This window comes from Clostridium neuense (assembly GCF_045310695.1).
Classification (GTDB): domain Bacteria; phylum Bacillota; class Clostridia; order Clostridiales; family Clostridiaceae; genus Clostridium_S; species Clostridium_S neuense.
On record NZ_JBJIAA010000011.1, the window covers coordinates 115,344 to 200,410 of the forward strand.

Here is an 85,067-nt window from a genome sequence, read left to right on the forward strand (position 1 = left end):
CTCTCCTTAACACTTATACTAATAGTATCGGGAAATTTTTTATGTATATTAACATCCATTATATATGGATTTTGTTTTATATTATCTTTATATGTTTTAAGTGAAACAGTAAATATATTAACACCCTTTATAATTCCTGACTGCTTTATTATTTCATTAGAATTTATAATACTATTATCTTGCACTACTATATTTTTTATATTAAAAAATGATAATTTAAGACATAGTGTTACAAGAACGCAAATTAATATAATACCAAATAAAATTACTTTTTTTCTCCTTATTCTTTTTCTCCTTTTTTCTATAAGTTCATTTTTTTCGTTTATCATAAATTCACCCTATTTTCTAAAATATAGCAAAGCAGCAGTATCTTGAAGCATTAAATACTGTTACTTCACTTAAACTAAAGACTTTACTTTAATTAAAATTTTAACCTTTTTTATATTATACCAGTTTTAGCCGAAAAATTTATAAATATTTATTTACAATTTTTCAAATTTTAATAGGTCACGAGGTTTGGGAAGATATGTTTAAAAGTACACCAACAGCTATTAAATTAAATACTATTGAAGAACCTCCATAGCTTATAAATGGAAGTGGAACACCAGTTACTGGCATTGAATTAGTAACAACAGCCACATTAATAATTGCTTGAACAGCAATTACAGAGGTTATGCCAACTGCAAGAAGTGTACCATACATATCCTTTGAACGCATAGCTATTCGTATTCCTCTTTGGATTAATATTAAAAATAACATTATTATAAAAACACAGCCTATTAACCCAAGTTCTTCTCCAATTATAGAAAATATGAAATCATTATAAGGTTCAGGTATATAATAACATTTTTGTCTTGATTGTCCCAGTCCTAAACCTTTAAGTCCTCCAGAACCTAATGCCAAAAGTGACTGACAAGTCTGATATCCATAGCTTTGAGAATATTTCCATGGATTTTGAAAAGCTAAAAATCTAGTTTGTCTGTATCCAACTGACATAGTAAAAAATATTCCAAGAGGAATTACACCGCAAGCAAGCACTGAGGCAATATGCTTTATTTTTGCTCCACCAACAAACATTATAATTATACTTACTACCATTATTACAGTTGCAATACTTAAGTTATGTTCAATATAAACAAGACCTGCAAAAAATGCTGCTACAACAAGATAAACTAAAAAATTAGGAAAAAACTTTTTTATCCTATTGCCATTTTTTTCAATAGCTTTTGCAAGAACAACTACTACAGCATATTTTGCTATTTCAGATGGTTGCAAATTAAATCCAGGTATTGGTATCCATCTTTTAGCTCCATTTATAGCAGGAAACATAAGAACTACTAAAAGCAAAATTACTGTTATAACAATAATAATACCTGTTACCTTTTTTAATTTATGATAATCAATTTTTTCCATAGTAAAAAGAGCTATCAAACCTACCACTGCTGCAAATCCCTGCTTTTTTAAAAAGAACATGTCATCATTTTTATATTGAGAACTATTAAGTGCGCTATAAGAGCTTGCACTATAAACCATTACTACACCAATTGCAACAAGAAGTAAAACCGTTGCAAGGAGTATAAAATCCACCTCAACCTTTTGAAAAAGCTTTGGTTTTGCCATACCCAATCCTCCCGTAAAATTATTTAACCTAAATCATTAAATCTATAGAACACATTAACTTTAGTTTTTATTTTATTAAGCTTTATTTTAAACAAGTACCCTCATTTTATATTTAGCCTTTTATTAAAATAGAGCTAAAAATGAAATAAGGCAAAGTACAACAGTAGCAATGCAGAATACCGATACAACTTTGGTTTCATGCCAGCCGAGTTTTTCAAAATGATGATGAATAGGTGCCATTTTAAAGAACCTCTTTCCTGTACGCTTAAAGTAGGTAACTTGTATTACCACTGAAGCTGCTTCTATAACATATATTCCACCTACAATTATAACCAAAATAGGCAATTTCAATACAAGTGCTACTCCAGCCACTGCTCCACCAAGTCCAAGAGATCCTGTATCTCCCATAAAAATCTGCGCTGGATAGGAATTATATTTAAGAAAACCTAAAAGTGTTCCTATAACAATCCCACAAAATATAGAAAGAGGATACTGGTGCCATGAAAAACATATTACACCAAAAAAAGTCATAACAAGAAGCGTTACTGATGAAGCAAGTCCATCAAGTCCGTCTGTTAAGTTAACAGCATTTGTAACTGCTACCATGTAAAAAATCACTAATAAAATATATATAATTGGATTAAGTGTCATGCTTATTTTAAGAAAAGGAATATAAATATCTGTTCCAAAATGAACATATGAGTAATAAGCAACACCACAGGATGCTATGAGCTCAAGTAAAGATTTCTGCTTTACGGTTAAGCCCTCATTTTGTTTATGAATAATTTTAAGCATATCATCTAAAAAACCTATAAGTGAAAATGCTAAAAAACATAAAAACACAAAAATTACATTGCTATTTATATTCTTGTTCATAATAAGTATTGAAACCACGGTAGTTGTTATGAAAATTATTCCTCCCATGGTAGGTGTACCTGCTTTTTTCTTATGACTTGCTGGTCCCTCTTCTCTTATATTCTGTCCAAACTTTAATTTATGTAAAATAGGTATGAACAAAGGTCCCTGAAGAATGGACAACAAAAATGCAATTAATACTGAATAAATTATTACTCCCATTTTATATCTCCTTAAGTCTTTTTACTATATTCTCAAACTTCATAAGTCTAGATGCTTTCACAAGTACTACATCACCTTCGCTAACTACATTTTCTATATATTTAGTAGCCTCTTCAGTAGTTAAAAATTCTTTATGAGTATCTTTGCTATTAAATCCTCTTCCGTAAGCTTCATTAAACTCTCCAACAGTTATGAGTAAATCAATCCCATTTAAAGCTGCATACTCTCCAACATCTTCATGTGCATTAAAAGCTTCTTCTCCCAGTTCCCTCATAGTTCCAAACACAGCTATCTTTCTTCTACCCGGTATATTTTTGACAACTTCAATTGCAGCCTTCATAGAATCTGGACTTGCATTATAAGAATCATCAACTATTGTAAACTTTTCCTTTTTAATAACATCAAGTCTCATGGAAGTCATCTCAATTTTCTTTAATCCATTACTCATTTCATCATAACTAATGCCCATTTCTTTTCCACATGCAATAGCAAGCAGGCTATTTTCAACATTATGTTTACCAGGTATCGATATGTTAAATCTAGTTTTTTGAACCTGATTATTTATGCTCAAATTAAAGCTGGAACTATTTTCTTTCAAGCTTAAGTTAACTGCATTAAACTCACCATTTCCACTTATAGATGTTTTTACAATTTTATATTTTGAAGAAGAAATAGTACTTAAAAGATCATTATCACTATTTACTATAAGAACATTATTTTTATCAAAAAAATCCGTTATCTCAAGCTTAGCTTTTAATATATTTTCTCTGGTTTTTAAATTTTCAATATGGGATATTCCTATATTAGTTATTATAGCTATATCAGGCTTTGCTACTTTAGCCATTCTATGTATTTCATTTAAATTACTCATTCCCATTTCAAGCACTGCTACATCATATGTATTATCAAGCTGAAAAATCATAAGTGGAAGACCTATTTCATTATTAAAATTTCCAGAAGTCTTGAAAACTTTAAACTTACTTTGAAGAACAGAAAAAGTTATATCCTTTGTTGAAGTTTTCCCAGTTGAACCTGTAATGCCTACAATTTTTATATTTTTTAAAGTCCCCTTGTAAAATTCAGCCAAATCTAAAAGTGCCTGTTTAGTATCTCTTACTAATAATATTGAAGATTTTCCGTACTTTTCTGTATCCTTTTCTACAATTTCATCTACTATACATAAAGCAGCTCCCTTTTCTACAGCTTTGCAGGCAAATTCATTTCCATTAAAATTTTCGCCCTTTAGTGCTATAAAAATTGAGCCTTCCTCTATCTTTCTAGTGTCAGTACTTATTTTATTAAATGAGGATTTTTGTCCATGAACTACAATCTCTCCATTTACAGCATTTATAATTTGGTCAAGAGTTAAATTTTCCAATCAAAACAGCTCCTTTACTAGCTTCCCAACAATTTCTCTTTCATCAAAATGAATAGTTTTATCCTTTAAAATTTGATAATCCTCATGCCCTTTTCCCGCAATAACTATAACATCATTCTTTTTTGCCATCTTTAATGCTTCTTTTATGGCTTCCATTCTATTTTCAACTATTACATAATTGTCTTTATTTATTCCATTTAATATATCCTTTATAATATCTGAAGGATTTTCGCTTCTTGGATTATCTGACGTAATTATGGCAATATCACTCATTTCAGAGCCAATTTTACCCATTATAGGTCTCTTGGTTTTATCCCTATCTCCACCACAGCCAAATACAGAAATTAGTTTGCCTTCAGTAAATTCTCTTGCAGTTGAAAGTATATTTTTGAGTCCATCAGGAGTATGCGCATAGTCAACAATAATATCAAAATCAATATTATAATCTTTTGAAACTATTTCGCACCTTCCAGGAACAGCAGATAACTTTTCTAAGCCTGCTTTTACTTTTTCTATAGAAATACCCTCTGCAAGACATGCAGCTGCACTTCCAAGGGCATTATATACATTATATTTACCAGGTATATTTATAAAAGTTTTTATTGTATTTCCATTATAGTTTAGTTCAAATTCTGTTCCTTTAGAACTCATTTTTATACTTTGTGCTCTTATATTTGAATTACCTTCGATTCCATATGTAATTTTAGAATTTTTAACATCATCAAAAACCCTTTTACCATATTCATCATCAATATTTATTATAGAATTCTTACTATTTTCAAATAATATCATTTTAGCTTTATAATAATTTTCAAAAGTTTTATGAAAATCAAGATGATCTCTTGTTAAATTGGTGAATATTCCTTGATTAAATTCAATACCATATACTCTATTTAAATATAATGAATGAGAAGATACCTCCATAACACAGTATTCTATCCCTTCTGCTACCATATCGGAAAACAGCTTTTGAAGTTCTGTTGATTCTGGTGTAGTTCTATGTGTTTCTATCTTCCTATCTCCCACATAATTTGCAATAGTTCCTATAAGTCCAACTTTATATCCTGCACTTTCAAGCATGGATTTCATCATATATGTAGATGTAGTTTTTCCATTGGTTCCTGTAATGCCTATAATTTTAAGTTTTTTTGTTGGATTTCCATAAAAATTTGCACTTAAAATAGACATAGCTTTTCTACCGTCTTTTACTTTGATAACTGTACACTTAGGAATATCCTTTAAATCCTTTGTGCATATTACAGCTGATGCACCGTTTTCTACAGCCTTTCCAATAAAATTGTGTCCATCACTTTGATAACCTTCAATGCAAAAAAACAATCCTCGTTTTTCAATTTTCCTTGAATCATAATGGATATTTGTTATATCATCTTCAATGCTGCCATTTATAATTTCATAGCTAACACCAGCTAATATTTCTTTAAGCTTCACAATACCACCCCTTTTAAATTCAGAGTAGAGAATACAAAGTACAGAGTACCGTTATGGTTGATTTCTCTTCCTATCGTAAGATAAATCTAAAATTATATAAGAATAAATGATGTTCACCCCCGCTGGACGAAAACATTATTTTCTTTTATTAAGTTTTAAGATTTTCCGTAGCGAAACGGAAGAAAATCATCTATAACTGTACTCTGTCCTCTGTCAACTGTCCTCTGTTATATCAGTCTCCTGTTTCTTCAAGTGTAACATTTATAGTGCTGTCTTTATGAACATGAGTATTAGGCTTAATATCCTGTTCATCTACTACTCCTGATCCTGTAAATTTAACTTTAAGTCCAAGACTATTTAATAATTTTTCGGCATTTTCTTTGCTATAGCCTGTAAGATCAGGAACCACAACTTCACCATTACTATTATAGTTTGCACTATCACCTGTGTAAAGTATAATTTTAGTACCCTCCTTAACAGTCATGCCTGGAAACGGAGACATATTTGAAATATAAGTTCCACTACCTTCTATGGAACAATCAAGATTAACACTCTTAAGAGTTTTTACTGCGTCTTCCCTCTTTATACCTCGTACATTAGGTATCACAACATCTTTAAGTAAACTCTTTGCAACATCATCACTGGAAGCATCTTGTTTTATATTCAAATAATTAAATATATCATTAAAAACCTTTTGGCCTACAGGTGCGGAAATCTGTCCAGCATAGTAATTTGAAGGATCTGGTTCATCTATGGATACAAAAACTGTAACTTCGGGATCACTTGCTGGAGCCATCCCAGTAAATGAAGCAATATACTTTCCACTTTCATATCCACCGCCATTTGGATTAGGTTTCTGTGCTGTACCAGTTTTTCCTCCTATATGGTAACCAGCTATATAAGCTTTTTTGCCGCCACCTTCTGATACAACCTTTTCTAAATAACTTCTCAAGTTTTTAGTAACATTATCGTCTATTACCTTTGTCTTATTATAATTATTATAAGTCTTGTATAAAACTTCCTTTCCAGAAGAGTTTTCATTGTCTATTTCCCTCATAACATGAGGTGTTATAAGGTATCCTCCATTTGCTACAGCATTAAATGCCTGCATATACTGCATTATAGATACTGTATCTGTTTGTCCAAACGCAATCGTAGCAGCTTCAACAGGTCCTATTTTTGCAGTAGGTTTAATTATTCCCTTTGCTTCTCCTGGCAAATCAACCCCAGTTTTTCTGCCGAAACCAAGTTTGCTTATATACTTATTTAACAGTGTGCCTCCAAGTCTTTCTCCAAGTGTAGCAAAGCCTACATTACATGAATTTTTTAATATATCTATAAAATTTTCTTTGCCATGTCCTGTACGCTTCCAACAGTGAATATTTCTATTTGCAATCACAATGCTTCCTCCGCAGTTAAACTCATCATTTTCATGAACAACACCTTCAGACATAGCTGCAACAGAGGTTATTACTTTAAAAATAGAACCAGGTTCAAAAGTATCACTTACAGCTCTATTTCTCCACTGTTTCTGAAGTTCATTACTAGTTTTAGTTTTATCCCAAGGTTCATTTAAATTATAGTCCGGCTTATTTGCAAGTGCCAATATCTCACCATTTTTAGGATTCATTATAACAATAGTGACTGCCTTAGCTTTGTTATCATTTAATGCTTCTTGAGCTGATTTTTCTGCAAAGTACTGCATATTTTTATCTATAGTTAAAATTATATCTTTTCCATCTGAAGGCTTGGTATATTCAGATATAGTGTACGGTAGGTTCTTACTATTCCTGTCTAGTTCAGCAATTCTAGTACCTGGAGTTCCTTTTAAATATTTATCATACTGAAGCTCTACCCCTGTAAGCCCATTACCATCTGAATTCGTATGTCCAATTACTTGAGACAAAAAATTGCCATTTGGATAATAACGTTTTGTATCAGGGGAAACAATAACTCCATCAATTTTTAATGCAGCTACTTTATCTGCCCTAGATTTTTCAACACGTCTTGCTAATATTGCAGATCCCATTGCTCTTCCATCTTTAAATTTCTTATTAAGTTCCTTATCAACATCTTTCTTTTCCATGCCTAAATCTTTTGATAATTCATCTGAAAGTTCATTAAGAGTAATAGTTTTTTTCTTTGCAATATAATTTTTTATAGTGTTTAAGTCCAAATCAACCCTATATACATTTCCACTTACTGCAAGTTCATTTCCAAATCTATCTAATATCTTTCCTCTTTTAGCTGCAATTTTGACCTCGCTTGTCCATTGTTCTATAGCCATAGCTTTGTATTTAGGTGACATCATAACCATGACTTTAAAGAGACTATAACATAAAAAGCAGATAAGTACTATCAATATTATAAATACTGCAAGTAATCTGCTTTTTATATTGGCCCTATCGAATAAAATCTTTCTTGACAAATAGTTTACCTCCAAAAAAATAGCTTGCTTTCAATTACCTCCACAATACTTTTTCCTTGGTTACTTTCGCCATAGTTTTTTTGTAATTTTACACTATTTTTATTTAAATCCACAAAAACAGCTTTAGTATTATCTGGCTCAATCATATGTAATTCTTCTGTAGCTTTACTTTGTATCTCATCGATATTACTATACATCATAAGTCTTTTATTTAGGTCATCATTTTGGCTTTTTAAAACACTTGCTTTATCTTGTACATTTGCAAATTCCCTTTGTAGTGTATAAATTTTAGAATACCTATATATAACAGTAAACCCTATTATAAAAGTGATAAAAATAAATGCAATAATTCTTGCCTGCCTTTTTAGCTGTATTTGTTTTTTTCTTCTAAGTATATCCTTCTGTGATTCTTTTATTTTCTTATACTTGTCATCCTCAGTAATTATTACTTCTTTTTTTTGGGGACTTAACGCTGTACTTCCTTCAACAGAAAATTTTTTACTTGTTATTATCACTTTATTCACCTCACATAAATATTATAACTACTCTTTATATTTTTTCTGCTACCCTTAACTTTGCACTTCTACTTCTTGGATTAATGGTAATCTCATCTTCAGAAGGTTCTATTGGTTTTCTTGTTATGATTTCAATTTTAGGCTTTTTCCCACACACACAGATAGGAATGTCAGTAGGACATGTACATGGATTCTTAAGCTCTTTAAATTTATTCTTTACAATTCTATCTTCTAAGGAATGAAATGTAATTATGCACATCCTTCCACTACTTGATAATTTATCAACACCATCCTCAATAGTGCTATTTAATATTTCAAGTTCACCATTTACTTCAATCCTTATGGCTTGAAAAGTTCTTTTAGCCGGATGCGGTCCTTGCCTTCTAAATTTAGCTGGAATGGCGCTCTTTATTACTTCAACAAGTTCAAAAGTAGAATTTATATTTTCTTCTTGTCTTTTGTTTACAATAAATTGTGCAATTCTCTTTGCAAATTTTTCTTCTCCATAATTTCTAATTACGCGATATAATTTATCTTCATCGTAACCATTTACAACATCAAAAGCAGAAAAGCTACTTTCTTTATTCATCCTCATATCAAGAGGTGCATCGTGCATATAGCTAAAGCCTCTTTCTGGTTTATCTAATTGATAGGAGGACACACCCAAATCCATTAAAATACCATCAACTTTTTCTATATTAAGCTCATTTAATATGTTTTTTATATTGTGAAAATTATCATGCACATATATTACATTATCGTACTCTTTAAGTTTTTCTTTTGCTGCATTTATTGCATCTGTATCTTGATCTATCCCTATTAATTTCCCCTTTTCAGATAACCTTTTTAATATTTCACTAGAATGTCCGGCTCCGCCAAGAGTACAATCAACATATATTCCATCTTCTTTTATATTAAGTTCATGAATTGCTTCATTTAAAAGTACTGAAACATGTTTAAATTCCATTTTAATTCTCCTTTTATATCCCAAGTTCACTCATTTTTTCAGCTATCTCTTCCATATTAATATCCGATTCATTATATTCATCCCATTTTTCTTTACTCCATATTTCAATCCTTGTTGATACTCCTATGCTTATGATTTCCTTATCTATACAAGCATATTTTATAAGACTTTGTGGTATTAAAGCTCTGCCCTGTTTATCAATGTTAACTTCATTGGCACCAGAAAAGAAAAATCTCACAAATGCCCTAGCATTACGATTTGTCAGTGGTAACTTTTTTAGTTTTTCCTCAAGCGATCTCCACTCTTCTATAGTATAAGCATAAAGGCATCCATCTAAACCTTTTGTAATAACAAAGCTTTCTCCAAGTTCATCTCTAAACTTAACGGGGATTATTATTCTATTTTTACTGTCCAATGCATGTTCATATTCACCTATAAACATATTTCCACCCCAATTATGTAAATAGTCACCACTTTCAACCACTTTTAACCACATATATATATATTCTATAATAATATAAAAATCCCTCCTTTTAAAGTTAAAACTTTAAAAATTTTAAACTTTTTTTCGAAAACTTTTTTATTATTTAACAACCAGTCTTTATATAGAGGCAAATAGGTTAAATTTTCAAAACGTTTAATTCTAAATCATTTCTTGTAACCCATAAGTTTACTAAAAGTACAGAGCACAGATGACAAAGTATAGTTGAGGTAGCTTTTGCTTTTCTCAGGTAAATCTTAGAATTTAGTAGTATCAGCTGTACTGAACACCATGTATGATGCGATTATATAAGTATAAGTTTTGGATATTTTGCAGCGTTAGAAAAAAATTATACTTAACTATCCACTCTCAATTATCAAGCACTTCAAATTCATGCTAAAATTCTTAGATGTTTCCAGCTGTTTGAGCCAAAGGCGAGTTATTGAAACATTTTAGAAGCTTAGGATTTTTTTATTTTAGATTCATAGAATTTTTTAATGCGACAAAGCATTGTTAATTCGCACATTTCTGATATTCTTGAATTAATATATATTGTAGAGTATAATTTATAAAGATTAATAAGTTTAGAAGGGATGTTACATATAAATGAGATTAGGAATTGTTGGACTGCCTAATGTTGGCAAAAGTACTTTATTTAACGCTATAACAAAAGCTGGTGCGGAATCTGCAAACTACCCATTCTGTACCATAGAACCTAATGTTGGAGTTGTAGCTGTTCCTGATAATAGACTTGATGTACTTGAAAAGATGTATAATTCAAAAAAGAAAGTATATACAAGTATAGAGTTTTATGATATAGCGGGCCTTGTAAAAGGTGCAAGTAAAGGAGAAGGTCTTGGAAATAAGTTTCTTTCACACATAAGAGAATCTGCTGCTATTGTTCACGTAGTAAGATGCTTTAAAGATGACAATATAGTACACGTTGATGGAAGTATCGATCCTATTCGTGACATCGAAACTATCAATTTAGAACTTGTTCTATCAGATCTAGAAATAATTGACAGAAGAATAGAAAAAACAGTAAAGACTGCTCGCTCAGGTGATAAAAATTCTAAACAGGAAATGGTAACTCTTGATAAGATTAAAGCCCAGCTTGAAGCCGGAAAGCCTGTTAGAACTCTAGAATTTTCAGAAGATGAGGATGAATTTGTAAAAACTTTATTTCTTCTCACATCCAAACCTGTTTTGTATGCGGCAAATGTTTCTGAAGATGACGTACTTTCAGGTAATCTTGAAAACGACTTAGTAAAACTAGTTCAGGAATATGCAAAAAAAGAAAATTCTGAGGTTATTCCTATTTGTGCAAGTCTTGAAGAGCAGCTCTCTTCTCTTAATGAAGAAGAAGAAAAAGAAATGTTAGAAGAATATGGCCTTGATTCTTCTGGTCTTGACAGACTTATTAAAAAAAGTTATAAATTACTAGGCCTCATGAGCTTTTTAACCGCTGGTCCAGATGAAGTAAGAGCTTGGACAATAGTAAATGGTACTAAAGCTCCAAAAGCAGCTGGAAAAATTCACACAGACATAGAAAGAGGTTTTATAAGAGCAGAAGTTATTTCATACGATGATCTTATTGCCTGTGGTTCTGAAACTGCTGCGAAAGAAAAAGGCTTATACAGGCTTGAAGGAAAAGACTATATAATGCAGGAAGGTGACGTTGTATTCTTTAGATTTAACGTTTAGCTCAACGTAAGTAAAAATGCTTAGATATTTCAATTGTCTAAGCATTTTTTCAGTGAATAAACACGTGGCATGCGCAAATATATATGCGTAATACAAGTTAAAGAAGGATAATGGGCTAAACGCCTAAACCCCGTGTATTTTTACGCGACGAAGCATTGTTACTTCGCTCTTTTTAGTGCTTTTCTCTTTTAGTTACATATTTTTTAAGCTCATTTTTAGCTGCTTTCATCATATCTTCCCATTCAACCTCCATAAGCACATTAACAGCATCACTAATATTGTTCATAGAATAAATTGAAAACTTGTTGCTTAATACTGCAGCTTCAACTTCATTATTTAATACAATATTATCTATATTGGTTTCTGGTATTAAAACTCCATGTTCTTCATCCTTATTATAGGCTTCACATACCTTATAAAATCCTTCAATTTTATGATTAACGCCACCTATTGGTTGTGTTTCACCAAACTGGTTAATCGAACCTGTAACTGCTATATTTTGCTTTATAGGTATTTTAGAAAGTGCTGAAAGTATACATACTGTTTCTGCAACCGACGCACTATCCCCATCTAATTTTCCATAAAGCTGCTCAAAGGATAAGTGAAAATCAATTGGTATTTTGCTATACATACCAAACGTTTTATTTATAAAACCTTTTAATATACTTATAGACTTACAGTGAATACTTCCACTTAAATCATTTTCTTTATTGACGTCAATTATGTTTCCATCCCCTTTATAACAACTGCAGGTTATTTTCATTGGTTTTCCAAAGGTACAGTACCCTAAGTCAATTACAGATAAGCCATTAATCTGACCAATTTTTCTGCCGCTAACCTCCATAAGTATCTTCTTTTCTTTATAATCTTCCATTATTTTTTCTTCAATTAAATCCTCATTATAAATAATCTTTCTAATATTATTTTCTGTTATTTCTTCTCCACCCTCATAAGAAGCCTCTAAATTTGAAAGTGTAAGTATTTTAAATATCTCATCAGTATCAATATAATACTTCTTGTTGTTTTCAGCCATTCTAGACATATATTTTCTTATTTCCTTGTAAGCATCCTTTGAAGGCTCTTTCAACTTATTAGATTTACAAAAATCCTTTAAGGTTCTAATTAAATTATTTTCAACTTCACTTTCTATTGGAAAAATCGGATCGTATTCTGCCTTTATTTTAAATATATCCTTAAAATCCTTATCATAATTATACATTAAACTGTAACTATAATAGTCACCTATTAAGATAACCTTAAGCTTTACGTCAATTGGATCCGGAACTATTCCATTTAGACTAACTGCCTCAGCATATCCACGGTTATAATTTATCTTAATTTTTCCACTTGAAAGTATCTTTTTTAAGTAGTAATATGATCCGTTATATGAAAGAAGATTATTTATACGCATTATTAAGCATCCACCATTAGCTTTTAAAATAGAGCCTGCTTTTATGAGACTTATATCCGTTACATAAGTTCCATTATGATTTTCGTATTTAATACTCCCAATAAGATTTTCTATATTGGGATCATCCTCATAAATTATTGGTGGTTTTTCATTCTTACTGTTATCAACAATAACATTTATATAATATTTTGATATTGCATTTAATATCTTTGCCTCATCATTTTCATAACTCATACTGTAATTTTCAACTAGTTCATGTTCTATTTCGCTACATATCTTATTCAATTTATCTATTATTTCTTTAGAGCCTTGAAATTCTGCAAAAAACTTCATCTTAATCTTCTCTGATTCACTTATAAGATAATTTTCAAAATATCCCTTAAGTTTATTTATCTCATCAGTTTCTATATCCTTAAGCTTATCAAAAGCAATATTTGTCTTTTTTTTGAGTTCTCTTATCTTATCCAATATTACTTCCTTATCATCAACGCCTAATGTTTCATACTCATTTTCAGTCATGCCTGCTCCATCTTTAAGAGGAATAAAATTAAAGCCACCATCAGTAACTTTAAATTGAAAGCCTTGCTTTTCAGCCTCATCTATTATTTCGCTCAAAATATAGTTCTTTTTTTTCTGTACATTTTCTATTATTTTATCATGTTCCATATCATCAGAATCATTATAAAACTTATAAGTCAATTTAATGTATAACTTTTTCACTTCATTTAATTGTTCAAAAAACTTCTTTCCAAATCCATTTGGAACAATCATACCTTCAACATTCTTTGAATTATCAAATGTAATGTAACATATATCGTAAGGTTTATGTTCATTCATTAAAATTTTATCCATATAACTTACAATACTTTCAAGTTTATGTTTGCTAAATTTGTCTATAATATAAATATTGTATCCTCTATCTTTTATATTAAGTCCTTTCTTTATGCTTTTATAAAATTCATTATCTTGATTAGAAACTTTTTCTTCATCATACAGGACATCTTCACTGTATTTAACACTGTATATTATATCTTCAGGAACTAATTTTCTATACATGCCCAATACCTCCCCTACTTTAAACATATAAATTGTCTTTATATATTAATATTCTTAATAACTAATTTTAGGAACTTTTTTTGATTTTAATATTATCTTATCGTTCACAAATTAGTTTACCTATGCTATAATAAACAAGATAATATGTAGATTTTTCTACTATCATTAAATAGTAGTAATGAGCTTCTTCAAATATGAAATAATCTTTAAATATTTATCTAAAAAGGAGTTTTAAAAATGAGCTTTAAAGAAAAAATGCAGAAGTACTATACAGATAGTTTTTTAAAAAAAAATGGAGATAGAATAACTCAGTTACAGGGCAACATAATTTCTGTAAAGGTTGAACTAAAGGCTGTCTTATGGATTTTTCATAAATTGACTGCAACTGTGTTAGTTAAACCTGATAGAAGTAGAAACATAGTAAGATGTGTTTACAAAAGAAATAGATGGTTTAAAAAGCCTGAGTTTATGACTTTAAATCAAGGTAACCTGGTTATAGTTCAAGGTCTTAAAAGCACTACAGGAAAAAAAGACGATAAAAAAGAATATATTCAAATAATGAATATACGAAATTTAAGTACTAAAAAGGATTTAATTAAGATAGATGGAGAACAAGGTCAAGTTAAACCCGTAAGAAAAGTAAGAAGAATGAAATAGAGCCCTCAAACAAGGTGCTCTATTTTTTTTATGTGCTCTTCTATTTTTTATTAAAATAAAGGTACACACTATTGATAAGAGAAATAAATCCCGAAAAAAATATAATTATTAGCCATTCAAATAATCCTAATGCCCTAGTATGAAATATAACTTGAAGAAATGGAATATATATAACCGCTATAAGCATTGCTATTGAAATTGATACTGCACCTACTAAATATAGATTTGTAAAAAGCTTTATCTCAAAAATTGAATGTCTCTCTGATCTACATTCAAAAACATGTATAAGCTGAGACATAATCAAAGTTCCAAGTGCAACAGTTCTGCTGCTCTTCAAATCAAGTCCAAAATACATTGAAATTATAAAAGAAAAAACTGTACATATACCAATAAGACATCCTCTTACTACAATTTTTTCACCTAGCCCTTTAGAAAAAATACCTTCCTTTTTATCTCTTGGAGCTTGAAGCATTATATCATTATCAGCAGGATCCACCCCTAGTGCCATAGCTGGAAGACCGTCTGTAGCTAAATTAACCAGCAAAATTTGTATAGGCAAAAGTGGAGTATCTAAATAAAATAGTGACGATAAAAACATAGTTAAAACTTCTCCCAAATTGCAGGAAAGAAGATATCTTATAAATTTTCTTATATTGTTATATATAACTCTTCCCTCTTCAACCGCTGATATTATAGTAGCAAAATTATCATCTAGCAAAATCATAGCAGAGGCTTCTTTAGTTACATCGGTTCCAGAAACACCCATAGAAACTCCTATATCTGCCTCCTTTACAGCTGGTGCATCATTTACTCCATCTCCAGTCATTGCTACAATTTTGTTATTTCTTTTAAAAGCTCTGACTATTTTTAGTTTATGTTCTGGACTAACCCTTGCAAATATCTTTATTTTATTCACTGCTTTAACTAAATTATCATCACTTATTTTCTCAAGTTCATCACCGCCCATAATTTCAGACATATCTGAACATATTCCAAGTTCCTTTCCTATAGCAAAAGCAGTATTTTTGTGATCTCCTGTAATCATTATTGGAGTTATTCCCGCTTTTTTGCATTCTATAACCGCATTTTTAACCTCTGGTCTTGGTGGATCTATCATTCCCGCAATTCCAAGAAATATCAAATTTTTTTCTCTTTGGCTCTCATTTATATCGTGATCCTTATATGCACATGCAATACATCTTAAAGCTTTTCTTGACATATTTTCAACCTGACTATTAACTTTTGCCTTATAAGCTGAAGTAAACAATTGAACTTTACCACCAATATAAATGTATTTACACCTTTCAATGATTCTTTCAGGTGCACCTTTTACATAGCAGCATACTCCATGAGAATTTCTACTTATGACAGACATCATTTTTCTCTTAGAATCAAATGGTATCTCACTAAGCCTTTTTTCCTTTGAAAGATAATTTTTCAGTTCCTTACCATTATCAAAAAATGCTCTTATTAACGCTGTTTCCGTTGGATCACCAAAAAGGCATTCGTTTATGCTTTTTTTATTAAAATCATAATCACAATCATTACAATATACAAAACTCTTTCTAAGTAACTCAAACTCATTTCCAGTATAAATACTTTTCTCATATATTCTATCATTAAAATATATTTCTTTTACCGTCATTTTATTTTGAGTTAAAGTGCCTGTTTTATCACTGCAAATAACAGATGTGCAGCCAAGAGTCTCCACAGCTGGAAGTCTTCTAACTAAGGCATTTCTTTTAAGCATTCTAGATACACCAAGTGCAAGTGCAACAGTAACTATTGCTGGAAGTCCTTCCGGTATAGCAGCTACAGCAAGACTTACTCCTACTAGAAACATCTGATATTTATCTTGTCCTCTCATTATTCCCAAAACAGTGACAACGACGCAAATAAGTATACATACAACTACAAGTATTTTTCCAAGTGAAGCAAGCTTTTGTTTTAAAGGTGTTTTTTCATCATCTATGTTCTCAAGCATATTTGCTATTTTTCCCATTTCCGTGTTCATACCAGTTGATTCTACCCTTGCACGCGCCTTGCCTGTAAGTACTATAGTTCCCATATAAATACTGCTATATTTATCATTTTTGTATACTCCCACAGATTCTCCAGTTAAAAGCGATTCATCAACCACAAGATCGGAACCATCTGCTATTATGCAATCTGCTGGTATCCTATCTCCACTCTCTATAAGTACAAGATCACCAGGTACAAGTTCTTCCGCAGGTATTATTTTTATTACCTTGTCTCTTACTACCTTTGACGTAGGTGCTGCCATTTGTTTAAGTGCTTCTAAAGATTTTTCTGTTTTAAATTCCTGCACGAAACCTAAAATAGCATTCATAAACACTATTATAAGTATAGTTACAGTATCTCCTTTTTCACCCATAAGCCCGGATATTATAGTTGCTGCAATTAAAACCCATATAATAAAATCATTAAATTGAGATAAAAATATTTTAATAGGTGAAATTTTCTTTCTTTTTTCTATAGTATTTAACCCATACTTTTGTCTTCTTTTTTCAACTTCCTCTTCCCTAAGTCCACTAATTAATTCGTTCTCATTTATCACCTTATCACCTTCCCACTTTATTCTGCCTAAGCTAAAAATTAATTTAATTTTTCATTCTATATCTATAATCTATGCTTGTACATATCCAAATTATGCAGAAATACCGCTTTTACCCTTTACAATTCCTTCTCAAGATTATAAAATAAATAGGTACTAAGGATAATAACTTTTGGCATAAACTTCACTTTTTTAAGCGGTTTATTTTAAAGGTTCTGATGTTCAAACGAAAGGATGTGTAAAAAATGAAAGACGTAATATACGTAACTGGACACAAAAATCCAGATACGGATTCAATATGTTCAGCTTTAGCTTACGCTGAATTTAAAAACAGAATTGGATCAACTACTGCTATACCTATAAGACTTGGAGAAGTTAGCAGAGAAACTCAATTTGCTTTAGACTATTTTGGTGCTGATGCGCCTGAACTAATGCCAACTTTAAAATGCAGTGTTGCAGATCTTGATTTCGATAATACTGCTCCTATTTCATCTGAAATATCATTAAAAATGGCATGGTCAATTATGAAAAAGTACAATGTAAAAACTTTACCAATAGTTGATGATGACGGAAAGTTAAAGGGGATAGCTTCTGTATCTAACCTTACTTCAACATATATGGATATATGGGATAACAACATCTTAGCAAAAAGCAATACAAAAATTGAGAACATAATTGATACTCTTGCTGCTAAAACCGTATATTTAAGTGAAAATGATCCTAAGTTCCCTGGAAAAATATTAGTAGTAGCAATGCAACCAAGCAGTGCTGAAGAGCATATTGAAGAAGGGGACATTGTAATATGTGGCGATAGAAAAGATGCTCAAACTACAATTATTGATTCAAAAGCTTCTCTTATGATAGTTGCTGGAAATCATACTGTAAGTGATGAAATATTAAAAAAAGCAAAAGAATCAAAGATATCAATAATTTCCACACCATATGATAGCTTTACAGCTTCAAGATTAATAGTTCAAAGTATACCAATAGGATATGTAATGCAATCAAAAGATATTGTGTACTTTAGAACCTCAGACCTTGTTGAAGACATAAAAGATGTAATGCTAAAGACGAGATATAGAAGCTATCCAGTAATTGATGCAGATGAAAAAGTAGTTGGATCTATATCAAGATATCACTTAATTTCTCAGCATAAGAAAAAAGTTATACTTGTAGATCATAACGAAATGTCTCAAGCAATAGATGGACTTGAGGATGCTCAAATATTAGAAATTATCGACCATCATAGAATAGGTGGAATGCAAACAGGAAACCCTATTTACTTCAGAAATCAACCTGTAGGCTGCTCATCTACTATAATTGCTTCCATATTCTTTGAGAATGGAATAAGACCATCTAAAAAAGCAGCTGGTTTAATGGCTTCAGCTATTATATCAGATACTCTTCTTTTTAAATCTCCAACAACAACTCCTGTTGACAAGGAAATCTTAAAAAGATTGTGTGAAATTGCTAACATAGATGCTGAAAAATATGCAAGTGAAATGTTTAAAGCTGGTACATCTCTAGATGGAAAAACAGTAGAAGAAATTTTTAACCAAGACTATAAAATATTTAAAATATCTGGTAAAAAAGTAGGTGTATCTCAAGTAAGCACAATGGATCTTGAGGGCTTTGAAAAATATAGAAAAGAAATGTTTGAATACATGAATAAAAAAGCCGACGAAGAACAATTTGATATACTTCTTCTGCTTCTCACAGATATATTAAAAGAAGCTTCGCTTGCTCTAGTAGCTGGAGGTCATAAAGATATTGTTGCCAAAACCTTCGGTGTAGTACTTAAAGAAGACAGTGCATATCTTCCTGGCGTACTTTCAAGGAAAAAGCAGGTAATACCACCTTTAACTTCAACTATAGAAGCTTTAAATGAAAAATAAAAAAAGCACTTTTTAGTGCTTTTTTTATTTCGCCTTAATACTTAATAATAACCACTCACTACTACCTTAAATTATTTACAAGCTGCCACATTTCATCACCTGTTTTTAAACTTTTGGATGAAAATTCGTAAGCTCTTTGTGCAACTATCATATCCGTAAATTCAGTAGCTACATCTACATTAGAACCTTCAACCCAACCTTGCTCAATAGAAGGATTAGCCACTACAGAAACCTGAGCTCCTGCTTTAGGAACAAATAAATTATTTCCTATAGAAGCCATAGCATCATCACCAACTACATTATATAAATTAACTTTTCCAACATCTCTAATTTCACTATCACTAACTCTTATTCCTATTTCACCATTTTGTGCTAAAACAATGTTATCATCTTTAAAATCTACAGAATTAGGATCAACATTATACTGTATATCTAAAACATTTCCACTTGAATCTACAAGCTTTCCAGTATTATCAATAGCAAATTGACCATTTCTTTCGTATGCTTTTGAACCATCTGCCTTCGTAACTCTAAAATATCCATCACCATTGATAGCAAAATCTGTTTTTCTATCCGTTTCCGTTAGAGGTCCTTCAGTATTATTTCTTAACCACTCATTAGCTTTTACACCAGTTCCGGCATATTGAGTTTTACCATTGGTAACTGGATATTTGCTTTTACTAAGATCACCATAAAGTAAATCGTCAAAAGAAACTTGTTGTGTTTTATATCCTACTGTATTCATATTAGCTAAATTATTAGATACAGCATCCATTTTTTCTTGTTCCGCATACATGCCACTTGTACCATTCCACATTATCCTAAACATTAGAACTCACCTCATTAAAAACATATTGTTACTTATCCTACTTTTCCAACATCATTAACTGTTTTTCCTACAGTTTCATCTATACTTTTAACAACTTTTTGATCACTTTCAAAGTTTCTCATAGTTGCCATCATATTCGTTATAGCTGTTAATGGATTTACATTTGATTTTTCAAGACATTGATTTTGTACAACAATCTGTGCACCCTGAATAGGGTTTTGTCCATCATATAGATTATCTCCAACCTTTTTAAGAGAATTATAATCATTAAAATCTACTAAATCTAACTTATATGCTGCAGCACCATCTATGCTTATATTTCCATAACTATCTGAAGTTATTTTTCCATTTCCAACTTTTATCCGCTCATCAGACCCAGTATTTACGTTCTTTCCCATTACATAATCACCAGAATCATCAACTAAATATCCATCTATATTTACATGAAAATGGCCATCTCTAGTATAATAATTTTTTCCACCAACACCATCTCTATATACAGTAAAAAAACCCCTTCCTTCAATTGCAAAATCTGTACTTTTACCAGTACTACTTATTTCTCCACCGGTAAAATCTGTACTAGTCTCATCTACTTGTTGTCCCAAACTTAAAGTACCGAGCAAGGTTTTTTGTGGAATACCATTTACAACCTTAGCATAATCTTGAATATAGACATCATTAAAAGATCTAGAATATAATCCATCACCCTTAAAACCAACAGTATCAATATTTGCAAGATTATTGCTTATTACATCTTGTTTAGCCGCCTGTGTAAGCATCCCATTAACAGCCGTATAAAATGATCTTACCATAAATTCTATCTCCCCTTTTACTTAATAACCTTCATGTCATTAGGATATTTCATACCATAGTGATATGCTTTTTCTTCAATTTCACCCTTTGTCATACTATGTCCAGAATTTATACTGTACATAGCAATTGTTGTAAAAACTATGCCTATACCAATGCCAAGTAAAACTTTTCTATCAAACAAAAAACTAAAAATTTTTCTTATTGTATATATAATTTTTGAATTAATAGAACTTCCCCCTTACCAATGTTAAGCTTTTGGGATATCTCATCTGTTGATAAACCATCCTGCATAAGCTTTTTTATTTGCTTAGCCTTTAAATTTTCAACCTCATTACTATCTTCAACTTCGATATCATTGTCTACTACAACATCTACTTTATTGTTTGTTTCTAAATCCCTTTTACTATTATTATCGTCAGAAAAAACTTTTTCATTAGACTCTGAATTTAAATTTTTCATTGTGGCAACTTCATCTTTTAAATATTCTATTTCTTTCTGCAACTCAAAAATTGTTTCTCCAAATTCTTTTCTTAACTTTCCAATTTCAAATTTGTAATCCTCTGTGCCATAAGAAATATCGTTTAACTTATCTTCAAATGAACCCTTATTATCATTTTTTATAACTTTAATGTTTATAAATATTAAAGCTATTCCGATCATAAGTAAAATAATTATAGCCATTAGGTCACCTCAATTATTCATATTTCAATACCTTGAGCTGCTTCCTAAGATGCATTATTGCTCTTGTATGCAACTGACACACTCTTGATTCCGAAACCCCAAGAATATTCCCTATTTGCTTCAATGTGAGACCATCATAATAATATAATGATAGCACTACCTTATCTTTTTCATTAATTAAATCAAGAGCTTTTGTAAGATATTCTATCTCCTCTTTTTCTTCAAGAGATTTTTCAGGACTCGGACTTTTTTTATCTTCAATAGTTCCTATAAGAGGCATATCATCATCCTCTGAAAATATTAAATCCTCAAGTGACATTACAGATATATAATTTATGTAACTTTCCACTTCAATAACATCTTTTACCTTAACACCAAGTCCAGATGCTATTTCAAAATATGTAGGTTCTCTTAAAAGTTCTTTTTGGAGCTTTTCAACTATAAAATTATATTTATTTAGCTTGTCCATAGCCCCTTTAGAAATTGGGCTGTTTTTTCTTAGCTCGTCAATCATTGCCCCTTTTATTCTTATAGATGCATAAGTTGAAAATTTCATACCTTTATCTTCATCAAATTTATTAAGAGCATCTATAAGCCCTATCATACCATATCCAACTAAATCCTCATAATCAATGTATTTACTCTTTCCAACTATTACTCTGGAAGCTATATATTTTACTAAAGGTATATATTTTTTAATCATTTCCTCTCTGCCATCTAAAATACCGGTTATTGCCATACAAGTTACCCCCCTACCTTTTTTTCATGCGTTCCCTCATAATATCAAAAGTATATAGAATTATATTTTCCCTCTGATTACCATCAATTTCATGAAATTTAAAACCACATACATAGGTTCCACTTTGATTCTTAACACATCTTACGCATATACATGGAACAAGTATATTTCTATCATGAAGCTGTAAGTAAATAATGATAACATCATTCTTATCAAGTTTTTCGTTAATTGTAATTCTTGCACCACCGCCACTTAAATCAAGCATGGTTCCAGTTGAAAATTCTTCAAGATGTTTTAAAGAATAATTCATCAAAGCTTTGGTAATCTTTTGCTTTCGCATAACTTTATACTGCACTTCTTTTGCAAGTTCTACCCTAAAATTTTTTCTTCTTTGTATTTTTCTTATTTTATCCTCATCAGGTATAGATATCAATATCATTGGTATTTTATCTTTTTTTCTTCCAATCACTGTTGAATAAAAAGAATAAACATTTTTATCATCACTGTAGATAAGTTCAATATTATCTCCTCTTATGAGGCTTGCATAACTTCCACTAGCTACTGGTAAACTTATAGCTATATATTTATCTGTTATATCTTGTACATTGCTTTTATAAACATCTTTCTCCCATATAATTTCACATTTGTCATTAATATTAATAGATGAATTAGACATAACCACAACTCCTTATGAAAAAATGCTGAAAAACTTTTTAAACAACCCCTCAATTCCCTTACCTGATTTTCCATAAGTATTTCCTATTATTTTTTTAGCTATATTCTCAATATCTTTAGCTGCATTACAGTTAGGTTTTCCTATAACAAAAGGTTCCTGTCTTCTAACAGCCATTACTAAATTATTGTCCTCGTAAACACTGCCTAAAAATTCAGTGTCAGCTTTAATAAATTTCTTAACAACATTCTGAAATTTGTTAAATGTATCAATTCCCTCCTTGTGATTTAATACTCTATTTACTATTATTTTAGCATTTGTCTTTATATTGAAATGCACTACAGCCTTAAATAAACTATATGCATCCGTTAACGAGGTTGGTTCTGGAGTTGTAACTATAACAAGATCATCTGAACATGCTATAAACCCAAGTATACTTCTATTAACTCCCGCACCTGTATCCATTATTATGTAATCTAAATCATTTAAACTAGAAATTTTTCTAAGAAAATTATCTGTTTGAAACTTAGACAATTCATTTAATTTTGTAATGCCTGTTCCTCCTGGCAAAAGCTTTACACCAAATGGTCCTTTTGCCACTACTTCATCAATACTTCTATCATTATATATTATATCAAATATATTGTATTTTGGTAAGAACCCCATAAGAACATCATCATTACCCATGCCAATATCTGCATCAAAAATAAGTACCTTTTTCCCCATTTTTTGAAGTGTTATGGATAAATTAACTACTATATTGCTTTTTCCTACTCCACCTTTTCCAGAAGTAACAGTAATCACCTTAGGTTTATTATAATTTATATTTTCTTCTTTTTCTAGAGCCATAAATCTAAGTTTTTGTGCCTGATCCATCATATATTATCCTCTCCCAATATAATACTACTGATTTTTTCTAAAGATAACTTTTTTATGTCATCAGGCACATTTTGACCAGTTGTGAAATAACTAACAGGTTTACCTGCATAATTTATTATATTTATAATTGAGCCATAAGTTGTGGTTTCATCTAATTTTGTTATAATTATATTTTTGTAATTTAACTTTTTATATCCATTAATAATAGCCTCAATGTCTTTGTCTTTAGTAGTGCAACTAACTACTAAGCTTATATTATTAGTTCCTGTTCTTTCCACAAAAGCTCTAAGTTGTGATATCTGCATTTCATTTTTACTGCTTCTTCCTGTGGTATCAACAAGTATTACATCACAATCACTCATACTTTTTATAGCTTCATCCATTTCTTTGAGTGTAATTACAACACTAAAGGGTATTCCCATAATATCAGCATAGGTTCTAAGCTGTTCAACAGCTCCTATTCTGTATGTGTCCACTGTTATAAGTCCAACTTTTTTCTTTTCTATAAGCGAAAATCTTCCTGCAAGCTTTGCTATAGTTGTGGTTTTTCCAACACCAGTTGGCCCTACCAAAACAATAATACCGCTTTCATCAATATCACATATATTAATATTATTTTTTATAACCTCTTTAATATTATTATCATCAAAATTACCATGTAAGTCCAATAATATTTTTTCTATGCATCTATCATTTATATCTACAGCTTTAAGTTTACTTTTAATCTTATCATTCAAAGATTCACCCTTAGCTTTTTCATTTGAAAGACCAGTAATAAGCTCCTTCATTTCTTTCATTTCCTCTAAAATTTCATCTTTACTATCTTTTTCCCCATCGTAAATCTTTTCTGTCTTCTTGATATTAGTATTATCCTTTTCTGATACCAAAGCTTTATTTGTGTGCTTTTCCATAGCTTTTTTTAATGCTTTTATGCTTTCTTCCATACTTACAGAATTTACATCATCATTGTTATAATCATCATACTTTTGAGATTTATCAACTCCTGCTGTAACTTCTATATATTTCTGAGAAAATAGCCCGAAAATACCACCCTTTTTTATTTTCCTACTGCTTATTATTACAGCATCATGTCCAAGTTCCATCTTTATCTTATTTAGAGCTTCATTCATATCCTTAACTATATACTTTTTTATTATCATTATAAGTTTACAACTCCTTCAGTTCTTATTTCAATTTCATTTGGAACCTCATTTAGTGATATAATACTTACGTTTGGGAACACCATTTCTGTAAGTTTTCTAAATGCAGGCCTTATTTTAGGAGATACTAAAATAACTGGCTGTCCATCATTGAAATTAACTGAATCTATAATATTTCTAATTGATTTAAGAATTTTAGTTGTATTATCAGGATCAATAGCTGGAAAAGATCCTTTAACTGATTTTTGAATATTACTAGCAATGAGATTTTCTATATCTGGTGACAAAGTTACAACTCTTATACTATTATTCTCATCAATTAAACCATTGCAAATAGTTCTTGCAAGTGCCATTCTAACATACTCTGTTAGCACTTCTGTATCCTTAGTTGTTCTAGAATTATCCGCAAGGCTTTCCATTATAGTAACCATATCTTTTATAGAAATTTTTTCTTTAAGTAAATTTTGAAGAACTTTTTGAAGTTCTCCTATTGTCATAAGATCAGGTATAAGCTCCTCAACAACAGCTGAATATTTTTCTTTCATCGAATCTACTATATCCTTTACTTCTTGCCTACCAAGTAACTCATAAGAATGAGCTTTTACAGTCTCAGTAAGATGAGTAATCATAACTGTAACAGGATCAACAACAGTAAGTCCCTTTATTTCAGCTTCCTCTCTCTGATCCTTATTAACCCATATAGCAGGAAGTCCAAAGGTTGGTTCAACAGTTTTTATTCCTGGCATATCAGAATTTTCACCTGATGGATCCATACATAAAAGCATATTAGGCATTAACTGCCCTTTTTGAACAACTGTACCCCTTATTTTAAATATATATTCATTTGTATCAAGCTGCAAATTATCTCTTATTCTTATTGGTTGAACAACTATACCCATTTCAATTGCACACTGCCTTCTAACAGAGGCAATTCTTTGAAAAAGATCTCCCCCTGAATTTTCGTCTGCAAGTGGGATAAGACCATAACCAATTTCTACATCCATTGGTTCTACTGAAATAAGTTTCATTACATTTTCAGGTTCTTTACTTTGAGTTTCAATATTTTTCTTATTTTCATTCTCAACTGCCATTATCTGTTTACCTATATCATCTTTATATAACATATATGCAGCTCCACCTAGAGCTGCTGCCAAAACAATGAATACCACATGTGGAAATCCAGGTATCATTGACATTGCAAGTAAAACACCTGCCGCCATCCCAAGTACCTTAGGAAAACCTGTTAATTGCCCAATAAGTGAATTTCCAAGATTTTCACCATTTTTAGATCTAGTAACAATTATACCAGTTGATATCGAAATAAGCAGTGCTGGAACCTGACTTACAAGTCCATCACCAATAGTAAGCTGTATATAAGTTTTTGCCGCATCAGCCGCAGATAAATTTTTCATAAGAACGCCAATTATTATTCCACCCAGACTATTTATTAAAACTATGACAATTGATGAAATTGCATCACCTTTTACAAATTTTGATGCACCATCCATAGAGCCAAAAAAATCTGCTTCAAGCTGCAAATCTCTCCTTTTCTTCTTAGCTTCCTCTTCAGTTATAAGTCCAGAATTCAAATCAGCATCTATGGTCATCTGTTTTCCAGGCATAGCATCCAATGTAAATCTTGCAGCTACTTCTGCAACTCTTCCAGAACCACTAGTTATTACAATAAATTGAACTACTATTATTATAAGGAATATTACTATACCAACAACATAATTTCCACCTACAACCAAACTGCCAAAGGTATTTATTATATCTCCAGCATATCCATCAATAAGTATAAGCCTTGTAGATGATATATTAAGTCCAACTCTGAAAAGAGTCGTAATAAGTAGTAATGTTGGAAATACTGAAAATTGAAGTACCTCAGTTGTAAACATTGCAACAAGTATTATTATAACTGATATTGATATATTAACTGCAATAAAAACATCTAATAGTGCTGATGGCATAGGAATAATTAGCATTAATACTATACCAACAACAGCAAAAGATACTATTATGTCAATATTATCTTTTATATTTAATCTTCTACCTTCCTCCAATATTATCACCTTTATCTTTTCTTTTTTAGTTTATAAACAAAAGCTAAAATTTCAGCAACAGCCTGATACATTTGAGCTGGTATAGCTTCATCAATATCAACTTCTGAAAATATAAGTCTAGCGAGAGGCTTATTTTCTACAATTGGAACATCATTATCACTTGCAATTTCTTTTATTTTAAGTGCTGTTCTATCTACACCCTTAGCAACAACCACAGGTGCACCATCTACACCTTTTTCGTATTTTAGAGCCACTGCAATATGTGTAGGGTTAGTTATTACAACAGTAGCATCTGGAACCTTGTTCATCATAGTTCTAGAAATAATCTCTCTCATTCTTTGCTTTCTTTTACCCTTTACTTCCGGATCTCCCTCATCTTGCTTAAATTCATCCTTTACTTCCTGTTTAGTCATCTTCATATCATTACTAAATTTATATTTTTGATATGCAAAATCAGCTATAGCAATTATAATCATTACCAAACTCATACGCCTAAATATATCAAGTACATATGATAAATAAGCATGAGGAATATAATTTATAATTAAATTGTTTAATTGAAAAATATCACTGTAATTGCTCATGAAAAAGTTATACCCAACAAACCCAGCTATAGAAACTACAACTATGTCTTTAAAAAGTTCAACTATAGTTCTCATAGAAAACATTCTTTTAAATCCCGCAATTGGATTTATTTTTGATAAGCTTGGCTTTAAAGGTTCAGTAGTATGCATAAAACCCGTTTGAATTATACTTCCGGCAACACCGAAAATCATTATTGGCACTATAAATACTAAAACTACCTTTAAAAAATTTACAATCGAAAATGCCAGTACACTCTTCAAACCCAACTCAGTTAAGCTTGCTGTTATATAATTACTAAAAAAAGTGTACATCATATCTTTAAGATTCTGAAACGCCTTGTCACCAAATGCCGTCAATATTCCTGTAATAGCTATAAGCGTGATTGCAACTGTTACATCTTTACTTCTAGGAACCTGTCCTTTTTCTCTTGCTTTTCCAAGCTTTCTAGGTGTAGCCTTTTCCGTTTTATCCGAATCTGCAAATATAAATGCAGCTGGAATAAGCTTATAAAATCCTTTGTAAATATCAGGCAATGCATTAAATGATGATACCATAAATTTTATCATAACTGGCAATGTCATAATAACACATATAAGTCCAATTAATATTTTAATTGGAATACCTAAAATCATTACATTAAGCTGTGGAACTGTTCTAGACATAAGCCCTAAAACTAAATCCGCAATTAAAAGAACAAGTATAACTGGCAATGCTATCTTCATACCTATAATAAAAAATTGTGTAAAAACATCAAAGGAAACCATGACACTTTGTGAGTTCACTACAAACGTACCAAGCTTAACCGAATTAAAACTGTTAACTAACTCTTTTATAAGCATAGTATGTCCATCAATAGCAAAATATAGAACAACCGAAAACATATTAAACAGTCTTTCCATTAATGAAGCATTAGTTTGAGTCGAAGGATCATATGATGTCATCATAGAAAATCCTATCTGAAAATCAAGAAATTGACCTCCTATTCTTACACACATAAATGTTAGATTAGCAAAAAAACCAAGTATAATTCCTGTTATAACCTCACATATACACTGCCATGTATACAAAAGACCATTATTAAAAACTGTAGCATTTGATAAGTTTATGTATGGAATAACACAAAATGCAATTGCCATTGAAAGCATTACCTTTGCAATATTAGGAAAACTTTTAGGAAATATAACTTCAAGTGCAATAAAAAACGATAGTACTCTTAAAAATACAAGAAATAACGAAGTAAAATAAACGATATTCATTATTTATCACACCTAACTTGTTATATTAGAAATCATATCAAATACCCTATTCATAAATCCTGTCATCATGTGAAGCATCCAACTTCCCGTCATGAATCCAACTAAAACTATTGCTAAAAGCTTAGGTAAAAATGTAAGAGTTTGCTCTTGAATTTGAGTAGTTGCTTGAAATATACTTATTATAAGACCTACTACTACAGATACTAAAAGTGCTGGTGCACAAATCATAAGACCTGTTGATACTGCATCTTTCATTACTGTTATTATCATATTCTCTGTCATATATATCACCTTCCAAAACTCAATACAAGAGATTTAACAACCATATACCATCCATCAACCATTACAAATAAAAGAAGCTTAAATGGCATTGATACCATAGCCGGTGGCAGCATCATCATTCCCATTGACATTAAAATACTTGCAACCACAAGATCTATTATTAAAAAAGGTATGTACAATAAAAAGCCTATTGTAAATGCGGTTTTAAGTTCACTTATAATAAAAGCAGGAATAACTATATGCATAGGCATATTTTCTGTTGTATATTTACCTTTAGATTTATCTAATTCAATAAATAAATTTGAATCTTTTTTATATGTTTGTTTTTCCATGAACTGCCTAAGCGGCTTTTTTAATCGTGTATATGCTTCCTGCTGAGTTATCTGCTTATTTAAATAAGGCTGAATCGCATCTTTATTTATAGTATTATATGTAGGCATCATAATAAACATTGTGAGAAACAAAGCTAATCCTACAAGTACTTGGTTAGGTGGTGATTGCTGTGTACCCATAGCATTTCTTAAAAATCCAAGAACAACTATTATTCTAGTGAAACTTGTCATCATCACCGCTATAGATGGTAACAACGTTAAAACAGTAAGTACGCCAAGAAGTTTTATGTCATCAACAAAATCAGTCGGATTGCTCGGACTATTATCAACAGACATATTAATTTTAGGTACATTTAAAGTTTGTGAAGTTGTTGGTGCTGCATAAATTCTACTTCTGAAACAAAAAATACATATAAGAAACACCATTAGAAATATTACATTTTTCTTTTTCATAGCTAATCTTCCTTTTTCATCCAAAGCTTATTCTTAACATCCTTAAAAAATTCACCAAAACTTTTATACTGCGGTATTTTTCTTACTTTTTCTAATGAGTACAATTCCTCATCACTAATTTCCATTAAAATTTCTGTTTTAGATGGTGTACTAGATATAACATATCCCTTTAAACCTATTTTAACAATTAAAAGACTGGCCTCTTTTGAAAGAGATGTTTTTTCTAATACCTTAATGTATTTTCCATTTTGCATATCTTGAAACTTACTACCACCATATTTTAAAGAAACATAAATTAACAGTATAATTATTGGGAAAAAAATTATAAATTTTATTATCATATCTGCTGTACTTACCATACAACACCATCCTAAGTATTATTGAATAACTAAATTACTAAAGTATACATTTGAAACTCTTCCATTTTTTAAATGTGTATTAACTTTATTAAGAATCTCAGTTTCTATTTGTTCAAGCTTTTTCTGATCACTAAAATCCGCTGCCTTTTTACTTCTTAATACTCCTACTATTTCAGATCTCAATATTGGTGTTTTTATAGATGTTTTATCTTCTAACTCAGATTGGAGTTTTTTGTTAGTATTAGGGTCATATCCTAATGCAACATCGGCTTTTATAAATTTTGCAGAATCCGTATCAGCTAAGTTAGTTGTAATATCTTCAAAACTGTATGTTTGCTCATCTACATCTACTGTTGTAACCATACCACTACTTGTTTGCTGTACTGTATTTGTATTAGCAGTGGCAGTATTAGCACTATTTCCTTTATTTTGTTTTGAAAAGACCAAAAAGTAAAATGCTCCACCTGCAACCAATAGCAAAACTATTATTGCAATTAATAATATGGTTATTAACTTCGAGCCCTTTCCACCTTTTTTATCTTCATCTTTCTTTTTATCGTCAGCCATCTCTATACCTTCCCCTCTATATCATAAATATCAATATATATAAATAAAGAAAAGCGTTTATTTAAAAGTTCCCTTTAATATTTGCCTTTTAAACATTATCACTTTATCTATAACTTCATCAACCGTTTCTTGCACAATATATTTATTCCCATTAACAAGTGTTATTACTGTTTCCGGTACTTCATCAATTTTTTCTATTTGGCTATCATTAATAACAAAACTTTTTCCATTCATTCCATTAAGCTTTATCATAACCTTCCCCCTTTAATAATTACTTACTGATTCTAATAATTTGCAATATATAGTTTTGCTCTATATATTGCAAATTATCAACTTAAAAACAAATTATTTTACAAGATTAACCAATGTCTGTAAAATCTCATCACCAGTGCTTATAACTTTTGAACTAGCTTGGAACCCTCTTGTAGCAATTATCATATTAGTAAATTCTTTGGCAAGATCAACATTTGACTCTTCAAGGCATCCGCCCTTTATATCGGAAAATCCAGCGGAATTATCTTTACTTTTTATAGAATTTTTATATGCAGCTTCATTTGCATTTTTACTCTGAGGATCTTTTGCCGCACCATATCTTATAATCGCTTCGCCTGAATTTGCAGAAACATCAAGCAAATTTGAGCCTGATTTAGTAAGTCCTTCAGGATTTTTAAAAGTAGCCATAGCTATCTGCCCAAGAGCAGCAGTAGTATTATCATCTAAACTTGCTGTTATTGTTCCGTCTGTTCCTACGGAAAAATTCTTCACCTTTACACTTTTAACATAAACCTTACCATCAGTACCTTTGTAGAACTTTCTAACGGAATCTGGGATTTTTAATGAATGGAGATTACTACTATCTGCTCTTAAATCATTATCATCATAATTTACAAAGGCAACATCACCTTCTGCAATATAAGAGGACGCTGCTCCTGTCGTAGCTGCAGATGCTCTTCCAATAACAAGAGAATTTGCTTGATCTATACTAGTTATATTTTCACCTGACTCCTCAATAACTGAAGATCCTGCACCAATATTTGCAGTGCTTTCTCCTTGAGCTCTTGATATACTAACTGCATCTGCATAATCATTAGCACCTGAGGCAATTTGGTTTCTTCCCATCATTGAATATCCGAGAACTCTATGTCCATCTGAAGTAAGAAGATTACCCTCCGAATCAAGCTGAAAGCTACCATCTCTTGTGTATGAAATTGCAACTCCTGTTGGCACTGTAGTAATAGAGTGATTATTTGAATCTACCTTAACACAGTCCTGTTCACTAAACATAGTTGGACCAGTCGCAACTATAAAATACTGACCTTCACCATCAATAGCACAATCGAGATTTCTACCCGTTGGATTTAATGATCCCTTTTGAATATTTGTAGAAATACTTGAAACCTGTGTACCAAGAGTAATCTGCTTAGCATTGGTACCACCTAAATTTTTACTTGATCCTGTAGCGTCGCTAATAGTTTCACTAAAACTGTCCGAATTATTAACAGATTCTGATTTATAAGCAACGGTACTGGAGTTTGCAATATTACCACTTGTTACATCTAATTTTGTTTGATTTGTATTCATACCACTAATACCAGCATTAAATGCTCTTAACATAAAAATACCTCCCATTTATCTCTTTAATTTATTTACTGCTTCCATCAATCCACAGCATAAGCTTCCTTATTTAAATTCATAAATTATGAATTACATTTAGGTCCAGCTATAATAAAACTACACTATCTATATTTGTAAATACATTTTCTTTTCTACTATCTTTATCTATCGCGGTTATTATCGTTCTACTTTTTATGCTTGCAATAAGTGCCACATCTTTATATAGTATAAGACAATCCTTAGCGCCTTTTTCATCTGCATCATTTATTCCCTGATTTATTTTTTTCATATCTGCTTCGTTTAGCTCAATGTTTCTTGATTTAATCCTTTCAGCCGCATGTTTAGAAATATTAAAACCTGTACACGTATTTAAATTATCATCTAATATTTTTTCAAAAGTTGTATTCGTTTTTGCAGAATTATATTTTATATGCTTATTCGAACCACTAGAAATACTTTCTACAGGAAATAATTCTCCATTAATCACCCTATATCTCATAAGCTATCACCTATCAATACTATAAAATTGTCATTTTAAGTTGTACTTGATGCATTACTTACTGCTGCTTTTTCTGTATCTTTAACATCAGAATCTCCAATTACACTAGCAACTTCTGAATAATCAAATGGCATAACTTTATTAACTTTAACATCTTCATATACAGGTTTACCAGTCTTCGGATCAGTAACTGGATTTCCATTAGAATCAGTTTTCTGCACCTGTTTGGTAACATATACAATTTTTCCATCCTTAACTACAGGTTTACCATTGCTATCAAGCTGTTCTTGATATATAGGCTTACCATCTTGATCAATCAAACTTATATAAACTTGCACATTATCACCATTTCTTGTAACCTTTTCTACTGTACCTCTGTAAATATTTCCATTACTATCTACCGAATTCATAGTTACAGCTTTTCCTACAAGTGAAGAAGCACCATTAAACGTCATTGTTCTATTCAAATTAAGCATTTGTTCAACACTAGAAAATTGAGCCATCTGAGATATAAATGCAGTTGGATCTTGATTACTATCAGGACTTTGATTTGCCATCTCAGCCGTTAGTATTCTTACAAAAGCATCTTGGTCCAATTTATTAGCTGGCTTTCTACTCGTAGTATTTGTAGTGCTCTGTTTTATCTTATTTGTATCAACATTATTTAAATCATTAAATGGATTCACACTATTCGACATAATCCTTCCTCCTTAAGCTAGCATATTTACTTTTCCTTCATCAACTCTTGCACCTTCAGATTTATTTTCTACTTCTACATTTTTTTCTTTACCACTGCTATTCTTATCTCGTTCTCCTTGATTATTTTGCCTATTTTCACTGCTTCCTTGACCTGAAAAATAAGTAGTATCATTATATATATTTACAGAAAACGCCTGAATTTTTATATTTTGATTATTCAAACTATTGTTAATATCTCCAAGACTTGATTGTAAAAGATTATACGTTTCTTTGTTTTGAGCCGAAATGCTAGCTTTCATAACATTGCTTTCCATCGAAAGTCTTATCACAACCTCACCAAGTTCTTTAGGATTTATTTTTACTGTAAGTTCTTTAATATTATTATCCTGCATATACTTTACCGATTTAACAATATCAGCTGCAAAATTATTTTTATTTATTACTTGAAGATCTCCTTTTACAGCTTGAATATTTGCATTTGCATTTGTACTTGAAAATTGATTTATAAATGTAGTTACCTTTGAAATTTTGCTATCACTACTACTTTCATCCTGTGATAATAATTTCTTTAGAAAATCATCACTTTTTTCATCACTATCATCGCTTTTTTGAAAACTTTTATTATCCTTGGAAGATGTACTACTATCGTCACTAACATTAGGCTTATTTTGCAAGTTTTCTTTTAAAACATCATCTTTAACATTCTTAATAATACTGCTTGAATCATTACTTTTAATTTCTTTTTCACTTTTATCCTCTGTATTAGAGTTTACATTAGCTTTACTAACATCATTAGATAGCTTTGTTAAATTAGAAGTGTTATTGCCCTCTTTCAACTTTGACTCTAAAACATCGATTATATTGTCTATTAATTTACTGTGCTCATTTTTTGCTGATTGATCATTTACGCCATTTGCTGATTGAGCATCTATGCTAGAGGTTAAAAGTTTTACAAATTTGTCATTACCACTTTTATTGAATATATCCTGAAGTTTAGTTGCAAGATTAATTATAACCTTCTGAAAGTCCTCTGGAACCTTCAATTTATCAAGTTGAGTCTTTAATTTAGAAATATCAAATGACCCATTACTAAAGCAGCCTAACATAGTAGAAAGTATTGATTGCAAGTAATCATTAGTTTCATCACTAGTTTTATCGTCGGTAACCTCATTAGGATATATTTTACTTTTACCTTCATCACTGTTAATCTTACTCTTCAAATCAGAATTTACAGCATTTCCATTTTTGTCATTTTCATCTTTAATATCATTGCTTTTAGTATCTTGATCTTTAATATTTTCATTTGAAGCATTGGCATCAGAACTAACCTTATCTTGACTATCAGTACTTACATTTGTTGTTGCAGTATTATTAAAACTTTTCTTCAAACAACTATCAAAAGAATTAGACTTATTTGTGCTCATAGTTGAATTCTTTGAATCGTAACTCTTTATATCTGTTTGCCCACCAGCTAAATTAAAGATATTTAAAGTATCAACGCTCTTCATTTTCTCACCTCCTTTCAAGTTTTCTTATATATCCATATAAAGCAAGTTCGTCATTAAATCTTTGTTCAACCAATTTTGTTTCTAGTTCAAAATTCATTTTTTGTTTCTCCTTCAAGGTTTCAACGGTCTTTCTCTCAATTTGCTTTTCTACAAGCTCTTTCCTTTTTTTTTCGAGATTTTCACTTTTCGTATTGAGCTCAATATTTGCTTCATCTATACAAGAGGTTAAAGCATTAAGATAATTATGAGTAATTTTTTGTTCAATAACAGTCCCAAACATCCTTGCTTCACTGTATTTTTTGTAATTATCCTTTAATGAAGCCAGCTTTTCTTCTGCTTTTAATTTTTCTTCTTGAGCCTTTTTAAACACAATTTTGCTTTGTTCTTCCTTTTGAAATTTCAAATCTAAAAGCTTTTGAAGCCTAAAATTAAATTTACCCATAACTATCCTCTTTTCATAAGACTAGCTCATAAACATATTTTTTAGATTTTCTACGCTTTCATCAAATGGTGCCTTTTCATTTATCCCTTGCATGAGATAAGCATTTATCCTATCATTATAAGCAATTGCAGCATCCACCTTTTTATTACTTCCTCTAACATATGCACCTATGTTTATTAAGTCTTCATTATTCTTATAGGTTGCAAGTAAATCTCTTGCAATACCTGCCGCTTTTTTATGCTCTTTTTCCGCAATCTCAGACATAAGTCTGCTAATACTTTTTAAAACATCTATAGCAGGATAATGATTTTTAGCAGCTATATCCCTTGAAAGAATTATGTGTCCATCTAATATACCTCTTACTGCATCAGCTATAGGTTCATTAAAGTCATCTCCATCAACAAGTACTGTATAAAATGCTGTTATAGAACCTTTATCTGACATTCCTGCTCTTTCCATGAGTCTTGGAAGCTTTGCAAACACAGATGGTGTGTATCCTTTAGTAGCTGGAGGTTCACCAATGGCTAGTCCAACTTCTCTTTGTGCCATAGCAAATCTTGTTACTGAATCCATCATCAATATTACTTTTTTACCTTTATCACGAAAATATTCAGCAATAGCCGTTGCAGTAAAAGCACCTTTTAATCTTACAAGTGCAGGTTTATCAGAAGTAGCACACACAATAATAGATTTTTTCATTCCTTCCTCACCGAGGTCCTTTTCTATAAAGTCACGTACTTCTCTTCCTCTTTCCCCAATAAGCGCAATTACATTTACGTCTGCTTTAGCTTCTCTTGCTATCATTCCAAGTGTTGTACTTTTTCCAACACCACTTCCTGCAAAAATACCTATTCTTTGACCCTCTCCACAAGTTAAAAATCCATCTATGGCTCTTACTCCTGTGGCAATTACATTTTTAATTCTTCTTCTCTTCAAAGGGTCCGGAGGTTCTTTATCAAGTCTATAAAATATGCCCTTATTAAACTCTTCACCAGTCATAGAATTTCCAAGACCGTCAAGTACTTTTCCCAAAAGTTCAGAAGAACACTTAACACTTAGTGGTCTACCCGTAGGAACAACCTTGCAGCCTGGTGATATTCCTACAAGTTCACCAAGAGGCATAAGTATTACGCTGTCTTCCTTAAAACCTACCACTTCACATGGAATTCCTCTATTTTTTTCATTGTAAATTATGCATACCTCTTCCACAAAGGCTTTAATACCTTCCACCTCAATAGTAAGTCCTATAACCTTATTAACAATGCCTTCTACATATTCCGTATTACACTCACAAACTTCCCTAGTAAGTGTCTCAAAATCAACATCAATCATTTGACCACCCACATCATTCTGACTTCAATATTATTTCTTTAATTTTATCAATAGCATTCTGAGCATTAACTTCAATTTTGCCATTATCTTTTTCAATAACTGCGCAGCCATCTTCTCTTTCGTTATCTTCAATGACAAAAATCTCTCCATTATAAGGAAGCTCGTTTTTCCATGTTGAAACATTGCTTTTAATACTTTCTACATAATTTGCATTGCATTTTATTATTATAGTTTTAGCATTTTTAGAAAGCCTTATTGCCTCACATACCATACCATCTATAGCATCACTGTCTTTAATTCTTTCCTTTACAACCTTTGATGCCACTTCAATCACAAGTTTTTTTATCTCAAGTTCTTTACTTTCATAATACTTTTCACATTCATATCTTGCGCTTTTAACAATATTTGAAGCATTTTGCTGTGCAAGTGACTTTAAATTTTCAATTTCCATTTTTCCAGTCACAACAGTTTCGTTATAGGCATCCTCATAACCTTTTTTTCTTCCTTCGTTAATGCCTTTTTCATAAGCTTCCTTATATGCATTTTCTTCAATGATTCTTGAATCATCTATAGCAGCCTTTCTAATGCTTTCAGCTTCAAGCTTTGCCTGTTTTATTATTGAAGCTGCTATATTTTCATACTGTTCATACTCAACTTTCTTTTCTACCTCAGACTTATCATCTTTTTTAGGAACCTTTATATCCTCTATAGCTATAACATGATGTTTTTCTTGCTGAACAACTCTTAAATTATCTATAACTCTAGACGATAATAGCATCTTCTCCACCTCTCGAAACTATTATTTCTCCAGCATCTTCAAGTCTTCTTATAACACTAACTATCTTCTGCTGTGCCTTCTCAACATCAACAAGCCTTACTGGTCCAAGGAACTCCAAATCTTCCTTTAATGCAGCAGCAGCTCTCTTTGATTGGTTTCTGTAAATTGCATTAGAAACTTCCTCTGAGCAACCCTTGAGTGCCATACCAAGATCCTTTGTATCAATTTCTCTAAGAACTCTCTGAATTGATGTATCATCAAGAGTAACAATATCTTCAAATACAAACATAGACTCGTTGACTTTCTCTGCAAGCTCTGGATCTTCTTTTTCAAGACCCTCTCTTATATTCTTTTCTGTAGTTCTATCAACCTGATTTAATATATCAACAAGAGTTTGAACTCCACCAATAACAGTAACATCAGATCTCACAACAGATGATAATTTACTATTTAAAACTTTTTCTATTTCCTTTATAACCATAGGAGAAGTATTGCTCATGGTAGCAAGTCTAAATGCTACATCTCCCTGAATTTCCTCTGGTAGTGCAGATAAAATCTGTCCTGCTTTATTAGCTTGTAAGTAACATAATATAAGCGCAATTGTCTGTGGATGCTCATTAGTTATTACATTCAAAAGTTGATGTGCATCAGCTTTTCTTGCTATTGCAAAAGGTCTGTACTGCTCTGTAGCTTCAGCAACCTGATCCAAAATTTCCATAGCCTTTTGAGGTCCTAAAGCTTTTGAAAGTAAGTCTTTTGCATAATCAATACCGCCTTCAAGAATATAATCCTTAGCCTTATTCATGTCTATAAATTCTTTAAGTATTTCTTGCTTCACATCAGACTTAACAGAAGTTATATTAGCTATCTCATAAGTTATTCTTTGGATTTCCCTCTCTGGAAGTTTTTTAATTATTTTTGATGAAGCCTCAGGGCCAAGAGTGATAAATAATATGGCTGCCTTTTGAACCCCTGTTAGCTTCGTATCTTTATTGGCCATGAACTATCACCTCTCATCATTAGCAAGCCAAGCCTTTATTATGTCCACTACCTGATCAGGTTTGGTTGTTGCATACTTTTTAATTTCATTCTCAACATGAGTATTTTCATTTTCTCTTTCAAAATTAATAGGAGCAAATTTCTGCTTGTTTTCTTGAATAGTACCATCGTCAACAACAACATCAATATTTTGAGTATCATCATCATCTTCTTCTTCAGCTTCAAGAAGTTTAGCAGCTCTTCTTTTCTTAATTAAACGAACTCCAAGCACTATAAGTGCAGCAAGTACAACTGCTGAAACTATTCCTATAGCAATATACATTTTTTGATTTTTAGCAGCTTGTTCTTCTGCCTTCATATCATCTAAAGCCTTTTGAGCAGCTTTTTGAGCAGTCTTATCAAAGGACATACCTTCAACGCTTATAGAATCTCCTCTTTTTGTATCATAGCCAACAGCATTTCCAACAACATTAGATATTTTATCCTGAGTAGCAGCATCTATATTTCCATCTACTAAAACAGATATTGTAAGCCTTTTAACATCCCCTGGTGATTTTACAGTTTTATTTTTTTCGCTGCTAACATCATAATTTACTGTAGAATCAGTACTCGTAGATGTATTATTTCCACCATTAGTAATTGTATTTGAAGTATTATTATTTGTTGGACTTCCAGAACTAGCGCTTGTACCATTACTTGAAGAATTAGTATCATGTCTACTTACAACTACTGGATTTTTAGTATCCTTCTGATCTGTAGGATTATTATAATATGTTTCTGAATCAGTTTCAGAAGCATCAAAATTAAGTTCAGCATTTACTTTTACCTTTACTTTACCTTTACCATATGCAGCTTCAAGCACATCAAGTGCTTTTTTCTCATAATCTGACTCTAGCTGCTGCTGTACTTTATTTCTATCCTCAGCTGTCGATGAACTATCACTATTATCTCCAGTTTTAAATAAATCTTTACTTAAAAGATTCATTTTATCATCAATAACTTGAATATTTTCTTTTGGCAAATTACTAACACTTCCAGATACAAGGCTGACTATTGCCATTACTTGACTTTTGCTTAAAGATGACGAACCTGGCTTCATTTTAATAGTTACAGAAGCTGTTGCCTTCGTTGAATCTTTAACGAAAACAGAATCTTTTGGCATAACAAGAGTAACCCTTGCATTATCAACACCATCTAAACTTTTTATTGTTTTTTCCAATTCACCCTGAAGTGCTCTTTGATATTCAACATTAAACTCAGCATCTGTGGTTCCAAACTTTCCACTAGAGCCATCAAAAAGCTCAAAACCTTTACTTCCATTTGTTAAACTAGAAGCTAACTGCAGTCTTAAATTATCAACTTTACTTGCAGGAACAGAGATAGTATTAGTACTAGAATCTTCTTTATGCGCTACCTTCAATGCATCTAATTTAGCTATAACAGTAGTAGCATCATTTGAATCTAATTTTGAAAATAGAACAGCATACTTAGTCGTAGTTTTTGTTAAAATTAACAGTGCTAATGCAATTAAAATTCCTATAGTCAAAATTATAGACGCTATTTTTTTTCTTTTACTTAATGCCTTCCATTTACTAGGCAAACCCTTAAAAAAATTTAACAGTTTATTCATCACCAGCACTCCCAACTATAACTGCATTTTGCTAAGCTCCTGATATGCATCGACTAATTTATTTCTCACTTGGATAGCCAAATCTAGTGATAACTTAGCCTCTTCAGTTGAAAGCATTACTTGGTGAACATCAACATCATCACCTTCAACAAACTGTTTTGAAATTTCTTGAGCACTGACCTGTTTATCATTAACTGCAGACAACTTGTTCTCAAGTATTTGCCCAAAATCAACTTTATCATTGTCACTATTATTTTCACTATCATTTGAATTAACTTGATTATTTCGCCCAATTTGAAATGCAGTTTTTACATTGTCTGGTATAAATTCATCTACTCTCATAAATTATTTCTCCTTATTTACCAATTTCTAAAGCTTTTGTAAACATACCCTTTTCATCATTTATAGCAGTTACATTAGCCTCATAAGCCCTTGTAGAAGCCATCATATCTGCCATTTCTGTTAATATATTAACATTTGGCATTTTTACATATCCATTTGCATCTGCGTCTGGATTGCCAGGATCATATTTTTCTTCAAATGGAGATTGATCCTCTGATATTTCAGTAGGTCTAACACCTAATAATTTTTTTTCATACTTACCTGTTTCAGAATTAAGTACATTATCAAAATTCTCTTGAAAAACAGCAATCTTTCTTCTATATGGTCCACCATTTTCAGTTCTGGTTGTAGAAATATTTGCTATATTTGATGATATTGTATCCATCCTTAGTCTTTCTGCTGAAAGACCACTTGAACTTATATTAAATGAATCAAACGCACTCATAATTCAATTGCCTCCCATTTTGATTAATTATTTACTATTAATAACACTATTAGTCATATTAATTCTTCTGCTAATTTCACTTGTAAGTGCATAATACTTTAAAGTATTTTTAGCTTCATTCGTCATTTCAGTATCAATATCAACATTATTCCCATCCTCATTCATACTGCTGGAGTTATCTGTTTTCACTTGTATATCTCCATATTCTGCACCATCGTTTATATGTCTTGGATCAGTTCTTACCATCTCAAGATTATCCCCAGCTTCTTTCAAATTATCCTCAAAAGTAACATAAGATCTCTTATATCCTGCTGTATTCAAATTTGAAATATTATTTGATATTACATTTTGTCTTTCAGACGATGCATCAAGGCCTTTTTTTAAAAGCTCATATGTAAGTTGACTTTGTGACATACTATTTACATCCATTTACTCAATACCTCCTTATATTAATATTTATTTGACCATTAACCATTTAATATATTTGACAAAAAAATCAAAAATCCTTCTTAAAAGCAGCAAAATGTTTATTCCGCGTTATTATTTGCTAAAATATAACATAAACTACTATATATATATCGTATTATATTATATTAAATTTAGCACTTTTTTCAAACATTACCGAACTACAGCTATACTAATTCATATTCCAAATTCTTAATCCACTTTTCCGTTCTGATTAAACCACTTTCGAGCGAATACTTCGGTTTCCATCCCATGATTCTTTTTGCCTTTGAACAATCACATTTTAATTTTAATATTTCACTTTGTGGATGGATATGTTTAATATGATTGATAGGAACCTTATTTTTTGATACAAGCTTTGAAAGTTCATTTATAGAAATATCTCTTCCTGTCCCAGCGTTTATTATTTCACCATTTACATCACTATTATATCCGGCCTGTACAACAAAGTCAGCACAGTCCTCTACATATAAAAAATCCCTTGTTTGCTCTCCTGTACCATATATATTTATAGGTTCACCCAAAATTGAATTTTTTATAAATATAGCTATTACGCCGCCCTCTCCTCCTGTCTTTTGAAAAGGTCCATATGTATTAAAAGGCCTTATAACAACCGTTGGTAATTTATATGTATTGTAGTACGAAAGCACCATATTTTCTGCTGCTATTTTGCTGCCTCCATATGGAGATATGGGTTTAACTGGATGTATCTCACTTATTCCAGCATCATCACATATATCATAAACCATGCATGTACTCATAAATACAACCTTACACGGACAAGTTTCTTCATCACTACCTAATATCCAACTTGCTCCATTCATTCTTCCTTTTTTTCCAAACATCTGTTTTTTAGCTCTTTCAAGTATGTTAAAAGTTCCCACAGTATCATTAAGGAAAGTCTTTTCTGGATTATCTATACTATCTTGTACATTTATTGATGCAGCAAGATGATATATTATGTCATATTTTTCTTTAAACAAGCCATCCAAATCTTCCTTGTTATTTATATTTCCTTTAACAAACTTAACCTCAGCAAATTCTTGTATATTATCAATTCTTCCATTTGAAAGATTATCAAATACAGTTACAGTATGACCATCATATACAAGTTTTTTAACAACCCATCTTCCAATAAATCCAGCACCGCCTGTAACCAGTATATTCAAAGTAAAATCCCCCCTTAATTAACAAAAAATTTTCAGTTTGATTTTTGATCTAATTGAAAGTTTCTAAGTAATTTATATTTTAAAATATCCGCAGCCTCTACAAATTGATGATTTTCAAGGTGATTATTTATTTTTTTTAACAAATAAGAAATTTTGTTTGAATCTAAATTTACGTTCAACCTATTTTCAATGGAATAGTCAGCAATTTCATTTATTTCATCTATAACACTTTTTAAAAGGTTGGCTGCTTCATCAAACTCTGAAATTATGAACATTTCCCATGAAACATTTAGTCCAAAAGCAATATTTTTAACTTTTTTTCGTAAATAATTACTCTCCACTCAAAAATCCACCTCTTCCCGCATATTATTCAACATTATGTGACATTTATCTAACACATACAAATATACATTAAGCTTTCTTTCAAGATAAGATTTTGGAGCCAAGAACTCTATATTTTCTACAGAAAATTTTAACACTTCAGTGTAAAAACTTATTTTATTAAGTTGCTCCTCAAAATTTTTTATATATATTCTTTTTACGCCTACTTCGTAATCACTTTGAATTAAATTCACCATATTTTCACATATTCTTATAATAATATTTAATGTTTCTTTTAGTTCTTTAAAAAAATCGTTTATAAATCCATTATTTATATTCTCACATATGGCATAATTATGCAAGTATCTTATTTCATTGCTAAAATTCTTCTTAGGCAAATTTGAAAGCTTTTCATCATAATAATCATCAAAATTTATATTTTCTGCACCTCTTATGTTTAATCCATCCTCAGAACTATTAAAAAACTTTGTATTTGGATTTAACGCTACTACTCTTTCCATAACATCTTTCATTGAAATAAATGCTTGCTTAGTATAAACATCTTCACCTTTATTATTTTTAACTTTTATAAAATCAGCTGAATTTTTCAACTGATCATCACTTATTTCAGAGTGAAAAATTGCTCCTTCAGCATAATTCTTATTTCTACTATAACATAAATCTTGCCCTAAAAAAATAATAGGATTACAGCCTAATTTAGCTAAATTTTCCGCCATAACATTAGCAATAGAGGTTCCACTAAATTTACTATAAGTATCCCATTTAAAACATTTACTTACATATGAATCCATATTAGTCTGATTCATAAGAAATTTATGTTTTCCTGTATACTCTAGTACTTTATTATCAACCTGGAGTGAATAAAATAAATTCACATCCTTATTTAGCACAAGCTTCTCAAAAAGCTTACCTTCTGATTCATTACCATCCATTGCTCCCGCTATATGCGCCTTTATCCCATTAGATTCCAAAACCGTTATTCCAGTTCCAACTGAAGCTATTAAAACATTATCCTTAATTTCTTTTAACTTTTTTATGTGATAAGACATGGAAGGTCCCGCAGCACAAATTACTGCAGGTACACCTTCAAATTCTTCATTCAAAACTTTGACAGGACAAGTATCCTTTATATAAAATATATTTTTTATATAATTTCTATACCAAGTTTTATCACTTGAATTAATTGAATTAATATTAAAAATATATCTACTTAATTTTCTCCTTAATCCTTCCATTATTTTTTTATAAAGAGAATAATATATAGCTTTATATGCAGGCAAAATTACAAATTTTATTTTAAGGCTCTTTAATTCCTTTATTGCATTTTCAAATATACCCATTATTCGTCCTAAATCTTTTCCTACGTAAAGTCCTATATCATAAGGACTATTAATCATAAACCCAATATCGACATTTTCGAGCATTACTTTAAATATATCTTCATCAGGTTCAATAATTATGTAGATTCTTTCCTTGTCCTTTTCTATCATCTTTTTCAGTTCGTAACATAAGCCAAGACCAAAAATGAATATGATATCAGCATCTTCGCTAAAAGCATTATTACTTATGTATTCCGCCATCTCCATCGGATCTACCCTACTATAAATTCTATATTTTTTCCCTTTATGCTTTTTTACTATATTAAGCTTTCCACTTAAACTCCTTTCAAGATAAGCACTTTTATTATTTGAATTTATTATTTCATTATACAAAACTTCATCTATAGCTTCCAAAAGCTTTAAATTTTTATTGTAGATTTCCCTCACAATATAACCTCCATAGTTTTATCTATTTACAGAAGCCAATTTTCCTTTAAAATTCTCCTGATTTCTTCTTTGCCAATTGGCTTAATACTATTTGAATTATAGCTTCCTATCTCAGCATTCTTAAATTCACTGTAATAACCTTCTACATTTCCACAATAAGTTGGCAAAACTGCATACATATTTCCAAGATCAAATGCAAATTCTGACTCTTCTTTAGTCATAAGTTCTTCATATTTTCTTTCTCCTGCTCTCAAGCCTATAATTTCAATGTCTATTTCTTCTTTTTCTATATTTAACTTCTTAGCAGTTTCTTCAATTATAACCTGTGCAAGATCATAAAGCCTTATAACAGGCATTTTTAGTACAAAAACCTCTCCGCCAATAGCCTTTTCTCCTGCACTCATAATAAGCGTAACAGCCTCATTCAAGGTCATCATAAATCTTGTCATTTGCGGATCAGTTACTGTTATTTTTTTATTTTCTTTAATTTGCTTTTTAAAAAGTGGTATTACGGACCCTCTAGAACCCATGACATTTCCAAACCTAACAACAACAAACCTAGTTTTAACAGCCCCTTTACTGTAATTTGCCGCTTGTACAAGTTTTTCCGCTAAAAGTTTCGTAGCTCCATATGAATTGGAAGGATTTATTGCCTTATCCGTGCTAGTAAATACTACATTTTCTACATTATGATATATCGCAGCTTTAATTACATTTTCCATACCTATTATGTTTGTTTTTATAGCTTCATCCGGATTATATTCACAAGCAGGCACATGTTTCATTGCAGCAAGGTTAAAAATCACATCTACATCATTAGCTGCCCTTTCAACTCTTTCATAATCCCTAACATCTCCAATTAGGAATCTAAATTTACTTTTATCTTTTATTTCATTTTGCATTACGAACTGCTTGTATTCATCTCTACTTAAAATTCTTATAACTTTAGGATTTTGTTTTACAAGCTCTTTTATAAGACCTTTTCCTATAGTTCCTGTACCTCCTATTACTAGGATTTTTTTATCAGTATAGTATGCCAAAATTCTATCACCTCATTCTTAGGATTAAAAACATTAAAATATTTTCAAGAATATCTTACTAAACTTTCCCTTAATTCTCTCCAGGTAAATTTAACATCTTCAAAATTTATATTGTCCTTTTTACTATTCAACAAACTCAAATTATAATTTGCATCCATATAGTTAGGAAAATATAATAATGCCCTATCTAAAAATTTTATACCATCTTTAAAATTTTTTTTGAGTATATATAAAGCTCCAATATTATTTAAAGCTGCCCCATTATGTTCTTTTAATTCTATGGTTTTAAAAAAATTATCTAATGCTAAATCTATCTGCCTATTTTTTATGTAATATAATCCTAATAAAAAATATATATTATAATACTCATAATTTCCACTAAGTTCCTCTAACCGTTTAAAGCCTTCATCGTAATTTCCAAGCCTAAACATCATAGAAACAAAATCACACACATTAATATACTTAGGAAGCTTTCTTTTATTAATAGCATTTTCTATAAAATCAATATTATACTGTTTTAAAATTGTACTTTCACCTATTTGCATATTTTTTAAATTAGAAGACAAACTATTATTTCTCCTTCTAACTTTAATTAGCGGTTTATCGATATAACAAAAACCCCCTATTTGAGCTACTCTAAGCCATAAGTCCCAGTCTTCAGCATAAGTTAATTTTTCATTAAACTTGCATGCTTTATAAAAGGCTTCTTTTTTTAAAATAACACCACTAGTTGATATATAATTTCTTAAAAATTCATATCCTAAAATTTCTTGAGGCTCAGCTTGGATCCCTCTCATCTCTTCACTTATTATATTGCCACCTTCATCTATTTGAATATAACTACAATATGACATCATATATTCATCATTAAATTCATAATTTAACTTATTAAGCTTTTTCTGAGACTCTTCAATTAAATTCGGCAGTGCTAAATCATCTGAATCTAAAAACATAATATAATCACCATTCGACTGACTGACAGCATAATTTCTACAAAATGAAACCCCCATGTTAGCCTTAAAATCAAATATTTTTACTCTATTATTTTTTTTGCTCAATTTATATAAAATTTTTAGCGTACCATCCAAACTATTGTCATTAACTAATATTATTTCAATTGGCAAAATGCTTTGCTGCAATACACTCTCAACCGTTTCCTCAATAAACTTCTCACAATTATAACATGGTATTATAACTGAAATTTTCATTTTATCATTCCTTAAACTATAATTCTAATAAATATTTTACATAATTATTTACAGAGCACTGCTCTGTTATTATTTCTTTGTTAATAGATCCATATATATCCAAGAAATTTCTATTCTCATATAAATATGAAATTATTTTTTCTGCTGATTCTATATCTCCTTTATTTATAATAAATCCATTCATTTTGTTTTTTATAAATAGTTCTACTCCACTAACATCCGTAACAATCGGGACCAATCCATTTCCCATAGCTTCTAACATAGAAAGACTTGTGCCTTCATAATCTGAAAGATTTAAATATACATCAAGTTTGCTCCAAAAATTATTCATCTTATCATAGGGAATTAATCCATATAGCTTAATTTTATCTTTTAAATTTTCATTTATAATAAATTTATTGATTACATCATAATATGGTCCACTACCTGCTATATGAATTTCATACTTTACTTTTGTAGATTCCAATTTTCCAATTAGCTTTACTAAATAATCACATCTTTTTTGTTCTTTAACTAGCCTACCAGCAAATCCAACTTTAATAGGTTCTCCTGCACAAGTATAATTTTTTCTTGCACCACTAAATTCTATAGGAGACACTCTGCTAACTATATCGTTTTTTCTCTCAGGTAAGTATTTTATTAAATTTTTCTCTATTTCCTTACTTACACATAAAAACTTACTAATTATTTTGCTGTACATAATATTCTGATAATATACTATAGGTATATCCCCATGTAAAATTGATATTATTTTTATAGAATCAGGATATATGTTTTTCAATATATATGATATTTGTAAAATTTCGAAAGAATCATTATTTATAATTGTACACGGTAAGTATTTTACAATCTCATTACATGCCCGCACTAAATTACAAATATAATCACTTTCCTCAAAATTCAAATCTATAATTTCATTATTAGCATAAACTCCTTTAATTTCTGAGACTATACCTGGCTTTAAATTAACTAAATGCGAATTTTTATTAAAACTTTTTAATCCTTCATTTACTGTAATTGACCATTTTTCTATACCTCCAAGTATAAGTCCTCGCGGTAATGTAATCAATATAGTTTCTGTCTGTTTTTTTTCATAATCTATGCTTTTTAATCTTTTACTAATGCTTAACATATTGTCTTCCAAAACATATTTAATTAACTTATTTATTTCAATATAATTTTTTTCTTTTACTAGATTGTAACTATCCAGTTGATTAGATATTTCATCATAAAACATACTTGCAATTACTATTAAATATTCATCTACATCAATCTTACTTAAAATACTGTGAGACTTGATTTTTATACCACACAAAAAAGTCTCAAATTTTCTATCATCATTATCCATAAAAAATACTATCTTAAAATTAAAACTTCTTAATATTTTGTATGCCCTTTCACCAGCTTTGGAAGCTCCAAAAATTATTATTTTTTTGCTACTATACACCATAGTAAGTATATCCTCTCTACTTTAACGTTTAAAACACTAAATAGTCAATCAAATTATTGTATTTCATGCCTTTCAAGTATTTTGCTATACTAAACCTTCCAGGTTCTGAGGCAACAATAACCTTAATATTTTTGCTGCTACTTATAACTTTGTATGGAGATTTTACTGTCATATTAAAAATCTCTGTATTCCACTTTTGTTCTGACCCATCAACAAATCCACTAATTTCAAATCCATCTTGTTTAAATATATTGTATAAATTTTTTCCCAATCCTCCAGCTCCCCATATGTATACCTTACGATTATCAGATTTAAATAAATTCTTAATTTCTTCTTTTTTTATTTCATAAAGTACTCTATATACTTCCAATGTATTAGTAGAGCATACAGATTTATCACTTACACGTATTTTACACAAAATCTCATTAATATTAGTTATTTTATACCCTCTTTTATTAAGTTCATAAAATAATTTATAATCTTCACCTATTCTAAAGTCACCATATCCAAATTTTTTTATAACTTCTGTTCTAGCCATTATAGAAGAGTTAATCAAGCAGCAGTACCAATATAGTTTTTCATGCATATCTTTTTCAGTCAATATGCTATTATTTTGTTTTTCTATATAGTTCTTGCAATACTTATATCTTTCATTGTCTTCGTTACTGCAAAAATACTCACTTAATGATCCAACAACATAAAAATCTATATTTTTATCCAAAAATTTTTTCTGTTTTTCAAATCTGTTTTTATAATATATATCATCAGAATCAGCTCTTGCAATATATTTTCCTTTAACCTTTTCAAGTCCATAATTTGATGCTTTACCTATACCTAGGTTTTCCGGAAGCTTATAATATTTTATTCTTGAATCTTTAAATTTCTTTATAATTGCTTCTGTATCATCAGTTGACCCATCATCAACAATTATAAATTCAAAATCACTAAAAGTTTGATTTAATATGCTTTCAATGGTTTCTGATATATACTTTTCTGAATTATATGTACACATTAATACAGATAGCTCAACATTATTCAAGCAAATCACTCCATAAAATTCTTATTTTATTTATTACGCTACTTACGTAATAATTCTTCAAATACTTTTACTAACTCTCCTGTTAAAATTACTCTATCATATATTTTAATTTTCCTATCATCAAACTCATTGTATTTTTTATTTTGTTTCCATAAATTATAGCAGTCTAATATATATTCTTTAACACCTTGTACATCATCATATTCAAAGTTCTTGCCACATTTTGTTTCATTTAATAAACCTTCAACTACACTGCCTCGTGGAGATAACGCTAATATATCCTTTTTCAATCTTAAATACTCAAATATTTTTCCAGGATATACTCTTTTAACTTTTTCATCATTTCCAACAACTAACAAAAGCAAATCTGCCTTACTTGCGTTAATTAAACTTTCTATATGGGGAATGTAAGATTTTATTTTTATTAAGTTATATATGTCCAGTTCTTCAATTTTAACTTGAATTTCATTTTGCATTTTTCCAACAAACTCTATATGTAATTCTTCTTTTTTTATTTTACACTCTTGTATCAATTCATTAACAGCTCTAATAAATGAATATGGCGCTCTCTTTAAATAAAAAGTTCCATTTGAAATCACAGTAAATTTATAATTACGTTCTATTTTATTTATCATAAAATAGAAATCTTCTTCATCAAATCCATTAGTAATATTAGTAATCTTGCTTTTACATATATTAAAATTCTTAATATAATTTTCTACCGCCATTGGTGTAACTGCAACTATCTTGTCAGCAGTATTAACTATATTCTTTTCTAGTTCTCTTTCAAGCTTAAATTTCATATCGCTTTCATTCATATCCAAATATGGATTATATGTCCATTCATCTCTAAAATCTGCCACCCAAGGTATATTGCTATATTTTTTCTTTAGGTAATAACCAGCTATATGTACAGAGCATGGTGCAGATGTTGTATATATTATATCAATATCATTAAAATCAATAATACTTTCTATTCTCTGCATTACAGAATTTACCCATGATATACAAGCATCTGGTGTTAGTACTTCTTTCCTATTTACATTTTTAATGTAGTTTACAAATTTACTCATCAATCCATTATCATCTACTAAACCGTATAATAAATTTATAATTTGCTGAATCTGTTTCTTACTTAACCTTTCAGAATTAAAATATTCATCATCAATTCTAATTATTTGTGTATCTTTAGGTATCTCATCTAATAGTGTCTTATCCTCACCATCTTGAAAAAAATTCTTTCCACAAGTAACTACTATAGGTTTCCAACCATATTTATTTAAATATTTTACAAATTTTAAAGTCCTTTGAACTCCCGAACCACCAATAGGTGGAAATATATATGCAAATATTAGTACTTTCTTTTCCTTACTCATATTGTCTTTTATAGAACTACTATTTTCACCATATATAAGGCTAAAATTATTTTGGTATTTTTTTTTAAATTCTTTATCTATTATAATACTTTTATAATTATTTAAATCACACATTTTCTCTATACAATAAGTCTTTTTATATGTTGTATCACTTGGATCAATGTAAAAGAAAATATAAATATCATTAACACCATATTTTTTTAATTGCATTGATATTTCTCCATAATACATACTTGCAATTATAATTTTAAAATTTGAATAATTAGACAATTCATTTGGATTAATAACTTCAATATTGCAGAACTTTGTTCCTACTTTATTTGAGTTATTATCACTAAAACAGCAAATTTTATATTTATCTTTAAGAACATTATAAGCGATTTCTCCTAAGCGTGATGCTCCAAATATTATTATTTTTTCTGTAAACATATATAATCTCCATTATCATAAAGCATAATTTAAATATTACTATTTCCTATGTAAAATTAAACATATTAATTAAAAATTCATTTTTCTAAAAAAGTTCTTTGTATTGTTTTTAATAAAATAGTAAATATATTTCAAAACATATATTATAGTAATAAGCATAAAATCAAGAAGCAACCTAGTACAATATATGATTTCACCAAAATATTTGTCTAAATTCAACAAATAAAAATTTATCTTTTTATAATAAGTTTCACCACAACAACTAAAAAATATATTTCTATTAGCATTTATCTTTGATATTATCATAAGTATGTCTTCAAAACCATTAAAATCTGCTGTAGATGACGGCAAATATATTTCATCAAAATAAATATTAACTATTCTTTCTAATAATTTTTTGTTATTTTTAAATTTTTTATAATTAAAAAAGCCATCATCGTTTTCTATACATTCTATAAAATTATATTTACCACTAAATGAAGCTAGTGAACTTTTTTGAATCAAGCAATATAATTTTTTCTTTTTCATTTTTACTTATTATATAATTTACTAGTTTATCAATCACATTCATGTTTGCAGACCTTATAATTAGTATATTTTTCAATTAAATACCTCCTATAAAAATTTATAGCAGTTTATTATATATGTCAATTAACTCTTTCTCAGAAATATCCCAGTTAAATTTTCTGCTTACAGCATCTATTCCATTGTCACTAAATCTTTTATATATATCATTATCATTTAATATCGTATAAACAGCCTCCCAAATTTCTTCTGGATTCAAAGGATTAACTAATATACCTACTTCACTTTTTCCGGTAAACTCCTCAATAGGTGGCAATTTGCTTCCTACAATTGGTAATCCATAAGCCATATATTCAAATTGCTTCATTGGAACATTTTTTTTATATTTAGGAATTGGTAAAAGTGTAACCATCCCTATTTTGCTTTTCTCTAAGTATTTAGTCACTTCTTTAAAATCTATCCTACCTAGTACTTCCACATTATTCTGTAAATTATTATCATTTATAAAAGCATTCATCTCACATTTTAAACTAGGTTCGGTTGGTCCTATAATTAAAAGTTTTATATTTTTCTTATACTTTCTTCCAATATTTACACATTGCAAAAGTTGCATTATTCCTCTTACTTTAGTTACTCCACCACAATAAATCATATCATAAACTTTTTCACTCCAATTAACTTTATCTATTGGCTTTATATCAGTAAAATTGTAAACTATATGAATATTCTTATTAGAACACTTTAACTTAAATCTATCATTTATAAATTTATCTGTTGTTATTATACAATCACACTTTCCTGCATTATAAACTTCCCATAAATCCATATAATAAGAATATACGTTTTTTTCAATACTTTTAAATCCACATGTTATATTATAATCTCTTATTGCATCAGGATAAAATTCTCTACTCTCATATATTATTTTAGAATTTGTATGCTTTTTAATTGCATTAACCATAAATAAAGAATATAATCCATTTAAATGATACACATTATATTTTTCACTTAAAGCAAACTCTAATATTGTTTTAAAAGTATTTTTAGTAAATGTATACTTACTATATATATCAGAAAACATCTTACATACATATGGTTGAATTTTATTTATAAACTTAAAATATTTTATGCCTTCATCTGTAACTCCTTGTTCTTCTACCCCATCTTCACTCATTACTATACAAGTTACATTATATCCTTTATTTCTTAAGGACATAGCTTCCTTCCAATACATCCTAGTATCATATAAATAGTTTTCAGTAGCTATAATGCATATTTTCACAATTTTCCTCCTTGAGGTTTTTTCAAAAATATTGACACTTATTTGCACCATATTCAAGATTTTTTTAGTTATCCTTAAAGTTTATTTTCCATATACAAACCTGCTGGAATTTTCTAAAATATCATTTATATAAAATTAAAATAGAAAGGATTTAAAAACCTTTCTATTTTAATTAATCTATTAAACTCTTACATCAATATTTTGTCCTAAATTAGGATCAGACGCTACTGGTGCTGCAGAATCTAAAAGAGCAACAGTGTTAGCGCCATTTGTATTAGAAGAATCTAATGCAAGTTTCATCACATCAATGCTTGCTGCAGTATTAACTCTATAATTACTACTAACTGCTGATAAAAGTGCTATATCCATAATAAAACACCTCCAATTATATGTATTATAGTTAATTATCGTCTTAATTAATTATGCCTTAATAATTAATTTATACCATATCCAAAATCTTTTCAACTATCCTCAAAGTTCCTTTTCCATCTACAAGCCTGCTAGATTTCTGTGAAATTTCTTTTCTCATACTGTAATTTTTATTCAATAGACTTATTTCCTCTAAAATTTTCTCCTTGTTTATATCATCGTGCCAGCCAAGGCTTTTTATAATTTTAAGTGAATTAAATTTATCTGAAACCTTACTTTGATTTTCCGCAACTACTATAGAAAGTGCTGGAATTCCAACTGCACATAATTCATATAATGTTGTCCCTGCTGTAGATATACACATATCACATTTTTCCATTACCGCTTTCATATCAGCATTGTAGTAAAAAAACATGTTATTAAAACTTTCATAGCTTCTTAATTTACTAACATAGTCTTCATTAAAAGCTGGGCCTATAGCAACATGAAATCTATATTTTGCATCCTTCACATAATAAAGTATTTTAAGCGTTAATAAAAAAGGATCTGCCCCACCACAAGTAATCATTATATCTTTGATTTTTCTTTTTATAAATTTGGGTTTCAAATTCATAAATTGATCCCTAAGTATAGTATACTGACAACCTAAAAGACATCTTGTTTCAGAAGTCAAATCGTAGCTTAAATCATCAGCATTTATATTTTGATTTATAAGCATATCAACATTTTTAAAAGAATATAATCCCATATCATCTATATATATAGTTTTATTAAATTTCTTCTTAGTTTTTAAAAAATATTCTTCATCTACATCATAACTATCCGTTAAAAGTATATCGCCCTTTAGCTTTATCAAATTGTCCAAGAAGTTATTTTCCTTTAAAATATTAACTTTAAAACCTAAAATTTGAACCTTATGTATACCTTCAGAATATTCGTTTCCCTCTCTACATACATATTCTACATCAAAATACTTTCTTAATTCTTTAGCAAGGGTAAGCGTTCGCATAATATGCCCCATGCCTATACTATTTCCACCATCAGCTCTAACTAAAATTCTCAATATTATCTCCCCTTAAACCTTCAATTATTCTACTAATCCCCAATCCAACGGAGTTCCCTTTTCTATATTAGTTCTTGCCTTCTTGCCAATAACATCATTAATATATTTTGTTTTAAGACCAAAGGCTGGTCGTATGCTCTTAACATTTTCATTTGTAAATTCCTCACCTTTTTTTATATCCTTTACCACAAACAAGGATCTTGAATGCTGTCTGCTATTTTTTTGTTTTTCTGTAAGCTCATAGGTTACAGTTCCAAGCGCCTTTTCAATTTCCCTTATACTTTTAACCATTGCTGCGAATTCGGAAGGTTCCATAGAAAAAGCAGAATCAGGCCCACCATCACTCCTGCTTAGTGTAAAATGCTTCTCTATAACTGATGCTCCAAGGGCTACTGCAGCCGCAGAAACAGAATATCCCATTGTATGATCTGAAAGTCCCACACTGCAATTAAAGGTATCTTTCATATTAGAAATCGTTTTAAGGTTAATATCTCCTAAAGGCGTCGGATATGAGCTGCTGCATTTTAACAAAATGACATTATCATTATTCATTCTTCTGCAAGCTTCAAGTGCTTCATAAATTTCTCCTATCTCAGCAATTCCAGTTGACATTATAACAGGCTTTCCTTTTGATGCAACATACTCAACAAAAGGTATGTCTGTAAGCTCAAAGGAAGCTATTTTATACGCTGGGACATCCATTTCCTCTAAAAAATCTACAGCACTATTATCAAAAGGCGATGAAAAACAAATTAATCCTTCATCCTCTGCTATCTTTTTTAGCTTTGGCTGCCAATCCCATGGAGTATAAGCCGTTTCATAAAGCTTATGTAATGTTGTCCCATCCCATATTGTACCTTGCTTTATTTGAAAATATTCATTGTCTGAATCCAGCGTTATTGTATCTGGAGTATATGTTTGAAGCTTTATAGCATCTGCTCCTGCCTTTTTAGCAGCCTTAATTATTTTCACTGCCCTGTCAAAGTTCTGATTATGATTTGCAGACATTTCAGCTATTATAAATGTTTTTTGATTGCAACCAACTTTTATACCATTTATATCTACAATTTTATTCATTTGAACCTCCTAAATATATTGCCTTGTCATATCTAATCATCGTAATTTCCTTAAAATTTTTAAGTGGTTTTATGTCTTCTCCCTTATTCATTTTGTTAAAATATAATCCATAGTCACCACCAGCCTTAAAAGTTAGAGGAACTCCTCCCCCAAATCGAGGATTTATTTCTATAAAATACACATCGCCCTTTTCGTCCATTATACACTGCACAGTCAAAGGTCCAATAAGCTTTTCGCCTTTATCTATTCTTTTAAGCTTTTCACAAAGTTCACTTACTTTTGCTACTATTTTTTTATTTTTAACAGTTCTAGTTTTAGAAACCTCGCCTGCTCTAACTTCTAACCTTTCTCTTGGAACTTTAAAAACAACATTGCCCTTTAAATCGCAAAGCACATCTACTGTAAATTCTGTACCTTCTATGAACTCCTGTACTATTGGCCTTTCTATATATTCTAAAAAAAAGTTAAGCTCTTTTGAATTTCTTATCTTAAATACGCCTTGACTTCCCATACCATTAAAAGGCTTTATTATAAGTGGAAATTTCACATCATAAGGTATACTGCTTTTTAAATATGTATTGGGACACTGTATATTATTTTTTTTAAAGAATTCATACGTTTTCCATTTATCATTACAAACCTCAATGATGCTTTTGTCACTTAAAATTAATTTTGTTCCATTGTCCTCAAAATATTTTCTATAGTCACAAAGCATCAAAAATTCTTTTTCATAAAGAGGAACAAGAAAATCTATTTTTTCCTTTTTACATATGCTTAAAATTTGATTTATATAGCCTTCTTCTTGAAATTTCTTTACTTTATAAAATTTATCTACAAAATAAACTGCAGGTGCCATTTCTGAAATATCAGTTCCAATAACTTTGCAGCTATTTTTAAGCCAATTAATAAGCTGTACTCTCTTTCCTATAGCAGTTAAAAGTATATTCATGCTATCTCCTCATTTCGCTTAAACCTCTTTTTGCTTCACCTCAGAATTAATTGAAGCAATTTCCTTATTATTATCTAAAAATTTAATTACAGCTTTTGATGATACAAACTCATCTTTAAAATTATTATATATTTTACTAATTAGTTTAAAATCATCTTCGGTATCTACACATAATCTGTAATTTTTTTTATAAAACTCATTTCCCTTAACATAGCCTATTTTAAACTTTTCTGGATGCTTATACATATAGAGTGTTACATGTTCCTTATACATATTTGTCTCTTCTTCAGAAAAGCCTTTGCAATTTTCATGAACGTCACAGTAAACCTCATTAAGTGCAACTTTAGAAAACACTTCAACATCAAAACCCCTTATAAAAGTTTCTGGAACATCAAGCCTTATATAGTCATAATTATTACATATAAAACTTGTTACTACGTTGTCTACTATAACAGCATCAATCAAAGGGCAGTCGCCTGTAATCCTTATTATTATACCATATTCATCTTTATTATATATTTCTGCTGCTTCTTTGTACCTTTCAAGCACATCACCTTCAGAACCTCTAAAAACCTTATATCCATACTGCTTGCATGTGTTAACGAGTTCCTCTTCTTTTTCAGATATTGATGTAGCTAAGATTATATCATCTATATATTTTGATTTTTTCAATCTATCTAGTACATTAACAATCATGGGTTTCCCAAGAATAGGTTTTAGAACCTTACCAGGCAATCTTTCAGAGCCCATTCTTGCCTGAACAATACACGTAACTTTTATAATAATCACCTCTAAATATTTTTTATTATATTTATCAATTCGTTTAGGTTGTTTATTGTAAAATCAGCTTCATAACCTTTCTCTTCCTTTAATTTCATGTTGTCACCACATTCTCTTATAATTCTTACAGTATAAAACCCAACCTTTCTTGCTCCGATAAAATCTTTAGCTGGATTATCACCTATGTATACAGCTTCATGCGGTTTACAATTAAAATATTCCAACATTTTTTTATATGAATATTCATGTGGTTTCCAATACTCTCTACCAAAATCATCTGTTACAATTATTTTGTCAAAGTAGTTCTCTATATCTAAAGATTTTATTTTGTTCCACTGAACTGATGACTTTCCGTCAGTTATTATTCCCAAATTATAATTATACTGCAACTTTTTTAAGACTTCATAACTATCATCATACAATTTAAGTTTACCTTCTGCACTTCTATATATTTCAACTAAATTCATTATTTCTTCATTGAAGCTATATTCTTCACATAACCTATCAAAAATTGTCCCCCTACCATATTTATTTAAAAGTTCTCTCATTTTCTTATATAATTCATCAATATGAATTGCATATTTATTGGATAAGTATTTTGCTACTTCTTTAAATCCATTTTTCACAAATTCAAACTCATTGTACAATGTATCATCCAAGTCAAATACAATTAATCTTATCATTTATATGCTTTCTCCTAGTAAAAAAAGTGAAAAAATAGTTGTTTTAACACTATTCCTTCACTTAGATTCTTAAAATCTTTATTCATTTTACCACAAGTAATTTAAATTATCTAACATTTTGCAATATCTGTAATACCTGTTGTGGAAATTTATTTGTCTGAGCCATCATTGCTGTTCCTGCCTGAACTATAATGCTATTTTTAGAGTACTCAATCATCTCAGAAGCTATATCTACGTCCATTATTTGGCTATCACCAGCTTCAGTTTCACTACTTATATCCGATACATTTGAAATAGTTGAATTTAACCTATTTTGCAAAGCACCATATGTACCTCTTGCTTTATCAACAGTATCCAATGCCGAATCTACCAGATTCATAGCTTTTTTACATCCATCTTGCGTAGTAACATCTACACTAGTCAAGGGAGTTCCATCTTTATCCTTAATGCTAGCTGCCTGAAAATCAAAGGTTGGTATATCAATATTTTCTCCTACATTGCCCCCAACCATACATTTAAAACTTCCGCTTGGATTAGTTAACAAGTTTACATCATTCATATTAGTACTTTTAGCTAAATGATCAACTTCATTTATGAGATTACTCACTTCTAATTGAGAAGCATCTCTATCTTCAACATTATATGTTCCATTAGAATTTTGAACTGCTAAATCTTTAATTCTTTGAAGTATTGAAGTAATTCCATCCAAAGCACTATCTACAGTTTGAATGAGACTTACAGCATCCTGAGAATTTGAATTAGCTCTCTGAAGACTCCTAATCTGCATATTAAAATTTTCATTCCTTGCCAATGCATAAGGATCATCTCCTGCATCATTAACCCTTAATCCAGATGATATATGTGCCATTGCTTTTGTTTGCGCAGCAAGGGCAGACTTATACTTTGTAAAAATATTAAAAGATGCCATGTTGTGGCCTACTATCATTTTAATCAACTCCAAAAAAATAATTATTATTTAAATTATCGTATATACCTCACTTCACTTTAGCTTTGAACCTTAAAATTAAGTTTAACCTTGATATTCATTATTAAAGACTCAAAGCTTTCACAGCAAATCTAAATCTTTTTTAGCATTACAATTGCTTTTCTAGTATCATAGCAATTTAATAAAAAAGCCTCTTTTACAATATCGTGTTTTGCTTGCTCCACAAAAAAAATATTTTGTCCATAATCCAAAATATACTGTTTAATTTCCATGTCTATTAGTTTCAATGAATTTGCATCGATTTTAGGATTTTGAGTTACATATGTCTTAAATGTATCAAACCATATTTCCATAACTACATACTCAATAACAGGTCTTAAAATGTTGTAGAGTCTTTCTTTTTTCATATTATTTAAATATTCTCTGCAAAAGGTATTATTTATATCAAAATAACTCGATTTATTTTTTTTATTAGAAAATGACTCTGAATTATTACGATAATAATATAGTGTTTTATCTACTATTCCAACTTTCTGTATTCTACAATATAATCTATTTAAAAAATCAACATCTTCAAGCTTCATTTTAGGAACAAACTTAATTTGAGAAGCAATAATAGTGCTTCTTTTATATAATTTGGTAACCAAAAAGCCGCATGTTATAAACATTCTAACTCTATTATCAAAGGATACCTCTCCTTCCATACTTTTATTCCAAAGCATCATGTTCCTATTTTTACGTTCACTGAAATATCCACATTCCACCATATCATAATCAGCTTCCACTGCTTTCTTGTACATACACTCATACATTTCTGGTTTAACATAATCATCACTATCAGCAAATGATATGTATTCTCCTGATGCATATTCAAGACCAATATTTCTTGCTCCTCCAGGGCCCTCATTTTTATCTAATTTAATAATAATTACTCTATCTGAATTTTCTCTTTCAAACTTATATAGTATTTCTAAGCTATTATCAGTAGAACAATCATCAACAAAAATCAACTCTATTTCTTTTAAGGTTTGTGCAGCTAATGAAGCTACCATTTCTTCTAAATACTTCTCTGCATTATAAACTGGAACAATTACAGATACTTTACACTTCAAATTTATCTCTCTCCTTAAAGCCAAACTATAAATATTTACTTACGCAGGCATAGAAAATCTTAAAATTAATAAAAAACAATTCTCAGCTTAAGAATTGTTTTTTATTAGCTTTAATTTTCATAAATACTAATTACTTATTATCAAGTATATCATGAATTTTATAGTTTATGTAGCAATTTTAATCTATTCAATGCTAATGAATAATTTTTGCATGCCTTATAATGCTTTACCGCTTCATCAGCAAAACCAAGACATTCGTATATTACACCAATATTATAATCAGCTAAATAAGAATTTGTACCTTCAATTTTGCATTCCGTACTAGTTTTACAGTGTTCAAATTTCATTACAGCTTCTTTAAAGTTTGCATTATTCATATAAATAAGTGCCATAACAAAATTAAAATCAGCAATGTTTTTATATGCAGCTTCATATTTTTCCAAGGCTAAAGCTTCCTTATACTTTTTTAAATTAATTAAAGTATATCCATAGCTTTCAATTAAATCTTCTGCATATTCATATTTTTCATTTACCCCAAGCTTCAATGCATTTTCAAAGTTCATCTCCGCCTTTTCATAATCCTTTGCCATAAAAAAAGTCTTACCTAACTGATAGTATAAGTAACTGTCTCTTGGATTTTCTAAAATAGCTTTTTGCAGCAATTCTTTATTTCTTGCAATTTTACCTTTGCTATTAACAACATCTTTCTCATATCCTATATGATTTACTATTATATCAACATCTGAAATTTTGTAATTCACTTCATTTATAGGAACTATTTGCTCATGTATCATACCATAGTACTTAAAATACTTCTTATTAAAAATTCTGCTTACTCTCTCCGTAAGCTGCTTTTTACCACCTGCATCTTCAAGAGTATTTATGATCTTTATTCTACCTAACTGCTTCCCATTTAAATTTATAAATTTATCTAAAGCTTCTTTGTTAAAAAAATCAACTGCTTCATCTGCATCTAATACTAAAATCCAATCATTTTTTGCTCTTTCTACAGAATAATTCCTTGCTGCTGCAAAATCATCACACCATTTAAATTTAAAGACTTTATCAGTATACTTTTTTGCAATTTCTATAGTTTTATCTGTAGAGCCTGTATCAACTATTACTATTTCATCTATTTTATTTTTAATATTCTTTAAGCAGTTTTCTAAATTCTGCTCTTCATTTCTTACTATCATACATAAAGATATCATACTTATCTCCACCTTTACATTTTAGTATTATGCAAAGAACTCATGTATGACATTTTGTATGTATTCAAGTTTTGCATCTGTCATTCCAGGATAAACTCCTAAGAAAAAAGTTCTTTCAAGTACTTGATCAGTATTTTTTATAGAACCTGATATTCTGTATTCTATATCTTTATAACCAGGCTGTTTTAATATATTACCTGCAAACAACATTCTAGTTTCTATTTTTCTATCCTCAAGAAAAGTAACAAAATCTTTTTTGCTAAAACCTGCATCTTCTCTTACTGTTATTGGTATGGCGAACCACGATGGATCTGCCTTTGGAAGAGATCTTGGTAAAATAAATTTATCTTCATAATTTTTAAAGCAATCATAAAGTACTTTAAAATTATGCTTTCTTCTTTCCGTAAACTTCGGAAGCTTTTTAAGCTGTTCTATTCCCATTGCACATTGTATATCCAGAGGCTTTAAATTATATCCTATATTATTATATACATACTTGTGATCATAGCCTTCAGGAAGACCTTCAAATTTAAAATCAAATCTGTGACCACAAGCACCCTTAGGATTTGCTTCTCCTGTTTGACAGAAGCATGCTCTTCCCCAATCTCTTATGGATAAAGCAGCTCTATATAATTCTGTTGAATTTGTACATACAGTCCCACCTTCGCCCATAGTCATATGATGTGCAGCATAAAAGCTATAGGTAGAAAAATCTCCAAAGGTTCCACAGAGTTTTCCATCATACTTTGAATCTAAGGCATCACAAGTATCCTCAACAACATATAAGTTATGTCTTGTAGCAATAGCCATTATTTTGTCCATTTCTGCTGGATTTCCTAAGGTATGTGCAAAAACAATAGCTCTAGTTTTTTCAGTTATAGCTTCTTCTATTTTAGAAGCATCTATATTATATGTATCTTCTTCTATATCTACAAATACTGGTATTAATCTATTTTGTATTATAGGATTCAGTGTCGTTGGAAAGGTCATCGCAGTAGTAATAACTTCATCTCCAGGTTTCATAGGATTTTTTATTGATTTAGAGCATAGTGCAGAAATTGCAGCCAAATTTGATGATGATCCCGAATTAGTTACGAGACAATGCCTTACTCCTAAATAAGCAGCAAAATCTTCGCAGAACTGCTTTCCTTTGCTTCCTAAAGTAAGCCAAAAATCAAGTGCAGTATCAACCACAGCTACCATTTCTTTTTCATCAAACACACGCCCTGCATAGTTTACTTTTGTTTCTCCTGGGATAAACTTCTCTTTTTGTTTTCTAACTTTGTATAACTCCTTAACCCTATCTAATATCTCTTGTCTTAATTTTTCTTCTTCCATAAATATACATCCTCACATTCTAAGCAAAAGCTTTCTGTTTCTTGATATACTCCTCTATTTGCTCTATGCAAAATTCATACATATTGCTATTATCGTAATTTTTATACCAAGAAACAGTCATATCTATAGTTTCTTCAAAATTTAAAGCCTGCTGCCAACCTAAAAACTCTTTTGCTTTACTACAGTCAAGCATAAGCAAATTTGCTTCGTGAGGCTTTTCCTCATTTGAAACATCCTTCCACTGTCCTTTTCCATAGCTTTCTATAATTTGATTAACTACATCCTTTACTTCAATATTCAGGCTTTCATTTGGTCCAAAATTCCAGGCTCCAGAATACTTCAGCGGTTCATTATACAATTTTGCTGCAAGTAATATATAGCCACTTAAAGGTTCTAATACAAACTGCCATGGTCTTATAGAATGTGGACTTCTAATATTTATATTATCACATTTTTCAATTGCCCTTATGCAATCTGGAACTATTCTATCTTGCGCCCAGTCTCCCCCGCCTATAACATTACCTGCTCTAACTGAAGCTATAGCCTTACCATGTTTTGAGTAATCCTTTAAATTAAAAAAAGAATTTCTATAAGAAGATATTAATAACTCTGCACAACCCTTACTTGAACTATAAGGATCATATCCACCCATTGGATCGGTTTCTTTATATCCTATAGATTGTTCTTTGTTTTCATAACACTTATCTGTAGTAACCATTATTCCAACTTTTGTGCTATTACATTTTTTTATTGCTTCAAGGACATTAAGGGTTCCCATCACATTTGTTTCATAGGTTTCCTTTGGGTTTTCATAGGACCTTCTCACAATTGGCTGCGCAGCAAGATGAAACACAAATTCTGGCTTATATGTATTAAAGGTTTCTTCAAGCTTTTCTGAATCTCTAATGTCTCCTCTTATATCAACAATTTTATTTCTTAAACTACACATATTAAAATTATCATATTTTGTATATGGAGCTAATGAATAGCCTATTACATTCGCACCTAGTTCTTTTAACCAAATTGAAAGCCAGGAACCTTTAAAACCCGTATGACCGGTTATTAATACAGGTTTATTTAAGAATATATTTTCTAAATTCGACATCATTAAGTACACGACCTTATTTCACAATTTTTTAATTTACACTATAGAAACAAGAAATTATTCACTTAAATACCAAAACCTAATACAGTCTATATCTAAATAATATAGTTATATAACTCTGTATTTTCATCTAATCTTATTATCGTATCAATATCCAAATTATTAGATACTTTTTGTATTTCATTTTCTATTTCATATAAATTATAACTTAAATAAGAATTAATTTCAGTATTACTTTTTATTAACTCTTTAAAATTATTCCTTAATCAACATTTAATTTGCATTTAAAAGCTCTTTCAAAAATTTTAACTACTTCTTTTAAATTATATATTTAACTTGGCAAAGCCATAAAAATTTTTTCAGTATGTGAAGGCATTTTATATACATATTGTGCTGCAAGTAAAAAAGCTTTTAAAGTATCCTCTATATATAAAAAAGCAAGTTGCTGGTCACCACTAGACATTTTAACTTTTTAACAACTTGCACCTGTTACTAATACCTTTTTCAAGCTATCATTCCAATAAAATCCATTTCATGAGGATACATTCTTAACATTTCATCATGCTTATGAACAACAGTTATAAGCTCTACTACTATTACTTCTTCATTTCCTACACATTTAAATCCTTCAATATACCTGATGGTATTTGAACTAATCAGTAATTATTATCTCCTAAATAGATTTCTTCAATTTTTCCATTTGTAATTGAATTGTTATATTTCTTTGCTATGGAAATATCCTTTTAGAATATTCATCTAAATAAATATTTCTATATTCATTAAATCCGTTTTTAGTTTCAACTACCCCACAGTCATGAATACACCATGGAGTATTTTGATTAGGTACAACTACTTCATAACCTGCAAGAATAAATTCTGTACATTGAGAAATATCATAAAAATGCCACCCATTAAAAATATCATCTCTCCAAGGCAAATCATACTGTGTTACCATAATCAAACCATCTAAAGTCTTTACATTATGATAGTTTTCATTAACTTCATTGAAAGCTAAAATTTCCATCTCACCAGTATGATTTTCATAAACCTTTCCATACTTATGTACTGAGTACCACCAAATAGCATTAGTTGGTATAGTTTCAGTCCCACAAACCCCTAACATTCCTATTTGCTCATTACTATTAAATAACTCTAAAATATCACTTATAAAATTTTTATTTATAATAAATGTGTCTTGATGTAAATAAACCTTATATTTTGCATCGCTAGTGAACATAGCTGCATTGTAGCCTTCACACATGCTCTTTGCATCTTTTATGGATATTGTATCTATAGTATATCCATCTGGAACAATTAAATTTTGAATGTATTTCAAACACTCCTCATAAAACAAATCATTATTTACACAAGAAATAAAACAAATTTTTTTGTTATCACTCATTAATATCACCTCTAATAATTTCGATTAATTTTTTAATTTCTATATCCTCATCTTCTTTAAGAGATAGGTATTTTAGAGCAATTTCATCTTGTCCAAATTTATGTAACATATACCCTATGTTATATATTGTATCTATATTTGCATTATTAATTTCATATGATTTTTGAAGCAAAGGAATAACTTCCTCATATAATTTGTTTTTATAGCATAAAATAGCAATTTCATCTAATATGACATCTTTTTTTATAATATCTTTAGAAACAATTTTTATTATACTATCACAATTCAAAATTCCATTTAACATCATTTCGACGACTTTATTTTTACTTTGCTCTACCTCAATGTTATTTTCAATTCTTCTTAAAAGAAATTTCACTTCATTCTCATCAAACTTATTCATATTACTCTTTATCTCATTAACTAAATTTACAGTTTCCTCATTTTTCACTTCTAGCATGTCTAAGTATTTCATTGCAAGTTCATCATTTTTAAATAAGTGTAAAACATACCCTATATTATATATAGTATCTTTATCCTTAGGATTAATTTCAAATGCTCTCTGTAAAAGTGGAATTATATATTCATAAAATTCATTTAAAAGCATTATACTTGCCACATAATTTAGGACTTCAATTTTGTTATTAGAAATTTCATTTACAGATTTTATAATATCCTCACATGTGACATTTAAATTTTTAATCAAATTTATTATGTCTCCAGAAACATCTTTAAATGTTTCTTCTTCCTCTATACTTTTTATTACTCTATCTAACTTATTTATATTTTGATTATTACATGCAACCACGATATACTCATATGTCATATACTGTTCCTTTTTATCTTTTCCAAAAAGTTCGCATAATTTATTAATGAAAGCTTCATCTCCACTTGCAAAATCACTTACTACCCTATTGAAATCCAAACTTTTATAGTCACAATTTAAAAGAACACTACTAAGTTCATTATAATTAAAAAGCGTAGTTGGCTTATCATATATAACATTAAAAGTTAAATTATTTTTATATAACTTTCCTCCATATAAAATGCTGTATATAAACCTATAATTCATTGCATTTGCAACACTTATTATAAGTTTTCCATCAGCTTTTAAATAACTTTTAATTTTTCTTAAAAATTTTTCCGGTTTACATAATAAATTTAATATATTATCCATTATTATATAATCAAACTTGTTCTCGTCAAAACTAAATTGAAAACTTTCAGCATCACATGTACAAGTTTGTGCTATTATTTTAGCTTGCTCAAGAGCATATTCATTTTTATCTACTCCAAATAATTTTACATTCTTATACTTATTTTTAATTGCAAGTAAATTTGCACCACAACCGCAACCTATATCTAAAACACTAAATTCTTTATTTTCATCTTCTTTTATACGACTAATTAAATTGTAGTTCATAGCCGTTGTCTCTTGAATTCTAAATTTCCATTTCTCATAAAATTTTTCTTCATTTATATCAATTAAACTGTTGTACTTATCACTTTTACCGAAAGATGCCCCTCCATAATGATGTATAAATGTATCCTTACACAGTACATTTTTATATCCTTTTTCTCTTATACGTAAAGATAAATCGTCATCTTCAAAATTTTCATGTGAAAATCTTTCATCTAGTAAGCCTACTTCATCTAATACCTTCTTTTTTATAAGCATGCAAAATCCTATTAATCTAATTCTCTCTTCCCATTTAGAAGGATCGCTTATATTGTATTTTTCAGCAAACCTATTTAATCCATATAGATTATTGTAATTTACAGATACTTGTTGACAATATGCTACACTATTAGACACTGCGCCAACCGCCCCAATATCCTCCGAACTATAAAGGCATTTAATCATATTGGAAAGCCAATTTACAGTAACAATAACATCATTATTTAAAAGCAAAATATTTTCTCCTGTAGATATTTCAATTCCCTGATTACAACCTTTAGGGAAACCTTGATTTTCATTATTAAATACTTTTTTTATATCCTCCTGTTCTTTTAACCATTCCACTGTACCATCCAAAGAAGCATTATCTACTACTATAATTTCATACGTCCCATATTCAGTATATTTTCTAATGCTGTCAATACACTGCTTTGTATATTCTAAGTTGTTATATGTAAGTATTACCATACTTGTTTTCATGATTTTCACCCATCTCCATTAACCTTTAAAATCCTTATTAGCAATCAATTTATCCAAATAATTCAATATCTCAATTTTATTATTTTTTCAAATATATTCTAAAATCATTTAAGCCCTCATGCATAAAAATTGTCTCTCACCTATTTCAATCATTGGATTATGTCTTAAAATGAGATTCTTCACTAAGTCTTGTTGCACGTCATCCTGCAACAACTTTCATATCTACATCACACATTTAATTTATATCATTGCATATTTTTATAATCATTTATATTGTTTTATTTTTTAGCAGTAATATATTATATCTTTTTTTGTATTTTAACAACTTATATCGACATTTTTATGCTTTATTATCGTAATAATACTATTTGTCTTTAATAAAATTTATAGTTATACTTTTAATATTAAGCGTATTAAAAAGTTAGCTTCACATATTTGATGTGAAGCTAACTTTTTAGGGTTACTCTTTACAATATTAATTTTTCTTCTGTTATTGCATGATAAGCTACTAAGAAAAAGGTTTCTTCAATCACCTAGTCAGTATTTTTTATAAAACTTGACATTATATCTTTATAACCATGTTGTTTTAATATACTTCCTGCAAACAACAACCTAGTTTCTATGATCAAGAAAAGTAACAAAATCTTTTTTATGCTTTTCTATTCCATTTATTAACTTTATCAATTACGTATTCAATTTCATTAGGCTTCATTCCATACCAGATTGGTAAGCTTAATACCTCATTTGCAATTTTTTCTGAAATAGGCAAAGCTCCTTTTTTTATCCCTAAGTTTTCATAAGCTTTCTGCAAATGAATAGGTACTGGATAATGAATTAACGTATTAACACCATTTTCTTTTAAATATTGTTGAAGTCCGTTACGATTCTTACATCTTATTGGATATATATGCCATATTGGATTTGAGCCTTCAATTACCTGTACTTTTTCTATTTCATTATTCACCATCCCTTTACTATATATATTAGCAGTTTTTTTCCTATCTTCATTCCATTTATCTAAATAATTTAATTTAACACTCAAAAAACCCGCTTGAAGTTCATCAAGTCTTGAATTATAACCTTGGTATTCATTATAGTATTTTTTATTTGAACCATAGTTTCTCAATGCTCTTACCTTTTCACAAACATCATCATCATTGGTTAATACTGCTCCAGCATCACCTAATGCCCCCAGATTTTTGCCAGGATAAAAACTATAACCTGATGCTTTTCCAAAAGTACCAACTACTTTGCCTTTAAATTTTGCACCATGAGCTTGGGCACAATCTTCAAATACCATTAAATTATATTTTTCAGCTACTTTCATTATCTTATCCATTTGAGCTACTTGTCCATATAGATGTACTACCATTATGGCTTTTGTCCTACTAGTTATTGAGTCTTCTATCAAATCAGGATTTATATTATATGTATTTATATTAGGTTCAACTAAAACTGGCTTTGCACCAACATACGATATTGCAAGTACTGTTGCTATATATGTATTTGATGGAACTATTACTTCATCTCCCTTTCCTATTCCAGCAGCTCTTAACATTAAATGAAGCGAATCAAGACCATTTCCACATCCAATACAATGTTTTACCCCACAATAATCTGAAAACTCATCTTCAAAACTTTCAACTTCTTTTCCAAGTATAAACCAATTATTTTTATATATAGTTTTAAATTTATCTTCAATTTCTTTTGAAATTTCATCATGCATCGGTGAAAAGTTTACAAATGGTATATTCATTTCAAACCACCCCCCAAAAAATTTTTAATTAGCCCTTATAGTTTCAAGTTAGATATAACTCTAGAATCTAAAATCATCCTTATTCTACTTATATTAGTTTATTAACAGTTATATCTTTTACTTCATAAAAGAAATAATTTGCTTCTTGTAAAAATTTCTTTTCTCTCAATCCATTCAATATTGCTATTGATTTTATATTTAATAATTTAGCTGTATTTATGTCTTCTTCTGTATCTCCAATAAAAAAGGCATCATCATATTTAATATTCTTAACCATATCATATTTAGATCCTTCCCTTAATTCACAACAAACTATTTTATCAAAACATTCTATTATATTGAATCTAGTTAATTCCTCAATTAAATTAGCCTTATTTTGTCTCATAGTAACTAAAATCACTTTAAAATCATTCTCCGTAAAATATCTCAAAGTTTTACCAATATCAGGCTTCAATCTATCATATTTTAGCCAATTAATATTTTCAATTTTTGTACTCCACTCTTTTAAAAAGTTCTTTTCATCATATTTATACTTAGACATCTTAAGTATTATATCTAACCCAACTCTTTTTCTTTTTAGTTGCCAATAAATATCCTTATTCAATGGTTTACCATTGGATTTAATAATATCTCTATAACATTTATAATGTCTTTCTTTAGTTTCAAGTATAGTTCCATCTAAATCAATAAATAAAACATTTATCATATCTATAGCACCTCTTATTTACAAAATTGGTGTTATCAAAAAATCTCCTAAAACCTTTATAAATTTCAAATACTACTCTACAGTAAAAAATTCGCCATAATATTAATTTTTATTTAACAATTTTAAAAAACAGTCATATTCTTCTTTTAATCCTTCACTTAAAGAAATCGTATCTTTACCTAAATATTTAATCATTTTTTCATTATTATAGTTAATACTTCTCAAATCAGAAGATCCATTTATTCTTTTTATAGGAACTTTTTTCAGAGAAATTTCAAAAAGCAACTCAATTAAATCAATCATACTAATACTTGTTGAAGAAACTATATTAATAGGTTCTACAAATTTTTCCAATTTCAAACTATTTAAAATTAATCTACAGCAATCTTTTACATTTATATATGCTCTTTTTTGCATACCATTTGAATAAAGCTGTATTACTTCATTCTTAATTATTTTATTTATAATAATAGGTATTATTTTTTTATATTTATATTCTCCAATTCCATAAACATGACCTAGTCTTAATATTTGCAAGCATACATTCTTTTCTTCTGCCCAAGCCTTCAGCATTTCTTCACAATATAGCTTTGAAGAAGCATACAAACTTATTGGTTTAATTTTAGAATTTTCATCAATCACTTCACTATTTTCATAAATATCTGTTGTACTTATAAAAATAAATTTACTTGGCAAATTTGGTAAACTTTCAATCAAATCAAAAGTACTTGTAATATTTGAATTGCACAAACTAATTACATTTCCTTCACTACTAATTTTGGGTATGTACCCACCTATATGTATTACTACATCTATACTTTTTATATGAGAAAAAATTTTCTTATTAAAATTATAATTTTCATATTTTATACAGGTATATCCTTCTATCTCCTTATTTGATAAAAGATATATATTATCAAAATGCTTCTTAATTAATTCCAATTCATTTATTAAATTGCTACCAATAAACCCTGATGATCCTGTTATTAGTAAATTCATTTTAATCAACTACCTTTATACTTTTATATACTTCATTATCAGTGGTTAAAACTGGTTCCCTATCCATACCTCGAATCCATAATAGTCCATCTTGCAATGGATTGATTTTTTTAGTTAAACTTGGAAATTCGTTATACAAAGCTATATTTTTAAAGATTGCTGGCATATTTAAGCCTGCCTTTGTAAAAAAGTATACAGTAGTAAAAAATCTAGATATATTAATTTCAGTTGGATTTGGAAATCCTTCATCATCATAAGCCATATCCACACCATATATACCATTTGGCCTGCTATCAACTGCTAATATTGAATCCATTGCAACCTTATCAACTATATCATCAGAATAAGTTTCACCAACTCTAGTAATTCCAGTAACCCCAGACAAAGTTCTATTACCAAAATTCCATGACCTTCTTCTTCTAGTTTGTGCAACTACAAGTTCACCTTCATACCATATTGAAAGCCAAGTAACAGTTTCAGGTGTCAGAAGCTGTGCAGCTGTAAATTTACCCCATCCATTATATCTATCAATCCAAAGTTTTGCAAAATTAAAATTATCCGTCGGTAAAGCACCCTTACCTCCGCCTCCTATAGTAGATCTAATCCATATTTGACCATTCTTATTACCAAGTTTATTAAAAGCAACCTTTAAGTCTTGTTCATTATTTACCAGCAAAGTTTTTGGAATTTTAATACCTCCCCTTCTCCAAAATTCCGCTGACTTACTTTTATCTACGCATCTTTCTATAACTTCATGTTTTGGCATAAACAATTTTACTCCTGTTTCTAAAATATCTTTTCTTATTTTAGAAGCTTCCAATATCTCAACATCATTTTGAAAATGTATTAAATCTGGTTTTTCGATATTTAGTATATTTATCAAAGTCTTTTTATATTCCCTATCAACAGCATATGGCACTCGATATTTTCTTTTAGCACTTGACATCATTAAATCATATGGCTCACTACCTATTCCTAAGATTTCATCATTTTTATTGTCTTCTAGTAATGATTTAATTACATTTTCTGAAGGTGCTCCACCAGCACCTGCTATAATTATTTTATACATACTATTACCTCCATAAATAAATTAATAATATAAAGTTTTTTGCAGCTGATTTTTCAACGAATCTAATCATATCGCTAAGCCCTTATTATCCGTATGTCCTTGCTACAGTTATAATCTTTAGTCTCAAAAATGTTAAAATGCCTTTACTATATATAGGCATATTAGCTTAATATTGTAACACCATAATTTATGGTGTATAGTTCACAAATTCACTTTATTCATAAAAATTGCAAATTAAATATCAAACTTAATTATCTAAAAAAATCTTTAGCCTCATTTAAATAAAAATCATAATTTCTTATATAATCTTCTTCTTCAAAATGTTCTGAAGCAAGCACAAACAAAACTGCATCCTCAGAAAAATCAAACATTTCTCTCCAAATTAATTTTCCTATATAAAGGCCTTCTTCAGGATTAGATAATTCAACTATTTCTTCATCAATTGGTGTTCTTAGTCTTATTTTTACTGATCCTTTTAAGCATATCAATATTTGATGTGATTTTCTAAGTGCATGATGCCCTCTAATAACATTTGAATCAACCCCATAAATATAAAAAACTCTCTTAATCTGAAATGGCACATCAAAATTTCCTTCAATTGGTACTAATTTTCCGTACTGACCATTTATGCATTTAAACTTCATTAAATTGCAATTATACATATTACCCACTTCCTTTACATCACATAATCATTTATTTTAATATTTTCCAGTGTGCCAATATATTCTATAATTCTATAAATTAAATCAGAATAATTAGCTTTTAATAATTGCATACATTATTACGAAAACATATTAGATTCACCTGACTTATAAATTTTAACTATATCAAAATTGTAATTTTCTATATTAGTTAAATATTTATATATACCATCTTGATATCCATAGCTTGATATTATCATTTTTTCAATATTACATTTACTAATATCTTCTGGTGATAAAATTGTAATACCGCAGCACATATTTCCCTGTTTAGATTTATCAGAATCGAATATATAAACTTTAAAATTTATTTCTCCAAAGAACTTTCTATATTCATTTATAAGATTCTGAGTATGATTTCCTGCACCGTATATGCCTATTGTTTTGTTATTACACTCACCAAATAATTGCTCTAACTTATCTCTCTTTGTTTTGTTCCAATAATTATAGTAGTTAGGATTATCTATCTTATTTTTTATTACCTTATACAAATTTTCATCATAATTATTCCTTTGTAAAATATTTTCTATATCCTTATAATAAACTTCCAAGAATTTGTTAGGATATTCAGAAGTACAATTACAAGCCCTCTCATAACATGTCTCTCCACATTTTTTTAAGGTTAATCTATTTTCATATATATTACCAATTACATCCCCAGCACGCCTAGAACATTTGTATATATTACCACTTACTCCATCTATAAATATTCTGCTAAAACCCGCTTCACAACTCATTCCTGTAGGTTTAACAGAACCATTTTCCAACAAAAATTGTTCAATTGATGAATTTGCATATCTTTTAAGAATTGTTTTTTCTCTCACACTGTATTGTTCTGGATAACTCTTACCATCTACAACTCCTTTTAAACTTAGAAGCTGAAATGGTATCTTATTTTCAAAAAACATATCATAGTAATTTTTTAAATATTTGATTCTTTCACATGATCCAACATATGTAGCCATTGCTCTAAATCCGTGTTTCCTTAATATTTTTATATTATCTAAAAACATGTCCATTTTTTTCTGGTTTTTATCTAAAATTTCTTGAACAGAACAATTAATCACAAAAATCTTCTCTGGATTAATTTCGCTACAAAACTTAATAAGTTTTTCTTTATCCATAGAATTATTTGTTACAATTGACACATAATTTTTTTCGTCAACTTTTTTACAAATTCAACAAAATAAGGATGTAATGATGGTTCTCCTCCTGTTATAATTATATGCCAACTACCTCTTTCATTAAAAAAATTATATATTTTTTCCATACCTTCTTGTGTCACTACTTTACTAAATTTTGATTTCCTACAATCTACACTTTGATTTGCTATACAATAACTGCAATTGTAATTACAAGTATCATATAAATAAAAATGCGCTACTTTTAAATCTTTTATGCCATCCATAAAAATATCCTCCTCAATCATTTAATAGCATTTACAGATATATAATTTTTATCTATTGCAAAACCATTTTTATTTAACCAATTTGATATACTTAAATAATGTGAACTACATACTATAATTAATATTTCTTCTGCTTTTTCATCCAATAATTTACTTGGATTGTATATTTTTAAATTATCAAATTGCATACCCTGCTTTTCAACATCAGAATCAACAGCATAGCTTATATCAAATTCTTTTAATTTATCCTTAGACTTTTTATAGCAATAACCTGTTCCCCAAACTACTAACTTTTTATTTTCGAAACTAACACATTCGTCAAATTCTTTAATTATTTTTTTAACATCTAAGTCTAATATATTTCTACTAAAAAACTTATTTGTACTAATTCCACCAAATCTATATTTTTCAATACATCTATCAATATATTTTATCTTACATCCTTTTTTCGATATAGATAGCATCTTAGGCCAATCTTCTAACAATTTGTATTCTTCATCAAAATATCCATATTCATCGAAAAAATCACGAGTATAATTTGTAGCTGGAGCTGATATAAAATTTTCTCCTTTTAATATGCTAAACAACTCACTTGGAGAAGAGTTTTTAAGAATTTCAATGCCATATTCACTTGGTCTTTTTCCAACCAATTTTTTCATCTCAGAATCATAAATATCTGAATATCCTGTACATATTAAACATTTATTTTCAACAAAAAATTTCACAACATCATTTACTACATCTTTATCATTTAAAACATCATCAATAGCTAATGGAACTATATATTTTCCTTTACTTTTTTTTATTGCAGTATTAAAATTCTTAACGATTCCCATATTTCTTTCATTACTGTATACACTATAATTCAAAATATTGCTATTCTTATTTCTTTCAATATAATCAACGATTACATTTTTATCAAATTTTTTACTTTCATCATCTACAATTATAATCTCTATATTACTATAACTTTGGCACAATACAGAATCTAAACATTCTGAATAATATTCTAAATTATTATAGGATAAAATGATTACACTTACTAAATCATTTTTCATCATTACTCTCTCCTATTTACAAAATTTTAAGAACTCATCTTTTACAATTAGTTCGTAATCTATATTATTTATATTCTGTTTATAATATATGAAAAGCTCATTAATGCTTTGCTTATAAGTGGTAAACTTAAAATTAGGCATTAATTCCAATATCTTTTTATTATCTCCAGTATATTCATTATTAAGTCCGCTATTTATAATAGTCACTTTACTTCTGTAATAGCCAATATTATTTATAATATTGGCTATTGTATTTAAATCAATGGATTGTGATGGTGTAACATTGTAGCACCCACTCACATCCTCTTCAATAAGCTTTTCTATTATTCTATTTAAATCTTTTATATATAAATAATCAAAAACTACATTTTTGTTTATAACTATAGGTAACTTAAATAAATTCTTAACTATTGAATTAGATATAAATTTAAAGCTATAATCTTCATACTTACCAAAAACCCCAAACAGTCTTAAACAAATTATATTTTTTCTATTTTGTGAATACTTACTCATCACATATTTAGCGTATCCATAATAATCATTTGGTACAAATTTATCAAAATCATCTTCTGTAACTTTTTTTAAATCATGGCTTTTATCATACTCAGCACCACTGCCAAAATAAATCAGCTTAGTTTCCTTTCCAATGCACCTTTCTATATTTAAAAGCATTCTCACATTATTGTATACAATATCATTTAAACCATTATCATATCCATTTTTTCTAGAACCACCACTGCTAGCACAATGTATTATCACATCAAATTTTTTATTATTTAAAAACTTTTCTACAGCAAAGGTATCAATCAAATCAAGTTCTGAATGTGTTAACGCTGTTATATCGTATCGTTCATTTAAATATTCCTTAAGATTCCTTCCAATAAATCCCCCAGCACCTGTTATTAAAATTTTCTTTTTATTCATTTTTATCACCAAAAAGCTTTAATTCAACATATTCACATATCATATGTCCTATAAAAATGTGTGCTTCCTGTATTCTAGGTGTAATAGTACTAGGAATATTTAATATAACATCACAATACTTAATTAGTTTACTATTAACTTTTTGTCCAGTTAATACAATTGTTTTCATATTTAATTCTTTAGCAGTTTTAAAAGCTTCAATTACATTTACAGAGTTTCCGCTAGTAGAAATCCCCAAAAGTATATCTCCTCTTTTACCTTTTGCCTCTACCTGCCTTGCAAAAATCCTATCAAAACTATAATCATTTCCTATTGCCGTTAATACTGAGGTGTTTGTTGTTAAAGCTTCTGCATCTAATGCTTTTCTCTCCATATAAAATCTACTCACAAACTCTGCAGCAATGTGCTGCGCATCTGCAGCACTTCCTCCATTACCGCAAAGTATTAACTTTTTATCATTCAAATAAGCATCAACAATACACTCCGCTGTCTTTATTATATTTTTTTTCAAAGTTCCATCTGAGTGTATAAGTTTCAACATATTAATGTGTTCTTCATAACATTTATCAAAAATCTGATTACTTTCACTATTTAAACCAAAAATAATTTTTGACAACTCATCAATGCAACCATCTCCGCCACTTCTTTTCAATACTATATCTGATATCAATTTCACTTCATCCGATGCATTATTAGGGCAACAACCTAAACCAGCATAATCAATTGCAGCCAAATCATGCTTACTATCACCTACAAAGCATATATCTTCACTTTTAAAATCGCCATCTTTTTCAATAGCTTTAACAGCTGAAAGCTTGTCCTTACAGCCTTTATAGAAATATTGAGGCTTAAATTTATTATTGAGATATTCTGCAAACTCAGTATCCTCACCAGTTATAAATCCAATTTCATAATTTCTTCTTTTTATTTCTGATATAGCATCAATATCTTTAAAATCAATTTGCTTGATTTCTTTTCCATCGCTGCTTATTCTAACTTTTCCATCAGTTATAACCCCATCTATATCCATTAATATTAGCTTAATCATAAAGTTACTCCTTAAAATATTTTTTATTCTTTTTCATCCATTGGAGGTATTATCATATTAGCTAAAAATTCTTCTCTACCTAAAAATGGCCATAAATCCTCTAGAGGTTTAGATATCATAGAACCATCTTCACATTTTTTAGATGAAAGCTTTGGAGACACTCTACAATCAGGTATTGTATGTACATCACAGATTACAGGTCCATTAAACTGCAAAACTTCATCTATTTTTTCTTTTAACTCACCTTCATGACTAATATTTACAGCTTTTATCCCATAAGCTTTTGCCATATTTATCATATTAGGTACAGTGAGTCCACTATTTTCCTCACTTCCAACATAAAAACCGCCAAAGTAATTTCTCTGCATGGTTCTAATAGAAGAATATCCACTATTATCAACAACAAAAATCTTTATAGGCAAATTTTGTCCTTTAATCGTCTGCAGTTCCTGTATATTTAACTGCATTCCTCCATCTCCAGCCACACAAATTGTTCTCTTTTTACCATTTGCAATACAAGCGCCTATACTGGATGGAATGTCATAACCCATTGCACCAAAGCCATGATTAGATCTAACTTTCTGCCCTTTTTTTATTTTTATAGCTTGAAAAAATATCTCTGCTGTAGTACCAGCACTGCAAGGTACTATTATTTCATTTTCCTGCATTTGTTTTGATAATTCATCAATCAATACATACGGATTAATAAATTCATCTTGATTTCTATATTCATTAAGTACAATAGGATATTTTTTCTTCCACTCTCTTACCTTATGTATCCATTCAGTAAATTTTTTTAATTTATCAGCACTATCTAGTTTTTCTATAAATTTTGATATAAAATATGAAATATCTGAGCAAACCGAAATATCTAATATATTATTCAATTTTTTGATTTCACTTTTATCTATATCAATCATAACTTTTTTTGCACTTCTTGCAAACATGCTTGTATCATAGCCAGTTTCTGACATATCCATTCTAGTACTCAAGCAAATTAAAAGATCACAATTTTGAACTGCAAAATTTGCACCACGTTCACCCATAGTTCCAAATCTACCAGCATAAAGTGGAAATTCATCATAAATTAAATCTGCTGCTTTCCAGGTTGTAAGAACTGGTATACCAAGTTTTTCTAACAATTTCACAAATTTTTCTTGGCTATTTGAAAGTTTTATACCATTTCCACCTATAACCATTGGTCTTTCTGATAAATTTATCAAATCAATAATCTTATCAATACTATCATTAATTTCTTTTTCACTATCAATTTCTAAACTTTGTTCTAATTCAATTGGATCAAACGAAATCAATTCTTCTTCCTCTACCATACTCCCCTGTACATCCAAAGGAATATCAAGCCAAACTGGACCTGGTCTTCCATTTTTACATAAGTAAACTGCTTTTTCTAAATAATATTTTATCCTTTTAGGCTCCAAAACAGTCACTGCATATTTGGTAATTGGTTTCACTATTGAAACTATATCAATCTCTTGGGAACCCATTTGCCTTACCCCACTATTACCTATCATATCACTTCTTTTTACTTGTCCTGAAATGAATAAGCAGGGTGTTGAATCTATCCATGCACCAGCAACTCCAGTAACTGAATTAGTACCACCAGGACCAGTAGTAACTAATCCAACTCCCAAATTATTCGTATTCATAGCATAACTTTCAGCAGCAATTGAAACCGCCTGCTCATGAAGCATACATACATGTTCTATTTCGTCATTTCTTCCAAGAGAATCAACAAGGTGCATTGCACCTCCTCCTGGCAAATAAAAAACATGCTTAACACCCTTATTAGCAATAAATTTAAAAACATAATCAGATAATTTAATCATTTAAAGTCCCCCAGATAATCAATTTATATTACGTAATATATTACTTTCTTCTTAATTTCTTTTTAACTGGTTCTTCAATCTCAAGACAGCGTATTTCTGGACTTCCAAAAGCAGTTTCTATTAACCTAATATCCCTTACCAATCTATTTAATCCATTAGGTTCTAAAGAAGCGGCTTGATCAGAGCCCCACATTGCCCTATCCAAAGTTATGTGTCTCTCGATAACACATGCTCCCATTGCAACTGCTGCAGATGATGTTGCAATTCCAGTTTCATGTCCTGAATATCCAACTGGAATATCATCATACCTATCCTTTAATGTTTTCATTGCCTTTAAATTAATATCTTCATATTTTGCTGGATATGTACTTACTGTATGTAATAAAATCAAATTATCTTTTCCTAAAATTTCAACTGCATGATCTATTTCTTGAAGTGTACTCATTCCAGTTGACAATATTATAGTTTTTCCTTTAGCCTTTGTATATTTTAACAATTCATCATCTGTCAATGATGCTGATGCTATCTTGTATGCAGGTACATCAAATTGATCTATAAAATCAACTGAAGCCTCATCCCAACAAGAAGCAAACCACTGAATTCCTTTTTTCTTGCAATATTTATCAATTTCACTATATTCTTCAGTTCCAAATTCAAGTCCTCTTTTTAATTCTCCGTTTGTACTACCAAATGGGTTTTCTCTTGGTCTTGCAAGTTCTTCTTTTGAATAAACTACATCAACACTTCTTTTTTGAAATTTTACAGCATCACACCCTGCATTAACAGCAGTATCAATTAGCTGCTTTGCTATATTTATATCACCATTATGATTTATTCCTATTTCAGCTATAATATATGCTGGAAATTCATCTCCTATTTTTCTATCTCCTATAGATATACACTTCATATTATTACCTCCCAAAATTATAATTTACTGTATGTTAAATTTATTTATTACCAAACTTTCCAACTTCTACCCTCAGAATTCCAAATTTCATTTACCTTTTCAATATCTTTAAAAGTATCAACAGCTGTCCAAAACCCATTATGCTCATAAACAGCAAGTTCACCATCATGAGCAAGCTTATTTAAAGGTTCTGCTTCAAAAAAACAATCTTTTTTAGGAATATAATCAAAAACTTTTTTATTTAAAACCATAAATCCACCGTTAACCATATCCTTTAATACAGGCTTTTCTTTGAATGCTTTAACAATTCCATCCTCTACTTCCATCAAACCAAAATTTGAAATAGGATAAACACCTGTTAAAGTTGCAATAGTTTCTTTGCTATTATGATATTCTAGTAGATTATTTATATTTACATCACTTAAACCATCCCCATAGGTAAGCATAAAATCATCATCATCAATATATTTTTGAACTTGCTTAATTCTTCCAGCTGTCATAGTTTCAAGCCCTGTATCAACTATAGTAACGTTCCAATTCTCTTCTTCTTTTGTATGATAATCAATATGTTTATCTCCATTAATATGTAATGTGAAATCATTATTTCTCCAATACATTTCCATAAAATACTGCTTTATCATATCACCCTTATAACCAACGCAAAGAATAAAGTCATTAAAACCATAATGAGAATATGTTTTCATTATATGCCATATTATGGGTTTGCCTCCTATTAAAACTAATGGTTTAGGCCTATATTCAGTTTCTTCTCTCATTCTAGTCCCTTTTCCACCACATAATATAACTACTTTCATTAAAATCACCCCAATATATACATCATTAGTGCTATAGCATCAATTAATTTTATCACGCATTATACTATCAATTAATTCATAACTTTCTTTATAATATTCTTCATTCTTATAATATTTATCAACATAATGTTTCAATGTATCCATGTGAAACTCTTTCATTCTGTTATTTTCTTTAAAAACTCCTAACCAATCTATTGCACTTTGCTTTAATACTCTTTCTTTTTCAAAATTATATATTCTCTCTGAAAGTACATTTTCATCTTTAAAATATTGTAATAAATTCAAATAATTTTCTATAAATACTTTAGGCCAATTATAACCACCAGACAAATTATTTTCATAATAAAATAATGAATAATTTATAACACATGCTTTAGGATAGCATTCCAAAATGCTTAATAAAACATATATCTGATTCAAACCTGAATCAATAAATTTTTCTTTATCTTTTAATTTATCATAAAAACATTTTTTCATCATAATGCTGGACATAAAAGCAGAACTTGTACCAGTAACCTTTGCAACAAATTCATCTACACTTGTTACATTTTTTACACTTTTGTCATTTTTCGTAACTTGGAAAAATATAAAACTATTATCAGTGTTATCCTTCACAAAATTATACACATTAACTAAACTGCCATCCATAAAATAATCATCATCGCCATGTAAAAACACAAACTGACCATTAGCATAGGTTGGTACATATAAAATATTTTTATCTCCGCCTATATTAGTTTCATTTTTAATATAAACTATATTATCATATTTATTTTTAAAACTCATAACCACTTCTTCTGTGTTATCAGGCGAATCATTATTTACAATTACAACCTCTATATTCATCCAGGTTTTTATTTGCCTAAAAATACTATTCAAACATTTTTTCAAATTATCAGCTCTATTATATGTTGGTATACATATTGAAATTAATGGTATATCACTTTTTTGTTGTAATACTCCAGCATTCCTTGCCTGCTCTAATATGTCTTTTCTAACTGCATAAATTTCATCATCAGTAATATATAGCTTATCAATATATTTAAGTGCCAACTCATACTGTTTAAACTTAGATAAAATTACAACTAAATTTAGCACCGCATCTTTATTAGCTGGTTCAAATTTTAATACTGTTTGAAAAACTGGTATTACAAAATCAATCAAACCCTCTTCAAACATTTTAACACCAATAGAATTTAAAATATCAGCACCTTTATATGAATATTTATAAATATATTCTAACCTACTATTAAGTTCTTTATCATCACTCTTAATATCATTTATAATTTTTTGTATATTTTTATCTATTTCAATATTACTTTCTATACTATCAATATTTTCATCTAATTCTTTTCTTTGCAATACAAATATATATTGATTATGGGATACATACCCATTAATTTTTTCCCTATTAAAATCAACAAATAGCATATTTAAAATATTTTTTACATTTTCTGTGTTCTTACCTAAAGTTACTATAAATTTACCATTTTGTTTTAAGTACCTTTTAAATTTTCCAACAATATCAATTAATTCTCTTATTCCATATCCTAAATCAGCACCTATTATGTAATCAAACATTCCTAGCTCATAATTAAAACAAGTATTTTCTATATCACCTATATCAATATTAACATCTAAACTTCTATTAACTAATGCCTTTTCATGAACTTCCGTACCAAATATTCTGCAATTAGAATATCTATTTTTAATATCCATTAAAGTTCCGCATCCACCACATTCAAGCTGAAGTACATTAAATTCTTTTTCTTTATCTTCATCAATTAATGATGTTATATCTTTCCTAATATTAATTACATGAACTATAGGTACTCCAAGTTTATCATTTATCTTTTTTTCATTTTTCATCATAAGTTCAATATATTTATCACGATTTTTATTAAATGATTTGCTTCCATAATGATGTATAAATGTATCATTACATAATACAAGCTTATAGCCTGCAGAAACTATTCTCAAAGATAAGTCATCATCTTCAAAATTTCCTGGTGTAAATATTTCGTCCAAAAGTCCGACTTTATCCAAAACTTTCTTTTTTATAAGCATGCAAAACCCAACCAATTTAAGCCTATTCTCCCATTTAGATGAATCACTAACATTATATTCTTTGGCAAACTCCTCTAATTCTTTTAAATTACTATAACTAGTAGTTATCTGCTGATAATATGAAACACTATTTGATACAGGTCCAACAGCACCAATATCTTTTGAGCTATAAAGACATTTAATCATATTATCTAACCAATTATGGGTTACTATTACATCATTATTAAGAAGCAAAATATTATCCCCTGAAGATGCCTCAATTCCCTGATTACACCCTTTAGGGAATCCCATATTTTCTTCATTTAATATTAAAACCATATCATTTTGTTTCTCAAGCCATTCTCGTGTACCATCACTAGAGCAATTGTCAACTATTACAATTTCATATTCACCCTTTTTAGTATTTTTTCTTATACTTTCTATACACTTCTTTGTATAATCTAAATTATTATATGTAAGTATTATTATACTGGTTAACATTAAGTTCCCCCCTATGCTTATCAGCTATAAAAATCATCAATTATTATTACTAACCAATTTATTGAGTTGATTCAATATCTCAATTCTATTATTTTTCTTTAAATATATTCTAAAATCATTTAAGCCTTCATGCATAAAATTATTAGGATCAAATATACTTTCCATAAATGCATTTATAGCTTTAAGCTCATCCTTTAATTCAACATAGCATCTTGCCATCATCTCTTTAGCTTTATAACTTCCCATTCCTAAAACTGATATAAACTTATTGGTATCTCCCATTTCTGTGCATTTTTCAAAGCAGCTAACGGCCTTTTTATAATCCTTTTTAAAATAATAACACATGCCTTCTATATATTCTAAATCCACAAAGCCCTTATACACATCATCATTTAAAATATTTTTAAGCATATCAATACATTCATCATATTTGCCTAATTTTACAAGACTTTCTGCTATTCTCTTTGTCATGTCAATTTCGTATAGAGTTACCCCATAAAGATCCTTTTTGCGCCATAGCTCGTTACATTTAAAAAAATGTTTTAATGCCTCTTCATTTTTACCTTGTACTTGATAACTCACTCCTATATTATAGTGAACAAATGGATCATTAGGCATTTCTTTAAGCTGCTTTTTTAATATTCTTAAATTTCTACCAGCCTTGTCTCTCTCCTTTACAACACTATCTAAATATCCATAATGAATTATTTTACTAATTTCTTTAGGCATTTCTGCTTTTGTATCTCCTAAATTAGGTATATTAAGCTGCTCATGTATTCTGCCACTGTATCTATATTCCTTATTATTTTTAAATAATTTAGTATATACAGAGGAGAAGATTATCATATTAGCATTTGTAATATTATAAAGTGGCACTTTGTAACCTTCAAATTCGGGCTTTTCTAATATTTTTCTAACCTTATCAGGATTACATAATAATTTTTCATCGGCATCCATCATAAGTATCCAATCACCTGTGGCATTTTCAATAGATACATTTCTAGCTTTTGAAAAATCATCATCCCATTTGTAATCTATAATTTTAATGTTTTTATCAAAATCTTTAATTATTTCTTTGGTTTTATCTGTTGAACCTGTATCAACAATTACCGCTTCATCTGCAAGCTTCATTGCATTTTCAAGACACATTTTTATATATTTTTCTTCATTTTTTACAATCATGCAAAGGCTAATTTTCATTTTAATCCTCCAATTTAAACATTACTATAAACAATATATCGTCAATATTTTCGTATTCTTTAATTTTTAACAATAAAAAAGCCTTTCACTTTTGTGAAAGACTTTTTTAAAATATTATTGTAATAATTTAAGTACTTGTTGTGGATTTTGATTAGCCTGAGCAAGCATTGACTGAGCTGCTTGTTGAAGAACGTTCTCTTTAGAGTAGTTCATCATCTCTTTAGCCATATCAACATCAGTTATATTTGAATTAGCAGTATTTAAATTCTGCTCTTCAGTTGAAAGGTTATTCATTGTATGAGTAAGTCTGTTCTGTAATGCTCCAATGTATGATCTTGAAGTTGAAACTTTATCAATAGCATTTTGTATTAAACTCATAGCATTTTTAGCTGCAGTGTTATTACCAACTGTTATGCTAGTAGAATCTACACTTAAGCTCTTTGCATTCATTTCAATTGAGCCTAATGAAAGTGCTAATGTATTAAAGTCATCAGATGTTGATCCAATCTGGAAGCTTAATAATGAAGTAGAAGTTCCATCTCCAGATAATAAATTAACTCCATTGAAGTTTGTTTGCTTTGAAATATGGTCTATTTCATCAGCAAGAGTTCCAAGCTCTGCACTTATTG

The 85,067-nt window shown here is 29.4% G+C and carries 80 protein-coding genes and 1 pseudogene (1 of these 81 only partly in view); 3 read left to right on the forward strand and 78 right to left on the reverse strand.

Translation table 11 applies throughout. The features are described 5' to 3' along the window. From ACJDT4_RS14300 to mraZ, 9 genes are all read right to left on the reverse strand, one after another. Positions 1–326 carry the beginning of a cell division protein FtsQ/DivIB gene (locus tag ACJDT4_RS14300; RefSeq protein ID WP_406788330.1) on the reverse strand. Its footprint begins 427 nt before the window's first position, so 326 of the gene's 753 nt are visible here — the first part of the coding sequence; its start codon is at positions 324–326; its stop codon lies beyond the left edge, outside the window. A 181-nt stretch (positions 327–507) separates the two neighbouring features. Next, entirely contained in the window at positions 508–1,620 is a 1,113-nt protein-coding gene (ftsW, locus tag ACJDT4_RS14305) for a putative lipid II flippase FtsW (protein ID WP_406788250.1), read from the reverse strand. 123 nt (positions 1,621–1,743) lie between these two features. Beyond that, on the reverse strand, positions 1,744–2,697 hold the full coding sequence (gene mraY, locus ACJDT4_RS14310) for a phospho-N-acetylmuramoyl-pentapeptide-transferase (protein WP_406788251.1): 954 nt from the start codon (positions 2,695–2,697) through the stop codon (positions 1,744–1,746). A gap of 1 nt (position 2,698) precedes the next feature. Continuing rightward, the gene (locus ACJDT4_RS14315) at positions 2,699–4,075 is read right to left on the reverse strand and encodes a UDP-N-acetylmuramoyl-tripeptide--D-alanyl-D-alanine ligase (RefSeq protein WP_406788252.1); all 1,377 of its coding nucleotides are present in this window, start codon (positions 4,073–4,075) and stop codon (positions 2,699–2,701) included. Then, a complete protein-coding gene (locus ACJDT4_RS14320) occupies positions 4,076–5,524 on the reverse strand; it encodes a UDP-N-acetylmuramoyl-L-alanyl-D-glutamate--2,6-diaminopimelate ligase (RefSeq protein WP_406788253.1) in 1,449 nt (482 codons plus the stop codon). It abuts the gene before it with no gap. A 232-nt stretch (positions 5,525–5,756) separates the two neighbouring features. Then, on the reverse strand, positions 5,757–7,952 hold the full coding sequence (locus tag ACJDT4_RS14325) for a stage V sporulation protein D (protein WP_406788254.1): 2,196 nt from the start codon (positions 7,950–7,952) through the stop codon (positions 5,757–5,759). 5 nt (positions 7,953–7,957) lie between these two features. Beyond that, the gene (locus ACJDT4_RS14330; protein WP_406788255.1) at positions 7,958–8,467 is read right to left on the reverse strand and encodes a septum formation initiator family protein; all 510 of its coding nucleotides are present in this window, start codon (positions 8,465–8,467) and stop codon (positions 7,958–7,960) included. A 34-nt stretch (positions 8,468–8,501) separates the two neighbouring features. Further along, a complete protein-coding gene (rsmH, locus tag ACJDT4_RS14335) occupies positions 8,502–9,434 on the reverse strand; it encodes a 16S rRNA (cytosine(1402)-N(4))-methyltransferase RsmH (RefSeq protein WP_406788256.1) in 933 nt (310 codons plus the stop codon). A 13-nt stretch (positions 9,435–9,447) separates the two neighbouring features. Further along, positions 9,448–9,876: a division/cell wall cluster transcriptional repressor MraZ gene (gene mraZ / locus ACJDT4_RS14340; protein WP_406788257.1), complete on the reverse strand. Its 429-nt coding sequence runs from the start codon at positions 9,874–9,876 to the stop codon at positions 9,448–9,450. A gap of 645 nt (positions 9,877–10,521) precedes the next feature. Here mraZ and ychF point away from each other — a divergent pair. Next, positions 10,522–11,619 carry a redox-regulated ATPase YchF gene (gene ychF, locus ACJDT4_RS14345; protein ID WP_406788258.1) on the forward strand — a complete coding sequence of 366 codons (1,098 nt, stop codon included), beginning with the start codon at positions 10,522–10,524 and terminating at the stop codon, positions 11,617–11,619. Between the two features lie 172 nt (positions 11,620–11,791). Here the strand turns inward: ychF and ACJDT4_RS14350 are convergent, their stop codons facing one another. Then, on the reverse strand, positions 11,792–14,086 hold the full coding sequence (locus tag ACJDT4_RS14350; RefSeq protein WP_406788259.1) for an AAA family ATPase: 2,295 nt from the start codon (positions 14,084–14,086) through the stop codon (positions 11,792–11,794). A 237-nt stretch (positions 14,087–14,323) separates the two neighbouring features. Between ACJDT4_RS14350 and ACJDT4_RS14355 the strand changes: the two genes are divergently transcribed. Then, complete coding sequence (locus ACJDT4_RS14355) at positions 14,324–14,743, forward strand: hypothetical protein (RefSeq protein ID WP_406788260.1); 420 nt, start codon at positions 14,324–14,326, stop codon at positions 14,741–14,743. Positions 14,744–14,783: 40 nt separating this feature from the next. On the opposite strand, the gene ACJDT4_RS14360 is transcribed toward ACJDT4_RS14355, so the two are convergent. After that, a complete protein-coding gene (locus ACJDT4_RS14360) occupies positions 14,784–17,321 on the reverse strand; it encodes a calcium-translocating P-type ATPase, PMCA-type (protein WP_406788261.1) in 2,538 nt (845 codons plus the stop codon). Positions 17,322–17,563: 242 nt separating this feature from the next. Here ACJDT4_RS14360 and ACJDT4_RS14365 point away from each other — a divergent pair, with 242 nt between their 5' ends. Beyond that, a complete protein-coding gene (locus ACJDT4_RS14365; RefSeq protein ID WP_406788262.1) occupies positions 17,564–19,213 on the forward strand; it encodes a putative manganese-dependent inorganic diphosphatase in 1,650 nt (549 codons plus the stop codon). Between the two features lie 61 nt (positions 19,214–19,274). Here the strand turns inward: ACJDT4_RS14365 and ACJDT4_RS14370 are convergent, their stop codons facing one another. The 67 genes and pseudogenes from ACJDT4_RS14370 to ACJDT4_RS14700 form a co-directional block, all read right to left on the reverse strand. Further along, on the reverse strand, positions 19,275–20,042 hold the full coding sequence (locus tag ACJDT4_RS14370) for a flagellar hook-basal body complex protein (RefSeq protein ID WP_406788263.1): 768 nt from the start codon (positions 20,040–20,042) through the stop codon (positions 19,275–19,277). 32 nt (positions 20,043–20,074) lie between these two features. Then, a complete protein-coding gene (locus tag ACJDT4_RS14375) occupies positions 20,075–20,854 on the reverse strand; it encodes a flagellar hook-basal body complex protein (protein ID WP_406788264.1) in 780 nt (259 codons plus the stop codon). Between the two features lie 17 nt (positions 20,855–20,871). Then, positions 20,872–21,036 (reverse strand): hypothetical protein, encoded by a 165-nt coding sequence (locus ACJDT4_RS14380; protein ID WP_406788265.1) that lies wholly within the window; start codon positions 21,034–21,036, stop codon positions 20,872–20,874. Between the two features lie 17 nt (positions 21,037–21,053). Beyond that, positions 21,054–21,536 carry a DUF6115 domain-containing protein gene (locus tag ACJDT4_RS14385; protein ID WP_406788266.1) on the reverse strand — a complete coding sequence of 161 codons (483 nt, stop codon included), beginning with the start codon at positions 21,534–21,536 and terminating at the stop codon, positions 21,054–21,056. A gap of 13 nt (positions 21,537–21,549) precedes the next feature. Then, entirely contained in the window at positions 21,550–22,275 is a 726-nt protein-coding gene (locus ACJDT4_RS14390; protein WP_406788267.1) for a FliA/WhiG family RNA polymerase sigma factor, read from the reverse strand. Between the two features lie 13 nt (positions 22,276–22,288). Further along, positions 22,289–22,951, reverse strand: a complete 663-nt coding sequence (locus tag ACJDT4_RS14395) for a flagellar brake protein (protein WP_406788268.1) — start codon at positions 22,949–22,951, stop codon at positions 22,289–22,291. 12 nt (positions 22,952–22,963) lie between these two features. After that, positions 22,964–23,827: a MinD/ParA family protein gene (locus ACJDT4_RS14400; protein WP_406788269.1), complete on the reverse strand. Its 864-nt coding sequence runs from the start codon at positions 23,825–23,827 to the stop codon at positions 22,964–22,966. Beyond that, a complete protein-coding gene (gene flhF, locus ACJDT4_RS14405; RefSeq protein ID WP_406788270.1) occupies positions 23,824–24,987 on the reverse strand; it encodes a flagellar biosynthesis GTPase FlhF in 1,164 nt (387 codons plus the stop codon). Before flhF ends, ACJDT4_RS14400 begins: the two co-directional genes overlap by 4 nt. Then, a complete protein-coding gene (flhA, locus tag ACJDT4_RS14410; protein ID WP_406788271.1) occupies positions 24,987–27,050 on the reverse strand; it encodes a flagellar biosynthesis protein FlhA in 2,064 nt (687 codons plus the stop codon). Before flhA ends, flhF begins: the two co-directional genes overlap by 1 nt. Positions 27,051–27,061: 11 nt before the next feature. After that, positions 27,062–28,891, reverse strand: a complete 1,830-nt coding sequence (locus ACJDT4_RS14415; RefSeq protein ID WP_406788272.1) for a fused FliR family export protein/FlhB family type III secretion system protein — start codon at positions 28,889–28,891, stop codon at positions 27,062–27,064. A gap of 12 nt (positions 28,892–28,903) precedes the next feature. Further along, the gene (gene fliQ, locus ACJDT4_RS14420; protein WP_406788273.1) at positions 28,904–29,173 is read right to left on the reverse strand and encodes a flagellar biosynthesis protein FliQ; all 270 of its coding nucleotides are present in this window, start codon (positions 29,171–29,173) and stop codon (positions 28,904–28,906) included. 5 nt (positions 29,174–29,178) lie between these two features. Beyond that, positions 29,179–29,958, reverse strand: a complete 780-nt coding sequence (gene fliP, locus ACJDT4_RS14425) for a flagellar type III secretion system pore protein FliP (protein WP_406788274.1) — start codon at positions 29,956–29,958, stop codon at positions 29,179–29,181. A 2-nt stretch (positions 29,959–29,960) separates the two neighbouring features. Further along, positions 29,961–30,317 carry a flagellar biosynthetic protein FliO gene (locus ACJDT4_RS14430; protein ID WP_406788275.1) on the reverse strand — a complete coding sequence of 119 codons (357 nt, stop codon included), beginning with the start codon at positions 30,315–30,317 and terminating at the stop codon, positions 29,961–29,963. A gap of 18 nt (positions 30,318–30,335) precedes the next feature. After that, a complete protein-coding gene (locus ACJDT4_RS14435; protein WP_406788276.1) occupies positions 30,336–30,884 on the reverse strand; it encodes a flagellar basal body-associated FliL family protein in 549 nt (182 codons plus the stop codon). Positions 30,885–30,941: 57 nt separating this feature from the next. After that, a complete protein-coding gene (locus tag ACJDT4_RS14440; protein ID WP_406788277.1) occupies positions 30,942–31,136 on the reverse strand; it encodes a flagellar FlbD family protein in 195 nt (64 codons plus the stop codon). Positions 31,137–31,229: 93 nt separating this feature from the next. Further along, positions 31,230–32,498, reverse strand: a complete 1,269-nt coding sequence (locus tag ACJDT4_RS14445; RefSeq protein ID WP_406788278.1) for a flagellar hook-basal body complex protein — start codon at positions 32,496–32,498, stop codon at positions 31,230–31,232. A 106-nt stretch (positions 32,499–32,604) separates the two neighbouring features. Then, positions 32,605–32,997, reverse strand: coding sequence for a TIGR02530 family flagellar biosynthesis protein (locus ACJDT4_RS14450; RefSeq protein ID WP_406788279.1), 393 nt, complete (start codon positions 32,995–32,997; stop codon positions 32,605–32,607). Positions 32,998–33,032: 35 nt separating this feature from the next. Continuing rightward, positions 33,033–33,695, reverse strand: a complete 663-nt coding sequence (locus ACJDT4_RS14455) for a flagellar hook assembly protein FlgD (protein WP_406788280.1) — start codon at positions 33,693–33,695, stop codon at positions 33,033–33,035. Between the two features lie 12 nt (positions 33,696–33,707). Next, positions 33,708–35,204: a flagellar hook-length control protein FliK gene (locus ACJDT4_RS14460; RefSeq protein ID WP_406788281.1), complete on the reverse strand. Its 1,497-nt coding sequence runs from the start codon at positions 35,202–35,204 to the stop codon at positions 33,708–33,710. A gap of 4 nt (positions 35,205–35,208) precedes the next feature. Beyond that, positions 35,209–35,646: a flagellar export protein FliJ gene (gene fliJ / locus ACJDT4_RS14465; RefSeq protein ID WP_406788282.1), complete on the reverse strand. Its 438-nt coding sequence runs from the start codon at positions 35,644–35,646 to the stop codon at positions 35,209–35,211. 21 nt (positions 35,647–35,667) lie between these two features. Then, positions 35,668–36,978, reverse strand: coding sequence for a flagellar protein export ATPase FliI (fliI, locus tag ACJDT4_RS14470; protein WP_406788283.1), 1,311 nt, complete (start codon positions 36,976–36,978; stop codon positions 35,668–35,670). A 13-nt stretch (positions 36,979–36,991) separates the two neighbouring features. Further along, positions 36,992–37,756: a FliH/SctL family protein gene (locus ACJDT4_RS14475; RefSeq protein WP_406788284.1), complete on the reverse strand. Its 765-nt coding sequence runs from the start codon at positions 37,754–37,756 to the stop codon at positions 36,992–36,994. Next, on the reverse strand, positions 37,740–38,756 hold the full coding sequence (fliG, locus tag ACJDT4_RS14480) for a flagellar motor switch protein FliG (RefSeq protein WP_406788285.1): 1,017 nt from the start codon (positions 38,754–38,756) through the stop codon (positions 37,740–37,742). Before fliG ends, ACJDT4_RS14475 begins: the two co-directional genes overlap by 17 nt. 6 nt (positions 38,757–38,762) lie before the next feature. Further along, positions 38,763–40,385, reverse strand: a complete 1,623-nt coding sequence (fliF, locus tag ACJDT4_RS14485) for a flagellar basal-body MS-ring/collar protein FliF (RefSeq protein WP_406788286.1) — start codon at positions 40,383–40,385, stop codon at positions 38,763–38,765. Positions 40,386–40,400: 15 nt separating this feature from the next. Then, positions 40,401–40,727 (reverse strand): flagellar hook-basal body complex protein FliE, encoded by a 327-nt coding sequence (gene fliE, locus ACJDT4_RS14490; protein WP_406788287.1) that lies wholly within the window; start codon positions 40,725–40,727, stop codon positions 40,401–40,403. 13 nt (positions 40,728–40,740) lie between these two features. Beyond that, positions 40,741–41,172 (reverse strand): flagellar basal body rod protein FlgC, encoded by a 432-nt coding sequence (flgC, locus tag ACJDT4_RS14495; protein WP_406788288.1) that lies wholly within the window; start codon positions 41,170–41,172, stop codon positions 40,741–40,743. Between the two features lie 27 nt (positions 41,173–41,199). Beyond that, a complete protein-coding gene (gene flgB / locus ACJDT4_RS14500; RefSeq protein WP_406788289.1) occupies positions 41,200–41,601 on the reverse strand; it encodes a flagellar basal body rod protein FlgB in 402 nt (133 codons plus the stop codon). A 203-nt stretch (positions 41,602–41,804) separates the two neighbouring features. After that, on the reverse strand, positions 41,805–42,806 hold the full coding sequence (locus ACJDT4_RS14505) for a dTDP-glucose 4,6-dehydratase (protein ID WP_406788290.1): 1,002 nt from the start codon (positions 42,804–42,806) through the stop codon (positions 41,805–41,807). 32 nt (positions 42,807–42,838) lie between these two features. Further along, complete coding sequence (locus tag ACJDT4_RS14510; protein WP_406788291.1) at positions 42,839–43,147, reverse strand: hypothetical protein; 309 nt, start codon at positions 43,145–43,147, stop codon at positions 42,839–42,841. Beyond that, a complete protein-coding gene (locus tag ACJDT4_RS14515; RefSeq protein ID WP_406788292.1) occupies positions 43,148–44,914 on the reverse strand; it encodes a motility associated factor glycosyltransferase family protein in 1,767 nt (588 codons plus the stop codon). It abuts the gene before it with no gap. 26 nt (positions 44,915–44,940) lie between these two features. Further along, positions 44,941–45,954 carry an SDR family NAD(P)-dependent oxidoreductase gene (locus tag ACJDT4_RS14520; protein WP_406788293.1) on the reverse strand — a complete coding sequence of 338 codons (1,014 nt, stop codon included), beginning with the start codon at positions 45,952–45,954 and terminating at the stop codon, positions 44,941–44,943. A gap of 44 nt (positions 45,955–45,998) precedes the next feature. Further along, positions 45,999–47,162 (reverse strand): glycosyltransferase, encoded by a 1,164-nt coding sequence (locus ACJDT4_RS14525; protein ID WP_406788294.1) that lies wholly within the window; start codon positions 47,160–47,162, stop codon positions 45,999–46,001. 16 nt (positions 47,163–47,178) lie between these two features. Then, positions 47,179–48,612, reverse strand: coding sequence for a glycosyltransferase (locus ACJDT4_RS14530; RefSeq protein WP_406788295.1), 1,434 nt, complete (start codon positions 48,610–48,612; stop codon positions 47,179–47,181). A 28-nt stretch (positions 48,613–48,640) separates the two neighbouring features. Then, positions 48,641–49,651: a glycosyltransferase gene (locus ACJDT4_RS14535; protein WP_406788296.1), complete on the reverse strand. Its 1,011-nt coding sequence runs from the start codon at positions 49,649–49,651 to the stop codon at positions 48,641–48,643. A 38-nt stretch (positions 49,652–49,689) separates the two neighbouring features. Then, a complete protein-coding gene (locus ACJDT4_RS14540; protein ID WP_406788297.1) occupies positions 49,690–51,456 on the reverse strand; it encodes a glycosyltransferase in 1,767 nt (588 codons plus the stop codon). Between the two features lie 69 nt (positions 51,457–51,525). Beyond that, the gene (locus tag ACJDT4_RS14545) at positions 51,526–51,984 is read right to left on the reverse strand and encodes a hypothetical protein (protein WP_406788298.1); all 459 of its coding nucleotides are present in this window, start codon (positions 51,982–51,984) and stop codon (positions 51,526–51,528) included. Positions 51,985–52,081: 97 nt separating this feature from the next. Beyond that, positions 52,082–53,263, reverse strand: a complete 1,182-nt coding sequence (locus ACJDT4_RS14550) for a glycosyltransferase family 4 protein (RefSeq protein WP_406788299.1) — start codon at positions 53,261–53,263, stop codon at positions 52,082–52,084. A gap of 180 nt (positions 53,264–53,443) precedes the next feature. After that, a complete protein-coding gene (locus ACJDT4_RS14555) occupies positions 53,444–53,632 on the reverse strand; it encodes a YjfB family protein (RefSeq protein ID WP_406788300.1) in 189 nt (62 codons plus the stop codon). A gap of 70 nt (positions 53,633–53,702) precedes the next feature. Next, positions 53,703–54,695 (reverse strand): UDP-2,4-diacetamido-2,4,6-trideoxy-beta-L-altropyranose hydrolase, encoded by a 993-nt coding sequence (pseG, locus tag ACJDT4_RS14560; RefSeq protein ID WP_406788301.1) that lies wholly within the window; start codon positions 54,693–54,695, stop codon positions 53,703–53,705. Between the two features lie 24 nt (positions 54,696–54,719). Continuing rightward, the gene (gene pseI / locus ACJDT4_RS14565) at positions 54,720–55,772 is read right to left on the reverse strand and encodes a pseudaminic acid synthase (RefSeq protein ID WP_406788302.1); all 1,053 of its coding nucleotides are present in this window, start codon (positions 55,770–55,772) and stop codon (positions 54,720–54,722) included. Next, complete coding sequence (locus ACJDT4_RS14570; protein ID WP_406788303.1) at positions 55,765–56,721, reverse strand: ATP-grasp domain-containing protein; 957 nt, start codon at positions 56,719–56,721, stop codon at positions 55,765–55,767. The genes pseI and ACJDT4_RS14570 overlap by 8 nt, the downstream gene beginning before the upstream one ends. 18 nt (positions 56,722–56,739) lie before the next feature. After that, positions 56,740–57,501, reverse strand: coding sequence for a cytidylyltransferase domain-containing protein (locus ACJDT4_RS14575; protein WP_406788331.1), 762 nt, complete (start codon positions 57,499–57,501; stop codon positions 56,740–56,742). 11 nt (positions 57,502–57,512) lie between these two features. Continuing rightward, positions 57,513–58,184, reverse strand: a complete 672-nt coding sequence (locus tag ACJDT4_RS14580; RefSeq protein ID WP_406788304.1) for an HAD family hydrolase — start codon at positions 58,182–58,184, stop codon at positions 57,513–57,515. A gap of 106 nt (positions 58,185–58,290) precedes the next feature. Then, a complete protein-coding gene (locus tag ACJDT4_RS14585; RefSeq protein ID WP_406788305.1) occupies positions 58,291–59,130 on the reverse strand; it encodes a flagellin N-terminal helical domain-containing protein in 840 nt (279 codons plus the stop codon). A 131-nt stretch (positions 59,131–59,261) separates the two neighbouring features. Next, positions 59,262–60,242, reverse strand: coding sequence for a glycosyltransferase family 2 protein (locus tag ACJDT4_RS14590; protein WP_406788306.1), 981 nt, complete (start codon positions 60,240–60,242; stop codon positions 59,262–59,264). A gap of 158 nt (positions 60,243–60,400) precedes the next feature. After that, entirely contained in the window at positions 60,401–61,453 is a 1,053-nt protein-coding gene (locus ACJDT4_RS14595; protein WP_406788307.1) for a glycosyltransferase, read from the reverse strand. 27 nt (positions 61,454–61,480) lie between these two features. Continuing rightward, positions 61,481–62,791 (reverse strand): lipopolysaccharide biosynthesis protein RfbH, encoded by a 1,311-nt coding sequence (rfbH, locus tag ACJDT4_RS14600; RefSeq protein WP_406788308.1) that lies wholly within the window; start codon positions 62,789–62,791, stop codon positions 61,481–61,483. A 19-nt stretch (positions 62,792–62,810) separates the two neighbouring features. Continuing rightward, entirely contained in the window at positions 62,811–63,899 is a 1,089-nt protein-coding gene (gene rfbG / locus ACJDT4_RS14605; protein WP_406788309.1) for a CDP-glucose 4,6-dehydratase, read from the reverse strand. Between the two features lie 724 nt (positions 63,900–64,623). Then, a complete protein-coding gene (locus tag ACJDT4_RS14610) occupies positions 64,624–65,298 on the reverse strand; it encodes a glycosyltransferase family protein (RefSeq protein ID WP_406788310.1) in 675 nt (224 codons plus the stop codon). Beyond that, positions 65,291–67,453, reverse strand: a complete 2,163-nt coding sequence (locus tag ACJDT4_RS14615) for a glycosyltransferase (protein WP_406788311.1) — start codon at positions 67,451–67,453, stop codon at positions 65,291–65,293. The genes ACJDT4_RS14610 and ACJDT4_RS14615 overlap by 8 nt, the downstream gene beginning before the upstream one ends. Positions 67,454–68,102: 649 nt before the next feature. Continuing rightward, positions 68,103–69,209, reverse strand: coding sequence for a DegT/DnrJ/EryC1/StrS family aminotransferase (locus tag ACJDT4_RS14620; protein WP_406788312.1), 1,107 nt, complete (start codon positions 69,207–69,209; stop codon positions 68,103–68,105). Between the two features lie 88 nt (positions 69,210–69,297). Then, positions 69,298–69,915 (reverse strand): HAD family hydrolase, encoded by a 618-nt coding sequence (locus ACJDT4_RS14625; protein ID WP_406788313.1) that lies wholly within the window; start codon positions 69,913–69,915, stop codon positions 69,298–69,300. Between the two features lie 102 nt (positions 69,916–70,017). After that, positions 70,018–70,914, reverse strand: coding sequence for an NAD-dependent epimerase/dehydratase family protein (locus ACJDT4_RS14630; protein WP_406788314.1), 897 nt, complete (start codon positions 70,912–70,914; stop codon positions 70,018–70,020). Between the two features lies 1 nt (position 70,915). Continuing rightward, a complete protein-coding gene (locus tag ACJDT4_RS14635; RefSeq protein ID WP_406788315.1) occupies positions 70,916–71,983 on the reverse strand; it encodes an ATP-grasp domain-containing protein in 1,068 nt (355 codons plus the stop codon). Positions 71,984–72,234: 251 nt separating this feature from the next. Further along, complete coding sequence (locus tag ACJDT4_RS14640; RefSeq protein WP_406788316.1) at positions 72,235–72,645, reverse strand: sugar 3,4-ketoisomerase; 411 nt, start codon at positions 72,643–72,645, stop codon at positions 72,235–72,237. Between the two features lie 119 nt (positions 72,646–72,764). Then, positions 72,765–73,832 carry a radical SAM protein gene (locus ACJDT4_RS14645; RefSeq protein WP_406788317.1) on the reverse strand — a complete coding sequence of 356 codons (1,068 nt, stop codon included), beginning with the start codon at positions 73,830–73,832 and terminating at the stop codon, positions 72,765–72,767. Continuing rightward, positions 73,820–74,092 (reverse strand): radical SAM family protein, encoded by a 273-nt coding sequence (locus tag ACJDT4_RS14650; protein WP_406788318.1) that lies wholly within the window; start codon positions 74,090–74,092, stop codon positions 73,820–73,822. The genes ACJDT4_RS14645 and ACJDT4_RS14650 overlap by 13 nt, the downstream gene beginning before the upstream one ends. 17 nt (positions 74,093–74,109) lie before the next feature. Next, positions 74,110–75,150, reverse strand: a complete 1,041-nt coding sequence (locus ACJDT4_RS14655) for a glycosyltransferase (RefSeq protein WP_406788319.1) — start codon at positions 75,148–75,150, stop codon at positions 74,110–74,112. 12 nt (positions 75,151–75,162) lie between these two features. After that, complete coding sequence (locus ACJDT4_RS14660) at positions 75,163–76,074, reverse strand: SDR family oxidoreductase (RefSeq protein ID WP_406788320.1); 912 nt, start codon at positions 76,072–76,074, stop codon at positions 75,163–75,165. Further along, on the reverse strand, positions 76,067–76,615 hold the full coding sequence (locus ACJDT4_RS14665) for a D-sedoheptulose-7-phosphate isomerase (protein ID WP_406788332.1): 549 nt from the start codon (positions 76,613–76,615) through the stop codon (positions 76,067–76,069). The genes ACJDT4_RS14660 and ACJDT4_RS14665 overlap by 8 nt, the downstream gene beginning before the upstream one ends. A 96-nt stretch (positions 76,616–76,711) precedes the next feature. Next, a pseudogene (locus ACJDT4_RS14670) lies at positions 76,712–77,122 on the reverse strand (HAD hydrolase family protein); the annotation flags it as partial. A 23-nt stretch (positions 77,123–77,145) separates the two neighbouring features. After that, complete coding sequence (locus ACJDT4_RS14675) at positions 77,146–78,969, reverse strand: thiamine pyrophosphate-binding protein (RefSeq protein ID WP_406788321.1); 1,824 nt, start codon at positions 78,967–78,969, stop codon at positions 77,146–77,148. A gap of 40 nt (positions 78,970–79,009) precedes the next feature. Then, positions 79,010–79,876: an N-acetylneuraminate synthase family protein gene (locus ACJDT4_RS14680; RefSeq protein ID WP_406788322.1), complete on the reverse strand. Its 867-nt coding sequence runs from the start codon at positions 79,874–79,876 to the stop codon at positions 79,010–79,012. Positions 79,877–79,923: 47 nt separating this feature from the next. Next, on the reverse strand, positions 79,924–80,691 hold the full coding sequence (rfbF, locus tag ACJDT4_RS14685) for a glucose-1-phosphate cytidylyltransferase (RefSeq protein ID WP_406788323.1): 768 nt from the start codon (positions 80,689–80,691) through the stop codon (positions 79,924–79,926). Positions 80,692–80,730: 39 nt separating this feature from the next. Beyond that, a complete protein-coding gene (locus ACJDT4_RS14690) occupies positions 80,731–83,238 on the reverse strand; it encodes a glycosyltransferase (RefSeq protein WP_406788324.1) in 2,508 nt (835 codons plus the stop codon). A gap of 36 nt (positions 83,239–83,274) precedes the next feature. Next, complete coding sequence (locus ACJDT4_RS14695; protein ID WP_406788325.1) at positions 83,275–84,438, reverse strand: glycosyltransferase; 1,164 nt, start codon at positions 84,436–84,438, stop codon at positions 83,275–83,277. A 114-nt stretch (positions 84,439–84,552) separates the two neighbouring features. Next, positions 84,553–85,067, reverse strand: a 515-nt coding sequence (locus tag ACJDT4_RS14700) for a flagellin (protein WP_406788326.1), incomplete at its 5' end; no start/stop codon positions are given.

Excerpts from the sequence above, each read along its gene's own strand:
- ftsW (WP_406788250.1), bottom strand. The coding sequence starts at position 1,620 with ATGGCAAAACCAAAGCTTTTTCAAAAGGTTGAGGTGGATTTTATACTC.
- mraY (WP_406788251.1), bottom strand. The coding sequence starts at position 2,697 with ATGGGAGTAATAATTTATTCAGTATTAATTGCATTTTTGTTGTCCATT.
- rsmH (WP_406788256.1), bottom strand. The coding sequence starts at position 9,434 with ATGGAATTTAAACATGTTTCAGTACTTTTAAATGAAGCAATTCATGAA.
- mraZ (WP_406788257.1), bottom strand. The coding sequence starts at position 9,876 with ATGTTTATAGGTGAATATGAACATGCATTGGACAGTAAAAATAGAATA.
- ychF (WP_406788258.1), top strand. The coding sequence starts at position 10,522 with ATGAGATTAGGAATTGTTGGACTGCCTAATGTTGGCAAAAGTACTTTA.
- ACJDT4_RS14350 (WP_406788259.1), bottom strand. The coding sequence starts at position 14,086 with ATGTATAGAAAATTAGTTCCTGAAGATATAATATACAGTGTTAAATAC.
- ACJDT4_RS14355 (WP_406788260.1), top strand. The coding sequence starts at position 14,324 with ATGAGCTTTAAAGAAAAAATGCAGAAGTACTATACAGATAGTTTTTTA.
- ACJDT4_RS14365 (WP_406788262.1), top strand. The coding sequence starts at position 17,564 with ATGAAAGACGTAATATACGTAACTGGACACAAAAATCCAGATACGGAT.
- ACJDT4_RS14370 (WP_406788263.1), bottom strand. The coding sequence starts at position 20,042 with ATGTTTAGGATAATGTGGAATGGTACAAGTGGCATGTATGCGGAACAA.
- ACJDT4_RS14375 (WP_406788264.1), bottom strand. The coding sequence starts at position 20,854 with ATGGTAAGATCATTTTATACGGCTGTTAATGGGATGCTTACACAGGCG.
- ACJDT4_RS14385 (WP_406788266.1), bottom strand. The coding sequence starts at position 21,536 with ATGGCTATAATTATTTTACTTATGATCGGAATAGCTTTAATATTTATA.
- ACJDT4_RS14390 (WP_406788267.1), bottom strand. The coding sequence starts at position 22,275 with ATGGCAATAACCGGTATTTTAGATGGCAGAGAGGAAATGATTAAAAAA.
- ACJDT4_RS14395 (WP_406788268.1), bottom strand. The coding sequence starts at position 22,951 with ATGTCTAATTCATCTATTAATATTAATGACAAATGTGAAATTATATGG.
- ACJDT4_RS14400 (WP_406788269.1), bottom strand. The coding sequence starts at position 23,827 with ATGATGGATCAGGCACAAAAACTTAGATTTATGGCTCTAGAAAAAGAA.
- flhF (WP_406788270.1), bottom strand. The coding sequence starts at position 24,987 with ATGATAATAAAAAAGTATATAGTTAAGGATATGAATGAAGCTCTAAAT.
- ACJDT4_RS14415 (WP_406788272.1), bottom strand. The coding sequence starts at position 28,891 with ATGAATATCGTTTATTTTACTTCGTTATTTCTTGTATTTTTAAGAGTA.
- fliQ (WP_406788273.1), bottom strand. The coding sequence starts at position 29,173 with ATGACAGAGAATATGATAATAACAGTAATGAAAGATGCAGTATCAACA.
- fliP (WP_406788274.1), bottom strand. The coding sequence starts at position 29,958 with ATGAAAAAGAAAAATGTAATATTTCTAATGGTGTTTCTTATATGTATT.
- ACJDT4_RS14430 (WP_406788275.1), bottom strand. The coding sequence starts at position 30,317 with ATGGTAAGTACAGCAGATATGATAATAAAATTTATAATTTTTTTCCCA.
- ACJDT4_RS14435 (WP_406788276.1), bottom strand. The coding sequence starts at position 30,884 with ATGGCTGACGATAAAAAGAAAGATGAAGATAAAAAAGGTGGAAAGGGC.
- ACJDT4_RS14440 (WP_406788277.1), bottom strand. The coding sequence starts at position 31,136 with ATGATAAAGCTTAATGGAATGAATGGAAAAAGTTTTGTTATTAATGAT.
- ACJDT4_RS14445 (WP_406788278.1), bottom strand. The coding sequence starts at position 32,498 with ATGTTAAGAGCATTTAATGCTGGTATTAGTGGTATGAATACAAATCAA.
- ACJDT4_RS14450 (WP_406788279.1), bottom strand. The coding sequence starts at position 32,997 with ATGAGATATAGGGTGATTAATGGAGAATTATTTCCTGTAGAAAGTATT.
- ACJDT4_RS14455 (WP_406788280.1), bottom strand. The coding sequence starts at position 33,695 with ATGTCGAATAGTGTGAATCCATTTAATGATTTAAATAATGTTGATACA.
- ACJDT4_RS14460 (WP_406788281.1), bottom strand. The coding sequence starts at position 35,204 with ATGAAGAGCGTTGATACTTTAAATATCTTTAATTTAGCTGGTGGGCAA.
- fliJ (WP_406788282.1), bottom strand. The coding sequence starts at position 35,646 with ATGGGTAAATTTAATTTTAGGCTTCAAAAGCTTTTAGATTTGAAATTT.
- fliI (WP_406788283.1), bottom strand. The coding sequence starts at position 36,978 with ATGATTGATGTTGATTTTGAGACACTTACTAGGGAAGTTTGTGAGTGT.
- ACJDT4_RS14475 (WP_406788284.1), bottom strand. The coding sequence starts at position 37,756 with ATGCTATTATCGTCTAGAGTTATAGATAATTTAAGAGTTGTTCAGCAA.
- fliG (WP_406788285.1), bottom strand. The coding sequence starts at position 38,756 with ATGGCCAATAAAGATACGAAGCTAACAGGGGTTCAAAAGGCAGCCATA.
- fliF (WP_406788286.1), bottom strand. The coding sequence starts at position 40,385 with ATGAATAAACTGTTAAATTTTTTTAAGGGTTTGCCTAGTAAATGGAAG.
- fliE (WP_406788287.1), bottom strand. The coding sequence starts at position 40,727 with ATGAGAGTAGATGAATTTATACCAGACAATGTAAAAACTGCATTTCAA.
- flgC (WP_406788288.1), bottom strand. The coding sequence starts at position 41,172 with ATGAGTGCGTTTGATTCATTTAATATAAGTTCAAGTGGTCTTTCAGCA.
- flgB (WP_406788289.1), bottom strand. The coding sequence starts at position 41,601 with ATGGATGTAAATAGTATGTCACAAAGTCAACTTACATATGAGCTTTTA.
- ACJDT4_RS14525 (WP_406788294.1), bottom strand. The coding sequence starts at position 47,162 with ATGAAAATTTCAGTTATAATACCATGTTATAATTGTGAGAAGTTTATT.
- ACJDT4_RS14530 (WP_406788295.1), bottom strand. The coding sequence starts at position 48,612 with ATGGTGTATAGTAGCAAAAAAATAATAATTTTTGGAGCTTCCAAAGCT.
- ACJDT4_RS14540 (WP_406788297.1), bottom strand. The coding sequence starts at position 51,456 with ATGTTTACAGAAAAAATAATAATATTTGGAGCATCACGCTTAGGAGAA.
- ACJDT4_RS14545 (WP_406788298.1), bottom strand. The coding sequence starts at position 51,984 with ATGAAAAAGAAAAAATTATATTGCTTGATTCAAAAAAGTTCACTAGCT.
- ACJDT4_RS14555 (WP_406788300.1), bottom strand. The coding sequence starts at position 53,632 with ATGGATATAGCACTTTTATCAGCAGTTAGTAGTAATTATAGAGTTAAT.
- pseI (WP_406788302.1), bottom strand. The coding sequence starts at position 55,772 with ATGAATAAAATTGTAGATATAAATGGTATAAAAGTTGGTTGCAATCAA.
- ACJDT4_RS14570 (WP_406788303.1), bottom strand. The coding sequence starts at position 56,721 with ATGAATATACTTTTAACTGCTATAGGAAAGAGAGTACAGCTTATTAAT.
- ACJDT4_RS14580 (WP_406788304.1), bottom strand. The coding sequence starts at position 58,184 with ATGATAAGATTAATTGTATTTGACTTGGATGATACATTGTACAATGAG.
- ACJDT4_RS14585 (WP_406788305.1), bottom strand. The coding sequence starts at position 59,130 with ATGATAGTAGGCCACAACATGGCATCTTTTAATATTTTTACAAAGTAT.
- ACJDT4_RS14595 (WP_406788307.1), bottom strand. The coding sequence starts at position 61,453 with ATGATATCTTTATGTATGATAGTAAGAAATGAAGAGCAGAATTTAGAA.
- rfbH (WP_406788308.1), bottom strand. The coding sequence starts at position 62,791 with ATGGAAGAAGAAAAATTAAGACAAGAGATATTAGATAGGGTTAAGGAG.
- rfbG (WP_406788309.1), bottom strand. The coding sequence starts at position 63,899 with ATGATGTCGAATTTAGAAAATATATTCTTAAATAAACCTGTATTAATA.
- ACJDT4_RS14610 (WP_406788310.1), bottom strand. The coding sequence starts at position 65,298 with ATGAGTGATAACAAAAAAATTTGTTTTATTTCTTGTGTAAATAATGAT.
- ACJDT4_RS14615 (WP_406788311.1), bottom strand. The coding sequence starts at position 67,453 with ATGAAAACAAGTATGGTAATACTTACATATAACAACTTAGAATATACA.
- ACJDT4_RS14620 (WP_406788312.1), bottom strand. The coding sequence starts at position 69,209 with ATGAATATACCATTTGTAAACTTTTCACCGATGCATGATGAAATTTCA.
- ACJDT4_RS14625 (WP_406788313.1), bottom strand. The coding sequence starts at position 69,915 with ATGATAAATGTTTTATTTATTGATTTAGATGGAACTATACTTGAAACT.
- ACJDT4_RS14630 (WP_406788314.1), bottom strand. The coding sequence starts at position 70,914 with ATGAATTTACTAATAACAGGATCATCAGGGTTTATTGGTAGCAATTTA.
- ACJDT4_RS14635 (WP_406788315.1), bottom strand. The coding sequence starts at position 71,983 with ATGTATAAAATAATTATAGCAGGTGCTGGTGGAGCACCTTCAGAAAAT.
- ACJDT4_RS14640 (WP_406788316.1), bottom strand. The coding sequence starts at position 72,645 with ATGTATAATTGCAATTTAATGAAGTTTAAATGCATAAATGGTCAGTAC.
- ACJDT4_RS14650 (WP_406788318.1), bottom strand. The coding sequence starts at position 74,092 with ATGGATGGCATAAAAGATTTAAAAGTAGCGCATTTTTATTTATATGAT.
- ACJDT4_RS14655 (WP_406788319.1), bottom strand. The coding sequence starts at position 75,150 with ATGAAAAATGATTTAGTAAGTGTAATCATTTTATCCTATAATAATTTA.
- ACJDT4_RS14660 (WP_406788320.1), bottom strand. The coding sequence starts at position 76,074 with ATGAATAAAAAGAAAATTTTAATAACAGGTGCTGGGGGATTTATTGGA.
- ACJDT4_RS14665 (WP_406788332.1), bottom strand. The coding sequence starts at position 76,615 with ATGTTGAAACTTATACACTCAGATGGAACTTTGAAAAAAAATATAATA.
- ACJDT4_RS14675 (WP_406788321.1), bottom strand. The coding sequence starts at position 78,969 with ATGATTAAATTATCTGATTATGTTTTTAAATTTATTGCTAATAAGGGT.
- ACJDT4_RS14680 (WP_406788322.1), bottom strand. The coding sequence starts at position 79,876 with ATGAAGTGTATATCTATAGGAGATAGAAAAATAGGAGATGAATTTCCA.
- rfbF (WP_406788323.1), bottom strand. The coding sequence starts at position 80,691 with ATGAAAGTAGTTATATTATGTGGTGGAAAAGGGACTAGAATGAGAGAA.
- ACJDT4_RS14690 (WP_406788324.1), bottom strand. The coding sequence starts at position 83,238 with ATGTTAACCAGTATAATAATACTTACATATAATAATTTAGATTATACA.
- ACJDT4_RS14695 (WP_406788325.1), bottom strand. The coding sequence starts at position 84,438 with ATGAAAATTAGCCTTTGCATGATTGTAAAAAATGAAGAAAAATATATA.